This window comes from Haemophilus sp. 27098_8_127 (assembly GCF_041433495.1).
Lineage (GTDB): Bacteria > Pseudomonadota > Gammaproteobacteria > Enterobacterales > Pasteurellaceae > Haemophilus_D.
The window spans coordinates 1-112,387 of the sequence record NZ_JAPWBP010000005.1; the positions used below are offsets into that span (position 1 = coordinate 1).

At 39.3% G+C, this 112,387-nt stretch carries 125 protein-coding genes, 2 tRNA genes, 1 rRNA gene and 2 pseudogenes (1 of these 130 cut by a window edge); 53 read left to right on the forward strand and 77 right to left on the reverse strand.

Translation table 11 applies throughout. The features are described from left to right. Positions 1-46: 46 nt before the first annotated feature. From rrf to O3746_RS06605, 3 genes are all read left to right on the forward strand, one after another. Positions 47-162, forward strand: a 5S ribosomal RNA gene (rrf, locus tag O3746_RS06595). A 14-nt stretch (positions 163-176) separates the two neighbouring features. Then, positions 177-253 (forward strand) — tRNA-Asp (locus O3746_RS06600). 15 nt (positions 254-268) lie between these two features. Continuing rightward, positions 269-344: transfer RNA gene (locus tag O3746_RS06605), tRNA-Trp, on the forward strand. A gap of 18 nt (positions 345-362) precedes the next feature. On the opposite strand, the gene O3746_RS06610 is transcribed toward O3746_RS06605, so the two are convergent. From O3746_RS06610 to O3746_RS06665, 12 genes are all read right to left on the reverse strand, one after another. Continuing rightward, positions 363-1,418, reverse strand: coding sequence for a site-specific integrase (locus tag O3746_RS06610; RefSeq protein WP_005700167.1), 1,056 nt, complete (start codon positions 1,416-1,418; stop codon positions 363-365). Positions 1,419-1,656: 238 nt separating this feature from the next. Then, the gene (locus tag O3746_RS06615) at positions 1,657-2,160 is read right to left on the reverse strand and encodes a MazG-like family protein (RefSeq protein ID WP_371448213.1); all 504 of its coding nucleotides are present in this window, start codon (positions 2,158-2,160) and stop codon (positions 1,657-1,659) included. A gap of 12 nt (positions 2,161-2,172) precedes the next feature. Further along, complete coding sequence (locus tag O3746_RS06620; protein ID WP_371448215.1) at positions 2,173-2,418, reverse strand: hypothetical protein; 246 nt, start codon at positions 2,416-2,418, stop codon at positions 2,173-2,175. Between the two features lie 7 nt (positions 2,419-2,425). After that, the gene (locus O3746_RS06625) at positions 2,426-4,624 is read right to left on the reverse strand and encodes a replication endonuclease (protein WP_371448217.1); all 2,199 of its coding nucleotides are present in this window, start codon (positions 4,622-4,624) and stop codon (positions 2,426-2,428) included. Positions 4,625-4,631: 7 nt separating this feature from the next. Continuing rightward, complete coding sequence (locus tag O3746_RS06630) at positions 4,632-4,940, reverse strand: hypothetical protein (protein ID WP_371448219.1); 309 nt, start codon at positions 4,938-4,940, stop codon at positions 4,632-4,634. A gap of 118 nt (positions 4,941-5,058) precedes the next feature. After that, on the reverse strand, positions 5,059-5,337 hold the full coding sequence (locus O3746_RS06635; RefSeq protein WP_371448221.1) for an ANR family transcriptional regulator: 279 nt from the start codon (positions 5,335-5,337) through the stop codon (positions 5,059-5,061). After that, complete coding sequence (locus O3746_RS06640; protein WP_049367455.1) at positions 5,304-5,558, reverse strand: hypothetical protein; 255 nt, start codon at positions 5,556-5,558, stop codon at positions 5,304-5,306. The genes O3746_RS06635 and O3746_RS06640 overlap by 34 nt, the downstream gene beginning before the upstream one ends. 8 nt (positions 5,559-5,566) lie before the next feature. After that, entirely contained in the window at positions 5,567-5,926 is a 360-nt protein-coding gene (locus tag O3746_RS06645) for a hypothetical protein (RefSeq protein ID WP_371448224.1), read from the reverse strand. 15 nt (positions 5,927-5,941) lie between these two features. Next, the gene (locus tag O3746_RS06650; RefSeq protein ID WP_371448226.1) at positions 5,942-6,202 is read right to left on the reverse strand and encodes a hypothetical protein; all 261 of its coding nucleotides are present in this window, start codon (positions 6,200-6,202) and stop codon (positions 5,942-5,944) included. Between the two features lie 92 nt (positions 6,203-6,294). Beyond that, positions 6,295-6,543 (reverse strand): ogr/Delta-like zinc finger family protein, encoded by a 249-nt coding sequence (locus O3746_RS06655; protein ID WP_070582258.1) that lies wholly within the window; start codon positions 6,541-6,543, stop codon positions 6,295-6,297. A gap of 68 nt (positions 6,544-6,611) precedes the next feature. After that, positions 6,612-7,106, reverse strand: a complete 495-nt coding sequence (locus tag O3746_RS06660; RefSeq protein WP_371448228.1) for a hypothetical protein — start codon at positions 7,104-7,106, stop codon at positions 6,612-6,614. A gap of 18 nt (positions 7,107-7,124) precedes the next feature. Beyond that, positions 7,125-7,340, reverse strand: a complete 216-nt coding sequence (locus O3746_RS06665) for a helix-turn-helix domain-containing protein (RefSeq protein ID WP_371448230.1) — start codon at positions 7,338-7,340, stop codon at positions 7,125-7,127. Between the two features lie 117 nt (positions 7,341-7,457). Here O3746_RS06665 and O3746_RS06670 point away from each other — a divergent pair, with 117 nt between their 5' ends. Genes O3746_RS06670 through O3746_RS06685 form a run of 4 tightly spaced genes read left to right on the forward strand, consistent with a single transcriptional unit; the run spans position 7,458 to position 9,696 of the window. Beyond that, complete coding sequence (locus tag O3746_RS06670; protein ID WP_371448232.1) at positions 7,458-8,132, forward strand: XRE family transcriptional regulator; 675 nt, start codon at positions 7,458-7,460, stop codon at positions 8,130-8,132. 8 nt (positions 8,133-8,140) lie between these two features. After that, the gene (locus O3746_RS06675) at positions 8,141-8,656 is read left to right on the forward strand and encodes a BRCT domain-containing protein (protein WP_371448234.1); all 516 of its coding nucleotides are present in this window, start codon (positions 8,141-8,143) and stop codon (positions 8,654-8,656) included. After that, positions 8,653-9,390: a hypothetical protein gene (locus O3746_RS06680; protein WP_371448236.1), complete on the forward strand. Its 738-nt coding sequence runs from the start codon at positions 8,653-8,655 to the stop codon at positions 9,388-9,390. Before O3746_RS06675 ends, O3746_RS06680 begins: the two co-directional genes overlap by 4 nt. A gap of 33 nt (positions 9,391-9,423) precedes the next feature. Continuing rightward, the gene (locus O3746_RS06685; RefSeq protein ID WP_371448238.1) at positions 9,424-9,696 is read left to right on the forward strand and encodes a hypothetical protein; all 273 of its coding nucleotides are present in this window, start codon (positions 9,424-9,426) and stop codon (positions 9,694-9,696) included. A 22-nt stretch (positions 9,697-9,718) separates the two neighbouring features. On the opposite strand, the gene O3746_RS06690 is transcribed toward O3746_RS06685, so the two are convergent. The 21 genes from O3746_RS06690 to O3746_RS06790 all read right to left on the reverse strand — a co-directional run bounded on the left by O3746_RS06690 (position 9,719) and on the right by O3746_RS06790 (position 24,121). Then, positions 9,719-10,912: a phage late control D family protein gene (locus O3746_RS06690; protein WP_371448240.1), complete on the reverse strand. Its 1,194-nt coding sequence runs from the start codon at positions 10,910-10,912 to the stop codon at positions 9,719-9,721. After that, positions 10,912-11,349 (reverse strand): phage tail protein, encoded by a 438-nt coding sequence (locus O3746_RS06695; RefSeq protein WP_371448242.1) that lies wholly within the window; start codon positions 11,347-11,349, stop codon positions 10,912-10,914. The genes O3746_RS06690 and O3746_RS06695 overlap by 1 nt, the downstream gene beginning before the upstream one ends. A 1-nt stretch (position 11,350) precedes the next feature. Continuing rightward, positions 11,351-11,509, reverse strand: a complete 159-nt coding sequence (locus tag O3746_RS06700) for a hypothetical protein (protein ID WP_371448244.1) — start codon at positions 11,507-11,509, stop codon at positions 11,351-11,353. A gap of 61 nt (positions 11,510-11,570) precedes the next feature. Then, positions 11,571-11,696: a hypothetical protein gene (locus O3746_RS06705; RefSeq protein ID WP_257006446.1), complete on the reverse strand. Its 126-nt coding sequence runs from the start codon at positions 11,694-11,696 to the stop codon at positions 11,571-11,573. Continuing rightward, a complete protein-coding gene (locus tag O3746_RS06710) occupies positions 11,677-11,823 on the reverse strand; it encodes a GpE family phage tail protein (RefSeq protein ID WP_005700138.1) in 147 nt (48 codons plus the stop codon). Before O3746_RS06710 ends, O3746_RS06705 begins: the two co-directional genes overlap by 20 nt. After that, entirely contained in the window at positions 11,823-12,116 is a 294-nt protein-coding gene (locus tag O3746_RS06715) for a phage tail assembly protein (RefSeq protein ID WP_371448247.1), read from the reverse strand. Before O3746_RS06715 ends, O3746_RS06710 begins: the two co-directional genes overlap by 1 nt. Before the next feature lie 78 nt (positions 12,117-12,194). After that, positions 12,195-12,701, reverse strand: coding sequence for a phage major tail tube protein (locus O3746_RS06720; RefSeq protein ID WP_005700105.1), 507 nt, complete (start codon positions 12,699-12,701; stop codon positions 12,195-12,197). A 3-nt stretch (positions 12,702-12,704) separates the two neighbouring features. Further along, positions 12,705-13,889, reverse strand: a complete 1,185-nt coding sequence (locus O3746_RS06725; protein ID WP_371448250.1) for a phage tail sheath subtilisin-like domain-containing protein — start codon at positions 13,887-13,889, stop codon at positions 12,705-12,707. Between the two features lie 133 nt (positions 13,890-14,022). Next, a complete protein-coding gene (locus O3746_RS06730) occupies positions 14,023-14,733 on the reverse strand; it encodes a hypothetical protein (RefSeq protein ID WP_371448252.1) in 711 nt (236 codons plus the stop codon). Then, positions 14,733-15,221 carry a hypothetical protein gene (locus O3746_RS06735; protein ID WP_371448254.1) on the reverse strand — a complete coding sequence of 163 codons (489 nt, stop codon included), beginning with the start codon at positions 15,219-15,221 and terminating at the stop codon, positions 14,733-14,735. Before O3746_RS06735 ends, O3746_RS06730 begins: the two co-directional genes overlap by 1 nt. A gap of 153 nt (positions 15,222-15,374) precedes the next feature. Continuing rightward, the gene (locus O3746_RS06740) at positions 15,375-15,761 is read right to left on the reverse strand and encodes a hypothetical protein (protein WP_371448256.1); all 387 of its coding nucleotides are present in this window, start codon (positions 15,759-15,761) and stop codon (positions 15,375-15,377) included. Beyond that, complete coding sequence (locus tag O3746_RS06745) at positions 15,758-16,036, reverse strand: DNA helicase UvrD (RefSeq protein WP_371448258.1); 279 nt, start codon at positions 16,034-16,036, stop codon at positions 15,758-15,760. The genes O3746_RS06740 and O3746_RS06745 overlap by 4 nt, the downstream gene beginning before the upstream one ends. Beyond that, positions 16,015-16,761, reverse strand: coding sequence for a hypothetical protein (locus O3746_RS06750; RefSeq protein ID WP_371448260.1), 747 nt, complete (start codon positions 16,759-16,761; stop codon positions 16,015-16,017). The genes O3746_RS06745 and O3746_RS06750 overlap by 22 nt, the downstream gene beginning before the upstream one ends. A 10-nt stretch (positions 16,762-16,771) precedes the next feature. Next, positions 16,772-17,671, reverse strand: coding sequence for a phage tail protein (locus O3746_RS06755; protein WP_371448261.1), 900 nt, complete (start codon positions 17,669-17,671; stop codon positions 16,772-16,774). Then, positions 17,672-18,238, reverse strand: coding sequence for a phage tail protein I (locus O3746_RS06760; RefSeq protein ID WP_371448263.1), 567 nt, complete (start codon positions 18,236-18,238; stop codon positions 17,672-17,674). It abuts the gene before it with no gap. Further along, positions 18,231-19,145: a baseplate J/gp47 family protein gene (locus O3746_RS06765; protein WP_371448265.1), complete on the reverse strand. Its 915-nt coding sequence runs from the start codon at positions 19,143-19,145 to the stop codon at positions 18,231-18,233. The genes O3746_RS06760 and O3746_RS06765 overlap by 8 nt, the downstream gene beginning before the upstream one ends. Continuing rightward, the gene (locus tag O3746_RS06770; protein WP_371448267.1) at positions 19,129-19,479 is read right to left on the reverse strand and encodes a GPW/gp25 family protein; all 351 of its coding nucleotides are present in this window, start codon (positions 19,477-19,479) and stop codon (positions 19,129-19,131) included. Before O3746_RS06770 ends, O3746_RS06765 begins: the two co-directional genes overlap by 17 nt. Then, positions 19,479-20,018 (reverse strand): phage baseplate assembly protein V, encoded by a 540-nt coding sequence (locus O3746_RS06775; protein ID WP_371448269.1) that lies wholly within the window; start codon positions 20,016-20,018, stop codon positions 19,479-19,481. Before O3746_RS06775 ends, O3746_RS06770 begins: the two co-directional genes overlap by 1 nt. A 113-nt stretch (positions 20,019-20,131) precedes the next feature. Continuing rightward, positions 20,132-20,563: a hypothetical protein gene (locus O3746_RS06780; protein WP_371448271.1), complete on the reverse strand. Its 432-nt coding sequence runs from the start codon at positions 20,561-20,563 to the stop codon at positions 20,132-20,134. An 8-nt stretch (positions 20,564-20,571) separates the two neighbouring features. Beyond that, positions 20,572-21,150 carry a hypothetical protein gene (locus O3746_RS06785; protein ID WP_371448273.1) on the reverse strand — a complete coding sequence of 193 codons (579 nt, stop codon included), beginning with the start codon at positions 21,148-21,150 and terminating at the stop codon, positions 20,572-20,574. 103 nt (positions 21,151-21,253) lie between these two features. Next, on the reverse strand, positions 21,254-24,121 hold the full coding sequence (locus O3746_RS06790; protein ID WP_371448276.1) for a phage tail tape measure protein: 2,868 nt from the start codon (positions 24,119-24,121) through the stop codon (positions 21,254-21,256). 76 nt (positions 24,122-24,197) lie between these two features. On the opposite strand from O3746_RS06790, the gene O3746_RS06795 reads away from it, so the two are divergent. Beyond that, complete coding sequence (locus O3746_RS06795; RefSeq protein WP_160222686.1) at positions 24,198-24,443, forward strand: hypothetical protein; 246 nt, start codon at positions 24,198-24,200, stop codon at positions 24,441-24,443. Here the strand turns inward: O3746_RS06795 and O3746_RS06800 are convergent, their stop codons facing one another. From O3746_RS06800 to O3746_RS06855, 12 genes are all read right to left on the reverse strand, one after another. Continuing rightward, the gene (locus O3746_RS06800) at positions 24,444-24,902 is read right to left on the reverse strand and encodes a phage virion morphogenesis protein (RefSeq protein ID WP_371448279.1); all 459 of its coding nucleotides are present in this window, start codon (positions 24,900-24,902) and stop codon (positions 24,444-24,446) included. It lies immediately after the preceding gene. After that, a complete protein-coding gene (locus O3746_RS06805) occupies positions 24,902-25,384 on the reverse strand; it encodes a phage tail protein (RefSeq protein ID WP_298667068.1) in 483 nt (160 codons plus the stop codon). The genes O3746_RS06800 and O3746_RS06805 overlap by 1 nt, the downstream gene beginning before the upstream one ends. Continuing rightward, the gene (locus O3746_RS06810; protein ID WP_160222688.1) at positions 25,381-25,596 is read right to left on the reverse strand and encodes a TraR/DksA family transcriptional regulator; all 216 of its coding nucleotides are present in this window, start codon (positions 25,594-25,596) and stop codon (positions 25,381-25,383) included. The genes O3746_RS06805 and O3746_RS06810 overlap by 4 nt, the downstream gene beginning before the upstream one ends. Next, complete coding sequence (lysC, locus tag O3746_RS06815) at positions 25,593-25,856, reverse strand: Rz1-like lysis system protein LysC (protein WP_371448282.1); 264 nt, start codon at positions 25,854-25,856, stop codon at positions 25,593-25,595. The genes O3746_RS06810 and lysC overlap by 4 nt, the downstream gene beginning before the upstream one ends. Continuing rightward, positions 25,771-26,121: a chemotaxis protein gene (locus O3746_RS06820; protein WP_371448284.1), complete on the reverse strand. Its 351-nt coding sequence runs from the start codon at positions 26,119-26,121 to the stop codon at positions 25,771-25,773. Before O3746_RS06820 ends, lysC begins: the two co-directional genes overlap by 86 nt. Then, positions 26,106-26,624 (reverse strand): lysozyme, encoded by a 519-nt coding sequence (locus O3746_RS06825; protein ID WP_197545663.1) that lies wholly within the window; start codon positions 26,622-26,624, stop codon positions 26,106-26,108. The genes O3746_RS06820 and O3746_RS06825 overlap by 16 nt, the downstream gene beginning before the upstream one ends. Then, positions 26,617-26,838 carry a phage holin gene (locus tag O3746_RS06830; RefSeq protein ID WP_371448287.1) on the reverse strand — a complete coding sequence of 74 codons (222 nt, stop codon included), beginning with the start codon at positions 26,836-26,838 and terminating at the stop codon, positions 26,617-26,619. The genes O3746_RS06825 and O3746_RS06830 overlap by 8 nt, the downstream gene beginning before the upstream one ends. 1 nt (position 26,839) lies before the next feature. Further along, complete coding sequence (locus O3746_RS06835) at positions 26,840-27,049, reverse strand: tail protein X (protein WP_371448289.1); 210 nt, start codon at positions 27,047-27,049, stop codon at positions 26,840-26,842. Further along, positions 27,049-27,555: a head completion/stabilization protein gene (locus O3746_RS06840; protein WP_371448290.1), complete on the reverse strand. Its 507-nt coding sequence runs from the start codon at positions 27,553-27,555 to the stop codon at positions 27,049-27,051. Before O3746_RS06840 ends, O3746_RS06835 begins: the two co-directional genes overlap by 1 nt. Before the next feature lie 122 nt (positions 27,556-27,677). Then, positions 27,678-28,328, reverse strand: coding sequence for a phage terminase small subunit (gene gpM, locus O3746_RS06845; RefSeq protein WP_371448292.1), 651 nt, complete (start codon positions 28,326-28,328; stop codon positions 27,678-27,680). A 5-nt stretch (positions 28,329-28,333) separates the two neighbouring features. Next, positions 28,334-29,368, reverse strand: coding sequence for a phage major capsid protein, P2 family (locus O3746_RS06850; protein WP_193451092.1), 1,035 nt, complete (start codon positions 29,366-29,368; stop codon positions 28,334-28,336). Between the two features lie 20 nt (positions 29,369-29,388). After that, a complete protein-coding gene (locus O3746_RS06855) occupies positions 29,389-30,207 on the reverse strand; it encodes a GPO family capsid scaffolding protein (protein WP_371448295.1) in 819 nt (272 codons plus the stop codon). 168 nt (positions 30,208-30,375) lie between these two features. Here O3746_RS06855 and O3746_RS06860 point away from each other — a divergent pair, with 168 nt between their 5' ends. From O3746_RS06860 to mazG, 3 genes are all read left to right on the forward strand, one after another. Beyond that, on the forward strand, positions 30,376-32,151 hold the full coding sequence (locus O3746_RS06860) for a terminase large subunit domain-containing protein (protein ID WP_160222693.1): 1,776 nt from the start codon (positions 30,376-30,378) through the stop codon (positions 32,149-32,151). Between the two features lie 9 nt (positions 32,152-32,160). Then, positions 32,161-33,171: a phage portal protein gene (locus tag O3746_RS06865; protein WP_371448297.1), complete on the forward strand. Its 1,011-nt coding sequence runs from the start codon at positions 32,161-32,163 to the stop codon at positions 33,169-33,171. Positions 33,172-33,813: 642 nt separating this feature from the next. Beyond that, positions 33,814-34,602, forward strand: coding sequence for a nucleoside triphosphate pyrophosphohydrolase (gene mazG, locus O3746_RS06870; RefSeq protein WP_315066633.1), 789 nt, complete (start codon positions 33,814-33,816; stop codon positions 34,600-34,602). A 34-nt stretch (positions 34,603-34,636) separates the two neighbouring features. Here mazG and O3746_RS06875 read toward each other — a convergent pair whose 3' ends face one another. Beyond that, positions 34,637-35,431, reverse strand: a complete 795-nt coding sequence (locus tag O3746_RS06875; protein ID WP_295673189.1) for a sulfite exporter TauE/SafE family protein — start codon at positions 35,429-35,431, stop codon at positions 34,637-34,639. 213 nt (positions 35,432-35,644) lie between these two features. On the opposite strand from O3746_RS06875, the gene O3746_RS06880 reads away from it, so the two are divergent. The 8 genes from O3746_RS06880 to O3746_RS06915 all read left to right on the forward strand — a co-directional run bounded on the left by O3746_RS06880 (position 35,645) and on the right by O3746_RS06915 (position 44,332). Continuing rightward, positions 35,645-37,357 carry a solute:sodium symporter family transporter gene (locus tag O3746_RS06880; RefSeq protein ID WP_111327665.1) on the forward strand — a complete coding sequence of 571 codons (1,713 nt, stop codon included), beginning with the start codon at positions 35,645-35,647 and terminating at the stop codon, positions 37,355-37,357. Positions 37,358-37,406: 49 nt separating this feature from the next. Then, entirely contained in the window at positions 37,407-38,852 is a 1,446-nt protein-coding gene (locus O3746_RS06885; protein ID WP_314790041.1) for a sulfatase-like hydrolase/transferase, read from the forward strand. Positions 38,853-38,890: 38 nt separating this feature from the next. Continuing rightward, a complete protein-coding gene (locus O3746_RS06890) occupies positions 38,891-39,478 on the forward strand; it encodes a Crp/Fnr family transcriptional regulator (RefSeq protein WP_197556190.1) in 588 nt (195 codons plus the stop codon). Between the two features lie 21 nt (positions 39,479-39,499). Then, complete coding sequence (locus O3746_RS06895) at positions 39,500-40,645, forward strand: anaerobic sulfatase maturase (RefSeq protein WP_197556191.1); 1,146 nt, start codon at positions 39,500-39,502, stop codon at positions 40,643-40,645. A 38-nt stretch (positions 40,646-40,683) separates the two neighbouring features. Next, on the forward strand, positions 40,684-41,013 hold the full coding sequence (locus O3746_RS06900; RefSeq protein ID WP_371448302.1) for a multidrug efflux SMR transporter: 330 nt from the start codon (positions 40,684-40,686) through the stop codon (positions 41,011-41,013). Positions 41,014-41,145: 132 nt separating this feature from the next. Continuing rightward, positions 41,146-42,810, forward strand: a complete 1,665-nt coding sequence (locus O3746_RS06905) for a bifunctional UDP-sugar hydrolase/5'-nucleotidase (RefSeq protein WP_371448304.1) — start codon at positions 41,146-41,148, stop codon at positions 42,808-42,810. A 163-nt stretch (positions 42,811-42,973) separates the two neighbouring features. Next, positions 42,974-43,645: a ribulose-phosphate 3-epimerase gene (gene rpe / locus O3746_RS06910; RefSeq protein ID WP_049362403.1), complete on the forward strand. Its 672-nt coding sequence runs from the start codon at positions 42,974-42,976 to the stop codon at positions 43,643-43,645. A gap of 12 nt (positions 43,646-43,657) precedes the next feature. Further along, complete coding sequence (locus tag O3746_RS06915; RefSeq protein ID WP_178161787.1) at positions 43,658-44,332, forward strand: phosphoglycolate phosphatase; 675 nt, start codon at positions 43,658-43,660, stop codon at positions 44,330-44,332. 46 nt (positions 44,333-44,378) lie between these two features. On the opposite strand, the gene O3746_RS06920 is transcribed toward O3746_RS06915, so the two are convergent. Beyond that, complete coding sequence (locus O3746_RS06920; protein ID WP_371448307.1) at positions 44,379-45,176, reverse strand: class I SAM-dependent methyltransferase; 798 nt, start codon at positions 45,174-45,176, stop codon at positions 44,379-44,381. Between the two features lie 174 nt (positions 45,177-45,350). On the opposite strand from O3746_RS06920, the gene purL reads away from it, so the two are divergent. The 4 genes from purL (at position 45,351) to O3746_RS06940 (ending at position 52,446) form a co-directional block, all read left to right on the forward strand. After that, positions 45,351-49,244 carry a phosphoribosylformylglycinamidine synthase gene (gene purL, locus O3746_RS06925; protein ID WP_371448309.1) on the forward strand — a complete coding sequence of 1,298 codons (3,894 nt, stop codon included), beginning with the start codon at positions 45,351-45,353 and terminating at the stop codon, positions 49,242-49,244. A 189-nt stretch (positions 49,245-49,433) separates the two neighbouring features. After that, complete coding sequence (locus O3746_RS06930) at positions 49,434-50,063, forward strand: YkgB family protein (protein WP_005697450.1); 630 nt, start codon at positions 49,434-49,436, stop codon at positions 50,061-50,063. A gap of 494 nt (positions 50,064-50,557) precedes the next feature. Next, entirely contained in the window at positions 50,558-51,682 is a 1,125-nt protein-coding gene (locus tag O3746_RS06935; RefSeq protein WP_371448312.1) for a DUF262 domain-containing protein, read from the forward strand. After that, entirely contained in the window at positions 51,679-52,446 is a 768-nt protein-coding gene (locus tag O3746_RS06940) for a hypothetical protein (protein ID WP_371448314.1), read from the forward strand. Before O3746_RS06935 ends, O3746_RS06940 begins: the two co-directional genes overlap by 4 nt. 83 nt (positions 52,447-52,529) lie before the next feature. Here O3746_RS06940 and glpQ read toward each other — a convergent pair whose 3' ends face one another. The 3 genes from glpQ to glpT form a co-directional block, all read right to left on the reverse strand. After that, the gene (glpQ, locus tag O3746_RS06945) at positions 52,530-53,615 is read right to left on the reverse strand and encodes a glycerophosphodiester phosphodiesterase (RefSeq protein ID WP_005697412.1); all 1,086 of its coding nucleotides are present in this window, start codon (positions 53,613-53,615) and stop codon (positions 52,530-52,532) included. A 17-nt stretch (positions 53,616-53,632) separates the two neighbouring features. Beyond that, positions 53,633-54,544 (reverse strand): hypothetical protein, encoded by a 912-nt coding sequence (locus O3746_RS06950; RefSeq protein ID WP_371448317.1) that lies wholly within the window; start codon positions 54,542-54,544, stop codon positions 53,633-53,635. Between the two features lie 93 nt (positions 54,545-54,637). After that, positions 54,638-56,077, reverse strand: a complete 1,440-nt coding sequence (gene glpT, locus O3746_RS06955) for a glycerol-3-phosphate transporter (protein ID WP_371448319.1) — start codon at positions 56,075-56,077, stop codon at positions 54,638-54,640. 291 nt (positions 56,078-56,368) lie between these two features. Here glpT and glpA point away from each other — a divergent pair, with 291 nt between their 5' ends. The 4 genes from glpA to O3746_RS06975 all read left to right on the forward strand — a co-directional run bounded on the left by glpA (position 56,369) and on the right by O3746_RS06975 (position 61,788). Beyond that, complete coding sequence (gene glpA / locus O3746_RS06960; RefSeq protein WP_371448321.1) at positions 56,369-58,060, forward strand: anaerobic glycerol-3-phosphate dehydrogenase subunit A; 1,692 nt, start codon at positions 56,369-56,371, stop codon at positions 58,058-58,060. Further along, the gene (gene glpB, locus O3746_RS06965) at positions 58,050-59,339 is read left to right on the forward strand and encodes a glycerol-3-phosphate dehydrogenase subunit GlpB (RefSeq protein WP_371448323.1); all 1,290 of its coding nucleotides are present in this window, start codon (positions 58,050-58,052) and stop codon (positions 59,337-59,339) included. Before glpA ends, glpB begins: the two co-directional genes overlap by 11 nt. Positions 59,340-59,348: 9 nt before the next feature. Then, on the forward strand, positions 59,349-60,626 hold the full coding sequence (gene glpC / locus O3746_RS06970; protein ID WP_111328750.1) for an anaerobic glycerol-3-phosphate dehydrogenase subunit GlpC: 1,278 nt from the start codon (positions 59,349-59,351) through the stop codon (positions 60,624-60,626). A gap of 70 nt (positions 60,627-60,696) precedes the next feature. After that, the gene (locus tag O3746_RS06975) at positions 60,697-61,788 is read left to right on the forward strand and encodes an ElyC/SanA/YdcF family protein (RefSeq protein WP_371448326.1); all 1,092 of its coding nucleotides are present in this window, start codon (positions 60,697-60,699) and stop codon (positions 61,786-61,788) included. Between the two features lie 60 nt (positions 61,789-61,848). On the opposite strand, the gene asnA is transcribed toward O3746_RS06975, so the two are convergent. Further along, complete coding sequence (gene asnA, locus O3746_RS06980; protein ID WP_070582924.1) at positions 61,849-62,841, reverse strand: aspartate--ammonia ligase; 993 nt, start codon at positions 62,839-62,841, stop codon at positions 61,849-61,851. A 154-nt stretch (positions 62,842-62,995) separates the two neighbouring features. Here asnA and asnC point away from each other — a divergent pair, with 154 nt between their 5' ends. Beyond that, positions 62,996-63,448, forward strand: coding sequence for a transcriptional regulator AsnC (gene asnC, locus O3746_RS06985; protein WP_049357122.1), 453 nt, complete (start codon positions 62,996-62,998; stop codon positions 63,446-63,448). Positions 63,449-63,501: 53 nt separating this feature from the next. On the opposite strand, the gene O3746_RS06990 is transcribed toward asnC, so the two are convergent. Beyond that, positions 63,502-64,797, reverse strand: a complete 1,296-nt coding sequence (locus O3746_RS06990; RefSeq protein WP_049369754.1) for an FAD-binding oxidoreductase — start codon at positions 64,795-64,797, stop codon at positions 63,502-63,504. A gap of 158 nt (positions 64,798-64,955) precedes the next feature. Between O3746_RS06990 and O3746_RS06995 the strand changes: the two genes are divergently transcribed. Next, on the forward strand, positions 64,956-66,011 hold the full coding sequence (locus O3746_RS06995) for an extracellular solute-binding protein (RefSeq protein ID WP_049369753.1): 1,056 nt from the start codon (positions 64,956-64,958) through the stop codon (positions 66,009-66,011). 61 nt (positions 66,012-66,072) lie between these two features. Next, entirely contained in the window at positions 66,073-66,486 is a 414-nt protein-coding gene (locus O3746_RS07000; protein WP_065243610.1) for a PACE efflux transporter, read from the forward strand. 104 nt (positions 66,487-66,590) lie between these two features. Here the strand turns inward: O3746_RS07000 and purB are convergent, their stop codons facing one another. Next, positions 66,591-67,958 carry an adenylosuccinate lyase gene (gene purB, locus O3746_RS07005; protein ID WP_371448330.1) on the reverse strand — a complete coding sequence of 456 codons (1,368 nt, stop codon included), beginning with the start codon at positions 67,956-67,958 and terminating at the stop codon, positions 66,591-66,593. A gap of 16 nt (positions 67,959-67,974) precedes the next feature. Next, entirely contained in the window at positions 67,975-68,598 is a 624-nt protein-coding gene (gene hflD, locus O3746_RS07010; protein ID WP_371448332.1) for a high frequency lysogenization protein HflD, read from the reverse strand. 140 nt (positions 68,599-68,738) lie between these two features. Here hflD and trpS point away from each other — a divergent pair, with 140 nt between their 5' ends. The 5 genes from trpS (at position 68,739) to deoD (ending at position 73,109) form a co-directional block, all read left to right on the forward strand. Beyond that, positions 68,739-69,743 (forward strand): tryptophan--tRNA ligase, encoded by a 1,005-nt coding sequence (gene trpS / locus O3746_RS07015; RefSeq protein WP_371448334.1) that lies wholly within the window; start codon positions 68,739-68,741, stop codon positions 69,741-69,743. Between the two features lie 55 nt (positions 69,744-69,798). Continuing rightward, complete coding sequence (locus O3746_RS07020; RefSeq protein WP_005697358.1) at positions 69,799-70,089, forward strand: YfcZ/YiiS family protein; 291 nt, start codon at positions 69,799-69,801, stop codon at positions 70,087-70,089. Positions 70,090-70,121: 32 nt separating this feature from the next. Beyond that, positions 70,122-70,910, forward strand: coding sequence for a 4Fe-4S cluster-binding domain-containing protein (locus tag O3746_RS07025; protein ID WP_371448337.1), 789 nt, complete (start codon positions 70,122-70,124; stop codon positions 70,908-70,910). A gap of 106 nt (positions 70,911-71,016) precedes the next feature. Then, on the forward strand, positions 71,017-72,264 hold the full coding sequence (locus O3746_RS07030) for a NupC/NupG family nucleoside CNT transporter (RefSeq protein WP_197560903.1): 1,248 nt from the start codon (positions 71,017-71,019) through the stop codon (positions 72,262-72,264). A 128-nt stretch (positions 72,265-72,392) separates the two neighbouring features. Next, a complete protein-coding gene (gene deoD, locus O3746_RS07035) occupies positions 72,393-73,109 on the forward strand; it encodes a purine-nucleoside phosphorylase (RefSeq protein ID WP_005697435.1) in 717 nt (238 codons plus the stop codon). Between the two features lie 65 nt (positions 73,110-73,174). Here deoD and greB read toward each other — a convergent pair whose 3' ends face one another. Next, the gene (gene greB / locus O3746_RS07040) at positions 73,175-73,651 is read right to left on the reverse strand and encodes a transcription elongation factor GreB (RefSeq protein WP_049375836.1); all 477 of its coding nucleotides are present in this window, start codon (positions 73,649-73,651) and stop codon (positions 73,175-73,177) included. 106 nt (positions 73,652-73,757) lie between these two features. Between greB and O3746_RS07045 the strand changes: the two genes are divergently transcribed. The 4 genes from O3746_RS07045 to O3746_RS07060 all read left to right on the forward strand — a co-directional run bounded on the left by O3746_RS07045 (position 73,758) and on the right by O3746_RS07060 (position 78,213). Next, positions 73,758-76,070: a Tex family protein gene (locus O3746_RS07045; protein WP_295651230.1), complete on the forward strand. Its 2,313-nt coding sequence runs from the start codon at positions 73,758-73,760 to the stop codon at positions 76,068-76,070. Between the two features lie 102 nt (positions 76,071-76,172). After that, positions 76,173-76,556, forward strand: coding sequence for a hypothetical protein (locus O3746_RS07050; RefSeq protein WP_371448341.1), 384 nt, complete (start codon positions 76,173-76,175; stop codon positions 76,554-76,556). 124 nt (positions 76,557-76,680) lie between these two features. Next, complete coding sequence (locus O3746_RS07055) at positions 76,681-77,049, forward strand: hypothetical protein (RefSeq protein ID WP_290915441.1); 369 nt, start codon at positions 76,681-76,683, stop codon at positions 77,047-77,049. 219 nt (positions 77,050-77,268) lie between these two features. After that, the gene (locus O3746_RS07060) at positions 77,269-78,213 is read left to right on the forward strand and encodes an Imm49 family immunity protein (RefSeq protein WP_371448344.1); all 945 of its coding nucleotides are present in this window, start codon (positions 77,269-77,271) and stop codon (positions 78,211-78,213) included. 283 nt (positions 78,214-78,496) lie between these two features. Here O3746_RS07060 and O3746_RS07065 read toward each other — a convergent pair whose 3' ends face one another. The 5 genes from O3746_RS07065 to O3746_RS07085 all read right to left on the reverse strand — a co-directional run bounded on the left by O3746_RS07065 (position 78,497) and on the right by O3746_RS07085 (position 82,232). After that, complete coding sequence (locus tag O3746_RS07065; protein ID WP_070592557.1) at positions 78,497-79,633, reverse strand: IS1595 family transposase; 1,137 nt, start codon at positions 79,631-79,633, stop codon at positions 78,497-78,499. 408 nt (positions 79,634-80,041) lie between these two features. Then, positions 80,042-80,434 carry a DUF805 domain-containing protein gene (locus O3746_RS07070; RefSeq protein WP_049367240.1) on the reverse strand — a complete coding sequence of 131 codons (393 nt, stop codon included), beginning with the start codon at positions 80,432-80,434 and terminating at the stop codon, positions 80,042-80,044. An 11-nt stretch (positions 80,435-80,445) separates the two neighbouring features. After that, entirely contained in the window at positions 80,446-81,228 is a 783-nt protein-coding gene (locus O3746_RS07075; RefSeq protein ID WP_070592556.1) for a DUF4013 domain-containing protein, read from the reverse strand. 20 nt (positions 81,229-81,248) lie between these two features. Beyond that, positions 81,249-81,782, reverse strand: a complete 534-nt coding sequence (locus O3746_RS07080; protein WP_070592555.1) for a hypothetical protein — start codon at positions 81,780-81,782, stop codon at positions 81,249-81,251. A 9-nt stretch (positions 81,783-81,791) separates the two neighbouring features. Next, positions 81,792-82,232 (reverse strand): hypothetical protein, encoded by a 441-nt coding sequence (locus O3746_RS07085; RefSeq protein ID WP_070592553.1) that lies wholly within the window; start codon positions 82,230-82,232, stop codon positions 81,792-81,794. A gap of 166 nt (positions 82,233-82,398) precedes the next feature. Here O3746_RS07085 and O3746_RS07090 point away from each other — a divergent pair, with 166 nt between their 5' ends. The 3 genes from O3746_RS07090 to O3746_RS07100 all read left to right on the forward strand — a co-directional run bounded on the left by O3746_RS07090 (position 82,399) and on the right by O3746_RS07100 (position 85,382). Next, the gene (locus O3746_RS07090; RefSeq protein ID WP_070583648.1) at positions 82,399-82,815 is read left to right on the forward strand and encodes a helix-turn-helix domain-containing protein; all 417 of its coding nucleotides are present in this window, start codon (positions 82,399-82,401) and stop codon (positions 82,813-82,815) included. Positions 82,816-83,079: 264 nt separating this feature from the next. Next, a complete protein-coding gene (locus tag O3746_RS07095; protein WP_070583797.1) occupies positions 83,080-84,036 on the forward strand; it encodes a reverse transcriptase domain-containing protein in 957 nt (318 codons plus the stop codon). Next, complete coding sequence (locus O3746_RS07100; RefSeq protein WP_070583650.1) at positions 84,033-85,382, forward strand: AAA family ATPase; 1,350 nt, start codon at positions 84,033-84,035, stop codon at positions 85,380-85,382. The genes O3746_RS07095 and O3746_RS07100 overlap by 4 nt, the downstream gene beginning before the upstream one ends. Before the next feature lie 43 nt (positions 85,383-85,425). On the opposite strand, the gene O3746_RS07105 is transcribed toward O3746_RS07100, so the two are convergent. Beyond that, positions 85,426-85,764 (reverse strand): helix-turn-helix domain-containing protein, encoded by a 339-nt coding sequence (locus tag O3746_RS07105; protein ID WP_070583652.1) that lies wholly within the window; start codon positions 85,762-85,764, stop codon positions 85,426-85,428. Between the two features lie 131 nt (positions 85,765-85,895). Between O3746_RS07105 and O3746_RS07110 the strand changes: the two genes are divergently transcribed. Both O3746_RS07110 and O3746_RS07115 read left to right on the forward strand, forming a co-directional pair. After that, positions 85,896-86,933 carry an IS1595 family transposase gene (locus O3746_RS07110; RefSeq protein ID WP_371448349.1) on the forward strand — a complete coding sequence of 346 codons (1,038 nt, stop codon included), beginning with the start codon at positions 85,896-85,898 and terminating at the stop codon, positions 86,931-86,933. A gap of 3 nt (positions 86,934-86,936) precedes the next feature. Next, positions 86,937-87,359, forward strand: coding sequence for a hypothetical protein (locus O3746_RS07115; RefSeq protein WP_371448351.1), 423 nt, complete (start codon positions 86,937-86,939; stop codon positions 87,357-87,359). 28 nt (positions 87,360-87,387) lie between these two features. On the opposite strand, the gene O3746_RS07120 is transcribed toward O3746_RS07115, so the two are convergent. Beyond that, positions 87,388-87,885, reverse strand: a complete 498-nt coding sequence (locus O3746_RS07120) for a hypothetical protein (RefSeq protein WP_371448353.1) — start codon at positions 87,883-87,885, stop codon at positions 87,388-87,390. A 135-nt stretch (positions 87,886-88,020) separates the two neighbouring features. Then, the gene (glpK, locus tag O3746_RS07125) at positions 88,021-89,532 is read right to left on the reverse strand and encodes a glycerol kinase GlpK (RefSeq protein WP_371448356.1); all 1,512 of its coding nucleotides are present in this window, start codon (positions 89,530-89,532) and stop codon (positions 88,021-88,023) included. A gap of 372 nt (positions 89,533-89,904) precedes the next feature. Here glpK and O3746_RS07130 point away from each other — a divergent pair, with 372 nt between their 5' ends. After that, entirely contained in the window at positions 89,905-90,648 is a 744-nt protein-coding gene (locus O3746_RS07130; RefSeq protein WP_005697447.1) for an MIP/aquaporin family protein, read from the forward strand. A 72-nt stretch (positions 90,649-90,720) separates the two neighbouring features. Here the strand turns inward: O3746_RS07130 and O3746_RS07135 are convergent, their stop codons facing one another. The 5 genes from O3746_RS07135 to cysZ all read right to left on the reverse strand — a co-directional run bounded on the left by O3746_RS07135 (position 90,721) and on the right by cysZ (position 95,053). After that, complete coding sequence (locus O3746_RS07135; RefSeq protein WP_371448358.1) at positions 90,721-91,491, reverse strand: amino acid ABC transporter ATP-binding protein; 771 nt, start codon at positions 91,489-91,491, stop codon at positions 90,721-90,723. A 9-nt stretch (positions 91,492-91,500) separates the two neighbouring features. Beyond that, entirely contained in the window at positions 91,501-92,217 is a 717-nt protein-coding gene (locus O3746_RS07140; protein WP_049365735.1) for an amino acid ABC transporter permease, read from the reverse strand. Next, positions 92,201-92,974 carry an amino acid ABC transporter substrate-binding protein gene (locus O3746_RS07145; RefSeq protein ID WP_005694744.1) on the reverse strand — a complete coding sequence of 258 codons (774 nt, stop codon included), beginning with the start codon at positions 92,972-92,974 and terminating at the stop codon, positions 92,201-92,203. The genes O3746_RS07140 and O3746_RS07145 overlap by 17 nt, the downstream gene beginning before the upstream one ends. A 182-nt stretch (positions 92,975-93,156) precedes the next feature. Next, entirely contained in the window at positions 93,157-94,107 is a 951-nt protein-coding gene (gene cysK / locus O3746_RS07150; RefSeq protein ID WP_295649076.1) for a cysteine synthase A, read from the reverse strand. 100 nt (positions 94,108-94,207) lie between these two features. Next, positions 94,208-95,053: a sulfate transporter CysZ gene (cysZ, locus tag O3746_RS07155; protein WP_111327695.1), complete on the reverse strand. Its 846-nt coding sequence runs from the start codon at positions 95,051-95,053 to the stop codon at positions 94,208-94,210. Between the two features lie 170 nt (positions 95,054-95,223). Here cysZ and zipA point away from each other — a divergent pair, with 170 nt between their 5' ends. Both zipA and ligA read left to right on the forward strand, forming a co-directional pair. Beyond that, positions 95,224-96,264: a cell division protein ZipA gene (zipA, locus tag O3746_RS07160; protein WP_371448361.1), complete on the forward strand. Its 1,041-nt coding sequence runs from the start codon at positions 95,224-95,226 to the stop codon at positions 96,262-96,264. 82 nt (positions 96,265-96,346) lie between these two features. Then, positions 96,347-98,350, forward strand: coding sequence for an NAD-dependent DNA ligase LigA (gene ligA, locus O3746_RS07165; protein WP_371448363.1), 2,004 nt, complete (start codon positions 96,347-96,349; stop codon positions 98,348-98,350). Positions 98,351-98,451: 101 nt separating this feature from the next. Here the strand turns inward: ligA and O3746_RS07170 are convergent, their stop codons facing one another. The 6 genes from O3746_RS07170 to tsaD form a co-directional block, all read right to left on the reverse strand. Then, positions 98,452-99,015, reverse strand: coding sequence for a hypothetical protein (locus tag O3746_RS07170; protein WP_054420346.1), 564 nt, complete (start codon positions 99,013-99,015; stop codon positions 98,452-98,454). A 57-nt stretch (positions 99,016-99,072) separates the two neighbouring features. Continuing rightward, complete coding sequence (locus tag O3746_RS07175; RefSeq protein ID WP_054420347.1) at positions 99,073-99,459, reverse strand: YgiW/YdeI family stress tolerance OB fold protein; 387 nt, start codon at positions 99,457-99,459, stop codon at positions 99,073-99,075. 276 nt (positions 99,460-99,735) lie between these two features. Continuing rightward, entirely contained in the window at positions 99,736-100,956 is a 1,221-nt protein-coding gene (locus O3746_RS07180) for an aromatic amino acid transport family protein (RefSeq protein ID WP_295673141.1), read from the reverse strand. A 35-nt stretch (positions 100,957-100,991) separates the two neighbouring features. After that, positions 100,992-101,573: a thymidine kinase gene (locus O3746_RS07185; RefSeq protein ID WP_049373832.1), complete on the reverse strand. Its 582-nt coding sequence runs from the start codon at positions 101,571-101,573 to the stop codon at positions 100,992-100,994. After that, positions 101,573-101,809, reverse strand: a complete 237-nt coding sequence (locus O3746_RS07190) for a hypothetical protein (protein WP_049357145.1) — start codon at positions 101,807-101,809, stop codon at positions 101,573-101,575. The genes O3746_RS07185 and O3746_RS07190 overlap by 1 nt, the downstream gene beginning before the upstream one ends. A gap of 9 nt (positions 101,810-101,818) precedes the next feature. Then, entirely contained in the window at positions 101,819-102,847 is a 1,029-nt protein-coding gene (gene tsaD / locus O3746_RS07195) for a tRNA (adenosine(37)-N6)-threonylcarbamoyltransferase complex transferase subunit TsaD (protein ID WP_371448367.1), read from the reverse strand. 218 nt (positions 102,848-103,065) lie between these two features. Between tsaD and rpsU the strand changes: the two genes are divergently transcribed. From rpsU to psiE, 4 genes are all read left to right on the forward strand, one after another. Continuing rightward, positions 103,066-103,281 carry a 30S ribosomal protein S21 gene (rpsU, locus tag O3746_RS07200; RefSeq protein WP_005694732.1) on the forward strand — a complete coding sequence of 72 codons (216 nt, stop codon included), beginning with the start codon at positions 103,066-103,068 and terminating at the stop codon, positions 103,279-103,281. 136 nt (positions 103,282-103,417) lie between these two features. Further along, positions 103,418-105,202 (forward strand): DNA primase, encoded by a 1,785-nt coding sequence (dnaG, locus tag O3746_RS07205; RefSeq protein WP_371448370.1) that lies wholly within the window; start codon positions 103,418-103,420, stop codon positions 105,200-105,202. Positions 105,203-105,271: 69 nt separating this feature from the next. Then, positions 105,272-107,161: an RNA polymerase sigma factor RpoD gene (rpoD, locus tag O3746_RS07210; protein WP_371448372.1), complete on the forward strand. Its 1,890-nt coding sequence runs from the start codon at positions 105,272-105,274 to the stop codon at positions 107,159-107,161. Positions 107,162-107,296: 135 nt separating this feature from the next. Beyond that, on the forward strand, positions 107,297-107,713 hold the full coding sequence (gene psiE, locus O3746_RS07215) for a phosphate-starvation-inducible protein PsiE (RefSeq protein ID WP_049365746.1): 417 nt from the start codon (positions 107,297-107,299) through the stop codon (positions 107,711-107,713). Between the two features lie 35 nt (positions 107,714-107,748). Here the strand turns inward: psiE and O3746_RS07220 are convergent, their stop codons facing one another. The 3 genes and pseudogenes from O3746_RS07220 to O3746_RS07230 all read right to left on the reverse strand — a co-directional run. Beyond that, positions 107,749-108,594 (reverse strand): 23S rRNA (adenine(2030)-N(6))-methyltransferase RlmJ, encoded by an 846-nt coding sequence (locus O3746_RS07220; protein ID WP_285267447.1) that lies wholly within the window; start codon positions 108,592-108,594, stop codon positions 107,749-107,751. Between the two features lie 63 nt (positions 108,595-108,657). Next, positions 108,658-109,350: pseudogene (locus O3746_RS07225) on the reverse strand (penicillin-binding protein 1A); the annotation flags it as partial. Between the two features lie 75 nt (positions 109,351-109,425). Then, positions 109,426-111,276, reverse strand: a pseudogene (locus O3746_RS07230) (penicillin-binding protein 1A); the annotation flags it as partial. A 99-nt stretch (positions 111,277-111,375) separates the two neighbouring features. Here O3746_RS07230 and O3746_RS07235 point away from each other — a divergent pair. Continuing rightward, positions 111,376-112,224: a pilus assembly protein PilM gene (locus O3746_RS07235; protein WP_070776022.1), complete on the forward strand. Its 849-nt coding sequence runs from the start codon at positions 111,376-111,378 to the stop codon at positions 112,222-112,224. Next, positions 112,211-112,387: the 5' portion of a PilN domain-containing protein gene (locus tag O3746_RS07240; protein WP_070592528.1), read on the forward strand. 336 nt of this gene lie beyond the right edge of the window; the window shows 177 of its 513 coding nt (coding positions 1-177); its start codon is at positions 112,211-112,213; its stop codon lies off the right edge, out of view. The genes O3746_RS07235 and O3746_RS07240 overlap by 14 nt, the downstream gene beginning before the upstream one ends.

The window sequence follows — 112,387 nt, forward strand, 5'->3', positions numbered from 1 at the left end:
TTTATTTTGTTAGTCTATTTTTAGAGTAAATTAACAAAATAAAAATTTTGGCAGCAACAGTGCAATGGTCCCACCTGAATCCATATCGAACTCAGAAGTGAAACATTGTTACGCCGATGGTAGTGTGGGGCTTCCCCATGTGAGAGTAGGTCACTGCCAATTATACCTCATTTAGCGGAGTGGTAGTTCAGCTGGTTAGAATACCTGCCTGTCACGCAGGGGGTCGCGGGTTCGAGTCCCGTCCATTCCGCCAATTCTTAATACCAATAGGGGCGTAGTTCAATTGGTAGAGCACCGGTCTCCAAAACCGGGTGTTGGGAGTTCGAGCCTCTCCGCCCCTGCCATCTTAAAGCCTTTCATTTTCAATAATTTACTATATTGTAAAAATTTTCTTGTGAAAAATCGTCATCTTCGTGTGGCGTAAATGTGACATTATTCGCAAACTCAATCATGTGGTCAGCGTTTAAGTGGGCATATTTTTTCACCATTTCTAACGTTTCCCAACCGCCCATTTCTTTTAGCGTGTAAAGTGGCGTTCCTGCTTGAACGTGCCAACTTGCCCAAGTGTGGCGCAAATCATGAAAGCGAAAATTATGAATATTGCTTTTTTCTAATGCTTGATGGAAATCATGCCAATCAATACGCCCAATTTGTTTATCAGTACCACGATGAAAAACAAATTCACTGCGGCGAGTTTGGTATAATTTTTGCAATAAATCCAAAGCAGTGTTATTCAACGGTAATGCTCTTGCTTTACCTGATTTTGCTACATCATTTGAAACAATCGCGATACTACGTTCAAAATCCACTTTATCCCATGTCATTGATAAAATCTCTGTCATACGCGCGCCAGTGAATAAAGCAAAAGAACAAACATTTTTCATCCACGCCAAATTCAAATTTGAAATCAGTGTTGTGGCTTGCTCTTTTGTAATCCAACGCACACGGACTTTTGGTTCAACGAATTTTTTTACATAAGGGATTCTATCAATCCAGCCATTTTTATAAGCGAGTGAAAGCACTCTTAGAATAGATGTTCGGTATCTATTTTTAGTTGATGGCGATAATGCTTTTTTGTGTGTTGTGGAGTATGTAGGCAGATTATCCATAATATTTTCGCCTGTAATATCGCTCAACTTCCAACCACTAAAAACAGAACGCCAATAAATGGCGTGTCTGCGGTTAGTATCAAAATCCTTTTTCAACTTGGCATCTTCCACGAATAATAACAAGGCTTCTTCAAACAGTTTAGGCGGTTTCTTATTAAGGTGCGCCATATCCCATAGTTCTGCTTTGATCTTATCGTGTAATTCTTGTGCCTTTTTCTTTACTTCAGTCCCAGCGCTTCGTCTAATTCGTTCGCCACTCGGTGTTGTAATATCGAGCCAATATGTGTTTCCTCTCTTGTAGATTGACATTTATTTTTTCCTCCATTTTTTATATCAGTCAATCCAACCAATCGGATGACATTATTTTTTCTTTTTCTACAACGGTCAAGATCTTCCCTAAAAACTCGCCAAGCTTTTGAACCTTCCATCTGGAAAAAGCCCCATTTAAAACGGTGTGCAAAAACGGTGCTGTAACTTAAATTAAGGAGGTTTGCAACCTCCTTAATTGTTAAAGTGCGCTCGGATTTTATTGTGTTTTCCTCTGTAATCACAAATCACCTTCTTTCACAAATACGCCGTCAATCATACGCCCTTTGCGGTCTTTGATTTCATCCCATGCTGCTTGCACACAATCATGTATATTTAAATCAAAATAACGTGCAACTTCTACTAGTTCAATAAAGAACAAACCAAATAAAGCACTAATATTTTCTGGACTACTTAACTCATAACTTAAACGATTCAAGCTTGACAACGATTCAATTAAGCGGCTTTCAATATCAACGTTAAAATATCTGCATTGATCAGTAATTTCAGCAGATGGAAGCATTTCATCTTTCTTGCGTTGTGCAGCCAAAATCACCATCACCACAAAGCAATCACCAATGCTATCTTTCACCACATCAATTTTATTTTTAGATACACCACTGCATAGCTCCCCGAATTCTTCCATCAATTTAATGAATTGTTTTTTCTGTGTAGAACCCTCAATCAAATTGCGAGCTTCTGCCCAATTTTCGATATTTTTAATAAGTTGTGTTAAATCTGACATGTTGTTTTCTCCTTAATCCTGCGGAATATCATTAATTCTGAACCATTCGCCACCGTCGCTTTTGCGTTCTGTAACCCCGATATTTCTTTGCCACAAAGAACCATCGTTACACAAAGCAATCATTGATTCCAGATAACCTTCATTGGACAAAGTATTTGACATAGCAATTTGCACAATTTTTCTTACTGGCGAATTTACGCCATTAGATATCCGTTCCACTGACGGTTTTACTTTTATTGTTCTCTTTATTTTTTTCATAATTCACCTACATTTTCCCCAATCTTTCCCAAAATCCAGTCACTTTCTGACTAAATTTTTTCACAGAAAAGAGTGGGATTTTTTCTTCTTTAATGAAAACGTTGTCGTTTTCATAACAAATCCACTGAAAGTCATTAAGCCGTAACCGCTTATGTTTGATTAATAGGTCAATTTGCGAACGATTAATCATAAATCCGACAGGTAAAAGTGCATTTTTTACCTTTTGTTCAATTTCTGAACGGTTACAGTTACTGACACAAGTCCAAGCGTCGCTACGCTCCTTGTTTGTTTCGGTTGTCTCCGCATTGGCATCAGTTGCAACATCTGCCACAGTGCCTTTTTTGATAACCCAATTTTTAAGTTTGGTTCTTACGCTTGCAAAACTGAAACGATTTTTCACCCCCACAATTTTTTTTCTTGTTTCGCCGTATTGGTTCGGCTCGCTTTCTTCATATTCCACGCACAAAGGCTGATCTTCACGTTTAGCCATTGCGCCCCCTTGCAACTCTAAATAGCTTGCAAAACAAGCCACATCACAAACCGCTTGCGCGTCTGCAATGGTCTTATCATCTACATCATCTAACTGCCATTTCTCTAATTTGCGTAATTCACGCCACACAGAAATTGGCGGGTTGCCGTAAAACTGGAATTGACGAATTCCCCAAAGGTTCGCCCACGCACGCACACGTTGCACGTTTTCGTCAAGTTTCAATCCTTCCACTTCGTCTGATGTTTCGTCTTTTTGATTGCCCGCATAAATGTTTTTGGCAATGTATTTCGCAATATAAGAAACGGCAGAACCTTTTGCAGGGTCAATTTCATCTACTCTGCAACGGTGTTTTTTCGCCCCGAATTCATCGCCGTCTAACTCTAAAGCTTTTGATTTAAATAAACGGATCACTTCTTCTTTATCTTCCGCTTTCACATACACAAGCAAATGCCAGTGTGGAGTGGCGTCATGGTGCGGTTCAACGCCACGCATGCCAAAAAAGCCAATGCCACGTTTAGCGAACAAGGCACGCAACTGCGCCCAATTTTTGCTTAAATAAGCGTGGGTTGTGCGTGGGTCTGCACCTTTCCATTTCTTGTTATTTGTGCCGTTGTTGTGTGTCGCATGGAACGATGAAGGGGCGGTCATGGTTAAGAACAATGACACATAGCCTTTTTCCGTTGCCCATTCGTCCACGCCACGCAAGCGGTTCATCATCTCGTTAAAACGGATGGCGGGATTACCGGAAGATTTTTGCCACATTGCCATCAATTCCACCTGTTCGGATGGATCGTCAATGTTTTCAATGATCATCTGTTTTAAATATTCCAAGTTAGCTTTTTGTTGATTGCGGTAATCGCTCAATGCACCTGTTGAAATGTAAGGGCTGACTTTTGCCGACACTTCGCCGCAACCAATCGCCAAATGCTCGACAAGGCGTTTTTGCGTGCTGCGTAATGTGCGGAACCAGTATTTTTCGCATACCACACGCAACAATTCGCCTTCTTGTTGCTGCACAGAAAGGCGTTTACCTTCTTCAAGGCGGTGTTGGCTTTTAAGTGGAAAGCCAATGTTCTTGCAAACATCAGCACAAAGGCGGTGCAGATCACTGCTTAAACGAGAAAAATCGACCGCACTTAATAGCCCAACGGCTTTTTGATTGGCACAATCTTCCACGAAATCGCTTTGCAATCCGTTGAAGTGCAAGGCGAGTTTGTAGGCGATTTCTTTTAATTGGCGTTCGCCTAATAGATAAAAATGCAAGCCTTGACTATCCACAGGCTTTTGCATGGCCAAGTTGGCTGAATAGTGTTTGCGTTCAAGCAACCATGAAACAGAAATGCGATATTGCTCAAAAACGGCTTCCAAACGATTTGTCAACACATCACGCAAGGTTGTATTTGCAATGCGGGCTTGCTTATTGCCTAAGCTAAAACTAATTGACCCATCATCTTTCACACTGCGATAAGCACGTAACCACACATTGCGGAAGTGTTCACGTTGGCGTTTGCGTGGCAAATCAGAAAGCAGTTTTTCAACATAATCAAAATGATTAGGGGCAACCGCAAACAGCTCAATTTGTGCGGCTGTTGCTTGTGGCAAGTCTAAAGTGCGGGCAGTTTTAACCGCACTTTCCATTCTTGCCAAACGAGTTTCTTCCATCGCTAAATCACGTTTAGCGATGTTTTTGTCTCGTTGTTGCTCCCAGTTCATCATGTTATTTCTATGCTCTTTGTAAGTTGGCTAAATATTCATTGTGTTGATCAAAGTAATCTTTAATGGCTTGATTTGTTGAGTTGATCGCACTTTCCATTTCAGTGAGTGAAAGCACTTCATATTGTGCTAAGGCAAAGTTGCGAACTTCATTCACTGCGCCAATGATGGTGTTGTGTAATCGCCCAATCACTCTGGCTTTTTGTTTTCGCAAACCGTCACCATCTGCCACGATTTCTAACACTTGAAAGCGGTCGCCAATCTTGGTGATTTGCAATTCCGCGCCGCAATCTAAATTGATGTAAATATCGGTACTCATTTTGTTTTCTCCTTAAAAGTGCTTACTTATCCAACTTGCCAACCAACACAAGGTGGCATCTAATAATGCGGCGGCCATAAAACAGCCCAACATCACCACCGCTAATCCGATGAAAAAATCACTCATTGCCTTTCTCCCAAAAATCCTTGAAATCTAACTGTCTGCTTTTTCTTACCTTGATTGCGCCTGTATCAATGGCGGCTTTAAAACAACGATCTGCACGTGCAAAGCACCAATCTTCATCTGGTGTTGGTGCCAACTGATAGGCTTTCCGCCAAAACTGTGCGGCTTTTAAATATTGTTTTGCTCGTTCTGCTTCTGCAGCGGCTGCGCTTGCCGTTCTAAAGGCGATGTATTTTGTTCTCATGCTGTTTTTCTCCGTGGATTGGCTTGCCATTGCTCCCAATCTCTGTATTTTTGTAAAAAGATTTGGCGTGCTTTTGTCGCCAAGTCGCCGTTTTCAATAAATTCATTAAATGCTTGTCTTGCTTGTTCTTCATCGCCTTTGTCTAAGTGATAGATGTAAGCGAATAGTTTTTCCTGCGCCTTATCGAGTTTTTGATAATATTCCTTTGCCACAATGCTCAATGCGCCACGACTTAAAATAACGGTTGCCATACTTCCCCCTAATTCAATGCTTTATCAATCAATGTGAATTCACGTTCGGTAATGCCTTTCGGAAACATTCCCGAAATCAACCGCACTTTGCGAAACGCCTTGGCTATTTTGCGTTGTCCGTTTTCGGTGTAGTGGTGTAGTTTCTCGCCTGAAAATGTGGTGCTAACTAAATCATTGATGTCGAGTTCTGCCATTGCCAACAGGATTTCTCTTTCGCCTTGTGAAAGGTTGCTGAAAGCGTATTCCACGCGATAGCGACTTTTACCGATCACATGGCGGCAATCTCCCCAACTTTGCACAGGCTCAACCGCAATTTGATTTTCTTTGCAGAATTTTTCCGCCGCACTTTCTTTGCCTGAAACGTACATCACACGCCCCCTTGCTTATTTACCTTGAACCCAACTTAACCAACGACCAAACATCCCTTGCTTGCTCCAACTTGCTTTTTCAAGCAGTGCCACACGGTCGGAAAGTGTTTCATTCAATAGCACTTGTTGTTGGTTTAATTCTGCTTGATGATTAACGTGACGGCTGATGATTTGAATTTGCGCTTCCAACTTTTTCACACGTTTTTCTAACTCCCAGACATTCACACGTCCTTTGCGTGTTTTGCCGTTGTCGTAGGTGTAATCATTTTTTGCCATTTGCTTGGTCTCCCTGAATTTTGGTTGCAAAAATCCTGTCGCATGAATTTCTTCAAACGACGGGCTTTAAATTAATGTTTAAAAATTAAGAATTAATCGGTTGGAATTTCGACTTGTCGAGTGTCCGTCTCGTCTAATGGCTTATTGCCTAACATGGCTTGCTGATTGGTTTCAAAGCTTGCTGTTTCGACTTCTACAATCTCACTGATCACTTTAAAACGACACTCACGACAGCCACTGCAATAGCCAAATGTTTGCGTGGTTAACTTTGATAATCTTTCTGAGGTTCGCACATAGATATTTTCTGAACCGCATTTCGGGCATTTAACATTAACTTTCACTTTTTCCACCTTTTGTTATACTCAAACCATTTACTTGATAAATGAAGGAATCACCATGCAAGACCAAATTATTTCCAGCTCCAACGCCAGTAATCTTCCCCCATCTCCGCTTGCACAGCTTTTTGCAGCGTGGCGATTTCCTCCCGAACTTGAACCAACTGCTTTCTTGTCAATGCTCGCTTTAGTTTCCGCAATGCAAGTGAGTCCGAATCCTGCTCATCGGTTAAAAGTAGCAACTGATCAATTTCATCAGCTATTTCCAAGAGTGAACGAAGCCCAGCGTTTTTTTGAACAGAAGTTAAAGCAAGCCCTAGCTTATCTGCTGGAACAAAACCAACCATCAGCGGCATTGGCGTTGTTGAAGGCTTACCGCCAACTTCCGCAGTTTGCGGATTCTGAAATTCAGCTTGTTTTGACTTCTCAAATCCCTCAGGAATGGCGGAAAACTTTTCAGCCGTTTCTATGATTTGATTGCAATTTTGGCATCTGAAAGATTTATAAATATGACCAACTGGTCTTAATTCTTCGCTTCCGCAAATCAAGCACTTTGTAGGAAAATTCATACACACCACCTTTTCTATTTAACTATTCCGAATCACTGCCCAATCCACATCAGGGCGTAAATCTTCGGCTCTTATTTTGCCTTCTGTCGCTTTGATAATGGCGGGAATATATTTCACATCCATACTCGCACCATTTATCCACCCATTTACAGTAGGCTGACTAACTCCACATACTCTTGCTAAGGCTGATTGATTGCCGCAAATTTCTGTAGCTAGTATCACTTTTTCATTCATTTAAAACCGCCTATAAGTTTTCCTTTAAGTGCATTATAGGAAATCCTTTAATAATTGCAAGAAATATTTTATTGTTTTATTCAAAGTTTACCTATAACTTATACACAAGGAGAATTTATGTCTGATTTATCAACCCGATTAAAGCAACTGCTTGATGATAGAAACTTATCTATGAATGCTTTTGCAAAGCAGCTTGGCGTATCTCAACCATCAATTAGCGATATAGTGAATGGTCGAACTCGTTCACCTAAAAATATTTTAGAAATTGCGACCGCACTTAATGTGGACCCGCATTGGTTAAAAACAGGTGAAGGCGACCCTGATCCGTCTTATCGCATTGTAGAAGTGAGCGAACCGCAAAACCCAAACACAGTGCGGATTGATATTTTGGACGTGGAAGCGAGTGCCGGAAATGGGGCGTATTTAAGCCCAACCGAACAAGGCTTGCTTTCACAAGAATTTGATTTAACGTTCTTCCGTCAACAATTTGGACGTGCTGATGCAAAACATTTGAAGTTGATCACAGTGAAAGGGGATAGCATGGCGCCAACCCTTGAAAGCGGCGATTTGCTTTATGTGGATATTTCCGAAAATTACTTTGCCGCCGATGGGCTTTATGTTTTCACCTTTGACGGCCAAACATTCATCAAGCGTTTGCAAAAAGTGGGAAAAGAAATGCTCGTCATTTCCGACAACCCAACATACAAAGAATGGACATTCACGCAAGATGACGATGTATTTATCCACGGTCGTGTTGTTTTCAGCATGCCGATGAAGTGGCGGAAGTGGTAGGAATAAAAATGGCAACGGAAAAGTTTGTTGTTTACATGAATGCTCACAAGGAAGTTAATGCATATCACATAACCAATATTGCCGAAAATGATGTTTACTTAATTGGCTATTGTCACGCTTATGGCAGAGTATTGACACTTCGTCATGACAGAATAATTCAAGAGTTTGACAATATTGAAGATGCGAAACAATATGCTTTGAACGTTCCCGATGATAAATTCCACCTTTACGATAGCTTAATCAATTCTCAAAAGCGGGAATTAAAGAAAAATCCACCTTGCCTTTCTGTTACGTTTTGTTTTAGTGGGTTTAAAGCTGCAGTAAAAGAAGAGATGATGCAACTCGCAATCGATCACAAGTTGCGAGTTGTTTCAGATGTTTCCAGTAAAACTGATTTTTTGGTTATCTGCGAGAAGTCAAAAACAGTCGGCCCATCTAAATTAGCGAAAGCAGAAAAGCACGGTGTAAAAGTTATTTATGAAGATGCTTTTTTCTATATGCTTGAGACTGGTGAAATAAAATGAATGATTTTGATAAAGAGAAACTGTGGGCTGAACTTTTGACGATTAACAATAACAATAAATTAGATCTTCCTATACGGCTTTACAACCTTATTTATAATTCAGAATCATTTACAGAAAAGCTGCATGCTTCAGCAAATAATATACTAAAAAATATAAATCTAAGAGATATACAAGACCTTTTAAAACCATCACATTCTGAATTGCTTAAAAATTCGCTAATGGAAATAGAATTAAATAAAATGTTCAATTCGGATTCTATTTATAGCGCATTAAAGATAGCTAATAAGGTGGCGATAATTTCAAAGTCTGCTCTTGAGAATGAAATTACTGATGATGAATTTGATTCTAGCATCCAAGATTTACCAAGTGTTTCTTCTGAAGATGTTGATGCATTTGAAAATGAAGAAGATCTTGCGCTTCAAGAAGTTGCCTGTTCCATCTGGGTATTAATTCTGCAAGCCTTTCAGCAAAATAAGCCTAAAATAATTCCTGTTTTGTTTCACATATTATTTTTCATTTTGCAATATTCCGGAGAGAAAGGACTCGATTATATTTTTGATGATCATCAACAAGAACACGTAATGGCAATGATAGAACAAGACCAAAAAGAATTAAAAGAACTTAAAGAACAGAATAAAGTCATTTTAGATGAAATTAAGTCTTTAAAGTCTCAAGCCAGTGAAGAAAAAGACAACAAGCAAACGCCAGAAGATGATCCCTTTGATATTATATAATAATGCTACATTTTATTTATGTGCGGGGTGCTTATGACAAACAATGACTTACTTAATCTTTATAATTTAGAAAAGAGTAGTTATGATTCTTATGGAACTTGGCGAACATCACTGCTATTAAGTTGGGTATTCAATCTTATTATTAATATAAGTTCTCATTTCTACGATTCAAAACATGGCATGGTAATATTTGTGATTTCAAATTTTGTGCTATTTGTTGCCTTTGTAATTCTGACCGTTCAAAGAGAACAGGCAAACAAGCGAGTGTCGCAAATTATGAAAATGCTATTAAATAAAAATCCATAATATAAGCCCTCATTTGAGGGCTTTATTTTTTCACCTTCTTCACGTCCACTTCTTCATCTTCTACTTTCAATTCGCATTCAATTTGACTGGTAAAGCCGCCATCTGAAAGATTGTGCGTTACTCTTGTGATCAGCCAATTTGTTGCGTCAATTTCTGCTTTAAACCCTGAAAGTTCAATCGGCGTTTCTGGCATTAAATCAGGTTCGCCAAAGGCGAGATTAAGGCTAAATGTTGCCACGCCACGCTTAAGCTTATCAAAGGCGGATTTGGCAGCAGTGATGGCGGTTTTTTCGCTTGCGTAGGTGTGCCGTAGTGATTTTATTTGAGAACTGTCACTTGTAATGGGTTCTTGTTGCTCAATTTCGTTGTATTTACGTTTGCTTAATCGTCTGCCTTTCACTGTGCCGTTTTTCAGCGTTCTGCCTTTCGTCATACGCTGTTTTTTCACAATCTTGGTGTTTTCATCTACGGTGATTTCGCCACGCTTGCCGCTGTCCGTATCGTGCCAATATGCCCGCACGGCTTTGTAGTTTTCACTTTCAGCAATGGAAAAATTGTAGTTGTCACCATTCTTGCGGGTGATTTTACGCAGTGGAATATCTTTCCCTGTGGCGGTTTTTGCTTTGCCTAATGGCATAAAGAGCAACGTGCCATTTTTCACCGTACACATTGCCCCGTGTTCTTCCGCAAGGCGTGTCAGCAAATTAATGTCGCTTTCGTTGGTTTGGTCGATGTGGTCGATTAATCGGTTGGCAAGCTCTTTTGCCACTTGGCTTTTGAGCTTGTTTCCTTGTGCAATTTCGTTGACGATTTCGCCCAATTTCTTTTTATGAAATGACCGCTCTTTTTGTTCGGTGAACGTGCCTTTTAAATCTGCCGCTCTTGCCCGAATGGTGAGTTTATCAGCAGAAGATGCACCGCCTGAAAACTGCACTTCATCGACTGAATATTGTCCTTTGTCAATTAGCGGCTTGCCTTTCCAACCCAGTGCAAGGCTGATTGTGGCATTGCGTGGCGGCAAAGCCAATTTGCCGTCATGGTCGGATAATTCTAAGTCGAGCGTGTCCGCTTCTAAGCCGCGATTATCGGTTAAAGACAGATTAATCAAGCGGCTTGATACCACTTGCGTGATGTCTTGCTGTTTGTTGTCTTTCGTGGTGATGGCCACTTTGAAAGCGGGGGTGCGGTGATTGTCGTTAAAGTCTAAGCCTAACATTAAAGATTACTCATTAAACTGTCTGCAATGGCAATCAACATCGGATCGTCAGTGCGTTTAAGGTTCATCGTGAAGTCAATGGCACGTGGTGCGCCATCGCCAAAGAATTCTGTGCGGTTTTCTTGGATATTTTCAATCACAAAGAAACCGATAATTTCAAAGGTTGCACCATCAATCAGCGGAAATGCACCGCCACTGTCTGCCATTAATTCCAACGCTTTAATGGAAAATCTACCGCCAGTGATTTCGGGAATAAGTCGTCCGCCGATTGTCACGGTTTCGCTTTCCTTACCGGTGAATTGTGATTTCGGCATTGCGCCCACAATCGCATTAGTTGGATGTCGCCACGTGGATGTGCGGTCTAAGCTTTGGAAAGGCACGGTTTGCCGTGTAAAAACGAACATACCAAGTGTGGCTAAAGCAAAGTTTTGAAACATGCTAGCTTTCCTTTACGTGTAGTTTGATAAATGTCAATGAAATGGCGATGGCGATAATCCAACCCCAACCATTAATGTTGTGATACATCAAAAACGTGGCGCAAACTGTTGCGGTGATAATTGACAAGAAATAGAAAAAGAAGATTAAAATCGTGGCCATAATTATTCCTAAAGAAAAGTGCGGTCAAAAAATCCCGTGATTTCTGACCGCACTTGGTGAGTTAGCGAAAGAGAAATGCAATGCCGAAAATCACAAGCAACCAAAATGAGATGGAAAGAATAAAGATTCCACGCCACACAATATGCCGTGGCATATTTAACACATAATCAATCATTTTCTGTTTCATTTCGTTCCCTTGCTTTTTCTCTCCATGTCATTAATTCGGCAAATGTCATTTGCTCAAAGGCTTGTGGTTGCCAATGGAAAATCAGTGCAATGTCCGCCATGGCATCTTCTACCGTGGCAGCAATCATTATTCGGTCGCTTCCGCTTCCGAATTCTTCCCTAAAAAACCGACAGCCACCGCCGCAAGCTCGGTGAAGTCTGCCACTTCCATTGTTGAAAAGTCGGATTTGTGCAACACAGGATTTGTCACGCGAGTGAGCAACACTTGCAATGCGTCCACGTCCATTTGCAACACATCAAACATTTTTAAGCCTTTTAATGCCGGCACGGTGGGTTTGTTGACGGTGATTTCGGTGATTTTGTTTTCGCCACGCGCAAGTGGATTGGTTAATGTGATCACTTTGCTGTTTTCGTTTTTCATTTTTTATACCTTTAAAAATGCCACGCTTAAGCGTGGGGGAGTGATTTAATAAAAGCCCCTTGCGGGGCTAGGTGGTGATTAGATGCCAATCGCTGAACGGTGTTCTGCCAAACGGTCAGTGCCGCCGACAATAAAGATTGAGTTGAGCAAATCAATCTCGACCAAATCTTTGCCGTTTTCGATGATTTTGTAATAGGTTAATGGCACGGTGTAGCTTTGTTCTGTGTCATCGCCTGATTTGCTTGTGCCGTTGTCAATTTCGCTGAAACGACCACGCATAATCAATTCAATGGCGGTGACTTCTTCGGTGTCGTCTTGTTGATATGCACCCGCAAAACGTAATGCCGAACCGTCAATTTTGCCGCCAAATTCTTTGATGAGTTCGGTCATGTAACCGCCCATTTTGAATTGCGCTTCCAAGCCTTCCACGCCTAAATTCACTTTCACTGGACCAATCATGCCGCCTGCACGGTATTCTTCCAGTTTCATTGCCAATTTAGGTTGGGTAATTTCGGTGACTTGGCCACGGTAAGAATTACCGTCAGCCAAGAAATTCATGAGTTTTAATTTACGTGGTAAAGCCATTTGTTATGCTCCTACTTTGGCAATCTCTGCGGCGAATTCCACAAGGTATTCATCGCTGATGTATTGGTTAAAGCCTAATTGTTCTAATGGCGGAACAGGGCAGTAATCATAAGACACAAGCAGTTTTGCATCTTTTAAGGTTGCGGCAGTATTCAGTGATGAATTGATGAATGCTTTACCGCCGATTAAGTAACCTTTCGCCACATATTCACGCCATTTCGCATTGATCGCTTCCACGATTTCTTTCACCAACATCACGCTGATGTTTTTATCAACTGCCCAATCAAAAGATTGTGCGATGGTGTCTTTAAGCACTTGAGCGGTGCGGGTGTAGTTTTCGTAGATGAATAACTTGTCGGCTGAACAGGTGCGCAAGCCCCATAATTTGAAGCCGTTGTGATTGACGCAACAAGTGATGCCTTGTTCGTTCAGATAGTTGACATCGGTCGCACTGTCGTTGATGTCAAATGAAAGTGGTTTAGTCACGCCAGTGACGCCAGTTAAACCTTTGTTAGAAATGCAAGTGTGCCAGCCGTATTCTTTATCTTGATACGCACGCATTGCTGCTGCACGGACGACTGCATAATCCACTTCGGTTGCTTTGGTGTTCGGGTTGAACGATAAGAAGTCACCGAAAATCAGCATTAATTCACGCTGTGAGAAATTACGGCGATAAGTGACCGCTTCTTCTTTGGTTTTTGCTGTTGCGCACGATGCATACACAAATCCATTCAGTTTTTTCGCCACGCTTAAAAGCTCGGTGGTGACATCTTGGCTGTCATACTTCGGCACGCAGAAAATACGCGGTTTCACGCCACAAACGGCAGCAGATACCAAGAACGCTTTTAAGCCAGTGTAATTGCCGTCGCTGTCCACTGTGCCGATGACGTTTGCTTTCATGGTGCTTTCATCGTCGCTTTCTTCCACTCGAATGACGACCACTTTACAATTCACGATGTCCGCAATGCCATCTAACGCACGGGATAATGTGCCTTGTTTACCGGCTTTCGCTTGGACTTCGGCGGTGATACCTGTTAAAAGAGTGGGTTTATTGAGTGGGAAAACAGTTGCGTCTGCATCTGCTGCCGTTGCCACTAAACCGATCACGGCAGTGGATGATGTGGTGAGTGTTCGCAAGGCTTCGGCAATTTCCGTTACCTTGACCCCATGGAGATATTCATCAGACATATTTTAGCCCTATGGTTTCTATTGGTTAAATAATGTCTTTATTGTGATCGAGAGAATGTGGCAGTGCGAGCGGTTGGAAGTGTGAAAAACGGGGTAACAAAATGCGGCCAAAATTGACCGCATTTTATTTAAATTAAGGCAGAACTTCAGGGAATGGGTCGTCAGTTATCCAACTGACGACTGGAAGACGCATATAATCAAGGTCTGTTGTTGGTACTTTATCCCTAAATCTTAACTCAATATAAGCTCTATCGCCTATACTAGCAACATATACAGTAGCAATTTCATCGCCGTCATCGCTATAAAACGGAAGCATAATAGGCGTGCGTGGGCGGAAGCCAACTGGTATTCTCGGAGGGGGTAAAATATCCATTCGCTTGGCGTGATTTTTCCTCGTGAATTTAGGATTACTGCTCCCGTAAAAAGAAATAGTGTCCCAACGCCCCGCATAGAAAGAACACTCAACTCTGTTATTCACTCGTCTTAAATGAATAGCCCCTTCTTTAATATTTACAGAAATGTTAGATAGTCGTCTAATACCTGTATCACCCGATATAACAGTCCACTGTCCATTTTGCTTTTGCCATAGGTATGCTCCAACGCCTGCACCGTTTGTTGAGTTATAAAAAGTTCCGTTTGGCTCATTACCTTTAATCTTATTTTCATAAACGTTAGACCCATTAAGAAACCTTGTTGTGTCAGGTTTATCGGGTCTGCCGTCTCCAGTGATGATATTAGAATTTGTAGGTTGTGCAGAAATGCCAGTCGGAATTTTATTCTCAACTCGTCTAACTTCACTCCCCATAAATTCGGCAAAATCTTTGACTGATGTATCAAATCCCATTATCGGTTATATCCTCTATTGTAGGCTTCTTTAAGGTTAATTCCATCTAACACTGTAAATTTACCAACAAGAAGTGCCAATGATTGGTTGGTTTGAGTTATTTTTTGAACCAATTTATTTAAGCCATCTTCGCCTGTTTGAATGTTCTTCAACATATCGCCAAGCTCTTTGATTGTGTCAATGCTCGCGTCAACTTGACCGCCTAAAAGCTCATTTTTGACATCGGCTTTCGCTTGGTTTAAAAGCTCAAGAATTTTCTTGGCCGACAATGTTGCTGTTTCATTTGTTGCGCTATCATTAATGCCGGCCGCATTACTTGATAGACTGTTGATTCGCTGATTCATCTCATTGATTGCACCAACAATCGTATCTTTCTGAGTTGTGGTTAGGCTTTGCATTGCCCCGATTAGCTTGATAATCTCTTTATCTTTCATCCCCACAAATTCAGCAAATTCTGTGATTGTTTGATTAAATTCTTGTCTTGCCATTAAAGCGCTCCGATGTTGTAGTGAATAATTAATTCGTTGATGTTTGGTAATTTGCTTATGTCAAAATCGCCGCCTATATTGGCATAACCTTTTTGGACGGTGATTTTGTGCCGTGGTTTGTTTTTGATTATTACTTTATGTTTTGGTTTAGGCTTAATCTCTATTTTCATGACGGCCTCTAGTAACGTCCCGTTTTAACCATACTTTCCCGCCACAAAGAGTGTAAACAAATCCATCTTTATTAGTTTCTTGTAAATCCCAGACAGCTTCTTTCCAATCTGCATTTTCTGTTTGATCGTGCGACACGTGCAGCGTTATTTCGTTTTCTTTAACGGTTAAGCCATTTGATGTTGATAGCTTAATGGTTTCTGATTGACTTCGTTCAGGCACGATATGCAAATCAAATTGACTCCCTGTAAAGTCCATTGGTGTATCGTCATCGTTGAAGAAAATTAATGTTTCAAATTCGTCATCACCGCGATTCCATTTGAAAACAATATCTTCATCATCATTCACCAATTTATTAATAGTATTGCTCATTTGGTTTTCCCTTGATTGAACCGATAATCGCGCTGTTTGCCGTTTATTTCGCTTTCGTATGCGGTTTTGCAATGGTTTTTATCTCTAAATAATCCATTGATGAAACGATAGAGTACAAGCCACCGTTTTTTTGGTTGTTCGGCTAATATCGCTCCACGGTATGTTCTACTTGATAATGTCTCGTCTGCGGCTCCACCAGTTATCGCATTGAATAATTGGTCAATGGCGATGATGTTGTGATAAGCGTATAGTTTTAATTTGCTTGAAATTTCCATTCTTCAATTTCCTTTTCAAGTGCGGTGAGTTCTTCTAATGTTTTCGTGGCAAGCAAGCGATCTTCAAACGCCTGTCTTTGTCCAATAATTAAACCGATAGCAACCGCAAATTGTGATGCTTTCTCGATAACTTTCTCAACCAACACATCGAAAGGAACTCCACGAACCCTTGCGATTTGTTTAAGCATTGGGGTGTCAGCTTTATTATCAGCTTTCCATGCTAAGGCTTCTTTCTCTTGGCGATAGAAGCTTTCAATCTCTGTTTGCGGATAGCCAACCAGCAAGCTAGATTTAAGCGTATCGGCTTTATTGGCAAGCGTGGCTAGTAAGGCTTTTTTGCGTTGCATAAACAGCTCGACAATTTTAGCTTCATCTTTTACCCATCCTGTTCCATTCCACTTGCAAGGCTCGGCAAGCGGTGCAAGTGCGGTTAAATTATCAGGTAGTTCACCCAGTGCGGTATGTTCTACTTTTTCGCCTGTTTCTTTGCTGTAATAAGTGCCACGATGGTCGGCTTGATATTGCCAATTGTTATCCACTCGTACAATCACAAAGCCTTGTTTCGGTTTTGGCGGCGCATCTAAATAACTGCCAGCCGCAAGGCTTCCACCTTCACTGACATACTCTGTTGTTTCTTTGGTGTAAATCCCTTGCGCATCAGTGCAATACACGGTGATTTCACCGCTGTTTTGGGCAAAGCCTTCTTTATTAAATGTTACGGTCATGTTGTACTCCTTATGCGGCTAGGCAGATGTAGTGATAGGCGATGTTGCGTGGGCGGTTTTCGTTGGCGGTTGGTACAACTCGACTTGCATCAAATTTAATTTTGTCACCTTGCGGTAGAATTTTACTTGGCGCCGCTGTTGCTGATATATCTCTTATATTTAAATCTCTATAAATGGCACCTGTCGCTGTTAATGTCCCGCTTAATGATTGCTCGTCTTGATACATGAAATCGGAGAATTCACCCGTAATATTGCGGATTGCATCGCCTTGATTAGATAGTAATCCACGCCCAGCATCAACACCACGCCCATTATCCAAACCACGAATAAATTCGCCACGCATATCAGGGAGTGTGCCTGATGTGTATTTCAACGCAAGCTTAGGATAACGTGATTTGTCAAACCGCTGACCGTTCATCGATAGGCAACCCTCTGGGACGGTAGAGAGCGGATAAGGAATAGGGATACCAATAAATAAATCATGTAAGGCATTAAAATCAGTGCTGTTGGCTTTTTTCCCGATTTCAGCAAGCAACGTCGCTTTTAAGTTTGCATCACCTGCTAATGCTCGTGCCAATTCTTCTAGCGTGTCCAACGCAGCAGGCGCAGAACCCACCAATGCGGCAATTGCGTTTTTCACAAATTCTGTCGTCGCAATTTGGGCGTTGTTGGTGTTTTGGTCGGCAGTAGGGGCTGTTGGGACACCTGTGAACGCAGGGCTAGCTTTTGGGGCGTAACCTGTGCGGTCTCGGTTGATACCATCCACTTGGTATTTTAAATATTTTGTTCGATTGGCGAGCTGTTTTGCTTGAATGTTAATTACGCCAAGCTCTCCGCCTAGCACCTTATCTTGTTTTTCAATGAGATAAACATCTTCTTCCCATTGTTGTTGTTCGGTAATTTTACCCATTTATGCTTCTCCAAAAGTAAATCTTCCGTCAAAATTGATTTCACCATCCCAACGATGACCGGCCTTCGTAAAATTAAATGCAACGAGATGACAACGTGCAGGGGCATTTTCATTTAAAATACGGCGCACTTGTTTTGATTCTTCAATAGTAATGGGCTGATGTAACACAATTTTGTATTCTGCCCAGTGCATTTCTTCATGCTCAAAGGTTTCTGAACCATCAAAAGTTAGTTCACCAGTCCATGTTTTAAGTGATTGGTTTTCGATAATATCCACTTCGCCATAACCCACTGACTTCATCACGCGTCGAATTGCTGAAATAGTTCCTTTATGTTTATGAATGTGGATGCTATTTAAAATTGCTTGCCGTTTATTCTCTTCGCTCCAGTCGTCATCCCATTCTTCAATCGAGAGTGACCATGCAAGCCATGCCAAGAGGTTTACAGGGCAATTTTCAGCGCTCCATAAGAGGCGAATTGGCACAGGAATTTCCGCAATGGCTGAAAACGTATTCGATAATTGTTTTTCTAGCTTGCTTGACCCCGTAGGTAGTAGATAGCTATTCATCTCTACCACCTACGTTGACTTGAATTTGTGTGCAATATGCTGCTTGGTGAGGTTGTACGATTAAATCTGCAAGCGGTTTGGTCAGTTTTACGTTCTGTACGCCTTCTTGATGTAAGGCGGCATAAATGCCTGAAAGCGTAATATCAATGCCCAGCAAGTGTTGCTTATTTGCATAATTGGCGATTGCTTGATTAACATTTGCCATAACAACGCTTTCTAGTACAGTTGGATAAAGTGTGATGGCAGCTTTAATTTCATAAGGTAAAATCACCGCACTTTCGACTAATACCGTATCGGTCAGTGGGCGAATATGCTCGGCATTCAGTTGTTCTTTTACCGCATTAATTAAATCACTGTCGGCTGTTCCTTGCCCCTCTGTTGATAATATAGCAACTTTCACCGTGCCTGCAGTTGGGCTTGTTACATCAACGTCTTTTATTTTTGCAGATGTAGAGAGCGCATGAAATTCATAGCTTGCACGACTGCCCGCTGTGGTTAATCCTTCTAATGACATTTGAATGCGTGTTCTAAATCGTTCATCATCTTCATATTTAGCGGGACTAGGTGGTGTGCTTTTTAAATCTTCTGCTTGAATAATCAATCGAGTGACGCCAAATAATGCGCCTAATTGATCTAAGTCTGAGCCTGTCGCATAGGCAAGCATTACTGCCTTGGCTGATTCATTAATATTTGTTCTTAGCAAGAGTTCTAAATAAGCATTTTCTTCAAGCAATTTAACCACTGGTTCGCTTTCTAACTGTAAGCGAGCTTGCCAATGTTGGCGCATATCATCACTTTCTTGTAATGACAGAAACTTTTCTTTTCTCTTAGCAAGTAAGGTTTCATAACTGAGTTCCTGCACAACTTTTGGTGCGGGGAGTTTTTTTAAATCAACTAATTCGCTCATTCTTACCGCCTAGCCATACATCATCATAATTGATGGTATTGTTTTGATTTCTTGTTCTGCCCACGATTGAGCAAGTGATACCGTTTTCTGTAAGTTGTGGTTTAAATTGGCTAATCGTCACGCGGGGTTCCCATTTGTGCAATGCCATCACCGCACTTGCGGCAAGTTGGAGCAACAAAGCGTGGTTCATTGGTCTGTCAATGAGTTCCGGAATACGACTGCCATACTCTCGGCGTTGTAAACGTGATCCGATTGGTGTCAATAAAATGTCAGCGATTGACTGCTTGATGTGTTCCGTTTCGCTTGTGATTTTCTCGCCTGTAAATCGATTCATTATTCAGGCTCTCCAGTTTTGTCTTTACCTTTCGAAACATCTTTGTGTTTATGTTTCATCTGACTAATGCCGCCCGCTATCATGTCTCCTGTTGATGTCACTTCCCCATCAATATTCACATTGCCTTTAATGTTAACAGTGGGGCAGTCAATATTGATTTGATTGGCGGCTTTGATATTGGCGGTTTTTATTCCTATTACAACCAAATCGCCATTTGCTTGGTTGTAGGTAATTTTTGCGCCATCGGCAAATTCGACCACGTGTTCATCGGCTGAATGACTTGGGCTGTTTTGAGTGTAAAGCCCTGTGATGATGCACGCTGTTGTCAGTTCACCGCTTGCCGCCAAGATGACGCATTGTTCACCTTGTGTTGGCGGTGACCATGTTTTTGTCGTGCCTGATCGCATTGTGATGAATGGGATGAAATCCGTTAATATTTCACCGCACTTTACCCGTGCTTTTGCTTGTGCATGATCTACTTCGGCAATTAAGCCAAAGCGGATGATGCTTTCAATTCTGCGGTTGTTATCGGCTGACATGGGCGGATTTCTACTTGTAATAATTGCCCTTATTTTTGGTGAGTTTGTTTGATTTTGCGAGTGTGGGGTAGTGTGAAAAGAGTGGTAACAAAAAAGCAAGTCAGGCGACTTGCTTATTCTGTTCGATCAATGATTGGGTTGGGTGTGTCCCATTCGCGAGGGAATGGTTCGTGTTGTGGGGAAAAAGCGATAATCACAATATGTTCATCTGATATTTTTTGATAATGAATTACAGGCCCTGATGTTTCACCGTCCAAATTCATTTTTAGCCCACTCATAGGGCTATATCTAGATCCTTTATTGTAAGGGCCACAGTGATAATGCCATATTTTGTTTTGTTTATAAACTTCTGTATTTGGAATGTCGTTGAGATTATCATCAAGCCAAGAAGGCTTATTTTTACCTCGTAGGCGCTTTTCTTCTTTAATGGCCTGCATAAATTCAAAGATGAGCTGCAATTCTTCATCTGACATGGCTTGAATGTCTTTAAAAAAGGGCGTGTTTAAACGCCCTTCTTTGAATTGTTTTGATAACTCAATCTTCATTGGTTATCCTACATCATCACTGCTTTTTTGAAATCATCAAAAGAATCTGATGATTTGTAGGTGTATCCGGCATCTTCAGGTGTACGATAAATGCGTGATAAAACCACTTCATCTGATTCTTTTTTGTATTTTTCTGATTTCACAATATTACAAAACATATGCATTTTATTACTTAAATTATTTAATTCTGAAACAAGTGTAGGATGGTTCAAATCAAATTGATTCATTTCTGAAATAATATTTGTAATTAGATGATCATACTCATTCGTTTTTTCTTCTAGAGATTGGACATCATTTGTAGAAATTACATTAAAAGCTTGCGGAGCTAGCGAAATAGCAAAGTCCGTCAATGCTGAAGTAACTTGCACAAGATTTATTGCATTACTTGCAAATTCATAAAATGCTTGCTTCTCTTGAGGGCTTAATCCTAGTTTCTGAACGCTAACAATCTGCACTGTTTCTACTGATTTTACTTGAATGTTTAATGCAGCAGGGACAACAAGACATGCAGAAATCGCCGCTGTTTTTAATTGCTTAAAAATAGGTTCTAAGCCTTCAAAAATAGGGTTTAATGATAGATTCGTCATAAGTCACCAAAGAATAAAAGTTTGCGAAGTTTACAACTTTTTAAAGAAATATAAAACTATTTTCTACAATGTGCAACAAAAAAGGGCTTTCGCCCTTTTGTTTTTATGCCCGATCTGTCATTCGACTTCGCATTCTTGCTTGTTGTTGTCGGTTGATTCGTTCAAGCTCGGCGGCGACAAGTTGGGCGATTTGTCGTTCATTTTGCCCTGCTTGTGCATTAATGGTGATATTGACCGCCATTGGTTGCATGGTTTGGCTGATGCTTGGACGTGCTGACATTGGCGGTCGGCTATCCACCTGAATTGGTGCGGCTGTGGCAAGTCCGATACCTAAACCGCCCGCAATTAAGGCTTGTTTACCGTAATTTAAGGCGTTCAGCGTAGCGATGCCAAGACGGTTTGTGGCTTCTTTGGTCATGACATATTCGCCACCGTGAACAATGCCCATTGGTTGATATTTCCCGCCATTTCCTGTGTAACCGCCTGTTGCGTATTCTGGAATGTCTGCCATTGCCGACATGGTTTGACCAAGCACGCCATTTCCAAACGCGGCTTTCATGGTTTCTTCTTTTAATGCTTTGGCTTTTTGATTTTGCTCGTTGATTTTAGGTAGATTATCAATCAACCACTTCACGCCATCAATTAATAGTTGGAGTGGTTTTAATGCTAAATCAATGCCAAAAGCGACCCATTCCCCAAATTGTTTACCTGCGCTTGCGGCGGCATCTAAATCTTCTTTTGTGCTTTGGATTGGCGAAAGAAGATTTGTAAACCAGTTAAATACACTTTCAATCCATCCGACAAATGGTTTGAATTTGTCGATGACAGGCTGTAATCCTGATTGCAATCCATTTAAGAACCCGCTGAAAAAAGATTTTACTTTTTCCCAATTTTTGTAAATATAAATTCCTGCTCCAACTATTGCGGCAACCACTACACCAACAGGGGAGAGTAAAAATGAGATAGATGAGCTTAACCCGATAAAAATCATCCTCACAGGCATTATCCATGCTTTCAATGCACCTAATAATACTTTTAGTGTATTTAGTTTAGTGATTTTTCCTAGAAGACCTGTTAGGGTTGTTTGTGCTGATGAAAAAATATTTGACCACCCACGGAATGAGAGTAAATTTTTATTAGATGCGATTGCTGCTTTTGTCGTGTAATTAAAGCTTTTTGCAAGCAGTGTATTTAGCCCAGTGAGTTTCCCGAATCCAAGTGCAACCCGTGCCATAGGATATAAAACAAAGCTTAATGCAAGACTTAGCGCACCAAATGCAGTAAGTGTTGTCCCTAATGCTGATGCGACAAGTAAAATTTTTCTAGCAAGTTCTGGATTTGTTTCAATCCAAGCCTTAAATTTATCAACTACACCGCCCAACTTATCTAAGATGTTGTGTAAGGTTGGGGCGAGTGTGCCGCCAATTGCCGTTTTCAAGTTAAATAAGCGGTTTGTGAAAATTTGAGTTGATGCAGACAAAGCTTTCATTCTTGTGTCAAATTCACGCCCCATTGATCCTTTTGCTGCTTCGCTATTTGCCAGTTCAATTTGTCTGCGCCATTCTTCTGTATTTGCCACAAGTTTTGAGATGGTTTTAATATGTGGAATGCCGACAAGACCTTTCATTACATCGCTTTTTGCATCATCGTCCAATCCCTTAATTTTATTGACGATAAGCATTAATGTGCTTTGTGCATCTTTTGCCATTCCTTTTGCTATTTTTTGTGGATTTAATTTGAGTTTTTTCAATGCGCCATCAACTTCTTCGTGATTTCCGGCCACACCTAATCGAGTAAAAATAGTTGTAACAGCGGTGGCACTATCTTCTTCTTCCGCCCCTAATGTCTGCAAGGTAGAGCCCAAGGCCGCCATATTTTTATCGGTAATTTTAGCTATGGCAGCGATACCTGCAACACGGTTCATATAGCCGATGATACCTGTCCCTTTAGATATGGCGTTATCATCTAAGTAGTTGATTGTGTCAGCAAGCTCTTTTGTTTGTTTTTGCGTTAGGTTGAAGTTTTTGCTCACTTTTCCAAATGACTCAACCAATTCATCGGGATTTTGGGCATCAAATGCGATTGCCATTTGTGTATTCAATCTTACAAAATCTTCAAGTTCATCTTTTGCAATGTCCATTCGTGCTGCACTTTCAATCATGTTGGCAATTTGCACGGTTGTGAGCGGCAATTCTTTTGATAGGTCATGAATTTTGATTTTCCATTGGTCAAATTCTTGCGTAAAGTTCCCTGATTTATCTTTTAATCCATCGACCTGACGAGCGACACCGATCATGGCATCTTCAAAAGTCATAAAATCTTTTGTGACGTTGGCGATCGGCGCAGTAATTGTCGCACCTGCCGCCATGGATTGCGCACCAATAATTTGTGCTTTACCACTGATATCTTTTAATTTTTCAACTTGTCCGCGATAGCGATTATAGGCAGCTTGTTTGGCGTTCAGTTTTTTCAACGCTTCTTCTTGGTGTTTGATTTGATCTGTTGCCGCTTTTGTATTTCTTTGTAAGTTTCGCTGATTTTGAGCTAATTTTTCAGCTGAAATACCAGCTTGCGATAAGGCTAGTTTTGCCTGTTGTAATTTATTTGACGCGGCAACTTGTTCTTGTTTGAGTTTTTTTACTGCACTTCTAGCTTTTTCAACTTCTTTTTTAAATCCTTCAGTTGGATTTTTGGCATTTTTTAAATATTGAGAATAAGACGCCGCTTTTTGTTTTGCCGCAGACAGTTCGTTATTTAAAGATGATAATTTTGCTTTCAACGGGTTGATCGTTGAAGCATATTGTTTCATGGCTTCTGCATGCTGTTTGTTTTGTTGTGCTAGTTGTCGTTGTGCATTTTTGTTTTCACGCAACTTCGCAGACAATTCCCGAACACTTTTGGAGGCGTTCCGAACTGGTGCTGACATTTTATCAATGGCATTTAACAAAACGGATAATTGTAAATTATTCATAAAAACTCACTATTTTTATTGACAAATTATTTTTCTATGTTTAATAATTAAACAAAACAAACGAACAGGAGAATATATGTCGCTTATACTTGCATTAATTGGCATTCCGTTATTCATTGGATTAGGTTTGTTTTTTACTGGCAGTCTAACTTTTGCTGCTATTTCTGCTGTGTTTAGTATGGCAACCGTGGCATTTGTTCCTATTATCTCGTTGATTTTTGTTCTTTGGCTTATCACTGATAGCGTTATTTTATCTATATTGTTTACCCTTATTTTCGGGCTAATTGTTTTGGCTGCAAACAATACCAAAACAAATATTTAGTTACATAGATAATTGCGCTAAAACTAAATCTTCAATCACATCTAAATCGCTTTGGCTAAAGCCTAACAATTCACGCTGTGCATATAGCACTTTGAAATCTTTTGTTTTTGAAGGGCTGCTCATTAATCCGTATTGATGCACTTTTGCGATCATTGCACTTGACCCATTGAACCCGACCGACACTTCATTGGCATTGCTTTGAATTTTGAAATATCTTGCCGTTCTCAACTTCGCAAACATGGCTTTTCGTTTAATTCTGCCTTTCTTTTTACCAAATTCTTTTCTTGGTTTTCTTGGCTCAAATGCTGTGCCGTCTGGGTTTTCTTGACGTGCGATGCGGGCTTGTTGATTTTTTCGTAAAGCTTGCCCAATGTTGCGGGCCAACTGGCGGCGGGCTTGCGGTGAGAGATTATTAATCAGTGCGTTTAGTTTTGCTTGGACTTCTTCCACCGTGGCCATTATTCACCGCCTTTGAAAATCAAATGTTCATCGTCTATTTTTTCCAGATAAACTTTCAACGTGTTCAATGTTTCCCATTCCGGTGCGGTTGGTTCTGTGGCGTAAGTCATCTGCACGTTTTCGCCCACTTGTTTTGCCACAACGCGTTCGGTAAGTTGGATTTCAAAAGATACGTCCGCTGTGTTGTTATTGTTGTAATCCATTTGGAATTTAAAGGCATTTTCGCGGCGTTGCGGATTTTCGAATAGTTCGGGTTGGTTTTTTCGTAAGTACGCATTAATCGGCACAATGAGGCTTGCAATATCAAAGGCAAAATCGGTGATGATGATGTTGAGCGTGTAACGATACTCAAAACTCAGTGATGTGCTGCCAGTTGCAACAACTTGACCGCCATCAACATAAAGCTGTAAGCGGTCAGGATTTTTTACAAAGTCTTGGTGACTTTGCTCAAGGATTTTGCGCAGTTGGTTTGGCTTTTTCATTTTCTGAAATTCCGCTGTTGCATTTCGTATTTTTGCTGACAATCCACGCAACGGGTTACGCCTTGAATTAATTGGCGGCGTTTTTCAGGAATGGGGATGTCGCAATCTTCGCAATAAAACGCACTGATTGCTTTAAAAGTGCGGTGTTTTTGTAACGCAATGTCACGTGTCATTTGTTCGAGTTCTTGCGCACGGTCAAATTGATCTGTCATTGTTTTTCCTGTTTATTAAATTCATCAATGCATTTCTTTAATGCTTGATTTTCAACAATGCATACACTTAGCTTTTGTTGGCTTTGTAGATAAGCGTTAGCCAAATCCCCGTTGGTTTTAATTGTGGCGGTAAATGGCGTACATTCTGCAACTTGCGGACATAGTATTGGCTGTTTAATGACTTTCGGTGTGGTTGAACACGCCGCTAACGTCATCAGGGATAAAAGTGTCAGCCCAATCTTGGTGTTTTTTAAGTGCATTTTTTAAATCCTGTGTTTGCTTGGTTTGAGAGATTTTTAATTGGTTAACGGCTTCCGTTAGTGCTTTTTGTTGCTCGTTGAATTTATCCACGCTTTCATTTAAGGCAACGTAAGACGCTTCCCATTGTTGTTTTAATTGTTCTTCTTTTGCCGCTTCGGCTCGCCAGTGGTTGGCTTGCCATCCTTGAAACAGGATGATCGCCACAAGCATGAGCGGGCCAACCAATAAAATGTATTTTTCTTTTTTCGTTAAGAACCCAAACATAATGCTTTCTCCTTTTGTCGTCTTTCAATTAAGCCTTTCAGTGGAACGCCGTTTGCATAAATCCATCGTTCAAATTGACCGCACATGGCTTTGCTATATCCTTTCCGTGCCATTTTAAAAAGCGTGCTGTTTTTTAAGTTCCCGCATCCTGCATTAAAGGTAATTGACACTAAGGCATCAAATGCACCTTGCGGCATTGCTTGACCGTTTGCATACGTATTCACACATTTTTCGGCTTGTTTAATTCCCTTTGTAAAGGCATTTGCAATTTCTTCATCTGTATAGACTTTATGTGGAATGACTTTTTCGACTGCATCAGTGGTTCCTAGCCCGAATGTTAATACAGCGGCTGGGCAGTTATATGGCACTCTTTGACATCCTTCGGCATTGCCAGTCAATAGCAAGCCTTTTTCTGATGTTCTAATTTCATGCCCATGTAAAGAGAGTGCCAATCCTACAATCGCCACTACACTGCATGCATATTTTGCTGTTCGTTTAATCATGGTGATGGCTCCGTTGGTTTAATTCTTTTTCTTTTAATTCAAAATCTTTTTTCTTGTAATACCAATTTACAAGGAATGTTGCGACGTCGATCACAATACCTGTTGCTGATGCGACGTCAGCCCAATTTACATTTGAAAACATATCCGCGATGCGTCCGATGAAGAAGGCAAATAATCCTGATATGTAAGATGCTCTTGATGGTGTGTCGTGCATATCAGCTCCAAAGTTGTATAGTGTCACTTGCCACGCTGATCTTTTCTGTGTCAGCTTCAGGCAATATTACTGGTGTTCCGATTGGAATGACGGGTTTATCCATTAAGTGCGGATTTAATTCGCATGCAATTTCAAGCAAGCCGTTACTTCTTCCAAAGTATCGGTAAAGAATGGCGTCCAAGTTGTCATTTTGTTGTGCGTAAACTTCCATTAAATTAACTCCGCGTCGACCCGTCTTTTGCCGATAATGTCGCTAATGGCAAAGCGTGCATCTCGTCTTAATTCGTTTATGCTGTCTTTGAGTAAATCCATTTTCTTTTCGCCATCATTGGTGCTGTCATAGCTTGCGTAACGCTCGTAAAGGTTAGCCAGTGCCAAACAGTTCACCGCGCGTTTATAGCGATAAATCAACACGCTTTCGCCGTTGACTGATAGTGCGGGGATTTGTTCAAGGAAGTGATGTTCGCTTTGTGCTTTGAATGTAGATAATTCATCATTTACACTGGCGATGGCTTCAATCAATGCATCTTGCAAGCGTTGTTCGGTGACTGTGCCGTCTGCACGATATTGATTGCGAAAATCAGAAAGAGAAATATCAGGGAAAAAATCATCGTTTCGAATAATATCTTCACCTGTTCCGTAATCTTCCAGTTGTTTTTGCACTGCGCCCATCTCATAATCGGGGGCGAGTTTGATTGAGATTGCACCGTCTGACATAAAATCTACCTATAAAAAAGCGGGGTGAGGATAAAGAGCAACAATCAGGAAAAGAGGTAAAGAAACCTGACCGCGCTTTTATCCGCCCCGCGGGTGCGTGGTTTGCTCGTTATCAAATCCGATTATTCATCGGCTTTGCTTAATTTTTTGCGTAATTTTTTAATGTCGCCTTTCACGCCAACTTTCTGATCTAACCCTAAAGCACGTTCAAGGTATTGCAAGGCTTGTTCAGGATTCTTTTCAACCAATAACAAGCCTAATTCGCGCAACAATCGCGCACGGCTTTCATCTGGCATGTCACATTCAGCGGTGATGCGTTGTACTTGCTCTAAGTACGACACTTCGAATGGCTGATTGGCGGCTTGTGCGGTTTTTGCTTGGTCGGCAAATTCTTCCGCCAATAATGTGCCAAGTGTTCGCGTAAACGGTTCAGGCAAACGCAAATCATGGAATACGGCATAATCAGCAATCTGCAAGGCAAGGTGATATTGACCGCAGTCGATTGCCCACACGCACCATGTCATTAAAACGTTATCTTGTTTGCCTGTGCCGGCAGATAACGCCCCTGTAATCCATGGCAGATAGTCTGGCAAAATTTGCTTTTTAAATGCGGCTTTGCGTTCGGTCGATTGGATGTTTTTCAAATCCTTTCGATGTCTCGCAAGAATACGGCACATTTTTTCGTATTCCGTGAAATCGCTTAGATCTTCGGTTTCTGCCGCATTAGCGATAGCGGCAGAAACTTCAAGAAAGTGACGTTTAGTTGGTCGCATTATGATTACGCGTGAGTTGGTGCATCAAGAACGGTGATGTTTTTCGCCATCGCCACTGCTTCGTAGTTTTCAACCACATAAGCTTCATTGGATGACAAGTAATCTTCCACACGGTTGCGTTCCGGCGCGTCTTTTAAGTGACGGCGCATACGTTCGTCTTGCACATAGATTGACAAGTTGTCAAGTGATGTCACTAACACAGTGCCTTTAGGGAAGAATGGCACGCTTACGGCTTGTAAGCCGCCAACTCGTTTTTGGCTGACTACAATGTTGCCCGCTGCTTGTTCACTTGGTTTTGATTGGTTGATAAGCGGGAAGTATTTGTCCGCTAATAAATCGCTACCCATAATCGCTACAAGTTTTGTGTCGTCACGGTATTGGTCAGGAATGAAATCTTCTTTTAATGCAAAGACTAATGCATCAAGATTTTTATATTCTTTACCTTCACCGATTTCGATTTTGCCTGTGCCGCTTTTCGCTTCTTTCATCACACGTGCAGTGGCTTTTTCTTCGATTTGAACTAACCAACCTTTGTTCACGTCTTGCAATAATGGATTTGATGTGCGGTCGGTTGTTGCCGCCACGCTTGTACCGTTCCAACCGATCATGATACGGTCTAATGCAATTCGCTGTGCTTTTAAGTTACCGATTCGCGCCGCAAAGTCAGGGAATTTCGCCCAACTGTCTAACGTTGCATAGTTTAAATGCGTGTCAAAGTTGGTTTGTTCGCAAGAATATAAGTTTTCTTGCAAATTGTGGATGTCCGTAGTTTCACGTGCTTTTGTGTTGGTATCGGTACGGCTTGCAACAGGTGAAAGCACGCCTAAACGCAATGCGGCACCTTTCATTTCAGTAACAGGCACAACATTGATGCGTTTTAAGAAATCGGAACTTTCAAGCACCGCGTTTTCTAATTTTTGCTGCATTGTTGGTGTGACGGTGAATTGCCCGCCATTTGCAACAAATGCCACATCTTCGCCGTTATCTTGTGCGACACCTTCAATGTAAGCTTGGAATTTTTGTTGGGTAAATTTATTCATTTGGTTTTTCCTAAGATAAATTAAAAGAAGCGGCCGTCAGTTTCAGGTTGTTCACCATAAACTAATGGGCGGGAATTTTCGGCTTGTGCCGGCTTTTTTTTGAGTTCTTCAAACGTTGCATGAATTTCTTCATTGCTCGCTTTCATTTCTTCAATTTCGGTTTGTTGATTTGCAAAATCGCCTTGAAGTGCGGTCAATTTTTCCAAGATTGCTTTTTGTTGCTCAGCTAAAAGCTCAATGGCACTGGACTGATCTGCAAAGCGTTCATCATCCGATTTTTCTTTTTTCGCAAATAACGCTTTGATTTTTTCCAACACAGATGGGCTTTTTTCTGCTTCTTCAACAAATTCCAATTCCGTTTCAACGGCAGCGGTGAAAATGTTGTCCGCTTTTAACTTGCGGGCATTTAAGCCATTGTGCGAGAAACTTAACATCTCTGTGCCTAAGCTTGCCGGATTATCCGTAACGGCTAAACCGACTAAGTATGCCTTGCCTGTGTCTGCAAAATTGGTGTCAATTTCAACCGATGTGTAAACTTTTTGACCTTCTTTATTTAAGGCAATGAGTGCATCAGTTGGTTGAAGTTCGGCTAAAAGCTGTAACTTGCCATCTTCACGTTCTTCTGCTTTCACGGCTAAGACGTCACCAAAGCAGTGAGCATTGGCAAGTTCAGGGAGATAGATGGAAAATTTGATGTGATCAAGGTTGATGCGTGCGCCGTAGGTGTTTTTCGGATCGTAACTTTCGGCCATTTCTTCAATCCAGTTGCGCTGAATTGTGCGGCCGTCAGTTGTTGCACCTTCGGTTGCGACAATGACCCATTTAGATTTTTTTGCCATTGGTTGTCCTTTCTGTGGTTGGTTTGGCTCAAAGATTGCCATTATTCTGAAAGGTTTAATTTTTGCGGTCTATGGGTTGTTTTTGTTGCTTTTCTGTTCACAGGTGAGCTGTAAAGACTAACGGCAAGCCCCTTTCTATTATGCGGTTGTAAATTGAAAGGATGATGAATGGACGAACAAGTTATCAATCAAGCTTCGCCCGATGTAACGGCGGAAATAAAAAGAAAAGCACAACAGATGTATTTTAGCGGTTATAAAATCGCTGAAATTGCTCGTCAGCTTGATATTGCTGCGTCCACGATTTCAAGTTGGAAAGATCGCGAAAAATGGGATGATGTCGCCCCCGTTGGGCGTGTTGAATTAGCTCTTGAAACAAGATTGAATTTACTGATTGCCAAAGAAGAAAAAAGCGGAGCAGATTATAAAGAAATTGATTTACTCGGTCGCCAAATGGAACGCATGGCGAGAGTGAAAAAATATTCTTTCGGTGATGGCAATGAAGTGGATTTAAATCCGAAACTTGCCAATCGAAACAAAGGCGAACGGAAGAAAGCAGAACAAAATGCCATTGATCAGGAACAAGAAGAATTACTGATTAATGGCTTTCTTGATGGGATGTTTAATTATCAGCGTGTTTGGCATAAAGCAAAAGAAAACCGCATCAGAAATATTTTAAAAAGCCGACAAATCGGGGCGACTTACTATTTCGCCCATGAAGCCTTTATTGATGCATTGACGACCGGACACAATCAAATCTTTTTGTCTGCCAGTAAAAAACAAGCCCTGCAGTTTCGCTCTTACATTGTGAACTATGCCAAGCAAACGGCAGACGTGGACTTAAAAGGCGAAACCATCAAATTGCCAAATGGGGCAGAATTGATTTTTCTTGGCACGAACTCCGCCACGGCTCAATCGTATCACGGCAATTTATATTTTGATGAAGTGTTTTGGGTGCCTAAATTTGATGTGATGCGTAAAGTGGCATCCGGTATGGCAGCACAAAAGATGTATCGCCAAACGTATTTTTCAACACCGACCACGATTGCACATCCCGCTTATGCGTTTTTCTCTGGAAAAGCATTTAATAAAAATCGGGCCAAGGCGGACAAAGTAGAAATTGACATTTCTCACGAGAATTTAAAAAGCGGGAAACTTTGTGCTGACAGGCAATGGAAGCAGATTGTTAGCATTTATGATGCGATGGAAGGTGGGTGCAACCTATTCAATATTGACGACCTGATCGCAGAAAATAGCAAAGAAGAATTTGAACAGTTGTTTTTATGCCAGTTTGCAGATGATAACACGTCGGCATTTAAATTCGCTGACCTTCAACTTTGCCAAGTGGACAGCTTGGAAGAATGGCACGATTACAAGCCATTTTATCAACGCCCATTTGGTAATCGTGAAGTGTGGTTAGGTTATGACCCTGCCTTTACTGGCGACCGTGCAGCGTTGGCGATTATTGCCCCGCCTAAAGTGGAAGGCGGTGATTATCGTGTTTTGCATTGGCAAACATTTCACGGCATGGATTATGAAGCACAAGCGAGCAGAATTAAAAGTTTCTGTGATGATTACAATGTCACCCGCATTGTGATTGATAAAACTGGGATGGGGTCTGGCGTATTCCAAGAAGTGAAAAAATTCTATCCAATGGCAATCGGTCTTGATTACAACGCCGATTTAAAAAATGAGATGGTATTAAAAACACAAAATTTAATTCAGAAACGCCGCCTTAAATTTGATGGTAACGAAATTATCACCAGTTTTATGACAGTCAAAAAACGTATTACCGGAACAGGGAAGATTACTTATGTTTCTGACCGATCAGAAGATGCAAGCCACGGCGACCTATCATGGGCAATTATGAACTGCATTTTAAATGTGCCTTATGGTTTAAACGGCGATGTGTCAAGTAACCAATCAACCATTTTCACTTTTGAATAGGATTACCAAATGAGTAAAAAATCAAAAAAATCAACCGCACTTTCTACGGGAAATCAAGCACAGGCGTTCAGCTTTGGTGAACCTGTTCCCGTGCTTGACCGTGCAGAAGTATTGAATTATTTCGAAAGCGTGTTGATGTATGAGAAATATTACAATCCGCCGATTAATTTAAGTTATCTTGCCAAAGCATTAAACGCATCAGCACATCATAACAGTGCGATCACGGTGAAGAAAAATATTTTGCTTTCTACCTGTAAAACAACCGCACTTTTACCACGCACACAGTTAGAAAAACTGGTGCAAGATTATTTAGTGTTTGGTAATGCATACCTTGAAAAAGTTGAAAATACGTTCGGCAAAGTGATTGCGTTGAAATCTCCCCTTGCAAAATATATGCGCGTAGGCGTGAAGAAAGGTATTTTTTATCAGATTGTGAATGGCTTTGATGAATACGAATTCCCGAAAGATGCGGTGTTTAATCTGATCAACCCTGATGTAAACCAAGAGATTTATGGCGTGCCGGAATATCTCGCGGCTTTACAATCGGCTTTCTTGAATGAAAGTGCAACATTGTTTCGCCGCAAATATTATTTGAACGGTGCGCATGCGGGTTCGATTATCTATATGACTGACCCAACACAAAACAAAGACGACATTGAAGCAATCAAAACACAAATCCGTCAAACAAAAGGCACTGGCAACTTTAAGAATTTATTTGTGTATATTCCAAACGGCAAAAAAGATGGGATGCAAGTCATTCCATTGTCTGATGCAGTGGCGAAAGATGACTTCTTGAATATCAAAAATGCAAGCCGTGATGATGTATTGGCGGCCCATCGTGTGCCACCGCAATTAATGGGAATTGTGCCTAATAACACAGGCGGTTTTGGTGATGTAGAAAAAGCAACGCGAGTATTTTTTATCAATGAGATAATCCCATTGCAAGAACGCTTGAAAGAGATAAACAGTTGGGTAGGGGAAGAAGTGATCACGTTCTCCGAATACAAATTGCTAGAATAGATCCTTTCAAAATAAACAGCCCGCAGAAATGCGGGTTTTTTGTTGCTCAAATAACTGTTTTTGTCTTGTATGGCATTAATACCGCCCTAGTTTATTATATCAAATCAATCAACAAAACAAACTTTAAAACCCTGTTTTACCCTGATTTTTCGACCAAATGCACGCACGAAAAATCGCAGTTAAACCCTCGCCACGCCCGCGCAGTAAATGTGTGTGTTTCAACGCAAATTTAGATCCTTTATAAAGCCTTTTCAGATCTACCACCTTTTAGATCCTTTTAATCAGATCTTTCAACGCAAAACAACGCAGAAAACCGCGAAAATTTGATCTTTAAATATCAATAAAAATGATGTGCCAAATTGTGTCTTAGCTGTGACAAAGACTATAAACTTTGTGCCAATATTTAGGAAGTGATTAAATTTTGATTGATTGGATAACTGATTGAATTTTTTGTTATTTATTTTCTTAATGGCTGCCAACTATTCACAGTTTGCATAACTCCAAAACCGGGTGTTGGGAGTTCGAGCCTCTCCGCCCCTGCCATTATTCCATATCAAATTATCTCTAATTTTTGTAAGAATATTGTCTATTTTGCTATTCGTTTTATACTAATCGCACTTTTAGTATTTCAGAGATATTCTTATGCATTATTCCATTCAAGATTTTATCCAATTAATTGCGCAATTACGTAATCCTAATGGCGGTTGTCCTTGGGATCTTAAACAAAATTATGAATCAATGATTCCCTGTTTAACCGAAGAAACTTATGAAGTCATTGATGCCATCCAAAAGAAAGACATTGCTAATTTAAGGGAAGAGCTTGGCGATCTTTTATTACAGGTTGTATTTTTCAGTCAGCTTGCTTCAGAGGATGGTTATTTCACATTTGATGATGTCCTTAATGATGTTTCTGAAAAGATTATACGTCGTCATCCTCATGTATTTGGTGATGCAACAGCTGGAAATGAAGAAGAAGCTTTAGCTCGTTGGAATAGCATCAAAGCACAAGAAAGATCAGCTCAAAAACAACAGTCTATTTTAGATAATGTTTCAAATGCTTTTCCTGCATTGTTAAGAGCACAGAAAATGCAAAAACAGTGTTCAAAGATTGGATTTGATTGGAATGAACTCGAGCCTGTATTTGCTAAAGTTGAAGAAGAATTGAAGGAAGTACGAGATGAAGTCAACCAAACACCTCGTAATCAAGAAAGAATAGAAGAGGAAATTGGGGATTTATTTTTTGCGACAGTCAATTTGTCTCGTCACCTTAAATGTAACGCAGAAGAGGCTTTACGTAAGGCGAATAATAAATTTGAACAACGTTTTCGCAAAGTCGAAGGAAAGGCATTAGAACGAGGCGTATCACTTAAAGATCTTTCTTTAATCGAAATGGATATTCTGTGGGATGAAGTGAAAAAAGAAGAAAAATAACCGAAATGGCAGAGGGCGTTTTCCTCTGCCATTTTTATTTTATGGAATGGATAAGTAACATATAAGCACTGATTACTAATAAAATAATACCTAATAGTTTTTTGACTAAGTGCGGTGATAATTTACCTCGGATTTTCATTGAGAAAAATCCGGTTACAAAAGCACTTAATACAACAATTATCACAATCGAAAAATTGACATAACCAATTTGCCAACCAAAGTGGTAAGTTGAGTTTTTTGAAAGATAGCCATAAAGGCTACCTAGCCCACCAATAAACATCATTGCATTGGTATAAGGGGCAATTTGATGGACTTTAACGGATTTTAACTGACCAATTAAAGGTGCCATAATTGAGCCTCCTCCAATGCCGGTCATGCCAGCAATAAATCCACCTACCGTTGAAAGCCCTATCCCTTTAATCGTTTCATCTTCTGTAGATTGCTGAGTTATTGCGGTTTCTTTACTAAAAATAGTACGAATTGCCAATAGGGAAAGCGTGATAACAAACACACTGATAATAGCAATATCAGGTACATAAAAACTGGATTCGAATCCTAGCTGCACACCAATAATCATACCCATAGACCAAATGAGCATCGCTTTGTAATTAATCGATACTTTTTGTTTGTAAAAATAAATTAAGTTAATAAAGGATGATCCCATGACAATCGTCAATGATGTCGCAGCAATCATTTGCAAAGGAAATTGTGGGAATAAGGTATAGAGAATAGGTACCATCAATACACCGCCACCAATACCAAAAATGGCCGACATGATATTCGTCATGACACCACATAAAATCAAAATAAGAATTAACTGTAAGCTCATTTCAAACTCCTTTTGTGTGGGAGTACGGCATTATTATTCTTTTGGATAAATAAATAATTTATGATCTTGCTCATAATTATCTATAAAAATAGACTTTATTTTAATTTTGTGATCCTTCTCACACAATCAGTATGACAATTATCATATGCTCTTTATACACCTAGCAGTAGTCTATAAATGGAATTTAATAATGGCTTCTACAAGGAGGAGCGTATGCTATTAACGGTTTCGAGTTTCCTCATCGTAACGGCTTTAGTGGCCTATGTTTCATGGCTACGTACTAAAAACGATGATTTAACCACCTCGAAAGGTTATTTCTTAGCGGGACGAGGATTAAGCGGTATTGTGATTGGTTGCTCAATGGTGTTGACCTCTCTTTCAACAGAGCAATTGATTGGCGTGAATGCCGTTTCTTATCAAAACAACTTTTCTATTATTGCGTGGACAGTACCAACTGTGATTCCGCTTTGTTTCTTGGCACTTTATATGTTGCCGAAATATTTGCGTAATGGTTATACCACCATTCCAGAATTCTTTGAAAATCGCTTTGACCGTCAAACGCGTTTGATTATGTCAGGGTTATTCTTAGTCTTCTATCTTTTAATCGTTATTCCGACCGCACTTTATACTGGGGCAATTGCCTTTAACAAAATCTTCAATCTAGAAACGATCTTTGGATTAAGCTACGCTCAAGCAATTGTCTATACCGTGATTGCTATCGGTGTAGTGGGTGCGATTTATGCGATTTTTGGCGGCTTAAAAGCGGTGGCCGTTTCCGATACCATTAATGCCGTAATCTTAGTGATTGGTGCATTGCTTGTGCCTGTATTTGCATTGCTTTATTTAGGTAATGGTAGCATTTCTGAAGGCTTGAATATTATTACTACCACTCACGTTGAAAAATGGAACGCCATTGGTAGTTCAACAGACTCTACTCCTTGGCCGACAATCTTTACTGGTATTATGGTTGTTCACTTCTTCTATTGGACAACGAACCAGGCTATCGTACAACGTTGTTTAGGGGCGAAGGATTTAGCATCAGGTCAAAAAGGGATTTTAATTGCAGCGCTTTTCCTACTCACATTACCGATTATTCTTAATTTACCGGGTTTATTGAGTTTCCATATTTTAGGTGAAGGCTTAAATCCAATTGATACCTCTTATCCATTATTGGTCAATAAAGTGATGCCGACCGCATTACAAGGCTTCTTTATTGCAGCACTTTTCGGTGCAATTTTAAGTACCTTTAACTCATTCTTAAACTCTGCAGCGACCATTTATTGTAAAGACTTATTACCATCTATCAGTAAAAAACAACGTACTGATCAAGAATTGATCGTCTATGCGAAAAAAGTCTCTACCATTATGGCGATTGTGACCATGATTATTGGCCCACTTTTGATGTTTGGTACAGATGGTATCTTCTTAATCACTAAACGCTTTGCCGGTTTTGTGAATATTCCAATCGTGGCGCTATTTGCTGTGGGTTTATTTAATAAAACTGTTTCAGGCTTGGCTGCACGTATTGCTTTACTTGTACACGTAGTACTTTATTTCAGTATTGTTTGGGTGTTCAATGTGAAAATCAATTTCGTGTATGTGATGGGCGGATTATTCGTATTTGATGTTGTCTTCATGTTGATTTTAGGTCAATTCTTAAAACGTGAGCCTTATGTAGAAAATACCGTCAATAAAGGCGACGTGGATTTAACCAATTGGAAATATATTAAAGTGACGTCTGTTTCATTGATCCTTGGTTTAATTGCGCTTTATGCATTCTTATCACCAATTGGTATTGCTTCACCAGATGGCAATCCAATGTTAGTGTTGGAAGTGTATGCGGTATTACAACTCATCGTGTTGATTGTCTTTAGACCAAAAAATGAAAAAACAGAACATCAATTACATCTTTCTAACCAACATTAAGCAGTCGGGCGTACATCACGTACGCCCTTAAAATAGATAAGGATTGTGTATGAACATTATCTATATTTTACTCGACCAAGTGCGTAAAGATATGCTGGGTGCTTATGGTCACCAGATTGTTAAAACCCCGAACATCGATCGTCTAGCGAAAGATGGTGTACGTTTTAATAATGCCTTTACGCCAGCTTCCGTTTGTGGACCTGCACGGACATCACTCTTTACTGGTTTAATGCCATCCACACATGGCATCATTCGTAATGGTGAAAAAGGCGGTACAGGTGAAGTGAGTGAAGCGGCACCAAATATCGGTAAACTAGATGGCTATAACACCTATGTTGTGGGAAAATGGCACGTTGGGACAAAATCCGTACCAGAAGATTACGGCATTAAAGGGCATAACTTTGATGGTTATGGTTATCCAGGCAGCGGCGTGTATAAAAATTTAGTGTTCAACCAACCGCCGACACATTCCAATCGTTATAAAGAATGGTTAGATGAAAAAGGTTATGAGATCCCTGAAGTGAGTCATGCTTATTTCGGTGATAACCCACATTTGCGTGTGCAAGAGCTTTGCGGTTTGCTTTCAGGCACAAAAGAACAAACCATCCCGTATTTCATTATTGATGAAGCGAAAAGCTATATTAGTGAATCACTTGCTGAAAATAAACCGTTCTTCACATGGATTAATTTCTGGGGGCCGCATACGCCTTGTATTGTGCCAGAACCTTATTATTCCATGTATCGAAAAGAAGATGTAGTGCTAGATGAAAGCTTCTTCAAACCACTAGAAGGCAAACCAGGACACTATCGTACCATCTCTAAAATGTGGGGGATGTGGGAAGCGAGCGAAGATCATTGGAAAGAAGTGATCACAAAATTCTGGGGTTATATCACCTTAATTGATGATGCAATTGGTGAGCTATTTACCTTCTTAGAAAACAACGACATTTATGACCGCACTTTTATTGTGGCAACCGCTGATCATGGTGATGCGATGGGCGCTCATCGAATGATTGAGAAAGGGGAGTTCATGTTTAATACCACCTACAACATTCCGATGATTATCAAAGACCCGAATTCAAATCGTATTAATCAACAAGATGATAACCTTGTGTATCTCCACGATTTAACCTCTACGGTTTATGATTTAGCTAATCAGCCGATTCCTTCCGCCTTTGAAGGGGAAAGTATTTTACCGATCGTTCGTCAACATCAAGATAATCAACGAAAAGGGATATTGGCACAGTTAGCGGGGCATTTCGTCTATTTTGAACAACGCATGTGGCACCGTAAAGACTATAAATTAGTGTTTAATGCGTCGGACATTTGTGAGCTTTATGATATAAAAAATGATCCAGCTGAAATGCATAATTTGTTCTACAAGCCAGAGTATGAGGCGGTCAAAAAAGAGATGCTGGAAGAAATGCACCAAGAAATGAAACGCTTAAATGATCCATTAGAAAACTGGGTATATCGGATTATAAACGAAGTGTAAAACCAATAAAAAATTGACCGCACTTTTAAGGGACGATTATGGAAAATTGCGCAATCAAGCCTACTGAATTATCACATTGTCAGTTTACTGAGCTGCATCACTTGCCGAAAGGTTCCTTCTTGTATCAACAAGGTGAGTCAGCACATGAATTTTATTATGTGCAAGCAGGCTTGGTTGGCTTATTTCATACCCTTGAAAATGGCAAGGAAAGCTTAGTGCGATTATATTCCAAGGGTGATTATTTTGGTTTTCGAACTTTGTTTTCGATGGCGAATAAACACTATCATTGCGATGCAAAAGTCTTAATTGATGCGGAGATTACTCGCATCAAGCCTAATGTGGTGAGTGAGTTTTTTGCGCATAATACGGTGATGAGCCAATGTTTATTGCAGATCTTAGCAAATGAACTACGTGAAGCCGAAGAACGATTAGCAAAAAGTGCTTATTTACGCACCTTAGATCGTGTGATGGATAGTTTGTATTTTCTCAAACAACATTTTCCTGATTATAATTGGACATATCGCGAAATTGCAGAATATGCCGGCTGTGAAACTGAAACCGCGATTCGTATTGCGAAAGAACTCAAACAAAACGGGACATTTGATCGAATATCAGGTCATAAATAATGTTGTAACAAAGGATGGTTGATGTCTGTTTTTCCACCACAAGCTCATTTTCATTTAATGGCGAAACCAAGCAGTTTTCACTGTAACATTCAGTGTGAATATTGCTTCTATTTGGAAAAATCAGAACAGTTTGGGCAACATGCGCCTTTTATGTCAAAAGACACCTTAAAACATTACGTCAAAAACTATATCCAATCTCATGCCGGTAATGTGGTTGAATTTGCTTGGCAAGGTGGTGAACCCACTCTTTTAGGCTTAGATTTTTATCGACAAGCCGTTGAATATCAGCAGGAATTTGCTCAAGGCAAACAGATCACAAACGCCTTTCAAACCAATGGCATCGCCCTTAATCAGCAATGGGCTGCATTTTTCAAACAACATCATTTTCTCATTGGGCTTTCTATTGACGGTTTAAGTGCCGTTCATAATCGTTATCGAATTTCAGGTAACGGTAATCCCACCTTTGAAAAAGTTGTGAAAGCATTAAATCTGCTTCAAGAATATGGTGTGGAATTTAATACGCTTACCGTCATTAATGATCAAAACTGGCAAAAAGGAAGAGAAACCTATTTAGCGCTCAAACAGCTTGGTTCGACTTATATGCAGTTTATTCCTATTGTGGAACGTCATGCCCAAACACAATCAGTACCCGATTTTTCAGTACCATCAGAAGGTTACGGGCAATTTCTCGTGGATGTCTTTCATGAATGGTATGCTCATGATGTGGGAAAAGTTTATGTGTCGCAGTTTGATAATTTGCTAGGGCAATGGCTCGGTTATCCTTCCACAACTTGCGTTCATCAACCCACTTGCGGTCAATCTCTCGTTACGGAAGCCAATGGTGATGTATATGCTTGCGACCATTTTGTATACCCCGAATACAAGGTCGGCAATTTAACTCAGCAACCTTTAACGGAGATTGTGCTTTCCAGTAAACAGCAACAATTCGGTTTAGAAAAATCACAAAAATTGACCGCACTTTGTCGGCGTTGCGAGTTTCGTAAACTCTGTTATGGCGGTTGTCCGAAACATCGTTTTATTTCTCTCGAAAATGAACCTAATCCACATAATTATTTATGTGCCTCTTACCGTTATTTCTTTGAACAAACGGCGCCTTATATGCAAGCCATGGCTCGTCAAATTCGATTACATCCATCCGCCGCTTAAGGTAGAATAGCGTTTTTCTATTTTACTGTTTGATTGATATGAATCCTTGGACATTACTTGCTATCTCTATTTGCCTTGAAATCGTGGCAACGAATTTATTAAAAGTCAGTGATGGCTTTACCAAACTTTTACCCACCGTTGGCTCATTAACGCTATACGCTATTTCATTTTATTTTGTCTCCATTGTTTTCCGAACACTTTCCGTGGGCTTGGTTTACGCCATTTGGTCGGGCGTTGGTATTGTTCTGACTGCCATTGTGGCGTATTTCGCTTTTGGTCAGAAAATCGATACCGCTGGGCTGATTGGTATGGCATTGATTATCAGCGGTGTTTTAGTGATTAACTTGTTTTCTCAAACAGGACATTAATCCTCCAAATGAAATGTGATCGGGCTCACAAATTTAATTTTTCTTCAAAATAAAATTATGTCAGCAATCGATTCACCGCTATAATTCTCCGGCATTTTTAACTGCACTTTGTGCAACTTTAAAGGAAATCCTATGAAAAAATTACTTTGCTCATTATTTGCGCTTTCTGCAATTAGTACTGCAATGGCGCAAGAAGTGAATATTAAATTATTAGGGACCTCCGATGTTCACGGTCGTATCGTACCTTGGAGCTATGGTGCAGACGTAGAGGACAAATCTGGTTCTTATGCACAAATTGCAACTTATGTGAAAGATGTGCGTAAAAATAATAAAAACGTGGTGTTAGTGGAAGTCGGTGATGCGATCCAAGATAACCAAATCGATGTGTTTGCAAAAGATAAAAAATACTATAAAGATCACCCGATTCCAAAAGTATTAAACGAAATGAATTATGATATTTTCGTATTGGGTAACCACGAGTTTAACTTTGGGATGAAAGCATTAGATGAAATCCTCAAAGATATCAAAGCGAAAAAATTAACCGCAAACTTCTATCATAAGAAAAATGACAAACGTTATATCGATGCGACAACCATCATCGAAAAAGATGGCGTGAAGTTAGGGATTATTGGTTTAAGTACCCCAATGTCAGCAAAATTTGAAGAAGATACGGGCAACTTAAAAGACATGAAATTTACTTCACCGACAGAAGAAGCGCGTACGCAAGTTGAGAAATTAAAAGCAAAAGGTGTGGATGCGATTATTGCGGTGACCCACATGGGTATCGATAATGAAAATAATATTCCTGATACCGGTATGCGTGATGTGATCAATGCAGTAGATGGTATTGATGTGGTTATCGCGGGTCACATGCACAAAGATGTGCCAAGTGAAATCATTAAAAACACACTAATCACTGAACCACACCGTTACGGTACCGTGGTATCTGAAGTGGATTTAACTTTTGATATCAACGATAAAAAAGAAGTGAAATTAGTGAAGAAAGAATCTAAAACCGTTCCAGTTAAAGAACTTGAAGCGGATAAGAAAATTGCCGAAATTTATAAATCTTACCACGAGAAATTACGTGAATTAAACAATGTGGTGATTGGTCAAACCGAAAACGAAATGGTGCCACAAGAGACCAAACACGGTGTATCAGCGGCATTTTCAAAAGATACTGGTTTATCTTCATTCATTAATGATGTTGAACAACATTATAGCGGTGCAGATGTGGTGACTTTCTCTTTTGATCACCAAAAAGCACGCATGAATAAAGGCGATATCAAGAAAAAAGATATCATCTTTAACTATCGTTATGCAGGTGGTGATGTCACCGTTTATGAACTGACCGGTAAACAATTGAAAGAATATATGGAATGGTCTGCGAACTACTTCGATACCATCCAACCAGGTGACACCGAATACCGTTACAATGCGGAACGTAAAAAATCAAAATATGTGACTTATGACATTTTCGGTGGCGTAAATTACAAAATTGACTTACGTAATCCACAAGGTAGCAAAATCGTTGATTTAACCCTTGCTGACGGCAAACCAGTGACAGACGATATGAAATTAAAAGTGGGTATGAACTCATATCGTTTCGCTCAGTTAAACGGTAAAGGTGGGATTTGGGAAGGCCAACAAATTCCGGTACTTTGGGAATCTAAAGTGGCAATGGGCCGTGAAAAAGGCACTATCCAAAATATGATGATCGATTACATCACGAATGTGAAAAAAGGCAAAATCGATGGTCAATCTCACAACCGTTGGGAAATCATTGGATTAAACTAATCAGTCTTTTTAAAATACGATAAAAACCAACCGCACTTTGAGGCAATCGAATCAAGTGCGGTTATTTTTTTCTTTGTTTTCAGCTAAAACTTGTAAATAATCAAGGTAAAATTGAGCTCAACGTAGTAAACTACAAGCACTTTTATCCTTTAGGAGATAACAAATGAAACCTTATTTAATCGCCCCTTCTATCCTTTCTGCAGATCTTGCTCGTCTTGGTGATGATGTGCAAAACGTATTGAATGCCGGTGCGGATGTAATTCATTTTGATGTAATGGATAATCACTATGTGCCGAATTTAACCTTTGGCCCAGCGGTGTGTAAAGCTTTGCGTGATTACGGTATTAAAGCACCTATTGATGTGCATTTAATGGTGAAACCAGTCGATCGTATCATTCCTGATTTTGCCAAAGCCGGTGCGGATTACATTACATTTCATCCTGAAGCCAGTGAACATATTGACCGCTCTTTGCAGCTCATTCGTGATCACGGTTGTAAATCTGGTTTAGTGTTTAATCCAGCAACGCCATTAAGTTATTTGGATTATGTCTTAGATAAAGTGGATGTGATTTTGTTAATGTCCGTGAATCCAGGATTTGGTGGACAATCTTTTTTACCTTCCACATTGAAAAAATTACAACAAGCACGTCGTCTGATTGATGAAAGTGGTTTAGATATCCGTTTAGAAGTTGATGGTGGGGTAAAAGTAGATAATATTGCAGAAATTGCCGCAGCTGGTGCAGATATGTTTGTGGCAGGCTCAGCGATTTTTGGTAAACCAGATTATAAACAAATCATTGATCAAATGCGTACGCAATTAGCTTCAGTAAAATAAATGGTAGTAAGAATGAACACTCAATTTAAAGTTATCGGTTTTGATTTAGATGGTACGCTCGTGAATAGCTTGCCAGATTTAGCGTTGTCTGTGAACTCTGCTTTAGCAGACTTTGGTTTACCTCAAGCACCAGAAGAGTTAGTGTTAACTTGGATTGGTAATGGGGCACCTGTATTGATTGCACGAGCTTTAAAATGGACGGAAGAGCAAACGGGTAAAACATTCTCTGAGGCTGAAATCGAGCAAGTGAAAGAGCGCTTTAATGTGCATTATGCTGAAAATCTTTGCAATGTGAGTCGTTTATATCCAAATGTAAAAGAAACATTGGAAACTTTGAAAGCTCGAGGTTATACCTTAGCGGTGGTAACAAATAAACCAACTCGTCACGTTCAGCCAGTATTGGCGGCATTTGGTATCGATCATCTATTCAGTGAAATGCTTGGTGGACAGTCATTACCCGCGATTAAACCACATCCCGGCCCATTGTATTATTTATGCGGTAAATTTGGCGTAGAACCTCGCCAAGTGTTGTTTGTAGGTGACTCTCGAAATGACATTCTCGCCGCACATTCAGCAGGTTGCCCGGTTGTGGGATTAACTTACGGATACAATTACAACATTCCGATTGCTGAATCAAACCCAGATTGGGTGTTTGATGACTTTGCGAGGTTATTAGAGATTCTTTAATCTATCTTAAAGCGTAAAGTGCGGTCAAAATGACCGCACTTTTTTCTTAAACCTCCCACCAAATCAACGCCCATTTGCGTTGTCCGTGTTTTATCGGTTCATTGTTTATTTGTTTTTGTTGATAGAATTGAGCCAAATTTTGTTTTTCTTTTTCAGTGAGATTGCCGAGAGAAAACTCCACAGAATTTAATAAATCCTCAAAGGTGTCGCCTTGGAAATGGCCTGATTCAGTTTCAATAAAACTCACATTGGCGTGAATGCTTTTTTGGTAAAGGCGATTAACTAAATAAATATAAGTTGGGAAGCCTACATCATCACGGCCAATAGCTTTAAATACGCCTTCATCGAGAAAATGACGTTGTGTCACCGAGGTTAAAAAGACGCGTTTTTTTGCCTTACTTTGCAGCTTTTCAATCATGTCATCCAAATCGTCCACAAGCGTCGAGCGAGAGGCGAGTATTACATCTGCTTGAGGTACATCATCCCAGTTATCCGACCATGATTTATGTAGAAGCGTAATATTATTCAGTTGATGCTTTTCTTTATATTGCTGCACCATATCCAACATGCCTTGGCTGTAATCGAGGGCATACACAGCTTGGCATTGTTGGGCTAAAGGAATCACAAAGGTACCGGGGCCACAGCCGATATCTAATACGGTTTCATTGGGTTGCACATTCATGGCTTTAAGCAAGGTTTCGTTATAGCGGCTTGGCTTGCCCACTAAATTCTCAGCCATTTTAGGGGCTTTTTTATCCCATTTTGTTGGTGGAAGATTATAGTGATTACAGGCTTTTAGATGTTGTTGATAGAGATCGTTGAAATTGATGTCATTGATGATCATAGTAACGCCCCAAAGTGCGGTTAGTTTTAGGATTGTTTTAAATTGCTTGATGATTATATGCTTTCTCCCATTTAAAATCATTTGAAAATGATTGACGCAAACGTTTTCGTTTTAGTGTTTTTCCTTTATAATAGCCCGCGATTTTTACCTCAAACACAACTCAAAGGTACCCGTATGTTTCAAACTTTTCGTGGCTCACCCGCCCTTTCTGAATTCCGTATCCAAGGCTTAATGCAAAAATTCCAACAAAATCAATTACCGGTAAAATCGGTTTACGCGGAATATTTGCATTTTGTGGAATTAAATCGACCGCTTGTTAGCGAGCAGGAAGCAAAATTAAAAGCGTTGTTACATTACGGCCCAACCTTGGCTGAACACGATGCCAAAGGCGAAACTTTTATCGTGATTCCACGCGTTGGCACGATTTCTTCTTGGTCTTCTAAAGCGACCGATATTGCGCATAACTGTGGTTTAAGTGAAGTGGAGCGTATTGAGCGTGGTTTGGCATATTATTTTGAGTTAAGCCAACCGCTTGATGAGAAAACAACAGAAAAATTGACCGCACTTTTACACGACAGAATGATGGAAACGGTGGTGCGTCGTCCTGAAGATGCAGAGATCTTATTCCGTCATCAAGATCCGAAACCGTTCAAAACCGTAGATATTTTAAAAGGTGGACGTGAAGCTTTAGTCACTGCAAATGTGGAATTAGGCTTAGCACTGGCAGAAGATGAAATTGATTATTTGGTGGAAAATTTCACCCAATTAGGGCGCAATCCGCACGATATTGAACTTTATATGTTCGCGCAAGCCAACTCTGAGCACTGCCGTCATAAAATCTTTAATGCAGATTGGATTATCGACGGCAAAAAACAGGATAAATCCCTGTTTAAAATGATTAAAAATACCTTTGAGAAAACCCCTGATTTCGTGCTTTCAGCCTATAAAGATAATGCTGCAGTAATGGAAGGCTCAAAAGTCGGCCGTTTCTTTGCGGATCAAGATGGGCAATATCGCTATCACAATGAAGATGCACATATCTTAATGAAAGTGGAAACTCACAACCATCCAACGGCGATTTCGCCATTCCCAGGAGCGGCAACGGGTTCAGGCGGTGAAATTCGTGATGAAGGTGCAACCGGTCGTGGTGCAAAACCAAAAGCAGGTTTAACCGGTTTCTCTGTATCAAACCTTGTCATTCCAAACTTTGAACAACCTTGGGAAAATCCACTTTCTAAACCAAACCGTATTGCTTCAGCCTTAGATATTATGATTGAAGGCCCATTAGGTGGCGCAGCATTTAACAACGAGTTCGGTCGCCCTGCGTTATTAGGTTATTTCCGTACCTACGAAGAGAAAGTCAACAGTTTCAATGGGGAAGAAGTGCGTGGTTATCACAAGCCGATTATGTTAGCGGGCGGTATCGGTAATATTCGTGGCGAACACGTTCAAAAAGGTGAAATCCCCGTTGGTGCGAAATTAATCGTATTAGGTGGCCCAGCCATGAACATCGGCTTAGGCGGTGGTGCAGCGTCTTCGATGGACAGCGGTAAATCAAAAGAAGACTTAGATTTTGCCTCTGTTCAACGTGAAAACCCAGAAATGGAACGCCGTTGCCAAGAGGTAATCGACCGTTGCTGGCAATTAGGTGATGAAAACCCAATTCTCTTTATCCACGATGTGGGGGCGGGTGGTTTATCCAATGCGATGCCTGAATTAGTGCACGATGGCGAACGTGGCGGTAAATTTGATTTACGCTCCATCCTTTGCGATGAAAAAGGCATGTCGCCATTAGAAATTTGGTGTAACGAATCGCAAGAACGTTATGTCTTAGCGGTCGCGCCAGAAAAACTCGAATTATTTACCGCACTTTGTGAACGTGAGCGTGCGCCGTTTGCGGTCATTGGTGAGGCAACGGAAGAGAAACATTTAACCTTACACGATAGCCATTTTGACAATAACCCTATTGATTTGCCAATGAATGTGTTATTAGGCAAAACCCCGAAAATGACGCGTGAGGTTTCGTCAAAAACTGTCGAAAATCGACCGCTTGCAACAGAAAATATTCAATTAAAAGAAGCTTTCCATCGCGTATTACGCTTACCGGTGGTGGCAGAAAAAACCTTCTTAATCACCATTGGCGACCGTTCGGTAACCGGTATGGTGGCGCGTGATCAAATGGTCGGCCCGTGGCAAATTCCGGTGTCTGATGTAGCCGTCACAACTGCATCATTAGACAGCTATCACGGTGAAGCCATGGCAATGGGCGAACGCGCACCCGTGGCATTATTAGACTTCGGGGCTTCTGCACGTTTAGCAGTAGCTGAATCCATTACTAATATTGCGGGCACCAATATTGGCGATATTAAACGTATCAAACTGTCTGCAAACTGGATGTCTGCAGCAGGTCATGGCGGTGAAGATGCCGGCTTATATGAAGCGGTAAAAGCAGTGGGTGAAGAGCTTTGTCCGGCATTAGGCATCACCATTCCAGTGGGTAAAGACTCTATGTCGATGAAAACCACGTGGGAAGAAAATGGTGAGAAAAAATCCGTTACCGCTCCGCTTTCTTTAGTCATTTCATCTTTCGCCCGCGTGGAAGATGTACGTAAAACCGTGACCCCACAATTACGCACAGACAAAGGCGCAAGCCGTTTATTATTGATTGATTTAGGCGAAAGAAAAAATCGCCTAGGTGCGACCGCACTTGCGCAAGTGTATAAACAATTAGGTGACAAACCAGCTGATGTGGTGAACGTTGCTAAACTGAAAAACTTCTTTGATGCAATGCAAGCATTGGTGGCAGAGCGTAAATTATTAGCTTACCACGACCGTTCAGACGGTGGTTTAATTACCACGCTTGCAGAAATGGCATTTGCGGGTAACTGCGGTGTAGATGTGGATATCTCTGCATTAGGCGATAATGATTTAGCCGTGTTATTCAATGAAGAATTAGGTGCAGTGATCCAAGTATCAGAAAGCGAATTAAGCGCCGTGCGTGAGGTATTAAAAGCCCATGACTTGCTTGGCTTAACTTATGAGCTTGGTTCTGTAAGCTTAGAAGATCGTTTTGAAATCACGCGTGGCAGCAAAAAACTATTAAGCGAAAAACGCTCTGAATTACGCGGTATTTGGGCAGAACTTACTCACCAAATGCAACGCTTACGTGATAACCCAGAATGTGCTGATCAAGAATTTGAAGCGAAAAAAGCAACGGACAACAAAGGCTTATCCGCTTACTTAACCTATGATGTAAATGAAGATATTGCTGCACCTTATATCAGCAAAGGCGTGAAACCAAAAGTAGCCGTATTGCGCGAACAAGGCGTAAACAGCCACGTTGAAATGGCAGCCGCTTTTGACCGTGCAGGCTTTGCAGCAATTGATGTTCACATGAGTGATTTAATGGCAGGCCGTTACAACTTAAACGATTTCAATGCGATGGTGGCCTGTGGTGGCTTCTCTTACGGTGACGTATTAGGCGCTGGTGGCGGCTGGGCGAAATCCATTTTATTTAACCCACAACTACGCGATCAATTCAGCCAATTCTTCGCCAATGAAAACACGCTTTCATTAGGCGTATGTAACGGCTGTCAATTTATCTCAACTCTTTCGGAAATCATCCCTGGTGCAGAAAATTGGCCACGTTTCGTGCGTAATAAATCAGAACGTTTTGAAGCTCGTGCCGCGATGGTGAAAATTAACGACACCAACTCATTGTGGTTTAAAGGCATGGCTGGTTCACATATGCCGATTGCCGTTTCTCATGGTGAAGGACGAGTAGAATTCAAAACACCTGAGAATTTGACCGCACTTCAAGCACAAAACTTGATTGTGGCGCAATATATCGACAGCCATTTAAATGTGACTGAAACTTACCCAGCCAACCCAAATGGTTCAGCATTAGGGATTACTGCAATTTCTAACGTGGATGGCCGTATTGCTGCGATGATGCCACACCCAGAACGTGTATTCCGTGCCGTGAGCAACTCATGGTATCCAGAAAATTGGTCTGAAGATGGTGCATGGATGAGAATTTTTAGAAATGCGAGAGTGAATTTCAAATAATGTGAGATTGATCACGGAAAATTAATTAAAAATAAGAGATACTAAGAAATTGGTATCTCTTTTTTTATTGCATAAATCTGATCAATAAAAAAATACCAACAATATTAGCAAGTAATATTGTTAATGTTTATATAAAAATTCTTGGGCATTATGCCCGTAATATCAATTGAACTATATGAGGAGTTCTACATGAGTGCATTAGTTACATTGCTAGCTAATATTGTTGCGCCATTGCAACGTCAATTTATTAACTTTATCCGCATTGCCATTTGTGTTGTGATGGTTTGGATTGGTGGTTTAAAAGTTTGCCAATATGAGGCAGATGGTATCGCACACTTTGTGTCAAATAGTCCTTTCTTAAGCTTCCTTTACAAAAACGGTGCGAATGAAGTAACAAATGATAAGGGTGTTTTAGTAAAAGAATATACCTTATATAAAAACCCTGAAGGCAAAATGGTCGCAAAAAATATTGAGTGGCATAAAGCCAACGGCACCTATACCGCTTCTTATATTATTGGTGCAATCATTGTGACAATTGGTATTTTAGTATTAGCGGGCATTTGGTCTCCAACATTAGGTTTATTCGGTGGTTTGCTCACCTTTGGCATGTCGATAGTCACGCTGTCGTTCCTGATATTTACGCCAGAAACCTGGGTGCCGAATTTAGGTGGTGACTTCCCAACACCTAATTATGGCTTCCCATATCTCTCAGGTGCTGGCCGACTCGTGATTAAAGATATTATTATGATGGCAGGCGGCTTAGTTGCTGCAGCAGAATGTGCGAAACGCTATTTAGAGAATAAAAAGCAGTTTGCTTGATTGTTGTATTGTAAAAGGCTTGCTGAGATAAACAGCAAGCTTTTTTGTTATTAGGATTAATGATAAAGAAGGGGTTAATAGCATTCACAAGTTAATTGTCTAGATGGCGCTACATCCATAATGTGTATTACGTGCAGTAAGCAGCTCATAGTGCCTAAAAAACGGTTTGAGGATGATGCTTGAATATATGTTTTTAGAAATTTTAGAATGAATTTTAAATAATGTGAAATTGATCACGGAAAATTAATATAAAATAAGAGATACTTAGCGAGTTAGTATCTTACCTTTTATTGGATAAATCTTAATAAAAAGGTTAACAATATTATATAACACTCCACAAAATATCTTATTTCCCATATGCAACTCATTGTGTTTGAGAGGTTGGCTCTAAATAGGGAGGGGCATCGATATGGATTTTTAGACATATGAGAGTTGTTTTTGGATAAAGTTACGAAATATAATCTTGATATAGAAAATAAAATAGGATGGTATGTATGGCCAGTATGTTAGACATAGAAGATTTTAATATTGATGAACAAAATGAATTAGAGAGTGAAGAATTAGAGCAAATTCCAAGAGCTGAGCGTAAGCTTAGAACTCAGCCATACGATAAATCGGTGATTGATTTGGTTGAAATGATTAAAAGAGGAGAAATATGTCTCAGACCTAATTTTCAGAGAATGGCTGTTTGGGATAATAAAAGAGCATCATTATTAATTGAGTCTATTTGGTTAAATATTCCGATACCGCAAATATTTGTGTCTGTTGAAGATGATGGAAAGTGGAATGTGATTGATGGACAACAACGATTGACCACCCTCTATAGATATTTAAATAATGAATTTAAACTTAGAGGATTGGAGGTGTTGCCAGAATTAAATAATAAATATTATAAGGATTTAGATGATAAACCTAAAAGATTATTACATGGTGGTAATATTCGGATTGTTGCTATTCATGAGGATTCTCATCCTGATATCAAGTTTGATGTTTTTATGAGGATTAATCAGGGAGCAGTTCAGTTAAATCCTCAAGAGCTAAGAAATTGTTTATACCGTGGGCCCTTAAATGATCAATTGCATGAGTTAGCAGGCAATAAATACTTTTTAGATATATTAAATTTAACCAAACCTCATAACAGATTTAAAGATGTAGAGTTAATTTTAAGAATTTTAGCAATGTTTGATGCATCTCACGAAAATTTCTCTAGCTATCCAAGTGTAATGAAGAAGTTTTTAAATAACTATATGAGAAATAATAGAAATGCAGATACTAATAAAAGAAATGAAATTTATTCACTATTTAACTCAAATATTGAAAAGGTTTATAATGTTTTTGGGAAGTCTGCATTTAAAAAATGGAATCCTAAAGAAGATAGTTTTGATAAGAATTTAAACCTTTCTTTAATGGATTGTTTAATGTTGGCATTTGAGGATTATTCTTTAAATAGCATTATAAATAAAAAATCTAAAATTTTAGAGGAATATAAGAAAGCATTCATTGAAAATGATGACAATAAAGTCTTTTTACAAGCTATCACAGAAGGAACATCTAAAAAATCTAAAATTATTGATAGAGTTGATTTCATGAAGAAACTGATGGAGAAAGTAATGTTATGAAGCTTTTTGCATCAATATATGATGAGAAAGAGTATTTTGATTCTATTGATTACTTATATAATTTAATTGAGGGAAAAAATACTGAATTTATAACCAATTTGATATTTATACAGTTAGTTATTTCTTTAGAGGTGTTTATTGAAAGGCTATCAAAACCACTAAAAAAAGAATATAAAAATTTTTGTATGAATACTCTACCGCCAAGAATAAAAATTGAACATTGTAAAGAAATTATAAAGTCTTTAAATGATAAATTATACTCAAGCATTGAAGCTCATAAAAAAGACTGTGAAACTTTATTCTTGGATTTAAGTAAAATTTGGTCAGATAAAAGTATAACTCATAAAGTAAAGTTAAATTTTGACCTTAAGTTCAGATCAGGGAAACATGGAGATGCAGAAATAATAAAGATATTTGAAAAACTAGGGATTAACAATATATTTAAAGAAATGAAAATTAAAAATAAAGAGGGGAGTTTAATTTACATGGATGAATTCATTGATGCACAATTATTCATTCAAGAGCTTGTAGAAAAAAGGAATTTAGCAATTCATCAAGGAGTAAAATTATCTTCTCAGTTTAGTGTTAAAGAGGTTGGTAATAAAATTTATGTACTAAAAGAGATTCTAAAAGAAATAAATAAGATCATGGATAAGCATTTGAATGGTTTATATTTTAAAAAAGCTCTTATGAATCCAAACAATATTCAGCCATCCATCAGTAATAATGAATGTTTTTCTAATGCATGCTATGCATGTATTTAATAATTTTTATTTTTAATGATTAAAAAAGCGGTCAAAAATCACAATGAATTTTGATCGCTCTTTTTATTACTTTTACTTACGTATTATTTTTGTTTTTTCAAAAATTCAACGCCAGTATCTGGGAAGTCGGTGAATACACCGGTTGCGCCAGATTTATTCAATAATGCATCGTACATTTGATTTACGTCAGTGAAGAATTCAGGTAAAGCATCTTTACGCACGGTGTATGGGTGTAATTCCACTTTGTATTGTGCGAGTTCTTTCACTAATGGGGTGTACACGATGTTGCCTGGTTTAGATTTTTCTTTATCCACTAACATGTACCAGCCTGGGCCAACGCCGTCAGCATATTTCACCACTTCAGCCATTGCACCTGGTTTGAACATCCAATCGTAATCGTAGTTCACCCATTTGCCTTTCGCATCTTTTTCTTCAGTTTCATGCCAGTCGGTGTATGCCACTAATTGAACAAGTTTTAAATCCATGCCCATTTTTGGTAGCAATTCGTTTTTGATACGTTTTAACTCATTGAAGTCGAAGGTTTGTAAGTAAACCATGTCAGATTTCTTATCGTAACCGTATTTTTTCAACACTTTAAGGGTTTCAACTGCAATGTCTTTGCCGTTTTGGTGGTGGAACCAAGGCGCTTTGATTTCAGGATAGATACCCACTTTTTTACCAGTCGATTTTTCTAAACCTTGGATGAATTCTAACTCATCTTCAAAAGTATGGATTTTGAAGTGTGATTTCCAAAGTGGGAAACGGCCTGGATATACTGCAACTTGTTTACCATCTTTGGTTTCAAAGTTTTCAGTCATATTTAAACTTTGAATTTCTTTTAAGGTGAAATCGATTACGTAGTAACGACCATCTTTACGATGACGATTTGGGAATTTTTTCGCGACGTCAGTTAAACCATCTAAGAAGTGGTCATGGATAACCACTAAACGACCATCTTTTGTCATCGCTAAGTCTTGTTCTAAGTAGTCTGCATGTTGTGCGAATGCAAGTGCTTTAGACTCAAGTGTATGCTCTGGTAAGTAACCACTTGCACCACGGTGCGCAATGATAATTTTGTCTGATTTCATAGTGTCCACAGAAGAGTGTGCGCTACATCCTGCAAGTACGCCTGCAGCTAATAAAGAAAGCGCTAAAGTTTTGAGTTTCATTGTGTGTTCTCCTTGATTTACTTATTACATCTTGGTTTCATGTCGTAAAAATAGATTTCACTAATTTCACGGTCATATCCTGGATAAAATCCTTTTGGCATCCCTAACACAATTTGTTTGCCTCGGTTTGCATGGACAAGTAGTTGTTTCGTTTTTGGATTCACATTCAAGCCTTCGACTTCGCCGACATCTCGAATGTCATTCAATGTTTTTTCTAAAACAACGCGAGCTTCATTATTTTTATCTGAAATTTCTACACGATAAATATGATCGGGTTCTTTTTCATCTGCCGTACCATCATCAGATGTGACGTAGAGATCACCGTTATAGGCATAAACACCTTGAATCCATTGTGGAACAGGTTGTAAATGCACTTTACGTTTATATTTACCGGTTGAAAGATCATATTCATATAAATAACGACCACTTTCCTCACCAACCCAAGATGCCATCCAAACAGAATTGTGAACGGTATCTACAGTGATGCCGGAAACTTCGACTTGACCAGACTCAGGATTAAAATCAACTGATCTTTTTAATGCGAGTGTGTCAGGGTCATGGATAGCAATTTGAATGTTTTTCCCTACGCCAGCATCAAACCATTCAGAAGAAACATAAAGTTCATTGTTGTAGATATCAATGTCGCCAATGTGATTGGCTTCCTTTTGGTAGCCGACAAAAGGATCTTTATTTTCTTTAATCAGTTTTCCATCCATATCATATTTAGATAGCGTTTTACTGCCTGATACATATAAATATTTACCATCAGTGGTAATGCCTTGACGTCCGTTGACTTCGAGCACTTTGTCTAATTTATAAGTATAAGCGGGGAGTGCTGAACGATAGGGCGCTTCACAAGTTTGATTTGCGAATGCTGCATTTGCCATAACTGCCGCGCCTAATATAATGGTTAATTTATTCAATTTCATCACATTATCTCCTTTTAAAGTGCGGTTAGAAATTCAGTTGTTTTTGTAATAAAAAAGGCGGCAAGCCTTCGCCTGTCGCCTTTAATTTATAGATTATTTACCGTAGGTATCACCTAATTTAGCTTTATGTTTACCTTCTTCAACCATTACGATGAAGAGTAATAACACCGCTAAGACACCACCACCGATCATAACGTAGAAACCGCCGTCCCAGCCATAGTGTTGTGCTGCCCAACCGATAACAGCTGAAGCTGACACAGTACCACCTAAGTAACCGAATAAACCGGTGAAACCTGCTGCTGTACCAGCTGCTTTTTTCGGTGCAAGCTCAAGAGCGTGTAAGCCGATTAACATTACAGGACCGTAGATTAAGAAACCGATTAAGGTCATTAAGATGAAGTCAGTTAATTGATATGGGTTTTCATACCAAGCTGCATAGTTTGCAAGTTCTGCTTCTGGTGTAGCTGGGTTCATCCAGTATGCTACAACTGCTGCGGTAGTTAAGATCATGAAGATGAAACCTGTTAAACCACGTTTACCTTTGAAGACCTTATCTGATACCCAACCACATAATAATGTACCTGGAACTGCTGCTAATTCATAAATGGTGTAAGCCCATGCGGTACCTTTGATGTTGAAGTGTTTTACTTCACTCAAGTAAACAGGAGACCATTTCAATACGCCGTAGCGGATTAAGTATACGAATACGTTAGCAATCGCGATGTACCATAACAATTTGTTTTTCAATACATAAGTTACGAAGATTTCTTTTGTGCTTAAATCGTTTTCGTAAGTTTTTTCGTTATAGTCATCTGGGTAGTCATTACGCCATTTTTCGATTGATGGTAAACCACAAGATTGTGGAGTATCACGCATCACGAAGTAAACTGGAATTGCACAGATCATTGCCGCAATACCCGGATAGTAGAGGGATTGTTGCCAAATGTCTTTTGCTTGTGCTTCGATACCATGAGTGCTGAAGAACACGGCACTTGCTAATAGCACCATTGCACCCGGCATCATACCACCGATGTTGTGTGCAGTATTCCAGATAGATACGATAGTACCGCGTTCTGATTTAGACCACCAGTGTACCATTGTACGACCACATGGAGGCCAACCCATACCTTGGAACCAACCATTTAAGAAGATCATTACCCACATGATGGCAACGCCAGAGGTTGCCCATGGGAATAAACCCATCATGGTCATACAAAGACCAGAAAGCAATAAACCAAATGGTAAGAATACGCGAGGGTTCGAACGGTCAGACATACCTGCCATTACGAACTTAGATAAACCGTAGGCAAGACCAGCCGCCGAGCCGATAACACCTAGTTGCGCTTTTGTGTACAAGCCCTGTTGAATTAAACCGGGTTGTGCTAAGTCAAAGTTTGCACGTACAAAATAGTAAGCGGCATAACCAAAGAAGATCCCTGCAAACACTTGCCAACGTAAGCGTTTATACGTGGAATCAATTTTCTCCGCTGGAAGTTCCGCAATATGCGGAGCGGGTTTAAATGGTCCAAACATAATTTCTCTCCAAAATCATTTTAATTATGAGTCCACCCCGACAATGGGGATAGCGTGCATGATAAAATAAAAATAGAAATTAAAAAGAGAAATAATTCAAAAATGTGATGTATTTCACAAAAAAAAATTTAACAAATGAGCGAATACGAAAATTATGTGATCTACTTCACAAAATGGCTTTCTTTTTCGCTCAAAATGTTGTGAATTTAACCGCTCTCCCATACAATAGCCATGGAATTTGTAACAGTTTTTACGTTTCTTTTTATTAATATTTTGGCTTTGGGGGTAACAATGGGATTATCGCCTAATATGTATCGTGATGTGGGTGATTTTTCACCTATCTCGACGGATGTGATTATCATTGGTGGCGGTGCAACAGGTGCAGGGATTGCTCGTGACTGTGCATTGCGTGGAATTAACTGTATTTTATTAGAGCGTCGTGATATTGCGACAGGCGCAACAGGTCGTAACCACGGTTTGTTACATAGTGGTGCGCGTTATGCCGTGAACGATCAGGAATCAGCAGAAGAATGTATTAAAGAAAATAAAATTCTGCGCAATATCGCTCGTCACTGTGTGGATGAAACAGAAGGTTTATTTATCACCTTACCTGAAGATTCCCTTGATTATCAAAAAACCTTCATCGAAAGTTGTACCAAATCTGGTATTGAAGCTGTCGCCATTGATCCTAAACTTGCTCAAATTATGGAACCATCGGTAAACCCAGATTTAGTGGGGGCCGTTGTTGTGCCTGATGGTTCTATCGATCCTTTCCGTTTAACCGCCTCCAACGTGATGGATGCCACCGAAAATGGCGCGAAAATGTTCACTTATTGCGAGGTGAAAAACTTAATTCGCGAAGGTGGCAAAGTAATCGGTGTAGATGTTTACGATCACAAAAATCGCGTAAATCGCAAATTCTTTGCGCCATTAGTCGTCAATGCAGGTGGTATTTGGGGACAAGGCATCGCAGAATATGCGGATCTCAAAATCAAAATGTTCCCTGCAAAAGGCGCATTACTTGTCATGGGGCACCGTATCAACAAAATGGTGATTAACCGCTGTCGTAAACCGGCGGATGCGGACATTCTTGTGCCGGGCGATACTATTTGCGTTATCGGTACAACCTCTAGCCGTATTCCTTACGATCAAATCGACAATATGGAAGTGACTCCAGAAGAAGTGGATATTCTTTTCCGTGAAGGGGAAAAACTCGCACCAAGCTTGCGTCATACTCGCGTATTACGTGCTTATGCAGGCGTGCGTCCATTGGTGGCGACAGATGATGACCCATCTGGTCGTAACGTAAGCCGTGGTATCGTGTTACTTGACCACGCAGAACGTGACGGCTTAGACGGCTTTATCACTATCACTGGCGGCAAATTAATGACTTACCGTTTAATGGCAGAATGGGCAACGGATCTCGTTTGTAAAAAACTCAACAAAACAGCACGTTGTACAACAGCTGAGCGTCCATTACCGGGTTCAAGTGAAAGCCGTGCAGAAACCAATCAGAAAGTCATTTCACTTCCAAGTCCGATTCGTTATTCAGCGGTGTATCGTCATGGTTCTCGTGCCACTCGTTTATTAGATAAAGAACGTCTTGATCGTTCAATGGTGTGTGAATGTGAAGCCGTGACAGCAGGTGAAGTACGTTATGCCGTTGATGAATTAAATGTGAATAACTTAGTGGATTTACGTCGCCGTACTCGTGTGGGTATGGGGACTTGCCAAGCTGAGCTTTGCGCATGCCGTGCGGCGGGTTTAATGAACCGTTTTGAAGTGGCAACACCTCGCCAATCTACCACACAATTAACCTCTTTCATGGAAGAGCGTTGGCGCGGTATTGAGCCTATTGCATGGGGTGAAGCGATTCGTGAAGCCGAATTTACTTCGTGGATGTATGGCAGTGTGTTGGGCTTAAATGATGTTCAACCGCTTGAAACTGACAAACAGCAAGGGACGGATAGCAATGAATTTTGATGTAGTGATTATTGGTGGCGGCCTTGCAGGTTTAACTTGTGGCATCGCCTTACAAGAACAAGGCAAACGTTGTGTGATTATCAATAACGGCCAAGCGGCGATTGATTTTGCATCTGGCTCATTGGATTTATTAAGCCGTTTACCAAATGGTGCGTTTGTTAAAAATATTCCTGAAAATTTGACCGCACTTGCAGCTCAATTACCACAACACCCTTATAGCATTATGGGGGCTGAACGTGTATTAGCGAAAGCACAAGATTTCGAAAAATTAGCGGAATCATTAAATTTAGATTTAATTGGTTCAACTGCAGAAAATCATCTTCGCGTAACGGGTTTAGGTAGCTTACGTGGTGCATGGCTTTCACCAAATAGTGTGCCAACTGTGCAAGGCAAAAAACCATTCCCTTATAAAAAAATTGCGATTTTAGGCATTGAAGGCTATCACGATTTCCAACCAGAATTATTGGCGGATAACCTTACGCTCAATCCACAATTTGCACATTGTGAAGTAAAAACGGGCTTTTTAAATATTCCAGAATTAGATCAGTTACGTGCCAATTCTCGTGAATTCCGCAGTGTGAACATTGCGCAAGTTTTAGAATATAAACTGAAATTTGATGATCTTGTGGCTGAAATGAAAGAAGCAGCAAAAGGTACAGAAGCGATTTTCTTACCCGCTTGTTTCGGTTTAGAAAATCAAGAGTTTATGGAGTCACTTCGCAAAGCAACTGGCTTGCCATTATTTGAATTACCAACCTTGCCACCTTCTTTATTAGGTATGCGCCAACGTATTCAATTACGCCATCGTTTTGAGAAATTAGGTGGACTAATGATGAATGGTGATAGCGCATTAAAAGCACATTTTCATGGCAACAAAGTTCGCGCAATTCAAACACGTTTGCACGAAGAGGAAGAAATCACAGCAGAACATTTTGTCTTAGCTTCCGGCAGTTTCTTCAGTAAAGGTTTAGTTTCTGAATTCGATAAAATCTACGAACCCGTATTCCATTCTGACATCATCGGTGTGGAAGGCTTTAACGATACGGATCGTTTTACTTGGACTAATCACCGTTTCTCAAATCCACAACCGTATCAATCTGCAGGCGTGGCGATTAATACGCAATGCCAAGTACAAAAGAGCGGTCAATTTTTAACGAATTTATATGCGGTGGGTAATGTGATTGGTGGTTTCAATGCGTTAGAGCTTGGTTGTGGTTCTGGCGTGGCAGTGGTAACAGCGCTTGCTGTTGCTGATGAAATTCTTCACAACACACATTAAGGAGGCGTTATGAACATTCAACAATTAATTGATAATGCAAAACAATCCCTTAATGCACCACAACATCATCATGCGTTTGATGAAAGCTTTGAGAGCTGTATTAAATGTACGGCTTGTACAGCAGTATGTCCGGTTTCGCGTCAAAATCCAAACTATCCAGGTCCAAAACAATCTGGCCCAGATGGTGAGCGTTTACGCTTAAAATCAGCCGAACTTTATGATGAAGCATTGAAATACTGTACTAACTGTAAACGTTGTGAAATTGCCTGTCCGTCCGATGTAAAAATTGGTGATATTATTGTTCGCGCAAGAAACAAATACCTTGCTCAACAACACAAGCCAGCCGTGCAAAAATTACGTGATGCGATTTTAAGTAATACCGATATTATGGGGTCACTTAATACACCGCTTGCACCAATTGTGAATACGATTACAGGTTTGAAAGCGACAAAATTTGTGTTGGAAAAAGCATTAAAAATCAGCCGTCATCGTACGTTACCAAAATATTCCTTTGGTACGTTCCGCAGCTGGTATATGAAAAAAATGTTGGAAAGCCAACAAAAATTCGAACGCAAAGTGGCGTATTATCACGGTTGTTATGTGAACTATAATAATCCACAATTGGGTAAAGAATTTATTCAAGTATTCAATGCCATGGATATTGGTGTGGTGTTATTGGAAAAAGAAAAATGCTGTGGCTTGCCATTGAGCGTGAACCAATTCCCAGAACGTGCGAAGAAAATTGCACAATTTAACACCGATTACATCAGTAAAATGGTGGATGAAAATGGCTTGGATGTGATCAGCGAAGCATCAAGTTGTGCCTTAAATTTACGTGATGAATATCATCATATTTTAGGCATCGACAATGCGAAAGTTCGTCCGCATATTCACATGGTGACACCATTCTTGTATCAACTCTTTAAAGAAGGTAAAACCTTACCACTTAAACCACTCAAATTGCGTGTGGCTTATCACACCGCATGTCACGTGGATAAAGCGGGTTGGGCACCATACACCTTGGAAGTGTTAAAACAAATTCCAGGTTTAGAAGTAGTGATGTTACCATCACAATGTTGTGGTATCGCAGGAACATACGGTTTCAAAGAAGAAAACTATGAGGTTTCCCAATCTATCGGTAAAAACTTATTCGATAACATCAATGCAGGCGGATTTGATTACGTGATCTCTGAATGCCAAACTTGTAAATGGCAGATCGATATGTCATCTAACGTGACTTGTATCCATCCATTGACGTTATTGTGTATGTCGATGAATCAAGCTTAGAGAAAAGAGCGGAAACTGATAAAAAAGTGACCGCTCTTTTTGTTATTCAATCCAATATGGAGAATTAATTATGCAAAAAATCTTCAAGGTTTCCTTACTTGCTGTGCTTTCATCTCTTGCAGTAAACAGCTTTGCCAGCACGGCAGAAGTGAAAGTGCTTGAGCCTCAATTAAACTATCAACAACTTCTTACTCAAAGACAGGTTGTGGATGAGTTGCTTGAACAAGCAGTGAAAATCCAAAACTCACCGGCTCGTGTTTCAAATGCAGGTTTTACCGCGAAACTTCCTTCCAATATGGAGCGTATTGCGGATCTTTTATTAGAAGCGTATAAGCTTGAGCCTTATCGTGTGGATTTTTTGTTTGGTGCAGCGAATGCTAATATTTATAACGGCAATACCGATAAAGCCATTGAGCTTTATCAAAAAGTGCTTGATGTGGCGCCAGATGATGTGAAAGCGCATACTTACTTGGCTGCATGGAATCGTTTTAAAGGTAATCAAACAGAAACAACAAAACATTTAGATCGCTTAAAACAACTTTCACCAGAAAGTGCGAGCAAATTAGAGAAAGTTTTTGCCGTAATTGACAAAGCAGCTAATCAGCCAATTACTGACAAACTTGAAGCCAAGTTACCGGCGCAATCGGCGATTATTACGTTGGGGTACGCTTTAAATCCAGATGGCAGTATGCATGATATTTTGGTACAACGTTTAGAGAAAACCTTAGAAATTGCGAATCAAAATCCAGATGCGTTAATTATTGTGACAGGCGGAGTGCCACAAAACAATAAAACCGAAGGGGATTTAATGAAGCAATGGTTGATTGAGAAAGGCGTTGATGCAAGCCGTATTTATTCTGATAACTATGCACGTTCAACAGTCGAAAATGCGCTTTTCTCTCGTTACTCTTTAGCAAAACACAAAATCAAACATGCTGTGTTGATTAGTTCGGGTAGTCATGTTCGTCGTGGACAAGCGTTATTTGAAATTGCGACGCAAGAATCTGGTCCACAAGGTCTTGTGATTGAAACGGTCGCCGCATTAGATAAACCGTTAGATCAGTTACAAAAAATTACGGAGAAAGACTTGCTGGGTATTTATCGCGACAGTTTAAAAACAATGGGATTACCAATGTTTAACAGCGGTGCATTGCAAGATTAATTAATCCTTCAAAACGAAAGTGCGGTGAAATTTCACCGCACTTTTTATTTTCTCTTTCGATTAAAGAATATGTTGATATTGTTCTAACATTTCTTTTGGCCATACACTTGATTGCACTTCACCAATGTGTTTTTTGTGAAGTAAAAGCATAGCCATACGAGATTGACCGATACCACCACCGATGGTGAGAGGTAATTTGCCGTTTAATAAATCTTGGTGCCAATCCATTTTTAAGCGATCTTCATCACCGGTTAAGCCAACTTGTAAACGTAATGCGGATTCATCCACACGAATACCCATTGAAGAAAGCTCAAACGCTTTACCTAACTCAGCGTTCCACACCAAAATATCACCGTTTAAGCCTTTGTAGCCGTTTTCAGATTCAGTTGTCCAGTCATCATAGTCTGGTGCACGACCATCATGTGGTTTACCGTCTGATAATTTGCCACCAATACCGATTAAGAACACGGCGCCATATTCTTTACAAATCGCATTTTCACGCTCTTTGCTTGAAAGATCTGGGTAGCGTTTCACTAAATCTTCACTGTGAATGAAGGTGATTTCTTTTGGTAAGCTTGATGGGATATCAAAACGAGCTTCTACTGCTAATTCAGTTAAACGGATTGCACGATAGATAGAACGTACAGTTTCTTTTAAATAAGCAAAGTTACGACGACCTTCAGGAATCACTTTTTCCCAGTCCCATTGGTCCACATAAACAGAGTGAGTTTGATCCAATGAATCTTCATCTGGACGTAATGCTTTCATGTGCACAAATAAGCCTTCGCCTTCTTTAAAGTGGAAACGTGCTAAAGTGTGACGTTTCCATTTTGCTAATGAGTGAACCACTTCATAAACCGCATTTGGGATGCATTTCACGTTTACTTGAACCGCTTTCTCAATGCCTGATAAGTTATCTTGCATACCGTTGCCAACCTCACTAAGGATTGGACCTTGCACTTCGATGATGCCAAGTTGCTCAATTAAGTTTTGAGTAAAGGTGTTCTTCACAAAGCTAATTTCTTGTTGTTGTAAAATAAACGTCTTTTTCATATTTATCCTTCTTTTTATAATAACTGGTAAGATTTGTTGTGCATTATTCAATAAAATTGCAAATTGTTTCAAGTAATTTCTTTACATTGTTTTAAATGTTGAATATTATCAAAAATAAAGAAGATATTTTAAAAAAGATCTAACAGGGGGCTATATGCACAATATCGATACGCTCGATCGACAAATTCTCCGAGTACTGACCAAAGATGCTCGTACGCCTTATGCAGAAATGGCAAAAAGCTTTGGTGTGAGCCCTGGTACGATTCATGTTCGCGTAGAGAAAATGCGTCAATCTGGTTTGATTGAAGGCACAAAAGCGATTATTGATGAGCGTAAGTTGGGTTACGATGTGTGTTGCTTTATTGGCATTATTTTGAAAAGCGCAAAAGATTACGAAAAAGTGATTAAAAAGCTCGACACTTTTGATGAAGTGGTGGAAGCCTATTACACCACAGGTAACTATTCGATTTTTATTAAAGTGATGACGCACACCATCGCCGAATTACATTCTGTGTTAGCGACTAAAATTCAGCTGATTGATGAAATTCAATCGACGGAAACTCTGATTTCCATGCAAAATCCTATTTTACGAGACATTAAACCTTAATGTTATCGAAACAATAAAGGCGTGTATTAAACACGCCTTTTGCTTTTCTTGGATTAACGATAGCGATCGAGGAATTTGTAATATTGCACGCCGATCTTGGTGGCTAAGTTTTTGAGGCGTTTGCCACCGTAAAACGATGGGACTTTCAGTTCTTCAAAAATTCTCAAACGTTCGTCATTACCTAAAATCGCTTCTGCAATAATGCGTCCTGCAAGCCCAGTGAGTGCGACGCCATGCCCCGAGTAACCTTGTGCAAAGTAAATATGCGGTGAGATACGACCAAAATGCGGGCTTGCGTTCAGTGTCATATCAATTGGCCCTGCCCAGCCATAGTCAATTTTGACATTTTCTAACTGTGGGAAGACATGCAACATATTGCCACGCATAATTTGCACCATATCTTTTTCTGAGCTCGAGTCACTACCAAATAACAAACGGTTATCTGCACTCAAACGATAATAATCAAGCAAGATATTGTTATCGCAAACAGACATGCCGTTATTGATCACGGAGTCAGCCGTGGCTTGATCTAAAGGTTCGGTCGCAATAATAAAACTTTCTACTGGCAAAATTTTACGATTAATGCCGCGATGAATGGATTTTGGTAGCGCATCAATATAAGCGTTGGTGGCTAAAATAACATCTTGAGAAATGACCGCACTTTTATCGGTTTTGACTTCAATACAACCTGATTTTTCTACTAAATCCACAACAGGCGATTGTTCATAAATCTGCACGCCTAAATCCAAGCAAGCTTTTGCTAAGCCTAAGCAATAGTTTAATGGGTGTAAATGACCAGAATTACTATCGTATAAACCGCCCACATAAATATCACTGCCTAAATGTTGTTTCAGTTTGGCTTTATCCCAAAGTTGCATCTTGTCATAGCCAAAAGTTGCGTGGCTAGCTTTTTCCATTTCAATGAGATCGTCCATACGACGTTCATTTAAAGCCAATGTGGCATAGCCTTTTTTCCAATCACATTGAATACCATATTTAGCAATGCGTTCATCAATAATATCAATGGCTTCTAGCGACATATCCCAAAGTTTTTTCGCTTTATCAAAGCCTACTTGAGCAATATATTCATCAATGCCTTCTTCAAAACCGTTGATGGCTTGACCACCACTTCTACCAGATGCGCCGAATCCGACTCTCGCACCTTCTAGCACAATCACTTTTTTGCCTTTTTCCGCTAATTCAAGGGCAGCAGATAAGCCAAAGAAACCCGCCCCGATGACACAAATATCCGCTTCTTCTTGCTGAGTGAGAGGCGGCAGTTCAAAGGTTTGATTTCGACTATCGAGATAATAAGATTTGACGTGTTCTTGATGAGCAAATTCGAGCATAGTTGATGATTGATTAACATAAAATAGAGATGAGAGAAATCTTACCCTGATGGGAAAATATGTCAAACCTTTTGCAAAAAAGGTGCTATACTCCCCAAGTTTACATAGGTAAACGATTACTTAAGGTTTATTTTGATTGTCCTGAGGAGGTCAATAAATTGAAAAAAAATGCTGTTCAATACATTAAATCACTTTGTCTGTCTGCCGTCGCATTCGTCGCAACCTCTGTGGCATTTGCTGCTGAAAAACTTTATGTTTATAACTGGACTGACTATGTGCCATCTAATTTGGTTGCGGAATTTACCAAAGAAACCGGCATTGAAGTGATTTATTCGACATTTGAAAGTAATGAAGAAATGTATGCTAAATTAAAGCTGACCTCTAGTACCGGCAGTGGTTATGATTTAGTTTTCCCATCAAGCTATTACGTCAATAAAATGGCGAAAGAAGGCATGTTGCAAGAGCTTGATCACAGCAAATTAAGTAATTTTAAACAAATTCCAGCAAATTTATTAAACAAGGAATTTGACCCAAATAACAAATATTCTCTGCCTTACGTTTATGGCTTAACTGGTATCGGTGTGAACGCGGATGATATTGACCCAAGCAAAATTACGAGTTGGGCTGATTTTTGGAATCCAGAATACAAAGGCAAAGTGTTATTAACCAGTGATGCGCGTGAAGTGTTCCACATTGCATTACTTTTAGATGGTAAATCACCGAACACTAAGAATGAAGAAGACATTAAAGCCGCTTATGAGCGCTTACTGAAATTGTTACCAAATGTAGTGACCTTTAACTCTGATTCGCCAGAAGTGCCGTTTGTTCAAGGTGAAGCTTCTATCGGTATGTTATGGAATGGTTCAGCTTATTTAGCACACAAAGAAAATCCAAGTATCCAATTTGTGTATCCAAAAGAAGGCGCAATTTTCTGGATGGATAACTACGCGATTCCAAAAGGTGCGAAAAATACAGAGGGCGCTTATAAATTTATCGACTTCTTACTTCGCCCTGAAAATGCGAAATTAGTGGTTGAAAAAATGGGCTTCTCAATGCCAAATGAAGGCGTGAAAGCGTTACTTTCACCTGAAATGGCGAATAACCCAACCTTGTTCCCATCTGCTGAAAACATTGAAAAAGGCATTATGCAAGGCGATGTGGGCGAAGCAGTGGACATTTACGAAAAATATTGGAATAAATTAAAAACCAATTAATCAAATATTGATGAAAAGTGCGGTGAATTTGACCGCACTTTTGCTTTGTAAAGGATGACAAATGAGTTTTCTTGAGCGGCTTTTTCATGCAATCTTGTTTGAAACCACGGTTGTGTTGCTTTCTGTTTTCGCTTTGTATTTCTTTACAGAAGAAAGTGTTTCTATTCTCTTTGGGTCCATGGTACTGGTTTCCTTAACCGCCATGCTATGGAACCTCGTTTTTAATTATTTTATTGATAAAGTCTTTACGGGGCCGCGAGAAAAGCGAGGTGTCATATTTCGTACTTTACATGCCATTTCATTTGAGGGCGGTTTACTTATTTTCACCGTGCCGATCATTGCTTACTTTTTAAAAGTGGATTGGATTACAGCTTTTATGATGGATTTCAGCTTAACGGTGATGGTAACCGTTTATACCTTTATTTTTAATTGGGTGTATGATCACGCACGATTGCTATTTATTAAGCGTGAATGATGAAACGGGAAATAGTAAAAAAGAATAAAAAGTGCGGTCAAAATCTCTAGTGTTTTGACCGCACTTTAATTTTTTAAGGGCGTTATAAAACGCCCTTTTGTTTCTTATAGTTTTTCCACTAACTCAATGGCTGCACCAATATAGGTTGCAGGAGAGAGTAGTTGTAAACGCGCTTTTTCATCTGCAGGGATATCCAGTTTCTCGATGAACTCACGCATCGCTTTTTCATCAACACGTTTACCGCGGGTGAGTTCTTTTAATTTTTCGTATGGTTTTTCAATACCATAGCGACGCATCACGGTTTGAATTGGCTCAGCTAAAACTTCCCAGTTTTGGTTGAGTTCATCACGGAGATGTTGTTCGTTCACTTCTAATTTGCTGATACCTTTACGCGTTGCGGCATACGCAATTAAACAATAACCTAAACCGACGCCTAAGTTACGTAATACAGTGGAATCCGTTAAGTCACGTTGCCAGCGAGAAATTGGTAATTTTTGACCTAGGTGAGTCATCACGGCATTGGCTAAACCTAAGTTACCTTCTGAGTTTTCGAAGTCGATAGGATTCACTTTATGTGGCATGGTAGATGAACCAATTTCACCCGCGATAGTGCGTTGTTTAAAGTGATTTAACGCAATGTAACCCCATAAGTCACGATCGAAGTCGATGATGATGGTATTAAAACGAACCACGGCATCAAAGTATTCAGCAATGTAATCATGAGGTTCAATTTGAGTAGTGTATGGGTTCCAATCTAAACCTAATGAGGTGACAAATTCTTCACTGAATTTATGCCAATTGATATTTGGATAAGCCGATAAATGCGCATTGTAGTTACCCACCGCGCCATTGATTTTACCCAAGATTTCATTTCGTTGGAGTTGTTTGAATTGGCGTCTTAAGCGGTAAACCACGTTAGCCATTTCTTTACCCACAGTACTTGGTGAAGCAGGTTGGCCGTGTGTACGCGAAAGTAATGGAATGGTTTTGTATTCGTTCGCTAGACGGGTGATTTCATCAATCAGTTTTTGCCATTCCGGTAAGATTACTTCTTCACGCGCCGTTTTTAACATTAGGGCGTGAGAAAGGTTGTTAATATCTTCCGAGGTACAAGCAAAGTGAATAAATTCAGAGACTTTGGCTAATTCTGGTAAAGCTTCACTTTTTTCTTTTAAGAAATATTCAACCGCTTTGACATCATGATTCGTGGTGCGCTCAATTTCTTTGATACGTTCAGCATCTTGAAGACTGAATTCTTCCACAATTTTATTAAGGTAATCGTTTGCTTCTTTAGACAAAGAAGAAACTTCTTGGATTTCAGCGGTCGCCGCCAATTTTTGTAACCAACGTACTTCCACGGTGACACGGAATTTGAGCAAGCCAAATTCACTGAAAATACCACGTAATGCGGTGGCTTTATCTTGATAACGACCGTCAATCGGGGAAAGAGCGGTTAATGCGGAAAGTTGCATAAGAGTTCTCCAAGGATTAATTTAAAGTTGAGTAGAGTTGTCGTGCCGCTTGCACTAATTTTTTACGATGAAATAACAGCTGCCATTTGCTGCCGCCGACTTGACGCCACAAAACGGCAGAACGAATGCCGGCAAGTAAACACGCACGAATTTTGTCTTGCACGCTTTGTTGCTGTAAATGATATGCCGAACCAATAATGTGGATGCGTTTGCCTAAAGGGCTAATCGTATCGACATAAATGTTTGCCATGATAGAAAACATCTCATCATCAAATTGATTGTCGTGATAAGCAAGTTGTTCCGGTAAACGGGCAATACGGCGGCCAAGTTCTTGTTTGATTTCAGGTTGTTTGTTTAATTTGCTCTCTAACGCTAACAAGCTACCCCAATAATTTAATAAATTTTTGTCATTTAATTGGGTGAGTTGCTCGATAAGTGTGTTTAATCCCACTTTAAGATGTTGAACATCACTGCCAAATACGGCTAATGTATCTTTAGGTTGAGTAATCAGAAGAGAATGAATGGTGGTTTGGAATGCATCTTGGTTATCAACTTCGCCTTTTTGTGCTAATTGACTGATTAATAAGACTGATTGACAAACACCGGCAAGTGCCAGAGCCATATCATTATAATTTTTCATTGGGATTATAAATTGTGAGCTGCAGAAATTTTTGGCGTAATATAGCATTTTTACACATTGTTTTGAACTCAATCATTAAAAAACGCCCTATCTTTTGTTATCATAGCGCCAATTCAGTTTATAGAATAAAAGGATAACCAATGACAAAACCAATTGTATTCAGTGGCGTGCAGCCTTCCGGCGAATTAACTATCGGGAATTATTTAGGTGCACTTTGCAACTGGGTGAAAATGCAAGACGATTATGAGTGTATTTTCTGTGTGGTGGATTTACATGCCATCACTGTACGTCAAGATCCTGTGGCGCTTCGCAAGGCAACTCTTGATGTGCTCGCCCTTTACTTGGCTTGTGGCATTGATCCGAATAAAAGCACGATCTTCGTGCAATCTCATGTACCAGAACATACTCAACTAAGCTGGGTATTAAACTGCTACACCTATTTTGGTGAAATGAGCCGTATGACTCAATTTAAAGATAAATCAGCACGTTATGCAGAAAATATTAACGTGGGTTTATTTGATTATCCGGTTTTAATGGCAGCAGATATCTTACTTTACCAAGCAAAAAGCGTGCCGGTAGGGGATGACCAAAAACAACATTTAGAAATCACCCGTGATATTGCCGCTCGTTTTAATGCGCTTTATGGTGATATTTTCACTATTCCTGAAATCTTCTTAGGCAAAGCCGGTGCGCGTATTATGTCTTTGCAAGATCCTGATAAAAAAATGTCTAAATCCGATGATAACCGTAATAACGTGGTGACTTTGCTTGAAGATCCTAAATCGGTGGCGAAAAAAATCAAACGCGCGGTAACAGACTCTGATGAACCGCCTGTTGTACGTTATGACGTGAAAAACAAAGCGGGCGTGTCTAACTTATTAGATATTCTTTCTGCGGTAACAGATAAATCTGTGGCAGACCTTGAAAAAGAATTTGAAGGCAAAATGTATGGACACTTAAAAACAGCGGTGGCTGACGAAGTGTCAAACTTACTTGCAGGTTTGCAAGAACGTTTCTATCAATATCGTAACGATGAAGCACTTTTAGACGAGATTTTGCGTCAAGGTGCGGAAAAAGCCCGTGCAAGAGCGAAAGAAACTCTTGCCAAAGTGTACGAAGCCGTCGGCTTTGTTGCTGCAAAATAATTTTAAACTTAATAAGCCGTGTTATATCACGGCTTTTTTAGATAAGGAGAAAAAGATGGCCATTCAAACTGAAAAACCAATTGAATGTGTAGGCTGTAATACTTTCGATATGAAATCATTGTTTGATAACAGTGATTGTAGTTTACCTATCGAGCAGTTTTACGCGACTCGTCAAGATGCAGAAGGCGCATTGGAATATTTCACATTAAAAGCACGTGATGTAGAAAGTGAACCTTGCCAAATTCAATCTGAAATTCAACAGGTTGAAGAGGGATATGTACTTAAAGCGGTTTTCACATTCTGCTGCCAAGCCGAATTAGTGATTTTCCAAATGAAGCTTGTGTAAGTGATAACTTACTCTAGAAAAAAGCGCTATTTGTGACCGCACTTTCTGATATTTATGTTCCCCTGCATCGTATTATTCCTTTTTCTAATGTAGAAGGACAGGGGAATCGTACCAGTATTTTCTTACAAGGTTGTAAGTTAAACTGCCTTTATTGCCATAATCCAGAAACTATCCCTCGTTATGCCGAAGGCGCTCATCAAGTCAGTTTGCAGTATTTGTATGAGCAAGTGATGGATGCTGTGCCTTTCATTCGTGGCGTAACAGTTTCTGGTGGGGAGCCCACCATTCATCATAAAAAGCTTGTTCCATTGTTTCAAAAACTACGTGAGGAAGGGCTAACTTGCTATTTAGATAGCAGTGGTTTCTTTGAATTTGACGCAATTCGTCCTTTAATTGAGGTTACAGACAAATTTCTCTTTGATTTGAAAGGAGAAGGACTTGGCTTACAGAGTTTGTGCTTTGATAGACAAAATCGCCAAGGCATTGTCCCGAAAAATATCATCCCCACTCATCAACATATTAAGCAAGAAAACTTAGATCGCAATTTGAAGAACTTGGCGCAATTATTACCATTAAATAAAGTGGAAGAAGTGCGGTTAGTTTATGTGGCAAATTTTTTTGATGCTGAAAAGTTGGTGGAACAGGTCGCTGCCTTATTGAACGACTATCCAGATGTGTTGTTCAAAATTATCCGAATGCACACAAAAGGTGCACGAGATGCCGAAGGGCTCACCCCTTATGTCCCAACTGTTGAACAGACCCAAGCACTTGAAAACTATGCGAAATCTTGTGGTCTGACCAAAATTGTGGCCATTTTATAAGCAAACATACCGAAAAGTAGCAAAAATATTCCGACTTTTTCCCGAAAAACAAGTAGAATAGGACAATTTTATTCACTTACTTATCTAACCAACCTAGGGGAAAAAAATGGGTATTTTAGGTAGCGTTTTAGGCATTGTCGTATTACTGGTCATTGCCGTATTATTTTCAAATAATCGTAAGGCGATTAATTTACGTACTGTATTAGGGGCTTTGGCGATCCAAATCGGATTTGCGGCCCTTATTTTGTATGTGCCGTTTGGTCGTGATGCATTACAAGCGACAGCAAATGGTGTATCAAATGTTATCGCTTATGGTAATGAAGGGATTAACTTCGTCTTTGGTGGCTTAGCAGATCCTTCAAATGCCGGCTTTATCTTTGCGGTGAAAGTGTTACCAATCATCGTCTTTTTCTCTGGTTTAATTTCTGTGCTTTATTACTTAGGCATTATGCAAGTTGTCATCAAAGTGATTGGTGGTGCATTGCAAGCGGCGTTAGGTACATCTAAAGCAGAATCAATGTCTGCAGCAGCGAATATCTTCGTTGGTCAAACTGAAGCACCTTTAGTGGTTCGTCCTTACATTAAAAATATGACCCAATCTGAATTGTTCGCTATTATGGCGGGTGGTACAGCTTCTATCGCGGGCTCAGTCATGGCAGGTTATGCAGGAATGGGCGTGCCGTTGACTTACTTAATCGCAGCATCTTTCATGGCTGCACCAGCAGGTTTATTATTTGCGAAAATTTTATTCCCACAAACTGAACAATTTAACGATAAACAACCTGAAACGGATGATAGCGAAAAACCAACCAACGTGCTTGAGGCCATGGCGGGTGGTGCGAGTGCCGGTATGCAATTAGCGTTAAACGTAGGTGCGATGTTAATCGCGTTCGTGGGTTTAATTGCTTTAGTTAATGGTATTTTAGGTGGTGTAGGCGGCTGGTTCGGTTACGGTGATTTAACATTACAATCAATCTTTGGTTGGATCTTCAAACCATTAGCGTACTTAATTGGTGTATCTTGGGATGAATCTGCAATCGCGGGTCAAATGATTGGTATGAAATTAGCCGTAAATGAATTCGTGGGTTACTTAGAGTTCGCGAAATACTTACAACCAGATACAGCAGTTGTATTAAGTGAAAAAACTAAAGCCATCATTACTTTCGCATTATGTGGTTTTGCTAACTTCAGCTCTATCGCAATCTTAATCGGTGGTATCGGTGGTATGGCACCAAATCGTCGTGGTGATGTTGCGCGCTTAGGTTTAAAAGCAGTTGTAGCGGGTACATTAGCTAACTTAATGAGTGCGACTATCGCAGGTTTATTCATCGAGTTAAGCGGCGTAGCAATGTAATTAAAATGTGGTGAATTTTGACCGCACTTTATCTCTCAACACCACGAATCATTCGTGGTGTTGTACTTTAAAGCAAGCGAAAACGTTTGCTTAAATGACTTTTTATTTATCAACAAGAGGAAAAAACAATGACTCCACATATTAACGCTCCTGAAGGCGCATTTGCAGATGTTGTGTTAATGCCAGGCGATCCGCTTCGTGCAAAATATATTGCTGAAACATTCTTAGAAGATGCGAAAGAAGTGACTAACGTTCGCAATATGTTGGGTTATACCGGTACTTATAAAGGTCGTCGTATCTCTGTTATGGGTCACGGTATGGGTATCCCATCTTGCTCAATTTATGCGAAAGAATTAATTACTGAATACGGCGTGAAAAAAATCATCCGTGTTGGTTCTTGTGGTGCCGTACGTATGGACGTTAAAGTACGTGATGTTATCATCGGCCTTGGAGCATGTACTGATTCAAAAGTAAACCGTATCCGTTTCAAAGATAACGATTTTGCTGCAATTGCTGATTTTGATATGGCACAAGCAGCGGTTCAAGCTGCGAAAGAAAAAGGTAAGCAAGTTCGCGTAGGGAATCTTTTCTCTGCAGACCTATTCTACACGCCAGATTTCGAAATGTTTGATGTGATGGAAAAATACGGCATCTTAGGCGTAGAAATGGAAGCGGCTGGTATCTATGGCGTAGCAGCAGAATATGGTGCAAAAGCACTTTGTATCTGTACCGTTTCAGACCATATTCGTACACACGAACAAACTACAGCAGAAGAACGCCAATTAACCTTCAATGATATGATTGAAATTGCGTTAGAGTCTGTATTAATTGGTGATAAAGCATAATTTATCCGATTGATAGAATAAAAAAGAGCGGTCAATTTTGACCGCTCTTTTGTTTTTCTACTTCGCTATTTTTCATACCAAATTCGGTTCACATAGAGCACCACTTTGCCTGAGGGGGTTTCCACATGAATTTCATCATCAACGCCTTTTCCGATTAAGGCACGTGCGACGGGAGAATCAATGGAAATCCAGTTTTTAGCGGGATCGAATTCATCGCAGCCGACAATGCGGTATTGCTTCACTTCACCTTCTTCATCTTCTAGCTCAACCCAGGCACCGAAAAACACTTTGCCTTCTTGTTTCGGGTGGTAATCCACGATTTGTAACACTTCTAAGCGTTTGGAAAGGAAACGCACACGGCGATCAATTTCACGTAAACGACGTTTACCGTAAATATATTCTGCGTTTTCACTGCGGTCACCAAGCGCAGCAGCATCTGAAACCGCTTGGGTAACTTTAGGACGTTCTTCTTTCCACAAAAATTTAAGTTCTTGGTCAAGCGCAAGCCAGCCTTGACGGGTAATGTAATTTGATTTTGCCATGATAAAAATAAAAGAAATTTTTTTGAATTATATTTGAGCCTGTTGTCTAAAACCAGTATTCTATTCCCGTTTTTATCGAATCCTTTAATAACAAAGAAGTATGACAATGTTAAATCAACAAATTAGCCAAATTATTGCGGCAGAATTAACCGTTCAACCCCAACAAATCCTCGCCGCTATTCAATTATTAGATGATGGCAACACCATTCCATTTATCGCCCGTTATCGTAAAGAAGCCACAGGTGGCTTGGATGACACTCAACTTCGTCATTTTGAAACTCGTTTAATTTATTTACGTGAATTAGAAGATCGTCGTCAAACCATTTTGAAATCTATTGAAGAGCAAGGGAAATTGACCGATGAATTACGTGACAAAATCCATGCAACACAAAGCAAAACCGAATTAGAAGATTTGTATTTGCCATACAAACCTAAACGTCGTACGAAAGGGCAAATTGCGATTGAAGCCGGTCTTGAGCCATTGGCTGATTTACTTTGGAACGAGCCGAAGAATGATCCTGAAACGGCCGCAGCTGAATTTGTGAATGATGATAAAGGCGTAACAGATACTAAAGTCGCGCTTGATGGCGCTCGCTATATTTTAATGGAGCGTTTTGCTGAAGATGCGGGTTTATTAGCGAAAGTCCGTGATTATTTAGCGAAAAATGCGGTTATCGTATCCAAAGTGATCGAAGGTAAAGAAACAGAAGGGGCAAAATTCCAAGATTATTTCGACCACCAAGAATTATTAAAAAATGTGCCTTCTCACCGTGCATTAGCGATGTTCCGAGGACGTAATGAGGGCATTTTACAATTAAGCTTAAATGCGGATCCTGATGCGGAAGAGGGAAGTCGCCAAAGTTATTGTGAAGAAATTATTCGTAATTATTTAGATGTCCGTTTTACGGGACAGCCTGCGGATAAATGGCGTGAGCAAGTGATTGCGTGGACATGGAAAATCAAAGTCTCGTTGCATTTAGAAACAGAATTAATGGCAAGTTTACGTGAAAAAGCGGAAGAAGAAGCCATTGATGTTTTTGCTAGAAATCTGACCGCACTTTTGATGGCTGCACCGGCTGGCGCAAAATGCACTATGGGCTTGGACCCGGGCTTACGTACAGGTGTTAAAGTTGCGGTGGTAGATAATACTGGTAAATTATTAGATACCACCACCATTTATCCACACACGGGTCGTGAAGCTGAAGCACAAGTGGCGATTTTCAGCTTGATCCGCAAACATAACGTAGAATTAATTGCCATTGGTAACGGTACAGCCTCTCGTGAAACAGAACGTTTTGCGAAAGAAGTGATTAAAGAAATTAAAGAAAATAAACCTCAAACTGTTGTGGTGAGCGAAGCAGGCGCATCCGTTTATTCCGCCTCTGAATTTGCGGCAAATGAATTCCCGAACTTAGATGTGTCTTTACGTGGTGCAGTCTCTATTGCACGCCGTTTACAAGATCCATTGGCGGAATTAGTAAAAATCGAACCGAAAGCTATTGGTGTAGGGCAATATCAGCACGATGTAAACCAAACCCAACTTGCGCGTAAACTTGATGCAGTGGTGGAAGACTGTGTAAACGCAGTAGGTGTGGATTTGAATACGGCATCGGCGCCATTACTCGCGCGCGTGGCAGGGATGACGAAAACCTTAGCGCAAAACATTGTGGAATACCGTGATGAAAATGGTCGTTTTGAAAGTCGTACTGAATTGAAAAAAGTGCCGCGTTTAGGACCAAAAGCCTTTGAGCAATGTGCAGGCTTTATGCGTATTGCAGGCGGGAAAAATCCACTTGATGCTTCAGGTGTCCATCCAGAAGCTTATCCAGTAGTGGAAAAAATCTTGCAAGCCACCGCGCAATCTATCCAAGATTTAATGGGCAATGCAGGTGTAGTACGTCAGCTTGATGCAAAACAATTTATTGATGAGCAATTTGGTTTACCAACGGTTCAAGATATTTTCAAAGAGTTGGAAAAACCGGGGCGCGATCCGCGTGGTGAATTTAAAACTGCTGTATTCGCAGAAGGCGTGGAAGAAATCACCGATTTGAAACCGGGTATGATTTTAGAAGGTACCGTCACCAATGTGACTAATTTCGGCGCATTTGTGGATATAGGTGTTCACCAAGACGGTTTAGTACACATTTCATCATTAAGCGATAAATTCGTAGAAGATCCACATCAAGTGGTGAAAACGGGCGATATCGTAAAAGTGAAAGTCTTGGAAGTGGATGTGCCGCGTAAACGTATTGCATTGACGATGCGATTAGATGAAAGTGCGGTCAAAAATGACGGCAAATCTGACCGCACTTTAAGCGCAAAACCAAGAAGTAATGCACCTCGTCAAGAGCGTAATCCTAGAGGAAATAGTGCGATGGGTAATGCCTTTGCCGATGCGTTGAAAAATTGGAAAAAATAATTTCGTCATTTAGATGAACATTGTGGCCAAATAGGCGTACAATGAAGGGGATCTGGTCAATCATCCAATCCCCTTTTTTATTTCAACGAAAGGAATATTCTTATGGAAAAAGGTATTCTTGGGCCGCATGAAGGCAAGGAGCTGGAATTAATGTTAAGGGGCGAAAAGCAAGTGGCATTATTCAATCAGGAGCTCGGTATTCCTGACGCCTTTCTCCCTTATCTTGAGCTAGGAATGCTTCATTCAAAAACAGTGCAACGTCATATTAATGATGTCTGCTTAACTGATTTTATTGTCTATTTACCTCAATCTCTTGCACTCGCTGAACAAATGGAAGTATTACTTCCTGCAAGCACTGTGAATGGTTTTGATCCAAAAGTGGAACGTGAAATCGGCCGAATTCTTGGCTACCCAGAAAAAGATATCGAATACTATATTCAGCATTTTCAAGATAATTTAGAGAAGTATCGGCAGCAGTATAGTTGATAGATTTAAATCCAAGTGTGAACAATAATTTTAAATATTAAAAAATATTCTCCTGGATGACGTTATATTTCTATAAAATATGGCTGTTTTATTATTTTCTATAAATTGATATTTAAGGTAAAAGATGATAGCAAAGAATAAGTATCTCATATCTTTATTTATAATTATTTATCTTGGAATACTTGCTTATGGAGTTTTGTCAGGAGGAATTTCTAAAAACTATACTAGAAAACAAGAGGGAGAGCGTCTTTATACGGCAATAAACCTTCAATTTAAAGATAAAATTCAATATCAAAATGTAGACTTCAGGTATATTAAGATTAGTCTGTATCTGCTTGGTGAGTTAAGGGATTACAAGGATTTTGTATCTAAACGAGGCTATTCCGAAATTAGAGAAAATGTTTACTGTAAAAATGGTAATTTGATTACATTACACCACAATTTTCCTAATATTGAATTTCAGTATGAATATGATTCTTCAGTATGTAAGTGATGTTTTAAGCGAGTTAATACTCACGTAAAAAATTAAAATGTAGCATGTTCAAATGAAAAGTGCGGTCAAAACATAAGCGATTTTGACCGCACTTTTGTATTTTCAAAGATGCTTATGTTAAGTAAATCAACTATTATAGCTGGCGTGGATAAATCAAATGGTAAAGTTGCGGTGTTACCAGTAAAAGTTCCTAATAAACATTAATCGGAGAATATTAATATGGAAAAATATAATATCTTTTTAGGAAGTGATATTGCGAATACTTACGATGATGCAAAGAGATTTACTTTGGATAGGGTTGAAGAATATGTAGAATTTGACAATAAAAAATTGAAAATAGTATTGAGTCATATAGAAGAATTCAATGGAAATGTATTTTCATTGATATTTTGGATGAAAGATTATCACGCGGCATTAGCCTCTAAGCATTTATTAGAAAATGATATTTCAGGATTTAAAGAAAATGCTTCTATTGCTGGTTTCTTAGGTATTCTGTCTGAATATGATTTTCAATGGGCGTACAACGGAATTAATACAAATTTCTTTTTTATGAGTTTGCTTTCAGATAATCAAAAGTTAATTGATTATTTAATTAAACATCGTGATGAAATTGTCGATATTTCAGTTACCTATAAACGAACTGATACCAGACCTTTTTTTAATGCGAACACTTTATTGGCGTTAAGTGGCGATTGGCAATTATTAAAAGAACGCGCACTCACATTCTTAAATGATGAGAAAAAAGCCCGTAGCGATTTAAAGCGTATTCCTGATCATGAATTTTATGTGGCATTAGCAGATAAAAATATAAAAGGAATGCAAGAGGCTTTAGATAAATTACTCGAACTTAAGCTTGCTAAACGAGCAGCAAAAGATACTCTTTTACATTTTGATTTTTACTTGCAACCGCAAGTTTTAATGTATGCCAAAATCGCAGCAATCCACGGTTTTGATTTGGGTATTGATAGCCCAATAGCGCCAAAAGAATTGATTGATATAAATCCATTAGCAGAATATAAAATTCCTTATGATTTTATGAAATCATTTGATTTTGATGCGCCCCATCAAGTTTGGGTAAATTATGTCAAACAAAGAATGGAAGAAGCAAAGCAAAAGAAAGTTGAAAATAAAAAAGGATTTTGGGCTTCGCTGTTTGGTAGATAAGTCGGGAATGATAATAAAAGTGCGGTCAAAAATATCGGTATTATGTAGCAGTTGCACAAAGTCCGAAAATTGACTAATTTACCGCATAAATTTGAATGCCTTTCCGAATGAAAATTGTGAAAGGCATTTCTTTTACCTCAAATTCTAACTTCAACCTCGCAATTTTTCACATCAATTTTCCATTTTTTCAAACTCAAGGCGTAACTATTCCGCTCAACCTTTATTCAGGTAAGCTATTTCTTTCTATATAATTCTATCTAAGTCTATTAACGCCTATACGATTCTATGCTGCCATCAGAATTTCATCGCATGCAGTTTGTTCTTCAAGTCGCTTAAAGTATTGTGATGAAATTTCGTTAGGTGCAAAGGCTTTCATACCGAGAAGCTCACCTTCGCGATGATTACCCTGCCAATAGCCAACCCATTCTTTGAATGGCAGAACCCATAAACAACGTTTGAGGACATCTTCAAAAAGTTTCCCGTTAGATTCTCGACGGTTATCTGAAAAGAATGCGGCTTGATTAGCATAGTGCAAGGCATATTTATTATCGACTTTATGATGTGTGCCACGCATTAAATCACGCATTCTTGCATTGAAGGATTCCGCAAGGTTATTATTTACACCTTTCGCACTATAAGCCTCTTGATGATTCACCGACCAACGGGTGTAATGAAAATCAAGACTTTTATAAGCAGGGTTTTCATCACACATAATATCACTGCCTGCTTTGACAAAGCGTTGATTTAATGCAAAAACAGTATCAGCATTTTCGGTGTAATCCATTGCGACAATGGTACGATTTGCTCCAGATATATTACTATCATTTGCAGCACGTTGTGTAATAGCGAATAGACAACGTTTAGTCGCTCTAAATTTAGGATATTTGCGACCTTTCTCATCGGCTTTTTGACGTTGTTTATAATTGTTTTTACGGAAATTAGTTGGGCGCAGGGTAAAGTTGATCAACATTCCATCTTCGTGAATTTCGCCTGACAATGGACTTAAATCGCGTGTTTTAAATAAGGCTTCGCGAACTTTCCCACAAAGTACAAATGCCGTTTTGTAGTTCAAATTAAGATGACGACTAACATCAATCGCACTAATGCCTTTTGAGCTATTTACCATCATTAAGATGACAGCAAGAATATCGACTAAATCAACTTTATGAAAGGCAAAGGCTGTATTTGTTGTAATATAAAAATGGCGTTTGCAATGTTTACAACACCAACGTTTACGAGAAGAAAGGAAATAGGCTTCGTGGCGAATACCACAATGCGGACAGCATACATCACGAACATTATCAGGGTTTCCCCAACGGTGAGTTTTTAAAAGGTAAAAAGCATCTTCTTCTGTAAGGCGTAAAATATCTTTTAAATTGATGTTTTTGGATTTGCTTGAAAGTAAATAATGTTGAGCCATTGCGAATTTCCTTGTGTAGTACAAGGCATTCGAGATTTGCTAAACGCCAGACATAAAAAATCGCCCACTTGAAAATTTCAAGTCGGCTCAAAGCGTTTATGCCTCGAATACCGTTACCCACAAGGAACTTGTGGAAGGCTCATTTAAAATGAGTGAAATTGCGATTGTTAAAACAGGAAATTTACAAGATGAAATTTGCTGCCACCTAAACATTCGCTACACACCTGTTAATGTGTATTAATTGGTGATTGAATAAAGTTGTATTCCTTGGCTAATTATATAATTTGTAGTAAGTTTTCCCTGCAAATTAGTGTAAATATAGTCCTTTGAAAATTTTTCGTCAAATAAAAAAAGCAATTCCTCACGAAGTTGCTTTCATCTATTATTTGTTATCGCTAGTGTCCGTAATTATTTATTCGATATTACAGGATTTTCGCCAAATTTATTCGATTCGGCACTACCTTGCACAACTCCGATGACGATTGAAATGATGATTGCAATCGCTTCACCAATAACAGGAATTAGCATAATTAACATATATAAAGTAAACCAACCCGATAAATTTATATCGTGTAATCTACGGACTGTTAGGGATATTGAAGGTGGTAAGGTAACAACAAAAACTACTAAAAAAAGTATTACTCCAATACCTGTAAAAGCAAAAGCACCTAAAATAGCGAATATTAACGCATAAAATAAAGTAAATCCCCAATACTCTTTTCGTCTAGCACGCCCTTTAAAGTTTGCATAGTTTTTAGTAAATGCTTCAATAAAGTATGTAAATAACGATTTTTCAATCATAACTAATCCTCTTAATGTGAACGTTTATTTTCAATATAATCTGTTGGATTATCAGCAGTTAAATCTTTTTTCCTATTAACCTGCTTGAGAAATGCATTTTTTGCTAGATGCCCTAACTCATGCGAAACTGAACCATAATAGAGAACAAGTAAAAATGGTAGCAACAAAATCTCAATAGGAAACGCTATAAATAATAATAACGAATCAAGGATTATTAAAAGCAATACTGTGACTAGATAAAAAACATAAAACTTTAAGAAATTATGTAAATTAGCCATTAGGAATAAGATGTTTTTCGGTATATTTAATAATTCTAACCATTTTCCAGTTAATGCATATCTAATGATTCCACATTGAAGAATTGGATTTGAGATCATGCCCCATATAAAGTAGATAAATAATGTTGCAATATAATCCTCAATGTAATCCGTAAGATAGCCTGTTAATCCGCCTTGTATAAATTCTAGTATATCTAAGAACAATCCTAGAATACCTTTTAGTCCTAATAAATAACAAAAAGCTGTTGGAACCATCCAATATATAATCGTAACTCCTGTTATTTGTAACCCTTTCAGAACTATTTTCTTTATTTGTAATGATTGCAACGGCTTATCTAGCATAATATCTTCAACCATCTGAACCTGCCATCCTTTAATAAATATTATGCCGAATGGATACTTTATAAATGGGAAAAATAGTAATAAAGGAATAATCCAAAGCTTCTTATAGAAACTTCTATCAGAAAAGAGATATACGTATCCTTCTTGATATTCTTTAAGCAAATTTTTAAACATTCTCGTGTTATACCTAAAATTTAAAGAGTATTGAGGACTTTGCAAGGCTGATTCTTGGTAATTACAATGGGTTTATATAAACAACTTCCACAAACACTTCCATATTGAAGGATATATAGTTTTTTACCATTAATCATAAATTCGTAAGTTGATGATGTGTATCCTTGATTATTTGATAAAGGAGATGAACATTTTTCACCTGCTTTACTCTCTTTAACAAAGATTTTATGGCGTTTTAATTCACTACTTAATAATTCGACTTGGTCGTAGTCATAATTTACTTCATTTTCTTGAATTAAAGTATTATGGTTTAATGCCTTGAAGAACATAAGATCAGATGTTTCCATCTTTATAGATGAACCTACTGCTTTACCTTGAGATAGATTAACCAAACTGTTATATAAAGATGAATCAGTGGTTTGCTCCGTTCTAAATGGATTGCCAACTCTTTTCTTCACAAATGTACCTTGTGAAATATCTCGAAGTCCCTCTGTAACTTCTGCACAAGAAGTTAATGATAAGGTTAGCATTACTACCTTAAATATTTTTCTCATAACATTTCCTTATTGATATTTCTTGATGCAAGAAGCCAAGCTTTTCTTGTAACTATGCCCTTGTTCAGTAATTACATCCGATACTAAGCATTGGTTGTTTTCACATTCCAGTTGATAGATTAAATCAATGGTTTTCTTCTTACTTTTTAGAGTGACATTTACCTGTTCCTTAATAATTTTTATGATAGGTTTTACTTCAACTTGATTTCTCACCATTCCATAGATCCAAAATTCGGAAAGGCATGTTCCGCCGTATTCATACTCATTTTCGTTATGAATATCTGTTGCTTTTATTTGCAAATCTGCAAACTCTTTTGTTGAGTAGCGTTCTAAATCATTGGTTTGATAGACCTTTGCAACGGTATCTACTTTAGCTTGCTCTAAAGGTGACAAAGCGAAAACGTTTATAGATACGAATACTGTAGATAAAGATAGAAGTAGCTTATTCATAATAAAAAACCTATAATGATTAACATAAGAAATTTAGGGAAATTTTCAGTAAGAACCCGCATTAAACCTAGCTATAATACATAATTTGGTTGTTTCGCTGTAGCAACTGGCAATCTCTATCAACTACCACTAGCAGTGGGTATTCAAGAAATTTTACAGGTACAAAATGAGTGTCAATGAGAAGATTCGGAAGTTCCGAGAAGCAAAGGATTGGTCGCAAGAACAGATGGCAGAAAAGCTGAATATGTCGTTAAATGGCTATGCTAAAATTGAGCGTGGTGAAAGTAAAATTTACCTAGACAAACTCGAACAAATTGCACAAGTATTTGACATTGATGTAATTGAGTTAATGCAATCAGATGGTAGGAATATCTGTTTTCAAATTGAATCGCCACAAGGTGCTGTGTATCAAGGTGTAGGCGAAGTTTCGTTATTGATTGAGGTTGAAAGATTGAAATCAGCACTTTCTCATGCAGCTGAGAAGGAGGTTTTGTTGAATAAGTTGCTTGAACAGAAAGATAGAGAGCTTAATACATTAAAAGAACTACTTAATGTAAAATTCTCTCCCATAGATGCTCAATAGTTTTTTATGCTTTATCTTATAAGCTTTAGGAGCATAGTAAATGTATGACTAGCTTGGGCGTATAAAGATAGTACGATAATCTAACGCATGAAATTTACTATTTATTGACAAGTATGTTTTTTTAATGTATTATTGAACGAGCTTGTTTTTAGACAGGAATCCTGTTCTTATATAAGAAGATAAGCTAGTTCTAAAGAGATTATAATTTTAATTGGATTAAAAAGGGCAATAGGTGGTTACTTATTGTCCTTTTTAATGAAAAAAATGAAAGATAGAAAGCCTAATTTAAAATTTCTTTTTGAATCTTATTTTAATAAAAAAGTTTCATTTGATATTTTTGAAAATATATCCATAGAAAAGAGTTATTATAAGATCTGTAAGGATCAAAAAGATATATATATTCCTAATGATGAGCTAAAATTAATTTTGTCGTTTTTATCTCATTTTATATTCAAAAGTCTTCCAATAGAAAATGATGTAGCCTTTGCCTATAGAAAAGGCATTAATGTTAAGGATTGCTTATTACCGCATGTAAATAGCAATTTTTTTTATAAAACAGATATAATAAACTTTTTCCCATCCATATCAACTTCTTTAATAAAAGAAAATCTTCATCAAGATATTTCAAAATTATCGTATTTAGATCAAGAAAACTTGATGTTTTATTTAGATAAAATATTAAGCTTAGTAACTATCGATGATAAGTTACCTATTGGTTTTCCTACATCTCCTTTTATTAGTAATTATATTATGAGAAAATATGATATAAATATAAAGTCTTTTTGTAATAACAATAACTTTATTTACACAAGATATTCAGATGATATTATTATTTCATCTAATGATGACATAGACAAAGATTATATAACAAGTAATATTAAGTCTATCTTACAACAAGAGTATAGTCCGTTTTATTTAAATAATTCTAAGACAAAAATTTTTACTAAAAAGAATAAAATAAAAATACTTGGATTAACAATTAACAATCAAGAAATTAGTGTAGATAGAAAAATAAAAGATGAAATTGAGGTGGGAATATATTTTTTCACAAAAGATAGATTAAAATTTATAGATTATTTTAGTGACAATGAACTATCAGCTAAAAGAAAATTAGCTGGAAATATTTCTTATGCAATAAATATAGAACCTGACTATCTACAAAAATTAGCTAGAAAATATGGATTATCAACAATAAAAGAAATTCTCAAGGTTAATTTATGAAAATGTTTATAAATATAAATAAACTACAACATATAGAAAATGGAATAATTAAGTTAGATATGACAGATAGAAATATTATCTGTATCGTGGGGAAAAATGGAGTAGGTAAAACAAGCATTATTAAATCAATGTATCTAACACAAGATATTGATGTATTTAAGGAAAATAAATCTTTATCCATAGATAAAGATACTACCATCTCCATATCTATTCATAAGAATGGTACTGAATTTGAATGTTTAAATTATTATTATGATAATAACATTCAGTATTTAAATACAAGAAATATAATCAAATCAAAATTATGCATCGAGTTACCAATACCATTTGGTAACCGTTTTACTACATACCCAACCTTATCAAAAATTGATCGTGATCTCAGAGAGATTTATCTTAAAAATCAATATAGTAAAGATGAAGATATTATCGAATTTTTAAATAAAATTTATCCCAATAGTAGTAAGTTTAATGAGCTTAAAAAAGTTGAAATTAAAGGTAAAAAATATTATTTCTTGACTAATAAAGATGGCGGGTATATTCGAGAGGACTATTTTAGTTCAGGGGAATATTTCATAATAAATATATATAAGATGCTCTCATCTGAAGAGCAAGATATTGTTATTATTGACGAGATTGATATTTCATTGGATGCTTCAACTCAAGTTAATTTAGTGAGAGAGCTAAATAATTTATGCAATAAATATCATAAGAAAATTATTTTTACTTCTCATTCTCTTGTAATTATGAAAACGCTATATAATGAATTTCGAACTCCCATTTATTACTTATCAAACGATAATGGAAAAATGAGAATTATTGAAACATCATATGGATTTGTTGCTGGAGAAATGTTTGGGTTTCAAGAGTATGATAAATACATTATTGTTGAAGATATTGTACTAGAAAAATATATCCAATATTTATTAGACTCCTTAAAAGGAGAATACCCTGAAAAGAAAATCAGAACACTTTATATTGGTGGTGCAGAAGAGGTAAAAGATTTTCTACAAGGTTCAAGGTTTAGTATTTTGAATAAAGATAAAAAGGATGTTATAGCTATTCTTGATGGAGATAAGAAAACAGTTAAGCTAAAAAATAGAATACTACATATTCCTTTTGATAGCGTAGAGAAAGAATTACTAAGAAAATGTAAGGGCAATGAGAAAAAATATAATCTTCCTTCTAATTTTGTTTACCCAGAAAACTTAAAGAATCCTAAAGTGTATTATGAACTTTTGATTAATACTGGATTTGAATATTTGTCTATTATTGAAATAATTGAGAGAGACTGGCCATCCGAAATCGAAGATGTAAAAGATAAAATATTAAATTTCCTAAAATGTTAAAATAATTATTGAAAAGCGAGTTTAGGATAAGCTCGCTTATTTATTAACTTACTGATTCATCATATAAAATTTGAGCTACTCTTTGCAAAATTCGTTTACTAGAATCAGTAATTACGCGATATTTCCCTATCAAACTAATTTCATCAGGAAGAAAATCATTTTGAGCAACATCTGAAATAAACATTTTACCTTCGCCACTCACGAGCCAATTCAAATTTACTCCTGCTTTAGCAATGCCTGTCATTCCTTCTGCATTGGGTTCACGTTCACCACCGATATAACCTTGCATCGTACGATAAGCTATTCCTGCCCGATCTGCAAAATCTGTAATTTTCCAATTTTTAGCTTCACAAACTTGTCTTAATCTTTCTGATATGCACATTTGAGCGTTCCATTTTCAATTTACAATTGACAAATTACGCAAATGAGCGTATATTTGTTTTCGGTTTAAACGCATTTTATCACGTTTGAGCATATTTAAAATCTCTATTAACATAAATTTTAAACAAGACGATGACTCAGCATTTCTTACTTTCTAGCAAAGCTCGCACGCTTTCTTCCTACGAGATTGCACAACTCTCGGAAGAAGAAGCGTATGATTTGCTTTGTGAATTAAGATGGGGTGGAAAAGAGTTCATCACTTGCCCTAAATGTGGGGTACAACACAAGCCTTATTATATTTCTACACGCAAACAATGGCGCTGCAAACATTGTAATCACACTTTTAGTGTCACTTCTGGCACCATTTTTTCCAATCGCAAGAAACCGATTAAGGTTTATCTCTATGCTTTAATGGAATGGGTAAATGCCGTCAAAGGATTATCTTCCCTTCAATTAGCTCGTAATGCAAAACTTAATCCTCGCACGGCATTTGTTTTATCACATAAATTCCGCAAGGCATTATTAGAAAGTCGTGATATGAAACCCCTTTCAGGCGTAGTGGATATGGATGGTACTTATGTTCATCCTGCACCACGTAAAGCAAATAAGAAATCTGACCGCATTGACTATCGCTTAAAGGAAAATCAGAATCCTGATAAACGTTGTGTAATGGTTGCTCGTGAGCATTATTCGCCAGAAGAAAAAGCCAGTAATGCGCTGCATTGTGGAGCAAAACGCTCTCACGTTTTTGTGGCACATACTGAATCGCAATCGGTGATAAAAAGTTTTGCTGATAAATTCATTAAACCTCATACGCAAATCAATACCGATGAAAGCACGGCTTATGATGTCTTGTTACCTTACTATGATTTGAGAACTGTAAACCATAAGGAAGAATATCGTAGTGACTTAGGTGTAACAAACAATCAGGCAGAAAGTCTATTTAGTCGTTTCAAGCGGATGTATTACGGACAAGTTCACCGTATCAGTAACGAATACTTACTCAACTATGCGAATGAAATTGCCTACCGTGAGGACAATCGCCGTACCTCAAATAAAGCGCAGTTTATTGATGTATTAAGCCGATGTTTGAAAACCACCAACGATAACAATGAATGGTGCGGTTATTGGCAACGAAAAATTATTCATCAAGAAGTGGTTTGGCAGTAGATTATGGCATATAACTTAGATAAGAAGCTCAAAGAATTTGAGTTTGAACGTAAACAGGTATTACATCATCTAGCCTTACTTGATGCAAACATTGCCACATTAAAACGTGCTATTGAGCTTACTCAACAGGAAACTGATGTAGCCCTTTATAATACGGAAAACTTTGTGTACCGTTCCAAATATAAGCTCTTTAAAGGGAAAATTCGTAAATACATCGTACAAATGATGCGAGAAGCACCCAACAAAGCCTTTACAATTGCCGAGCTTACGCAGCGCATTTTTTATATTGAACAAAATCCTGATACACCATCTGAAAAGCATCTTGATTCCGTTCGTAAACAACTGAATGAATTTTATAAAAGAGAATGGATTAATAGAGTTCAAATCAGCCGAAATGAGGTTCACTGGCAATGGAAACAAAAATAGCGGTATTTTTACCGCTACTTATCCATTTCTACTCAAGAGGTTTTAATCGCCATTCAGAACGCCTGAAAAATCTTCGCTTTAGTGTCCGTTTATGTAATTCAACTTCTTTCCGTTCAATAATTCCTTTCTTATACAGTTCTTTCAATACCCGAGCAACAGCTAATTTATGTTCTATTTGGGGTAGAGGATAATTTTTGCCAGTGTCTAATTCCAACGCCGCCTCTGTAATAAAGTATAATGTTTTCCAACTATCACTTTGCTTTAATACTCTTGCAACCAACAATTGAAGATTTTGCTTAAACAATCGAGGTTTTATTAGCCTTGAAACATTGAATTGTGTTTTGATTTGCCTTAAATCGAAATTGGGTTCAATGTATATCAAGGTATTCTCAAAACAAAGTATTTTATCCTCTAAATCTGATTTCTGTTGTTTTAACTGCTCAAGTTGATGTTCAAGAATCGCTTTTTCTTTATAGCTACTTTCGATTAATTTGGTAAGTTGAGAAATAAGGTGGGATTCTGCCATAATAAAAATCTCCATTGAGTTAAATTTTCAATGGAGATTTTAGTATTTTCAAGCGGTTAGGTCTTTGTGCAACTGCTACATAATACCGAAAAATATAAGCGATTTTGACCGCACTTTATTATTGGCTAGGAAGGATTATTCCGCGTCTTCTTTTGCCCATTCTAATGAGCGTTTAACGGCTTTTTTCCAACCTTTATAACGACGTTCACGTTTTTCTTCATCGTTATCTGGTGTGAAGGTACGTTCTACACGGGCTTTGTCATGAAGTTCGTCTAAATCTTTCCAGAAACCAACCGCAAGGCCTGCAAGGTAAGCTGCACCAAGTGCAGTCACTTCTTTCACCACTGGACGTTCTACGTTCACATCTAAAATATCCGCTTGGAATTGCATTAAGAAGTTATTGTTAGTTGCGCCGCCATCGACACGTAAATATTGTAAGCGTTGGCCTGAGTCAGATTGCATTGCTTCTAATACATCACGGGTTTGGTAAGCGATAGATTCAAGGGTTGCGCGTACAATATGGTTGCGATTAGAGCCACGAGAAAGACCGAAAATTGCACCACGAGCATACGGATCCCAATAAGGCGCACCTAAACCGGTGAAGGCTGGAACAACATACACACCGTTACTGTCTGGGACTTTTTGTGCGAAGTATTCGGAGTCATAGCTGTCATGAACGATTTTGAGTTCATCACGCAACCATTGGATTGAAGCACCTGCGATAAATACCGAACCTTCAAGCGCGTATTCTGGTTCGCCTTTAGCGTTACACGCGATGGTGGTTAATAGACCATTTTTAGAGGTAATAGCTTTATCACCGGTGTGAAGCAACATAAAGCAGCCTGTACCATAGGTATTTTTTGCTTGGCCTGCGCGTGTACATAGATGGCCGTAAAGTGCTGCTTGTTGGTCACCCGCGATGCCCGCAACTGGAATACGTACACCGCCTTTACCCCCGATATTGGTTTTGCCGTATACTTCGGAAGAATTGCGTACTTCAGGCAACATTGAGCGTGGAATATTTAATAATTCCAACATTTTGTCATCCCATTTTTTCGTATGGATGTTAAATAACATGGTACGGGATGCGTTGGTGTAATCCGTTACGTGAACACGGCCTTGGGTTAATTTCCATACAAGCCAAGTATCTACGGTACCAAATAGAAGTTCACCGCGTTCCGCTTTTTCACGAGCACCTTCTACATTGTCTAAAATCCATTTCACTTTTGTCCCCGAGAAATATGGGTCCACTACTAAGCCTGTAGTGTTGCGGATATATTCTTCGTGACCATCCACTTTAAGTTTGTCTGTAATATCTGCAGTACGACGACATTGCCACACAATTGCGTTATAAACCGGTGTGCCGGTTGCTTTTTCCCACACAATGGTGGTTTCACGTTGGTTAGTAATACCAATTGCCGCAATTTCATCTGAGGTAATGCCTGCTTTTGCAACCACTTCGTTTAATGTTGAACTTTGTGTTGCCCAAATTTCCATTGGATTATGTTCCACCCAGCCTGCGCGTGGATAAATTTGTGTAAATTCACGTTGGGCGATTTCGACAACATTCGCATTGTGATCTAATAATACTGCACGAGAGCTTGTGGTACCTTGGTCCAAAGCGATGATGTATTTTTTGTCTGTCATGGTGCTATTCCTTAGAGTGCTTGACACTCTCATTAAATGAATGAAGAAATTTTGAGCTTAAACGAACAAATTGCGAACCTAACTTAATTGAATTCGAACCTAATTGGAACAAGCAATGTTGGGTTTTGTGATAGGTGTCACAGATTTCTCCCCGAAAAAATGTAAACAATTGTGTTAACGCACAAAATAATGTGATCGCTCTCTCATTTTTAGAAAATAGATCGGTTTCATCTATTGAATTAATTGGTAAAAACTAGATAATGGCGCCACTCACTTTGAGTATCTCAATATTTGATCAAACAACGAAACGAATTGCAAAGCAAGATTTCTTTAATGAAATCATTAAGTTAATCATTATTTGGAGATTCTCTTATGAATGCCTATTTTGCAGAATTTTTTGGCACAGCGCTCTTAATCCTGTTAGGTAACGGTGTGGTAGCCAACGTATGTTTAAATAAAACGAAAGGGCAAAGTTCTGGTTGGATTGTGATTACTACCGCGTGGGCATTTGCAGTGTATGTGGCCGTCGTTGTGACAGGTCCTTACAGTGGGGCGCACTTAAATCCAGCGGTAACACTTGGTGTGGCAATGAAGGGTGCATTTGCTTGGGAACTGGTACCAGGCTACATCGCGGCACAAGTTGTGGGGGGCATGGTAGGTGCGTTGTTGGTTTATATTATGTATAAAGATCACTTTGCAGCGACCGAAGAAGAGGGTTTAAAACGCGCTTGTTTCTGTACTGAACCAGCAATTCGTAACTATCCAATCAACTTAGTGAACGAAATCGTTGGTACCTTCGTATTAGTCTTCGTTATTTTCTATCTTGCAGGGGCAAACATCACTTTACCTGGCACGGCAGAAAGTACACCAATTGGTTTGGGCTCTATCGGGGCATTACCAGTAGCCATTTTAGTTTGGGCAATAGGTTTAAGCTTAGGTGGAACAACCGGCTATGCGATCAACCCTGCTCGAGATCTTGGTCCGCGCTTAACCTTAGGTCTTTTCCTGGGTGGTACATTAAAAACTAAAGCTGACTGGGGATACAGTTGGGTTCCAGTTGTAGGGCCATTTATCGGGGCGGCTTTAGCAGCAGTATTCTATAATGCGATTATGTAATTTATTCAAATAGAAAGAGCGGTCAAAATTCATGATGTTTTTTGACCGTTCTTTTTATATTTAGAGGTTTGATTAAATACAATAATCTTCGAATTCCATTGGCATTTTAGCTTGCAATAAGAATTGTTTGGTGCGCTCTTGCTGTGGATGACTGAAGAATTCAGCTGAGGTATTTTGTTCAACGACCTGACCATTTTCCATGAGAATCACGCGATCTGCCACATCTTTGGCAAAATTCAATTCATGGGTGACGATAATCATTGTCCAGCCTTCTTGCGCGAGCATTTTGAGCGCTTGTAACACTTCACCGACGAGTTCAGGGTCAAGAGCGGAAGTAGGCTCATCTAACAAGATAATATCGGGTTTAACGGCTAAAGCACGGGCGATCCCGACACGTTGCTGTTGACCACCAGAAAGTTGAGAGGGATATAAATCCGCTTTTGCTTTTAAACCAACTTTTTCCAACAATGCCAAGGCTTTTTCACGTGCAATCTCTTTAGGTTGTTTTTGCACAACCACCATCCCTTCCATCACATTTTCAAGTGCCGTGCGGTGGGGAAATAGATTGTATTGTTGGAACACCATTGAGGAACGACGACGCAATTTTAGTTCATCGGCTTTGCTGATCTTCTTGCTGAAATCAATAGTTAAGTTTCCATCGGTAAATGCTAATACTCCTTTTTCTGGGCGTTCGAGCAAATTTAAACAGCGTAAAAAAGTCGTTTTGCCTGAACCTGATGGACCCAGAATGGCAACCACTTCGCCTTTATTAATTTCAAAATCAATGCCTTTTAATACATGGTGGCCATTAAAACTTTTCTGAATATTCGTGACTTTTAACATAACCAGTCCTTATAAATGGCGAGAAAGGCGTTTTTCTAAGCGGGTTTGCCCCATTGACAGCACAAAACAGAATACCCAATAAATGAGAGCCGCTTCGCTGTAAATTAAAATAAACTCATAGTTTTCAGCCGTGATGTTTTGTGCCACACGAAATAATTCCGCAATCCAAACGAGCGAAGCGAGAGACGTATCTTTCACTGTGCTAATGAATGTGTTTGATAGCGAAGGGACGGAAATACGTAAAGCTTGAGGCATAATGGTACGCACGAAAGCTTGTGTGTAATTCATGCCTATCGCATAAGAGGCTTCCCATTGACCTTTAGGAATAGCAAGAATAGAGGCTCTCACTGTTTCTGCCGCATAAGCACCAATATTAATAGAGAACGCAATAATGGCGGTTGGGAAAGGTTCAAGTTTGATGCCAACTTCGGGTAAACCGTAGAAAATAATGAAGATCTGCACCAACATTGGCGTGCCGCGAATAATTGAAATATAAGTGCGACAGATGCCCTGTAGAATTTTCGTCATTAAATTGGGATGCGGCAATGTGCAAATTACAGCCACGATGACAGCAATGAATAAACCGCAAAAGAAAGAAATGACCGCTAGGGGAATCGTATATAAAATTGCCCCTTCCATCATAGGCCAAAACGAGCTGATTACATAATCAGCTCGTTCTGTGGTCATAAATGGAAGGCTTGCTAACCAATTATTGAGTAATGTCATCGCCAAACCATTTGATTGAAAGTTGTTTTAAAGTTCCGTCTTTGCGTAATTCTTCAAGTGCTTGGTTTACTTTCGCAATAAGCGGTTCTTCACCTTTCAAGAAAGCAAAACCGGTCGGGATTTTTTTATCACTTTCTACGGCAATTTTTAAGCCTGCATTAGGTTGTTTTTTGAAGTAATCTAATACTGCTAATTTATCGTTTACTGTTGCATCAACACGACCTTGTTTTACCGCTTCAAGGTTTTGCGCCAAGCTATCAACGGTCACAATAATTGCACCATTATCACGTGCATCTTTGCTCCAGTTACTGGTTGCAGACTGGGCAGATTTTTTACCTTTTAAATCAGGGAATGATTTAATGCTATCGTTATCGGCTTTCGTCACGATTACGCCAGCAGAGTAGTTATAAGGTGCACTGTAATCATATTTTTTTAAACGTTCTGGGCTTGGATTGGTTTGGTTCGCAATAACATCAAAGCGTTTTGCATTTAAACCTGCATACATGCCATCCCAAGCGGTTTCCTTAAATTCAACTTTCCAACCTAATTTTTGAGCAACTTTTTCGATAATTTCCACATCAAAACCGGTTAACTTGCCATCTTTGTCGTGGAAAGTGAATGGTGCGTAAGTTCCCTCAGTACCGACTAATAAGGTTTTAGTTTGTTCAACGCGATCAGCTATTTCACCTGCGTTAGCAAAAGTAGAAAGGGCTAATCCTGCCGCTAAAAGTGCGGTGCTAAAAAATGATTTTTTCATAAGTATTCCTTTTTTAGATAAATAACAAAAGTGAAATGAATTATAAGAAGCGAAAAAGAAAAGAAAAGTATTATTTATTTATGAATTATTTCCTTTAGTTATATTAAATGAAAATTGTTTAATTAATAAACAAAAAAGGTCTGTAAAAACAGACCTTAGATAAAATGAATTCAATCAATAGATTAAGCCTCAATTCCTTCAAATAACGCCGTACTTAAATAACGTTCTGATGCAGAAGGTAAGATCGCGACGATTAATTTATCTTGGAATTCTGGTAGTTTTGCTAAACGGTCAGCTGCTGCCACAGCGGCTCCAGAGGAAATACCCGCAAGAATCCCTTCTTCAGCCATTAAGCGACGAGCGGTAGCAATTGCAGTATCGCTATCTACAGTTTCCACGCGATCAATTAATGATAAATCTAAGTTTTTCGGAATGAAGCCCGCGCCGATACCTTGAATTTTGTGTGGACCTGGTTTCACTTCTTGACCTGCAAGGGTTTGGGTAATAACGGGTGATTCTGTTGGTTCAACTGCCACAGAGGTAATTTTTTTACCGTGATCTAATTTGATTGCACGAGAAATACCGGTAATTGTACCACCGGTACCCACACCAGCAACCACGACATCGACTTTACCTTCAGTATCTTTCCAGATTTCTTCACCAGTAGTTTGACGGTGAATGTCAGGGTTAGCCGGGTTTTCAAATTGTTTTAGCATCACATAATGATTTGGATTAGACGCCACAATTTCTTCTGCTTTAGCAATCGCACCTTTCATCCCTTTTGAGCCTTCAGTGAGCACAAGATTGACGCCTAAACCACGTAATAAACGTTTACGTTCAAGACTCATGGTTTCAGGCATGGTTAAGGTGATTTTATAACCACGTGCGGCAGCCACATAGGCTAAAGCGATCCCAGTGTTACCACTGGTCGCATCAACAATTTCTTTTCCTGCCGTTAAAATGCCATCTTTTTCCGCTTGCCAGATCATGTTGGCACCAATACGACATTTCACGCTAAAGCTTGGGTTACGACCTTCAATTTTTACAACAACGTTACCATTGTGTCCGAAATGTTTTAAACGAACTAATGGCGTATTACCGATTGAGTATGAGTTATCTGCATAAATTGTCATTTTACTGTCCTTTTATATTTGGGAATAATTTGATGCGATAGTTATAACACCAGCTTTAAAATTCAAAAAATAGTTAATAGCTATATTTTATAACTAAATGCTATTTATTCACGATGCTATTTCCTGAAGGCTTAATTTCAGTACTACTAGAATGTGTCACAATTTGTGTTGAACCCGAAGTGCGGTCAAAATTCATATCAAATTTTAATTGTGAGCGATAATTTTCGACCCACATTACGGTCGCGCCACAGACTGCAACGGGAATAACGACTAAATTAACAATCGGTAATGCGGTACAAAGGGTGATTAATGCTCCGAATGTCAGGCTTTGTGTGCGTCTTTCGCCTAATGCATTTTTCATGATGCCAAAGGAAATCTTGTGGTTATCAAACGGATAGTCACAATATTGAATTGCCATCATCCAACAGGTAAATAAGAATGTCAGCACAGGAATAATGGTTTGTCCGATAACAGGGATAAAACTCAATAAGAACAAGCCTACAAATTTCGGTAAGCTGTACCATAGTTTTTGCCATTCACGATTTAGCATACGTGGCACATCTTTCATAATTTCGGCAAAACCATCATCATTAACTGCTTCTCCAGTTAGCATTTTTTCGACTTTTTCTGCTAATAATCCATTAAACGGCGCGGCAATAAAGCCTGAAAGCGTTGTAAAGGCAAAATAGAAAAATAAGAGAATTGAGCCAATAGACAACACAAGCAAAATCACGCTTAAAAAGCTTAGCCAATCTGGAATAAAGCTCATCACCCAGTCAATCATCGTGGAGATTTGTGAGACAAATAGCCAGAATAAGCCTGTAAGTAGAACGACGTTAAGTAAAATTGGCATAATCACAAAACGGCGTAGGCCTTTTTGTGTAATAAAATGCCAACCCATCACGAAATGATTGAAAGCAGATTTTATTTCATTTTGATCGATCATCATTGTTCCTTTAAATTGAAAAGTAAAAAATACAAAATGTCACAGAAAGACAATATTTTTTGAGAAAAATTCCATCTCATCCCTTTTAATCTCTTGTTTGCTTTCCTATTTTTTCACCTGTGGAAATGTGATAGGATTAGCAAAAATCATTGCGTTAAGGAGCAACAAGAATGGACTTAAATACCATTTTGATTATTTTAGGGGTAATTGCTTTAATTGCCTTAGTGGTACACGGATTATGGTCAAATCGCCGTGAGAAATCAAAATATTTTAAAAGCGCGAATACATTTAACCGCACTTCTAAAAACGGTGAGGTCAATCCTTTTTCGCAAGCCGCTGATCCTAATGCGGATATTCGTTTAACACATCGCGCTCAAGCAGCACAGCCTGTACAACAAAGTGTTCAACCTAAAGTGGCACCACAGGCAGCAAGCCAACAGCAATTTAATTTTGATGAGCAACGTGCTCAAGTGGATGCGCGTCAAATAGAAAAAAGCGTGGACGATATTAAAATCTCCTTACCAAATCAGCCGGTTTATGAGATGAATACAACGCAACCTGCTCCTACGCCAGCTCCACAACCTGAACCTGTGGTTTATCCTGAAACGAATGTACAACCGAAACCACGTGTAGCAGAAATGACAATTGAAGAGTTAGAAGCACAAAGCAATGATTTTGATGGTGTAAATTCTTCTTCGCCTGAATTACGTGAGCAGTTAGCCGAGATGTCATTAAATCCAACTCAAGAACCTACTCATGAGAACGTACATTTTAACTATCACGAACCGGTAGAAGTGGAAAAACCAAAACAAACCACTGGCTTTGTTCAACTTTATGTCATTTCAAATCAAAATCGTGAATTCTATGGTCCGCAGTTATCTCAATCTTTAGAAAACTTGGGATTCATTTTTGGTGAGCGTCAAATGTATCACCGCCACTTTGATTTAAGTGTGGCAAGTCCGGTGTTATTTAGTGTGGCAAATATTGAGCAGCCAGGTACGTTTGATTATTACAATATGGCCGAGTTTTCAACTATGGGCGTAGTACTCTTTATGCAGCTACCATCGCCAGGTAATAATTTGGCGAACTTACGTATGATGATTCGTGCAGCGAAAACCATCGCAGAAGATTTAGGTGGCGTAGTGTTGACTGAGCAGCAAGAGATTTTTGATGATGTAGCTGAGCAGGATTACTTATCTCGCATCGCATAAAACGCACGAAAAAATAACCGCACTTTGGGCGAGCCGATGGTTCGCCCATTTTAATTCAATGAGTAAACCGTTAGAGAACATTATGAGCCTTCAGCAACAAATTGATACATTACGTCAGGATCTTCGTCGTTATGAATATGAATATCACGTGTTGGATAATCCAACGATTCCTGATGCGGAATATGACCGTTTATTTCATCAACTTAAAGCCTTAGAAGCCGCCCATCCGGAACTCATTACAGCAGATTCTCCCACTCAACGCGTAGGAGCAAAACCGCTTTCAGGTTTTGCACAAATTCGTCATGAAATTCCGATGCTCTCTTTGGATAATGCGTTTTCAGACGAGGAATTTTATGCATTCGTAAAACGCATTGAAGATCGTCTTATTCGTTTACCTGAACCTCTCACTTTCTGCTGTGAACCCAAATTAGATGGGTTGGCCGTGAGTATTTTGTATGTGAATGGTGTGCTGACTCAAGCCGCGACCCGCGGTGATGGGACAATGGGGGAAGATATTACTGCCAATATTCGCACGATTCGAAATATTCCCTTGCAGCTTTTAATGGACAACCCGCCAGCTCGTTTAGAAGTGCGCGGTGAAGTGTTTATGCCACACGCAGGCTTTGAGCGTTTAAATCAGCACGCTTTAGAGAAAGGTGAGAAAACCTTTGCTAACCCGCGTAATGCAGCGGCGGGATCGTTGCGCCAGCTTGATCCTAAAATTACGAGTAAGCGCCCATTGGTATTGAATGCTTATGGTATTGGTATTGCGGAAGGCGTAGATTTGCCGAATACGCATTATGATCGTTTGCAATGGTTGAAGTCTATTGGGATTCCGGTAAACCCAGAAATCCGTTTATGTAACGGCACAGATGAAGTGTTGGATTTTTATCGTGATATTCAAAATAAACGCAGTTCCCTTGGCTATGATATTGATGGCACCGTGCTGAAAATTAATGATATTGCGTTACAAGAGAAATTAGGTTTTATCTCCAAGGCGCCGCGTTGGGCAATTGCTTATAAATTCCCTGCACAAGAAGAATTAACTCGTTTAAATGACGTGGAATTCCAAGTGGGGAGAACGGGGGCAATTACTCCAGTGGCAAAATTAGAACCGGTATTTGTGGCTGGTGTCACGGTGAGTAACGCCACATTGCATAACGGTGATGAAATCGAACGCTTGGACATTGCGATTGGCGATACGGTAGTGATTCGTCGTGCGGGAGATGTGATCCCACAAATTATCGGCGTATTACACGACCGTCGCCCAGCAGATGCGAGACCGATCATTTTCCCTGAGACTTGTCCTGTATGTGATTCGGCAATTGTTCGTATTGAAGGCGAAGCGGTAGCGCGTTGTACAGGCGGTTTATTCTGTGCAGCACAGCGTAAAGAAGCGCTTAAACATTTCGTTTCTCGCAAGGCCATGGATATTGATGGCGTAGGGGGTAAATTAATCGAGCAGTTGGTGGATCGTGAGTTAATTCATACGCCAGCCGATTTATTTAAGTTAGATTTAACTACGCTGACCCGTTTAGAAAGAATGGGCGCAAAATCAGCCGAAAATGCCTTAGCGAGCCTTGAAAAAGCAAAAAATACGACGCTAGCACGCTTTATTTTCGCCTTAGGAATTCGTGAAGTGGGTGAAGCAACCGCATTGAATTTAGCGAATCATTTTAAAACCTTGGAAGCCTTGCAAAATGCAGATTTAGAAGCCTTACAGCAAGTGCCTGATGTGGGCGAAGTGGTGGCTAATCGTATTTTGGCATTTTGGCATGAACCACATAATGTGGCAGTAGTGAATGATTTAATTGCTCAAGGCGTACATTGGGAAACCGTGGAAACCAAAGAAGTGGCAGAAAACCGCTTTAAAGGCAAAACGGTTGTATTAACCGGAACCTTAACTCAAATGGGACGTAATGAAGCTAAAGCCTTATTACAAGACATGGGCGCGAAAGTGAGCGGCTCGGTTTCAGCAAAAACAGATTTTGTGATTGCTGGTGATGCGGCGGGTTCTAAGCTCACAAAAGCACAAGAATTAGGTGTTACCGTTCTAACGGAAGAAGAATTTTTGGCTCAGATTTAACCGTCTCAATCGAAAAAAAACTAAAAAAATGACCGCACTTCATCTCATCTCAAGATTAAGTGCGGTTTAACTTTTCTTCTTAATAAACGATAGCGGACATTTTAAGCTCTTAATTTACTGGCTCCGCGTTCCAGTTGTTTTGCCAAGCATTCTTTTGAAGCAATAATCTGTTTACCAAAGCGTTTATATAAACGTTGTTTTAATTTTGCCAACCCTTTCACTTTAGCACTTTTTTCTGCCCCAAATAACTGCTTAATATGGAGTGTCACCTGACCAATTTCTTGTAAGGCAATACCTGTTTTGGCTTTTAATTCGTTTAATTGGAACGTGATTTTTTCCTGTACATTCTGTTCTAATCGTTGTGTTAATTCTGCCGTATCGGCGGTTTCATTTTGACACAACTGTTCAAATTCGGCGATTTCTGTACTGAAATCTAGCTGTAACCCTTGTTCCAGTTCAATTAATACTGCAGTGCCGTATTCCAATTGTGATGTTAATTGCTGTTGGCTCTGAACTAATTGATTTTGAATGGCTTCACTTTGCTCAATACATTCATTTAATGATTGTTTCATTTCTGTTTGTTGCTGCATAGCAGAGGCTTTTAGTGAATCAATTCGTTGTTGAATTTGCTGCATAAGATCTGACATTGTTTGTACGTTTTCCATTCTCTTCTCCTTTGGGATTTTTAACCGCACTTAAGAAAAGTGCGGTCATTTTGTTAGTTATTTTTTGATGATTTGTTTTACATCAACTTCTGTTTTATTCCATTCTTTATCGACTTTACCGATAATTTGAATGTTATCTTGAGGTGCTATCGTTTGACCATTCCATGCTTTTTTGCTGACTTCAATTTGGATTTCTTTTCCACTTGCGTCTTTAAATAAGAAATCCTTTTTACCAATTTGTTTTACAATTTGTCCGTCTAAACGAACTGGAGTGTTATCATTGGCATTTAATGCATCAGCAACGGTTTTTACAATGACGCTTTCATCTACAAAACCTTGTTGAGTGACTTGATTATTGCCATCATTAAATCCTTGCGCTATTGCGGTGTTATATACGGCAACAGAAGATAATGCGATAGCTGCAACAGTAAGTAATTTTTTCATAGTTTGTTCTCCTAAATAAGATAATCATAAAGTAAGTTGAAAGTTTTGCTTTCAGATGTATTAAATCATTCAAATCTTAATCTTTTCTTAAGTAATTAACATTTTTCAGATTTATTTATCGATTGGATTGTTTGCCTTTCGATGAGTGTATTTAAACAAGAGAATCTTAAGGAAAGATTAAGAGAGGTAAAAAAAATGAAAATTTTTTGAAAATAAAAAAATAGGGCGTTTAAGCCCTACTTTTATGAGAAAAATGCCCTGGAAATCTACCGCACTTTAGCCTGCTACTGCAGGTAAATAACCTGCTTGAATTAAGAATGGTACGATCATAATGATTACGCCAATTACTAAGGCTATCACTAAGGTTACGTTTCCACCGATTACACGATAAGGCAGATTTGGATTCGCTTGACGTGTTTTCCATGCGAGACCAATAGGTAAAATTAAGCAATAGAATGCACAGAGTAAACCCGCATAGCTTAATGCGGCAATAAAACCTTCAGGATAATACAAGGCGAATGCAAGTGGTGGAGTAAATGCTGCAACAGTCAGTGTTAAACGGTTGTGTGGCAATTTGTAACGTTTAAATAAATCGCCTAAACCTTCAAATACCCCTAGCATTACACCAAGGAAAGAGGTGATTAATGCAAGAGCAGAGAAGACGCGCACGATTTCCCCCATGATGTGGGAGTTGGTGATTTGACGTGTAGCATTGACTAAACCGTTAAGTGTTGGATCCGCTTGGAGTACTTGCACAAATTCATTTTGGCTTAATACACCGTGAGTCGCTAACTGCCATATCAAATAAGCGATTAGTGGAATGGCTGTGCCAATTAAAATAGCTTTACGGAATTGAGTGACACTACCATCTAAATAGCTATTTACGCTACCCATAATGATGTGGAAGCCAAAAGAGGTAAAGAAGATAGGTGCTGCAGAAATCACGAAAGCATAATCTAAAGGCAAGGCCATCAGGTTATCGACAGACACTTTTGGTAACATCATAAATAACACGAAAGCAAAGGCGATTAATTTGCCGATAAACAGAATACGAGTGGCGCCATCAACGCCTTTTGTACCCATAACCACAAAGGCACCGAGTACGACGGTAAATAAAATGATTGAAAGTTCGGAGGAAAGACTTTCAAAGCCAAAAGCCGTTGGTAAGCCAGATAATAATGAACCGCCCCCGGTGATGTATGCTGCTGAAAGGGCATAAAGTAAAATGAGCAAGCTAAAAGTCGCTAAGACACGCCCAGTGATACCAAAGTATTTTTCAGCGAGAGTCGCTACGCCATCATTCAGGCGATCGGCTGTTTGATACACTTCAACAAAAAGTAAACCGCTGTAAACCAAAAGTGCCCATAAGCCGACTAATAAGAAAACGGTATAACCAAAACCAATTCCGGCAGAGGTTAATGGCATCGCGAGCATCCCGGCTCCGATGGTCGTGCCGGCAATGATTAAGGCACTGCCGAATGTTTTGTTCTTTAGCATAAAATTGTCCTCCGAGTATAAATTGAAAAATGAGGTTAAAGCTGACCGCACTTTTCTTTGTAATGATAGCGGCAAACCGAAAGATAAGAGTCATTTCCACCGATTTGGATTTGTTCCCCTTCCTTAATGACTTCACCTTGTTCATTTAAACGTAAAACGAAATTGGCTTTACGCCCACAATAACAGATTGTTTTTAATTCTTCTAGTTGATCTGCCCAAGCAAGTAAATACTTACTGCCTTCAAATAGCTCTGCTTGGAAGTCGGTACGCAAGCCATAGCAAAGCACTGGAATCTTCAGTTTATCGACGACATCACTTAATTGATAGACTTGTTGTTTCGTTAAAAACTGGGCTTCATCAACCAAAACACAATGAATTTTTTCTTGTTGTAAATGTTGGCTCACTTCGGCAAAAAGGTCACTCGTTGACGTAAATAAATTGGCATCTTCATGAATACCAATACGTGACGTGACTTTGCCTAATCCAAAACGGTCATCAATGGCAGCCGTATAAACCATGGTGTTCATATTGCGTTCACGGTAGTTATAGGAAGACTGCAGCAACGTGGTTGATTTGCCCGCATTCATCGTAGAGTAGTAAAAATAGAGTTTTGCCATTATTTAATCACCCATTTCCAGAAATAATAGGCAATAAATCCTGCAACAGGTGGACAGGCTGCTAGCATAAAGGTGCCGTAAGTTGCACCACCGCCAACCATTTTTCCGGCAGCTGAAAGCGCGCTAACGATATCACCACTTGGTGTGGTAAAAATCCATGCGCCAATAATCGCGAGCACTAAGAAACAAGCGATACCGGCTGCACGCATAGCTCTTACTTTAATCATATTTTCCATATTTTTTCCTTAAATTGCAGGGAGTTCAGTCATTGCCCAACGAGGTTTAACATCAATGGCGAGATCGCTATGCTGACCTTGTTTTAAGCGTAAAAAGCCCGTATAGGCAATCATGGCACCATTATCGGTACAAAATTGAGGTTGCGGATAAAATACTTCACCACCAAGATTTTTCATCATTGTGCCAAGGGTTTCACGTAATTTTTTGTTTGCACTCACCCCGCCAGCAATGACTAAACGCTTATAGCCAGTTTCTTTTAAGGCACGTTTACATTTAATGGCGAGTGTATCCACAACGGAATCTTGGAAGGCAAACGCAATATCCGCTTTGGTTTGTTCGGTTAATTCACCTTCTTGTTTGATAGCCTGATTAATAGTGTTTGCCGCTGAGGTTTTTAAACCTGAAAAGCTAAAATCAAGACCCGGGCGATCCGTCATTGGTCGAGGGAATACAAAACGATCTGGTGATCCTTTTTCGGCTAAACGTGAAAGTGCCGCACCACCAGGGTAATCTAACCCTAATAATTTCGCAGTTTTATCAAAGGCTTCACCTGCGGCATCATCAATAGATTCACCAATAACTTCATATTTCCCTACGCCATCAACACGCACTAATTGCGTATGTCCACCTGAAACTAAGAGGGCAATAAACGGAAAGTGCGGTCGGTTTTCATCAAGCATTGGGGCAAGTAGATGGCCTTCCATGTGGTGTACGCCAATAGCGGGCACATTCCAGGCATAAGCCAGTGAACGCGCGATCGTTGCGCCTACTAATAATGCACCCACTAAACCAGGACCGCTTGTATAGGCAATACCATCAATTTGATCAGCGGTTAAATTGGCTTCTTCTAATGCGGCTTTAATTAATGGCGCCGTTTTGCGAATGTGATCGCGGGAAGCCAGCTCTGGCACCACTCCGCCGTAATCCGCATGCAAGGCAATTTGCGTGTAGAGCTGATTGGCAATTAAGCCTTTGTCTTCATCATAAATCGCGACACCTGTTTCATCACAGGAGGTTTCGATTCCTAAAATACGCATTTTATTCTCATTTTATTAAAAAAATTGGCAAAGATTCTACCTTGTTTAGCCCGCCTAAACCAGTTCAAACGCCAAATTTTCAGCAAATAGGCGATCTTTCCTTTGCTTTTGCAGGGAAGATCGATTAGAATTGCGTCCTTTATTGAATTTGCCGTTCATTCGGCAGTAATAAAAATTTAAAATTGCAATTAAATTAAACTCATTGAGGTGATTGGCTTATGCCTGTAATTAAAGTACGTGAAAACGAATCATTCGACGTAGCTTTACGTCGTTTCAAACGCTCTTGCGAAAAAGCTGGTATTTTAGCAGAAGTTCGCGCTCGTGAATTCTATGAAAAACCAACTACAATCCGTAAACGTGAAAAAGCAACACTTGCTAAACGTCACGCTAAACGTAATGCTCGCGAAAACGCGCGCAATACCCGTTTATACTAATTTGTAGTATTTTCTAACTCGAGTTAAGACAAACCGTGAAACCTTTTGGGTATCACGGTTTTGTTGCTTTAAACTCATCGAAAAAAGTCACGCAAAATCAACCGCACTTTCGCATCGTATTCAAGGAGGCAAGGCAATGAAAGGCTCAATTCCACGCCAATTTATTGATGATCTGCTCACAAAATCGAATATTGTCGATGTGATTAATGCGCGTGTGAAACTCAAAAAAGCAGGACGAGATTATCAAGCTTGTTGTCCGTTTCATCACGAAAAAACACCCTCCTTCACGGTCAGTGAGAAAAAACAATTCTATTATTGCTTCGGCTGTGGCGCGAAAGGTAATGCCATTTCATTTTTAATGGATTATGACAAATTAGAATTTGTTGAAGCCGTAGAAGAACTTGCCGCTTCGGCAGGGCTTGAAGTGCCTTATGAAAAACGCCCAAATCAATTCGGCAATAAACCGGATGTGAGCTATCAGACAAAACGTAATTTATACGATTTGATGCAAGAGATTGCATCGTTTTATCAAGCGCAACTCCCGCTAAGTATTCCTGCTCAAAGCTATCTTCAGCAACGTGGTTTATCGCCAGAAATTATTGCTCGTTTTCAAATCGGTTATGTGCCCAATGCGATGGATACGGTGTTGCGTCAATTCGGCAAAAATCGAGAAGAACAGAAAAAGCTGTTTGATTTAGGTATGCTTTCTCGAAACGATCGTGGCAGTGTGTACGATAAATTCCGTAATCGCATTATGTTTCCGATTCGGGATAAACGTGGTCGTACGGTTGCCTTTGGTGGACGTGTTTTAACGGATGAAAAACCCAAGTATTTGAACTCCCCCGAAACCATTACATACCATAAAGGTAATGAACTTTATGGCTTGTATGAAGCCTTACAAATCAATGATGAGCCAGAAAAATTACTGGTGGTTGAAGGCTACATGGACGTGGTGGCATTAGCGCAATTTGGTGTGAATTATGCCGTGGCTTCTCTTGGTACATCGACGACCTCGGAACAAATTCAATTATTGTTCCGTTCAACAGAGCAAGTCATTTGCTGCTACGATGGCGATAGAGCAGGGCGTGATGCTGCTTGGCGTGCACTTGAAAACGCCTTGCCTTATCTGGAGGATGGACGACAAATTAAGTTTATTTTCCTGCCAGATGGAGAAGATCCGGATACTTATATTCGTCAATATGGTAAAGAAAAGTTTGAAGAATATATTGATCAAGCTCAGTCTCTCACAGAATTCTTATTCGCGCATTTAAGTCCACAAGTAGATTTCTCGACGCAAGAAGGACGAGGCAAATTAGTGGCACTCGCGGCGCCTTTAATTCGTCAAATTCCTGGTGATATGTTGCGCTTGTCATTACGCAATATGTTGGCGCAAAAGCTTGGGATCTTTGATCAATCGCAGCTTGAAAGCTTAATTCCAAATCAAATAGACAAAGCTGAACCAAAACCTAAAACGCCACAAAAAACCATTAAGAAAACGCCAATGCGTGTGGTGATTTCGCTGTTATTACAGAATTCACAATTGGTGAATCGTATTTCGGATGTGGGGTTGCAAGCCTTAAAGCATGAAGCGGGTTACGAATTACTCGAAAAATTGACCGCACTTTGCCGTGAGCGAGAGGGCATTACAACAGGACAAATCTTAGAATATTTTCGCGATACAGAATTCAGCAAGCCCCTTGAAATATTGGCGTCTTGGGATCATCTATTAGACGACTTAGAAATCATTAATGCATTCTCTCAAAACTATCGTCGATTGAATATTCAAGCAATTGAACGAGATATTGAAATGCTGATTGCAAAAGAAAGGGCGGAAGGCTTAACTGATCAAGAGCGAGCAATTTTAGTGAATTTGCTCAAGGGAAAAGAAGAGCAGAAAAAACAGTTAGTTAATCCGTCATAACAATGGTAAAATCTCCTGTTCAAAACAAGGGCTTTTATCTTCCAAAAATAACGCAAAACGGGAATAAAAATGGAACAAAATCAACAATCTACCGCAGAGCAATATTCAGAACAAATTGAACAGCTTATGGAATTGGGTCGTACGCAAGGTTATTTAACCTATGCGGAGATTAATGACTTACTTCCAGAAGATTTGATCGATCCAGAATATTACGATAAGTTGTTGCAAACTTTACAGCATGATGCGGGTATTCCGGTTCTGGATGAAGCGCCGGAAAGTGACGAAATGATGTTGAATGACACGATTCCGGATGAAGATGCAGTGGAAGAAGCAACGCAGATTTTATCCAATGTGGAATCTGAAATCGGTCGTACAACCGATCCTGTGCGTATGTATATGCGTGAAATGGGTACCGTTGATCTTCTTACCCGTGAAGATGAAATCAGCATTGCAAAACGTATTGAAGAAGGAATTGACGAAGTTCAAACTGCGATTGCTGCTTACCCAGAAGCGTTAACTGAATTATTAGATAATTATGACCAGGTTGAAGCGGGTAATTATCGTTTAGCTGATTTAATCACAGGCTTTGTGGATCCAAATGTTCCAGAAGAGGAAACCGCAAACATTGATGAAAATTTTGCTGATGAAGAGGAAAGTGTTGAAGTCGCTGCAGAAGTTGATGATGAGAGCGATGAGGAAGATGAAAGCGAAAACAGCTCAAGTTCTGATGACAGTGATTCAGATAACAGCATCGATCCTGAAGTAGCGCGTGAAAGATTTGCGGCATTAAGAGAGCAACACACAAAAACATTAGCAACTATTGCAAAACACGGACGCAGTGGTAAACGCGCAAAAGACCAAATTGCGCTACTCGCAGATATATTTAAACAATTCCGTTTAGTGCCTAAACAATTCGATGTACTTGTTTTATCAATGAAGAATATGATGAAGCGTGTACGTTCAGAAGAGCGTCAACTACAAAAAGTATTAGTTGATATTGCGGGCATGCCAAAAGATGAATTTGAGGCACTGATTATTGCTAATGGTAGCAGTGATGCATGGGTAGCAAAAGCATTAAAATCAACGAAAGCTTGGGCAAAACGTTTACCAAAATATGAAGAGCGTATTCGTTTATCTTTAGATAACTTAGCGAATATTGAACAGCAAACTAATCTTACCATCCAACAAATGCGTGAGATTTGCGATGCGGTGTCTCGTGGTGAACAAAAAGCTCGCCGTGCGAAAAAAGAAATGGTTGAAGCCAACTTACGTTTGGTCATTTCTATTGCGAAAAAATATACTAACCGAGGTTTACAATTCTTGGATTTAATTCAAGAAGGGAATATCGGTTTGATGAAGGCGGTAGATAAATTTGAATACCGTCGTGGTTATAAATTCTCCACCTATGCAACCTGGTGGATTCGTCAGGCCATTACTCGTTCGATTGCGGACCAAGCACGTACAATCCGTATTCCTGTTCATATGATTGAAACGATTAACAAATTAAATCGTATTTCTCGTCAAATGCTACAAGAAATGGGTCGCGAAGCGACGCCAGAAGAGCTTGCTGAACGCATGGGGATGCCAGAAGATAAAATTCGTAAAGTACTTAAAATTGCGAAAGAACCAATTTCTATGGAAACGCCAATCGGTGATGATGATGATTCACATTTAGGTGACTTCATCGAGGACTCAACCCTTGAGTTACCATTAGATTCTGCAACCGCACAAAGCTTGAAAGTGGCGACTCATGAAGTATTAGAAGGTTTAACACCTCGTGAAGCAAAAGTATTACGTATGCGTTTTGGTATTGATATGAATACTGACCATACACTTGAAGAAGTGGGTAAACAATTTGATGTAACCCGTGAGCGTATTCGTCAGATTGAAGCGAAAGCATTGCGTAAATTACGTCATCCAAGTCGTTCTGAAACCTTAAGAAGTTTCTTAGATGAGTAATTGTTCATTCATATAAAAAAGAAAAGGCAGAAATATCTGCCTTTTTTATTTGATTAAATTTGGTTATTTACCACCAAATCACATTCCTTTAAAATACGCACCTTTCGTTATTCAAAAAAACAAAAAAGGAACTTTATGGAAGAATCTCAAGAACTAGAAAAGCTGCCTCGAGTAGTGACTAGTGTATTAAAAGTGATATTAAGTTTTTCACTTATTGCTTTGGCTTTAGTGTTGATTATTGCTTTAGCTAAAATCACCTATACCTTAGCAATTATGGTGTTCAATACATCAAGCGTAGTGCCTTATGATGTTGCTGAACAAGCCGTGATGTTTTTCTTATATTTCGGTTTTATTGGCCTAATCGTGCAATATTTTAAAAGCGGCTATCACTTTCCTCTGCGTTATTTTATTTACGCGGGGATTACCGCTATGTTGCGTCTGATTATTGTGAATCATGAGAGTTCAGTTGATACTATCTTATTCGCAGGCGCGATTTTAATTATGGTTATTGCACTTTGTTTAGTGTTGTATTCCAATAAAATTAAAATTTAAAAGTGCGGTCATTTTAACTGAGATTTTGGAATGGATTATTCCGGTACAATCCATTCCACTGTCCAACTTCCCGTACCTTCAGGGACGAGAGTTTGGGTCAAATAAGGCAAAATAGATTTCATTTGTTGTTCTAATTGCCAAGGTGGATTAATCACGACCATACCACTCGCGGTCATACCACGTTGATCGCTATCAGGGCGAACAGCCAATTCAATTTTCAAAATTTTACGAATTCCTGTTGCTTCTAATCCTTTAAAAATGCGTTTTGTTTGTTGGCGTAGTACCACGGGATACCAAATCGCATAAGTGCCTGTTGCAAAGCGTTTATAACCCTCTTCGATCGCTTTCACGACGAGATCATAATCTTCTTTTAATTCATAAGGCGGATCAATAAGCACTAAACCACGGCGTTCTTTGGGTGGAAGTGTCGCTTTGAGTTGTTGGAAACCATTTTCTGATTTTGTGGTGATATTCTTGAATTCTTTAAAATTATTCCGTAACAATGGAAAATCGCTCGGGTGTAATTCTGTCAGTAATGCACGATCTTGAGAACGCAATAATTGCGCGGCAATCATTGGAGATCCAGCATAATAGCGTAATTCTTTACCGCCATAATTGAGCTTTTTAATGAGATCCACGTAGCGAGCAACTTCTTCGGGTAAATCTGTTCTTTCCCAAAGTCTCCCAATTCCCTCTTTATATTCGCCGGTTTTTTCTGATTCGTTAGAACTTAAGCGATAACGACCGACACCTGAATGGGTGTCGAGATAGTAGAAACCTTTTTCTTTCAGCGAGAGATTTTCCAAAATCAGCATCAACACGATGTGTTTTAGCACATCGGCATGGTTGCCGGCATGGAAACTGTGACGATAACTTAACATGGTTTGTCCTTTTGACGTAAAAAAGTGCGGTCAAAATTAACCGCACTTTTAGTATTTAAATCGTTAGAATAATTCTTCTGGTTGCGTTGCTGGAATCGCGTCTTTGGTTTTGCCGGTTCCACCATTTAAGCGTTGTTGCAACTCTGGTGGGACATAATAACCGCGCTCTTGCATTTCTGCAACATAAGTGCGTTTAGGCTCGGTACCAACGATAAAGTATTCTTTACGACCACCACCCTCAGAAAGTAAACCCGAGTTACTATCAATGGTTTTTTCCATGATGTTTGGTGGAAGTTCAAGTTGACGTTCTGGTATATCAGAAAGTGCCGCTTTCATATAAGCGACCCACGCCGGCATTGCGGTTTTCGCACCTGCTTCACCTTTACCTAATACGCGTTTGTTATCATCGAAACCGACATAGGTTGTGGTGACTAAGTTTGCACCAAAACCTGCATACCAAGCCACTTTCGCACTATTGGTGGTACCGGTTTTACCACCGATGTCACTACGTTTAATACTTTGAGCAATACGCCAGCTGGTACCTTTCCAACTAAGTCCTTGCTCACCATAAATCGCCGTATTTAATGCGCTACGGATTAAGAAGGCTAATTCACCACTAATCACACGAGGTGCGTATTCTTGTTTCGCTGCACCGTCTTTCGCATCCGCCATTAAATCCACAGAACCATCATTTAATGCTGATGTTTGAAGTTCTGGCAAGTCTGGTACATTGTCTGGTTGCTGATCTCCCTCACCCTCATCTGTATCGGTATTGCTATTACCTTTGGCTGATTTTAGCTTATCTGGATTAGCCACTTCTGCGACATCTTTAAAGCCATCAATTTTATCTTTAGTTTCACCATAAATTACAGGAATGTCGTTACAGGTGATACAAGCAATTTTCGGGTTTGCAATAAATAAATCTTTACCGGTATTATCTTGAATTTTTTCGATAAGATAAGGATCAATTAAGAAACCACCGTTATCAAATACCGCGTAAGCACGCGCCATTTCCAATGGCGTGAAGGATGCCGCACCTAATGCAAGCGCTTCACTGGCAAAATATTGGTCGCGTTTGAATCCAAAACGTTGCAAGAAGTCCGCGGTAAAGCCAACACCTGCAGTTTGTAGTGCACGGATGGCAATCATGTTTTTAGATTGACCTAAACCTACACGTAAACGCATTGGACCGTCATAACGATCAGGTGAGTTTTTCGGTTGCCACAAAGGTTGTCCTGGTTTTTGAATAGAGATAGGACTATCTTGCAATACGCTTGAAAGGGTTAAACCTTTTTCTAATGCAGCCGCATAGATAAATGGTTTAATCGAAGAACCAACTTGCACTAAAGATTGAGTTGCACGGTTAAATTTACTTTGTTCGTAACTAAAACCACCCACCATCGCTTCAATGGCACCATTATCTGAGTTTAATGAAACTAATGCGGAGTTAGCTGCAGGGATTTGGCCTAAAATCCATTCACCGTTATCACGTTTACGAATCCAAATTTGTTCGCCCACTTTAACCGGTGATCTTCCCGCCCAACGCATTGCATTAGAAGAAAGCGTCATTGTTTCATTATTGGCTAAAAGTAATTCTGCACCATTCTTACCTAATGCGGTTACTGCTGCAGGAATAAACGGTTCTGAATCAGGTAATTTTTTCAAGAAAGCGACAATGCGTTCATTATCCCATGGGGCTTCACCTTTTTTCCAAAGTGGTGCACCGCCACGCCAGCCATGACGCATATCATAATCGATCAGGTTATTACGGACGGCTTTTTGTGCTTCCGCTTGATCTTTTGAAAGTACAGTCGTGAAGACTTTATAACCTTTGGTGTAAGCATCTTCTTCACCAAAACGCTTCACCATTTCTTGACGAACCATTTCAGTTACATAGTCTGCACGGAACTCAAATTTAGCACCGTGATAGCTTGCGACGATTGGCTCTTTAATCGCTGCATCATATTCTGCTTTGGTGATTTTATTCTCATCAAGCATTCGACTTAAAACCACATTTCGACGTTCTTCCGCACGTTTTGGCGAATAGAGTGGATTCATGGTAGAAGGCGCTTTTGGCAAGCCAGCAATGACGGCCATTTCAGACAGCGTTAATTCATCTAAGTTTTTACCAAAGTAGGTTTGTGCGGCAGCTGCGACGCCATAAGAACGATACCCTAAGAAAATTTTATTTAAATAGAGTTCTAAAATTTCTTGTTTACTTAAGGCATTTTCAATTTCAATGGCTAAGACTGCTTCGCGAGCTTTACGAATAATGGTTTTTTCTGGCGTTAAGAAGAAGTTACGCGCAAGCTGTTGCGTAATGGTACTTGCCCCTTGAGATGCACCACCATTGTTGACGGCAACAAAAATCGCACGAGCAATACCAACAGGATCTAAGCCATGATGTTCATAAAAACGGCTATCTTCTGTTGCTAAGAAGGCATCTTGCAGACGCTGAGGCACATTTTCTAATTTCACAGGAATACGGCGTTGTTCACCGACTTCACCGATTAATTTGCCATCAGCCGTATAGATTTGCATCGGCTGTTGCAATTCAACAGTTTTTAGGCTTTCTACCGATGGCAAGGAGGATTTTAAGTGAAAATACAGTACACCACCGGCGACTAACCCCAGTATACATATCGTAAATAGGGTACTTAATATTAATTTTGCGATCCGCATCGTAAAATTCTCTCTGGTTTAATGAATATTCAAAAAATCAAAATTATGATCTTGGCTGCTAAGTATAAAAGATTAATCCCTTAAAGAATAGGAAAGAATATGGGAATTGCTCATAGAAAGCAGCGAAAACAACAAATTGGTGTGAGTAAACAACAAGATAACCTCTATTTTGTTTGGCTAGATGAATTCCACAAAGTTCAATCTATTTGCTTGAATGGACAACAAAAGGACATTTTTTCCCAGTTATTGCCTCATTTACCACAAAAAACGAACCAATGTTGTTTTATCGGCGCCATTTCCCCCCATTTAACTTGGTCTAAAACGCTTATTTTACCGCAAACACTCAATGCTCAGGAGTGTGAACAACAATGTCGTTTCATTTTGCAAAAAGAATTACCGATTCCGTTGGATGAATTATGGTTTGATTATCTGACCACGCCATTAAAACAAGGTTTTCGTTTGGATATCACGGCTATTCGAAAAGAAAGTGCCAATGCAGAATTAGCAAAATATTTGCCGCTAAAATTGACCGCACTTGATTTACTGAATCACAGCATTTTGCGTGCATTTTATGCCATTTTAGGGCAAGAGCCGACGAACGCCTTGTTTTTATATCAAGATCAACAAGGTTGTCTCGCCGTTTGTGAACGCTTACAACAACGACAAGTCTTACAATCTCAAAGTGATTTATCTGAGCTTTATCAACAATTTATCCAGCGTTTTCCTGAAACAATAGAACAGATTTATGTGTATCAAACGCCCGATATATTAAATTCACGCACAATCGAATTACTGCCTCAGGATTGGCCACGAATCGAAACAGATTTACCTTTCATCGCTTTAGGCAATGCACTCTGGCAAACCGATTTAAAGCTCGTGGATTTATCCTCAAAAACGACCGCACTTTTGACTCCAAGTAATCGGGAGAGTGGTGATGTTAAGCCTTAATCTATTGCCTTGGCGCTTAGAACAACATCAAAAGGCCTTTCGTCGTTTTATGTGGCAAGGTTTAATTTGGCTAGCTTGTTTAGTTTTGATTGTTGTTGGATTGAACCAACTCAATGAACAACAAGGGCAAGCCCTAAGCCAGACAAAAGAAAAACTGACACAA

Bases quoted from the DNA above. Each gene is read 5' to 3' on its own strand.
- O3746_RS07060 (WP_371448344.1), top strand. From the start codon at position 77,269: ATGGAAAAATATAATATCTTTTTAGGAAGTGATATTGCGAATACTTAC.
- lysC (WP_371448282.1), bottom strand. From the start codon at position 25,856: ATGCACTTAAAAAACACCAAGATTGGGCTGACACTTTTATCCCTGATG.
- O3746_RS07085 (WP_070592553.1), bottom strand. From the start codon at position 82,232: ATGAATAAGCTACTTCTATCTTTATCTACAGTATTCGTATCTATAAAC.
- O3746_RS06875 (WP_295673189.1), bottom strand. From the start codon at position 35,431: ATGAGCTTACAGTTAATTCTTATTTTGATTTTATGTGGTGTCATGACG.
- O3746_RS06990 (WP_049369754.1), bottom strand. From the start codon at position 64,797: ATGCTCGAATTTGCTCATCAAGAACACGTCAAATCTTATTATCTCGAT.
- O3746_RS06680 (WP_371448236.1), top strand. From the start codon at position 8,653: ATGAATGATTTTGATAAAGAGAAACTGTGGGCTGAACTTTTGACGATT.
- ligA (WP_371448363.1), top strand. From the start codon at position 96,347: ATGAGCCTTCAGCAACAAATTGATACATTACGTCAGGATCTTCGTCGT.
- O3746_RS07080 (WP_070592555.1), bottom strand. From the start codon at position 81,782: ATGAGAAAAATATTTAAGGTAGTAATGCTAACCTTATCATTAACTTCT.
- greB (WP_049375836.1), bottom strand. From the start codon at position 73,651: ATGGCAAAATCAAATTACATTACCCGTCAAGGCTGGCTTGCGCTTGAC.
- asnA (WP_070582924.1), bottom strand. From the start codon at position 62,841: ATGAAAAAGACGTTTATTTTACAACAACAAGAAATTAGCTTTGTGAAG.
- O3746_RS06690 (WP_371448240.1), bottom strand. From the start codon at position 10,912: ATGTTAGGCTTAGACTTTAACGACAATCACCGCACCCCCGCTTTCAAA.
- O3746_RS07185 (WP_049373832.1), bottom strand. From the start codon at position 101,573: ATGGCAAAACTCTATTTTTACTACTCTACGATGAATGCGGGCAAATCA.
- O3746_RS06810 (WP_160222688.1), bottom strand. From the start codon at position 25,596: ATGACAGATCAATTTGACCGTGCGCAAGAACTCGAACAAATGACACGT.
- O3746_RS07070 (WP_049367240.1), bottom strand. From the start codon at position 80,434: ATGATTGAAAAATCGTTATTTACATACTTTATTGAAGCATTTACTAAA.
- O3746_RS06805 (WP_298667068.1), bottom strand. From the start codon at position 25,384: ATGAAAAAGCCAAACCAACTGCGCAAAATCCTTGAGCAAAGTCACCAA.
- cysK (WP_295649076.1), bottom strand. From the start codon at position 94,107: ATGACAATTTATGCAGATAACTCATACTCAATCGGTAATACGCCATTA.
- O3746_RS06695 (WP_371448242.1), bottom strand. From the start codon at position 11,349: ATGTTTCAAAACTTTGCTTTAGCCACACTTGGTATGTTCGTTTTTACA.
- O3746_RS06800 (WP_371448279.1), bottom strand. From the start codon at position 24,902: ATGGCCACGGTGGAAGAAGTCCAAGCAAAACTAAACGCACTGATTAAT.
- O3746_RS06735 (WP_371448254.1), bottom strand. From the start codon at position 15,221: ATGGCAAGACAAGAATTTAATCAAACAATCACAGAATTTGCTGAATTT.
- glpA (WP_371448321.1), top strand. From the start codon at position 56,369: ATGGGATTATCGCCTAATATGTATCGTGATGTGGGTGATTTTTCACCT.
- O3746_RS06795 (WP_160222686.1), top strand. From the start codon at position 24,198: ATGTCGCTTATACTTGCATTAATTGGCATTCCGTTATTCATTGGATTA.
- O3746_RS07090 (WP_070583648.1), top strand. From the start codon at position 82,399: ATGAGTGTCAATGAGAAGATTCGGAAGTTCCGAGAAGCAAAGGATTGG.
- O3746_RS07065 (WP_070592557.1), bottom strand. From the start codon at position 79,633: ATGGCTCAACATTATTTACTTTCAAGCAAATCCAAAAACATCAATTTA.
- O3746_RS06850 (WP_193451092.1), bottom strand. From the start codon at position 29,368: ATGAATAAATTTACCCAACAAAAATTCCAAGCTTACATTGAAGGTGTC.
- O3746_RS07115 (WP_371448351.1), top strand. From the start codon at position 86,937: ATGGCATATAACTTAGATAAGAAGCTCAAAGAATTTGAGTTTGAACGT.
- O3746_RS06785 (WP_371448273.1), bottom strand. From the start codon at position 21,150: ATGACGAATCTATCATTAAACCCTATTTTTGAAGGCTTAGAACCTATT.
- glpT (WP_371448319.1), bottom strand. From the start codon at position 56,077: ATGTTTGGACCATTTAAACCCGCTCCGCATATTGCGGAACTTCCAGCG.
- O3746_RS07100 (WP_070583650.1), top strand. From the start codon at position 84,033: ATGAAAATGTTTATAAATATAAATAAACTACAACATATAGAAAATGGA.
- cysZ (WP_111327695.1), bottom strand. From the start codon at position 95,053: ATGATCGATCAAAATGAAATAAAATCTGCTTTCAATCATTTCGTGATG.
- O3746_RS07105 (WP_070583652.1), bottom strand. From the start codon at position 85,764: ATGTGCATATCAGAAAGATTAAGACAAGTTTGTGAAGCTAAAAATTGG.
- purL (WP_371448309.1), top strand. From the start codon at position 45,351: ATGTTTCAAACTTTTCGTGGCTCACCCGCCCTTTCTGAATTCCGTATC.
- O3746_RS07095 (WP_070583797.1), top strand. From the start codon at position 83,080: ATGAAAGATAGAAAGCCTAATTTAAAATTTCTTTTTGAATCTTATTTT.
- O3746_RS06670 (WP_371448232.1), top strand. From the start codon at position 7,458: ATGTCTGATTTATCAACCCGATTAAAGCAACTGCTTGATGATAGAAAC.
- glpK (WP_371448356.1), bottom strand. From the start codon at position 89,532: ATGACAGACAAAAAATACATCATCGCTTTGGACCAAGGTACCACAAGC.
- O3746_RS06770 (WP_371448267.1), bottom strand. From the start codon at position 19,479: ATGAATCGATTTACAGGCGAGAAAATCACAAGCGAAACGGAACACATC.
- O3746_RS07140 (WP_049365735.1), bottom strand. From the start codon at position 92,217: ATGACATTACTCAATAATTGGTTAGCAAGCCTTCCATTTATGACCACA.
- O3746_RS06630 (WP_371448219.1), bottom strand. From the start codon at position 4,940: ATGAGTACCGATATTTACATCAATTTAGATTGCGGCGCGGAATTGCAA.
- O3746_RS06710 (WP_005700138.1), bottom strand. From the start codon at position 11,823: ATGATTGCTGCCACGGTAGAAGATGCCATGGCGGACATTGCACTGATT.
- O3746_RS06650 (WP_371448226.1), bottom strand. From the start codon at position 6,202: ATGGCAAAAAATGATTACACCTACGACAACGGCAAAACACGCAAAGGA.
- O3746_RS07030 (WP_197560903.1), top strand. From the start codon at position 71,017: ATGGGTATTTTAGGTAGCGTTTTAGGCATTGTCGTATTACTGGTCATT.
- rpsU (WP_005694732.1), top strand. From the start codon at position 103,066: ATGCCTGTAATTAAAGTACGTGAAAACGAATCATTCGACGTAGCTTTA.
- trpS (WP_371448334.1), top strand. From the start codon at position 68,739: ATGACAAAACCAATTGTATTCAGTGGCGTGCAGCCTTCCGGCGAATTA.
- O3746_RS07075 (WP_070592556.1), bottom strand. From the start codon at position 81,228: ATGTTTAAAAATTTGCTTAAAGAATATCAAGAAGGATACGTATATCTC.
- dnaG (WP_371448370.1), top strand. From the start codon at position 103,418: ATGAAAGGCTCAATTCCACGCCAATTTATTGATGATCTGCTCACAAAA.
- O3746_RS06820 (WP_371448284.1), bottom strand. From the start codon at position 26,121: ATGTTTGGGTTCTTAACGAAAAAAGAAAAATACATTTTATTGGTTGGC.
- O3746_RS07145 (WP_005694744.1), bottom strand. From the start codon at position 92,974: ATGAAAAAATCATTTTTTAGCACCGCACTTTTAGCGGCAGGATTAGCC.
- glpQ (WP_005697412.1), bottom strand. From the start codon at position 53,615: ATGAAACTCAAAACTTTAGCGCTTTCTTTATTAGCTGCAGGCGTACTT.
- O3746_RS06675 (WP_371448234.1), top strand. From the start codon at position 8,141: ATGGCAACGGAAAAGTTTGTTGTTTACATGAATGCTCACAAGGAAGTT.
- O3746_RS07170 (WP_054420346.1), bottom strand. From the start codon at position 99,015: ATGGAAAACGTACAAACAATGTCAGATCTTATGCAGCAAATTCAACAA.
- glpC (WP_111328750.1), top strand. From the start codon at position 59,349: ATGAACATTCAACAATTAATTGATAATGCAAAACAATCCCTTAATGCA.
- O3746_RS06865 (WP_371448297.1), top strand. From the start codon at position 32,161: ATGAGTAAAAAATCAAAAAAATCAACCGCACTTTCTACGGGAAATCAA.
- O3746_RS06745 (WP_371448258.1), bottom strand. From the start codon at position 16,036: ATGGAAATTTCAAGCAAATTAAAACTATACGCTTATCACAACATCATC.
- O3746_RS06920 (WP_371448307.1), bottom strand. From the start codon at position 45,176: ATGATCATCAATGACATCAATTTCAACGATCTCTATCAACAACATCTA.
- O3746_RS06765 (WP_371448265.1), bottom strand. From the start codon at position 19,145: ATGAGCGAATTAGTTGATTTAAAAAAACTCCCCGCACCAAAAGTTGTG.
- O3746_RS07235 (WP_070776022.1), top strand. From the start codon at position 111,376: ATGGGAATTGCTCATAGAAAGCAGCGAAAACAACAAATTGGTGTGAGT.
- O3746_RS06740 (WP_371448256.1), bottom strand. From the start codon at position 15,761: ATGAGCAATACTATTAATAAATTGGTGAATGATGATGAAGATATTGTT.
- O3746_RS06625 (WP_371448217.1), bottom strand. From the start codon at position 4,624: ATGATGAACTGGGAGCAACAACGAGACAAAAACATCGCTAAACGTGAT.
- O3746_RS06615 (WP_371448213.1), bottom strand. From the start codon at position 2,160: ATGTCAGATTTAACACAACTTATTAAAAATATCGAAAATTGGGCAGAA.
- hflD (WP_371448332.1), bottom strand. From the start codon at position 68,598: ATGAAAAATTATAATGATATGGCTCTGGCACTTGCCGGTGTTTGTCAA.
- O3746_RS07130 (WP_005697447.1), top strand. From the start codon at position 89,905: ATGAATGCCTATTTTGCAGAATTTTTTGGCACAGCGCTCTTAATCCTG.
- O3746_RS06950 (WP_371448317.1), bottom strand. From the start codon at position 54,544: ATGAAATTGAATAAATTAACCATTATATTAGGCGCGGCAGTTATGGCA.
- O3746_RS06825 (WP_197545663.1), bottom strand. From the start codon at position 26,624: ATGATTAAACGAACAGCAAAATATGCATGCAGTGTAGTGGCGATTGTA.
- O3746_RS06830 (WP_371448287.1), bottom strand. From the start codon at position 26,838: ATGCACGACACACCATCAAGAGCATCTTACATATCAGGATTATTTGCC.
- O3746_RS06755 (WP_371448261.1), bottom strand. From the start codon at position 17,671: ATGGGTAAAATTACCGAACAACAACAATGGGAAGAAGATGTTTATCTC.
- O3746_RS06855 (WP_371448295.1), bottom strand. From the start codon at position 30,207: ATGGCAAAAAAATCTAAATGGGTCATTGTCGCAACCGAAGGTGCAACA.
- O3746_RS06885 (WP_314790041.1), top strand. From the start codon at position 37,407: ATGAACATTATCTATATTTTACTCGACCAAGTGCGTAAAGATATGCTG.
- O3746_RS07020 (WP_005697358.1), top strand. From the start codon at position 69,799: ATGGCCATTCAAACTGAAAAACCAATTGAATGTGTAGGCTGTAATACT.
- O3746_RS06760 (WP_371448263.1), bottom strand. From the start codon at position 18,238: ATGAATAGCTATCTACTACCTACGGGGTCAAGCAAGCTAGAAAAACAA.
- deoD (WP_005697435.1), top strand. From the start codon at position 72,393: ATGACTCCACATATTAACGCTCCTGAAGGCGCATTTGCAGATGTTGTG.
- O3746_RS07135 (WP_371448358.1), bottom strand. From the start codon at position 91,491: ATGTTAAAAGTCACGAATATTCAGAAAAGTTTTAATGGCCACCATGTA.
- O3746_RS06645 (WP_371448224.1), bottom strand. From the start codon at position 5,926: ATGTACGTTTCAGGCAAAGAAAGTGCGGCGGAAAAATTCTGCAAAGAA.
- O3746_RS07055 (WP_290915441.1), top strand. From the start codon at position 76,681: ATGATAGCAAAGAATAAGTATCTCATATCTTTATTTATAATTATTTAT.
- O3746_RS06860 (WP_160222693.1), top strand. From the start codon at position 30,376: ATGGACGAACAAGTTATCAATCAAGCTTCGCCCGATGTAACGGCGGAA.
- asnC (WP_049357122.1), top strand. From the start codon at position 62,996: ATGCACAATATCGATACGCTCGATCGACAAATTCTCCGAGTACTGACC.
- purB (WP_371448330.1), bottom strand. From the start codon at position 67,958: ATGCAACTTTCCGCATTAACCGCTCTTTCCCCGATTGACGGTCGTTAT.
- O3746_RS06660 (WP_371448228.1), bottom strand. From the start codon at position 7,106: ATGAATTTTCCTACAAAGTGCTTGATTTGCGGAAGCGAAGAATTAAGA.
- O3746_RS06715 (WP_371448247.1), bottom strand. From the start codon at position 12,116: ATGAAAAACGAAAACAGCAAAGTGATCACATTAACCAATCCACTTGCG.
- O3746_RS07175 (WP_054420347.1), bottom strand. From the start codon at position 99,459: ATGAAAAAATTACTTACTGTTGCAGCTATCGCATTATCTTCTGTTGCC.
- O3746_RS06975 (WP_371448326.1), top strand. From the start codon at position 60,697: ATGCAAAAAATCTTCAAGGTTTCCTTACTTGCTGTGCTTTCATCTCTT.
- O3746_RS06620 (WP_371448215.1), bottom strand. From the start codon at position 2,418: ATGAAAAAAATAAAGAGAACAATAAAAGTAAAACCGTCAGTGGAACGG.
- O3746_RS06890 (WP_197556190.1), top strand. From the start codon at position 38,891: ATGGAAAATTGCGCAATCAAGCCTACTGAATTATCACATTGTCAGTTT.
- O3746_RS06750 (WP_371448260.1), bottom strand. From the start codon at position 16,761: ATGACCGTAACATTTAATAAAGAAGGCTTTGCCCAAAACAGCGGTGAA.
- O3746_RS06900 (WP_371448302.1), top strand. From the start codon at position 40,684: ATGAATCCTTGGACATTACTTGCTATCTCTATTTGCCTTGAAATCGTG.
- rpoD (WP_371448372.1), top strand. From the start codon at position 105,272: ATGGAACAAAATCAACAATCTACCGCAGAGCAATATTCAGAACAAATT.
- glpB (WP_371448323.1), top strand. From the start codon at position 58,050: ATGAATTTTGATGTAGTGATTATTGGTGGCGGCCTTGCAGGTTTAACT.
- O3746_RS07050 (WP_371448341.1), top strand. From the start codon at position 76,173: ATGGAAAAAGGTATTCTTGGGCCGCATGAAGGCAAGGAGCTGGAATTA.
- O3746_RS06915 (WP_178161787.1), top strand. From the start codon at position 43,658: ATGAACACTCAATTTAAAGTTATCGGTTTTGATTTAGATGGTACGCTC.
- O3746_RS06730 (WP_371448252.1), bottom strand. From the start codon at position 14,733: ATGGGATTTGATACATCAGTCAAAGATTTTGCCGAATTTATGGGGAGT.
- mazG (WP_315066633.1), top strand. From the start codon at position 33,814: ATGCATTATTCCATTCAAGATTTTATCCAATTAATTGCGCAATTACGT.
- O3746_RS07045 (WP_295651230.1), top strand. From the start codon at position 73,758: ATGTTAAATCAACAAATTAGCCAAATTATTGCGGCAGAATTAACCGTT.
- O3746_RS06940 (WP_371448314.1), top strand. From the start codon at position 51,679: ATGAAGCTTTTTGCATCAATATATGATGAGAAAGAGTATTTTGATTCT.
- zipA (WP_371448361.1), top strand. From the start codon at position 95,224: ATGGACTTAAATACCATTTTGATTATTTTAGGGGTAATTGCTTTAATT.
- O3746_RS06725 (WP_371448250.1), bottom strand. From the start codon at position 13,889: ATGTCTGATGAATATCTCCATGGGGTCAAGGTAACGGAAATTGCCGAA.
- O3746_RS06640 (WP_049367455.1), bottom strand. From the start codon at position 5,558: ATGGCAACCGTTATTTTAAGTCGTGGCGCATTGAGCATTGTGGCAAAG.
- O3746_RS06635 (WP_371448221.1), bottom strand. From the start codon at position 5,337: ATGGCAAGCCAATCCACGGAGAAAAACAGCATGAGAACAAAATACATC.
- O3746_RS06840 (WP_371448290.1), bottom strand. From the start codon at position 27,555: ATGTCAGACGGTGCAATCTCAATCAAACTCGCCCCCGATTATGAGATG.
- O3746_RS07220 (WP_285267447.1), bottom strand. From the start codon at position 108,594: ATGTTAAGTTATCGTCACAGTTTCCATGCCGGCAACCATGCCGATGTG.
- gpM (WP_371448292.1), bottom strand. From the start codon at position 28,328: ATGCGACCAACTAAACGTCACTTTCTTGAAGTTTCTGCCGCTATCGCT.
- O3746_RS06780 (WP_371448271.1), bottom strand. From the start codon at position 20,563: ATGAAGATTGAGTTATCAAAACAATTCAAAGAAGGGCGTTTAAACACG.
- O3746_RS06775 (WP_371448269.1), bottom strand. From the start codon at position 20,018: ATGTCAGCCGATAACAACCGCAGAATTGAAAGCATCATCCGCTTTGGC.
- O3746_RS06935 (WP_371448312.1), top strand. From the start codon at position 50,558: ATGGCCAGTATGTTAGACATAGAAGATTTTAATATTGATGAACAAAAT.
- O3746_RS06685 (WP_371448238.1), top strand. From the start codon at position 9,424: ATGACAAACAATGACTTACTTAATCTTTATAATTTAGAAAAGAGTAGT.
- O3746_RS07180 (WP_295673141.1), bottom strand. From the start codon at position 100,956: ATGCTAAAGAACAAAACATTCGGCAGTGCCTTAATCATTGCCGGCACG.
- O3746_RS06610 (WP_005700167.1), bottom strand. From the start codon at position 1,418: ATGTCAATCTACAAGAGAGGAAACACATATTGGCTCGATATTACAACA.
- O3746_RS06880 (WP_111327665.1), top strand. From the start codon at position 35,645: ATGCTATTAACGGTTTCGAGTTTCCTCATCGTAACGGCTTTAGTGGCC.
- O3746_RS06700 (WP_371448244.1), bottom strand. From the start codon at position 11,509: ATGGCCACGATTTTAATCTTCTTTTTCTATTTCTTGTCAATTATCACC.
- O3746_RS07110 (WP_371448349.1), top strand. From the start codon at position 85,896: ATGACTCAGCATTTCTTACTTTCTAGCAAAGCTCGCACGCTTTCTTCC.
- tsaD (WP_371448367.1), bottom strand. From the start codon at position 102,847: ATGCGTATTTTAGGAATCGAAACCTCCTGTGATGAAACAGGTGTCGCG.
- O3746_RS07000 (WP_065243610.1), top strand. From the start codon at position 66,073: ATGAGTTTTCTTGAGCGGCTTTTTCATGCAATCTTGTTTGAAACCACG.
- O3746_RS06705 (WP_257006446.1), bottom strand. From the start codon at position 11,696: ATGAAACAGAAAATGATTGATTATGTGTTAAATATGCCACGGCATATT.
- O3746_RS06905 (WP_371448304.1), top strand. From the start codon at position 41,146: ATGAAAAAATTACTTTGCTCATTATTTGCGCTTTCTGCAATTAGTACT.
- O3746_RS06790 (WP_371448276.1), bottom strand. From the start codon at position 24,121: ATGAATAATTTACAATTATCCGTTTTGTTAAATGCCATTGATAAAATG.
- rpe (WP_049362403.1), top strand. From the start codon at position 42,974: ATGAAACCTTATTTAATCGCCCCTTCTATCCTTTCTGCAGATCTTGCT.
- O3746_RS06895 (WP_197556191.1), top strand. From the start codon at position 39,500: ATGTCTGTTTTTCCACCACAAGCTCATTTTCATTTAATGGCGAAACCA.
- O3746_RS06835 (WP_371448289.1), bottom strand. From the start codon at position 27,049: ATGGAAGTTTACGCACAACAAAATGACAACTTGGACGCCATTCTTTAC.
- O3746_RS06930 (WP_005697450.1), top strand. From the start codon at position 49,434: ATGAGTGCATTAGTTACATTGCTAGCTAATATTGTTGCGCCATTGCAA.
- O3746_RS07120 (WP_371448353.1), bottom strand. From the start codon at position 87,885: ATGGCAGAATCCCACCTTATTTCTCAACTTACCAAATTAATCGAAAGT.
- O3746_RS07190 (WP_049357145.1), bottom strand. From the start codon at position 101,809: ATGGAAAATATGATTAAAGTAAGAGCTATGCGTGCAGCCGGTATCGCT.
- O3746_RS06720 (WP_005700105.1), bottom strand. From the start codon at position 12,701: ATGGCTTTACCACGTAAATTAAAACTCATGAATTTCTTGGCTGACGGT.
- O3746_RS06665 (WP_371448230.1), bottom strand. From the start codon at position 7,340: ATGAATGAAAAAGTGATACTAGCTACAGAAATTTGCGGCAATCAATCA.
- psiE (WP_049365746.1), top strand. From the start codon at position 107,297: ATGGAAGAATCTCAAGAACTAGAAAAGCTGCCTCGAGTAGTGACTAGT.